Here is a 115343-nt window from a genome sequence, read left to right on the forward strand (position 1 = left end):
CGGATTTTCAGGCTCCTGCTGGCCTGGTATTCGGATAAGGAAATCGGGGAGATTCTGCACTGCTCGAAGCAGTATGTGAACAGGATTAAGAAAAAAATTATTTGAAAACTAAACACAAAAACGCCCGAGGGGCATCTTCCTGCCGCCCGGGCGTCTTTCATTTTTCCATCTTTATTTCTCTTCTGCGGCGTCCTCAGTCGCTGTCTCAGCTTCCGGAACTACGTTGTGTACCGGAGTGACGGTGGCGATGACGGATTCCAGATCAGTTGTGATGTGAATGTTTTTGTTCTTGGCAATCTCAAGATCTTTCACACGGAGAGTATCACCAATCTTCATGCCTGCAACATCAACTTTGATCTTATCTACCAGGTCTGCCGGAAGTGCTTTGTAAGCAACTTCTTTCAGCTCATCCTGCAGTACGCCAGATACAACCATTTCCTCGTTCTCCAGAATGATCTCAGCAACGGAATGAACCATCTCATTGCTTACCAGCGCCTGGAAATCAACCTCTTCTACTGTATGTGCAAGAGGATTATAATCAACTTCCTTGATCAGCGCATCATAGGTCTTACCATCCAGTTCCAGCATTACCTGGCTGCCCTTGTTATTGTTCTTCAGAAGAACTTCAATTTCCTTCTTGGTGAACTTAAGGGGAATGGAACCTTCGATTTCTCTGCCGAACAGGTTACCTGTTACATATCCTTCTCTTCTTAATTTCTTTGCTTTGACGTCCATGCTTCTTTTTTCAGCTTTTAAAGTATTCATTTATCTTTTCCTCCAAATTCTGAAACGCTTAGCAGCCTTCAACAAAGAGGTTTTGTTAAGTACTTCTTTTTTCTTTTTACGTCCCTTATTATAGTCACCAATTCCCATTATGATTAACCAAACATAAATTTTTTCGAGCCAATTTTTTGTGAATTTTCATTCTTGATTTTTATGCAAAATAGAATTATAAAATAAATGGATCGCAACATTTCTTAGAGTGAGTAAAAAATTTTCTGTAATCCGTATTCTTCAAAAAATAGTATCTATACAATTATCACAGATTACTCTCTTTCCGGTTCACATTTTTTCGCATATAATTCCCAATATTCGTCAGACACAGCAGCGTCACTATAAGAAAAGCACCAGGAATAAAAATGATCCACCAGGAATTGGTCATCAATGCTTTTTCCGAAAGAGACAGCATGCTCCCCCAGGATATGACCTCAATGGGAAGTCCAATTCCCATAAAGCTCAGGGTGGATTCCGAAATAATAGCACTTCTTACATTCATAATAACCATAAACATAATGGACGATACAAAATTGGGTGCAAGATGCTTCCAGAGAATGTGAAAGAAGCTTCCGCCCATGCACCTGGACGCAATAACATATTCACTGTTTCGGATCTGCCGGACCTCTGTACGAACTACCTTGGCAATGCTTGTCCAGCTGGTAATGCCAATCACAACCGACAGGCTTAAAATATTGGCTTTTCCCATAATTGCCTGCAGAAGAATCACCAGAAGCAGAGATGGAATACTAAGAAAAATCTCCGTAAAACGCATGATCAGATTGTCCAGCCACTGAGGGGATATACCGCTGAAAGAGCCAACTACAACTGCAAGCAAGACAGAGATTACAGTAGAGAGAATTCCAATCAGCAAAGAAATTCTGCCGCCATACCAGATCATGGAAAAAATATCTCTTCCCATAGTATCTGTACCAAACAGAAATTCTCTTCCAGGTGCCTTATTATAATGAAGCAGATCCATATAGGTTGGATCTTTTGTCATGATCGCTTCTGCAAACAAACAGCCTAAAAGAACCATCCCCAAAAGAACAATGGATACCACGGGTTTTCCCTGAAACCATTTCTTCTTCACAGTAACCGTTTGATTTTCCACTGCATGTGCCCCGACAATTTCAAAAGATGTATCTGTCATAATCTGGTCACCTCCGATATTTCCGTTACTTCGTGAGCTTTCATACGCGGATCAATATGTTCATTGATGATCTGACTGAGCATATTGCAGAAAATCACCAGGATGCCGGACATGATACATAACAGCATCAGCAGATTATAATCATGATATCTGGCACTTTCATAAGACAAAGCGCCAATTCCCGGATAGGAAAATACGCTTTCCACCACATAAGTACCTCCAAGAACATGAGGAACCGCAATTGCCATAATACTCAAATATGCCGGCATCACATTTCTCAGACAATGCTTAAAAAGAATCTCCCGTTTCGCCACGCCCTTTGACTTTGCCAGGAGTACATAATCTTCTCTTACTTCTTCCAGAATCTTATTTCGGATCATGTAGGCGTAATACCACAGGTGTTCCAGCGTCACAATCGTAAGCGGCATAATAAGATGCCAGATCCGATCTCCCACATCCTCCGCCTTTCCCGTGGAATATGCACCGCTGCTTGGCAGGATTCGAAGGGTTACAGCAAAAATCAGAATCAATACAATGGACAGCCAGAATTCCGGAATACAGCTTGATATGGTTCCTATTTTGCACAAAATCCGGTCACTCCATCTGTCTTCCTTCCACGCACAGAAAATTCCCAGCAGAAGGGAACCTGCAAAAATGAAAAGAAATCCAATCCCGCCCAGCAGAAGAGTATTTACAATTCTTCCGCGGATTACCTTCAAAACATCCTGTTTGTATTTAAAGGAAATACCAAAATTACCATGAAACGCCTGCCCAAGCCATTTTATATACTGTACATGGATTGGTTCATTAAGTCCCAGCTTCTTTAGTGCCCATTCCCGTTCCTTTGGACTCATTTTTTCTGTTCGTTCTCCATAATAAGAGACCAGCGGATCTCCTGGTGCAAGACGTGCCACATAAAATACTACAATTGATAAAACAAGTACGCTAAGCAGAAAAACCAGGATTTTTTTTCCATAATAAGCAATAGGATTACTCTTTGGCACTTTTTTTCCCTCCTTCCTGCCTTTTCAGCACAAAATGTCCAGGAGAATTTTCCTTCCACTCTTCTGCATCGGAATCCGTATCCACATATATTTTTACTTTTCGCTGTCTCTCCTGGACAGGATCCGGTATAGGAATTGCAGACAAAAGAGTTTTCGTATATTCATGCTGGGGATTGTAAAAAACCTCCCGTGTCGTTCCCAGTTCTACCATTTTTCCGTGATACATTACCCCAACTCTGTCACAAAGATATTCCACCATAGCCAGATCATGGGCAATAAACAAAAATGTAAATCCATGCTCTTTCTGTAAATGCCGGAAAAGATTGATCACCTGTGCCTGAATGGAAACATCAAGAGATGCTACCGGCTCGTCTGCCACCAGAAGTTCCGGATCCATGCTAAGTGCCCTTGCAATGGCAACTCTCTGCCTTTGTCCTCCTGACAGCTCAGACGGGTATCGTTCCAGAAAGGTTTTATCCATCCCCACATATTGCATCTGAAACTCTGCCTCCCTGGCATAACTGCCTCTTGGCGGCACGATATGATTGATTTTCATAGGTTCCGCAATAATCTCTGCCACTTTCATTCTCTGATTCAAACTGGAAGCAGAGTCTTGAAAGATCATCTGTCTTTTTGTCTGGAGCATTTTTTTGTTTGCCCGGAATTCCTTCTTACCTGTAATTTCTATCCCATGGTATCGGATTTCTCCTGCTGATGGGTGATATATATTCATAAGACATCTGGCTACGGTCGATTTTCCAGACCCGGATTCTCCTACCAACCCAAATACCTCCCCTTTGTAAATCTGAAAGGAAATATCATCTACCGCACGGATCGCAGCCTTCTTTGTCAGGTGAAACTGGTGAGTCAGATGCTTCACATCAACCAATACTTCTGTATTCAATTCTTTTTCCTCCTACTGGCGGGATAATCCTGGGTGCTCTTTTATCCAAAAGCCAGGTAGCTGCATAATGGGTATCACTAATCTGAAACATAGGCGGCATTTCCTCATAATCAATTCCAAGTGCATATTCATTTCTTGCGGCATATGCATCCCCCTTCGGCGGATTGATCAGAGACGGCGGCATCCCCGGAATAGTATAAAGCTGTTCCCTACCTCTGGAAAAATAGGGCAGCGACTGCATCAGCCCCCATGTATAGGGATGTCTTGGATCATAATAAATTTCTTCCGCTGTACCAATTTCCACGATTTTTCCCGCATACATAACTGCCACACGGTCTGCTGCCCTTGCTACCACACCAAGATCATGGGATACCAGAACAGTCGCTGTTCCAAGTTTTTCCTGGATTTCCCGAAGAAGATCCAAAATCTGTGCCTGAATGGTTACATCCAGGGCAGTGGTAGGTTCATCCGCAAACAAAATATCCGGATCCGATGCCAGGGCAATTGCCATAACGCTTCGCTGCCGCATACCGCCGGAAAAATGATAGGGACAAGCATGATATCTTTCCTGCGGCCGTTCAATTCCTACCAGTTCCATCAGCTCGATTACTTTTTTGTAAACCTGATCTTTTGTTTTTTTCCTGTGGTGAATTAAAATTGCCTCTGCAATCTGCTCTCCTATTTTTATAGTTGGGTTTAAAGACGTCATAGGATCCTGAAAAATCATGGAAAAAACCTTTCCACGGATTTTGGCCATATCCCTCTCTTTATATCCGGTAATATCCGCTCCATTCACCAAGATACTTCCCCCTTTTATCCTTGCACTTTTGGGAAGAAGCTTCATAATACTTTTGCATAACACACTTTTCCCGCATCCGGATTCTCCAACAATTGCCAGCACTTCTCCTTTTTTCAGGGAAAATGATACATCCCTGACCGCCTGTACTTCTCCTTTTGGACTGTCGAAACTGACGGACAGATTTTTAACTTCCAGTATTTTTTCCATTTCATACCTCTTAATCATGTGCTGCTGTCATTTTATGTCAGCAACGCCAAACGCTCAAATAAAGGGGCAGAATCTGCCCCTTTATTTGCTTCAGACATAGGTTTTTTCATGTATCTCTTACTGAATAGTCCAGTCCGCTACATTCCAGAAAATCCCCACACCATGGTGGCCCATAATCGTATCTGGGTCAATTCCCTGAATGTCTGCATCTGCTACATAGTTTGCATCAATATAGCAGATAAATGCGTACGCCGGATCATTTGCCAGTTCCACTTGGAACTTATCGTATGCTTCTTTACGTACTTCAGGGTCATCTGACTGACGCGCTTCTGTCAGATACTGATCTACAAGCTCATTAGAATATCCAGAATAGTTTGCACCTTTGTCAGTTCCGAAAACCTTGTAGGTATGGTCGTCTGCATCAAAGGGGCTTCCCCATCCGATCAGATATGCCATCTGTCCGCCCCAGTCAACCTGTGCCGGGATTTCAATGGTCACATCCATGCCAATCTGCTGCAGCTGCTGTGCTGCGATCTGGGCAATGTCTACACGTACCTGGTCTCCAGCACCAACACTGATCACAAATCCTACTTTTTCACCATCGCGATAATAAAAGCCGTCATCTCCCAGCTCGCATCCAGCTTCTTCCAGTACTGCCTTTGCTTTCTCAGGATCATAATCATAATGCTCTACATCCTCATTATTGTAAATATTTCTCTGAAGAGGACCATAAGCCGGCATTCCCTGTCCCAGAAGAACTGCGTCAATAATCGCATCTCTGTCAATTCCATAGCATACAGCCGGAATCAGGTCCCTGTTTTTCTGCCAGTATTCATTCCAGAAATTAAACAGGATTCCTCTGTAGTCTGAAGTTTTCATATCGTAGCAGGTATAGGCCTCGTCATCAGCAAAAGTGGCAGCATCCTTCGGAGTCAGCAGCGCAAGATCCAGTTCGCCTGATTTCAGCTGCAGTGCTTTTGCATTATCGTCCGTTACAATTTTAAATACTACGGTGTCAATATTCGGCTCGCCTTTAAAATATTCTTCATTCTTTACCAGGGTAATTGCCTGTCCTTCCTCCCAACTTTCCAGCTTGTATGGGCCAGTACCTACAGGATTGCGGAAGAAATCAGAGGTCTGCATATCCTCCCCTTCCAGAAGATGTTTTGGAAGAACTGCCATTGTCATATAATCCAGGAATGCAACATTAGGCGCATCCAGCTTAAAAGATACGGTATGATCATCTATTACGGTAATTTCCTCTACATCTTCATAGTTTGGAGCATTCTCAGAGCCATTCTCAGGATCCATGATCGCTTCAATAGTAAACTTTACATCCTCTGCTGTAAACGGTTCTCCATCGTGCCACTTTACATTTTCTGCAAGATGGAACGTATAAGTACAGGTTTCTTCATCAAAGTCCCAGCTCTCTGCCAGTCCCGGAACTACCTGGTTATCTCCGTCATGGGCTGTCAGTCCGTTAAAAATCAAGATATTAATTTCTCCATGTTCATCCATTGCCGGATTAATTCTGGTATAATCTCCGCTTCCATATACCAGCGTCTCCTGGCTTTCTTCTGCACATACAGAAGCTGCCGGAGCAAATGCCAGCACTCCCGCCAGCACCAGTCCCATTAAATTTTTCTTTTTCATAGTCGTCTACCTCTCCTTTTGTTTTTTATGAAACTTTGCAGTTATGCAAATATCTTATGAAAAGAAAAGCAGTCATAAGTTATCAGACTTACAACTGTTTTCCATAGAAAATTTCACATGTAAATTTAGTGGAGGTCTTACATGTAACTATGTATAAGAATTCGCATTTTCGGCCTTTCTCTTGCCTTCCTGCTAAGATTATTCTATCAGATTTTAAGGCTTTCACAAGCTCCCCAGGGGGATATTCTGCCATTCCTATTTTGCATGATATCAGCGTTTTATGGAATACCTTTCTGTAATAAAAAAGACCTGCAAGGTAAGTCGTATCTTTTCTTACCCATACAAATCTTTTTCTGCATTCTATAAAAATACAGCATCCACCAGTTTCCTGGTATACGCCTGCTTTGGTTCATTGATAATGTCGTCCGGGAGTCCGCTTTCCACTACTTTTCCCTCATACAAAACCAGTACTCTGTCGCAAAACATCTGAACCAAAGCCAGATTGTGACAGATAAAAATGAAAGACAGACCGTGCTTCTCCTTCAGCTCTTCCAAAAGCTCCATGATTTGCTTCTGAATGGTTACGTCAAGTGCACTGGTGGCTTCGTCACAGATCAGCACCTTTGGTTCTACTGCCAGTGCCCTTGCAATTGCCGCGCGCTGGCACTGTCCGCCGCTGACTTCATGGGGATAACGCTTTGCAAATTCACTGCTTAATCCACACTGCTCCAGAAATTCTGCCACTCTTTTTTCGATATCAGCTTTCTTCATGCCACGATTTCGAAGACTTTCTCCGATTCCATCCCCAAGAGTCCTTCTTGGATCAAAGGAACCAACCGGATTCTGAAAAACCATCTGGATATTGCCATACACATCCTTCAGCTGATTATGCTTCAGTCTGGTAATGTCTTTTCCTTCAAATTTCAGAGTTCCCTCTGTGATATCTGTCAATCGGGTGATCATTTTCGCCAGCGTGCTTTTGCCGGATCCGGATTCCCCGACAATCCCAAGGGTCTCACCTGGCTTCAGTGTAAAGCTTACATCGTCCACTGCCTTAAAGGATTCTTTCCCTCTTTGTGTAAATATCTTTGTTAAATGCTCTGCTTCTAAAAGTGTACTCATGCTTTGACCTTCCTTTGCAGCTTCGGCACTGCTGCCAGAAGTTTTTTGGTATAAGGATCCTTTGGATGATCCAATATTACATCCGCAGTACCATATTCCACTGTTTTTCCATCCTTCAGAACCAGTACCGTATCTGCCATTGCACGTACCACACCAATATCATGGGTTACAATTACAATTGCAGTTCCAAATAGTTCTCTTAGCTTCAACATTTCCTTTACCACCTGCCGCTGAACGGAAACATCCAGCGCACTGGTAGGTTCGTCTGCAAAAAGGATTGGAGGATTCATGAGCATGGCAATGGCAATTCCGGCTCTCTGGTTCATTCCGCCCGACAGTTCAAATGGATAACTTTTCCAGACTCTTGCGCTGTCTTTAAAATTCAATTTTTCAAACAGATCCATAGCCCGGTCCTTTGCTTCTTTTCTTGTTACCTTCTGGTGAGCACGCATGCTTTCATAAATCTGGTCACCAATGGTGCGGATGGGACAAAGAGAAGCTCCTGCATCCTGAAAAATCATGCCAATTTTAGCTCCCCGGATTTTTCTTTTTTCTTTTTCCGGAATATCCAGAATGTTTTGCCCCAAATAGCGGATATCCCCTCTTGTCACAAGTCCCCCCGCTCCAAGAAGTCCCATCGCAGCCTTGATCAAAGTACTTTTTCCGCTTCCGGACTCTCCCACCAGTCCCAGGATTTCTCCTGGGGCCAGAGAAAAGTTCACATCCTGGACCACTGCTTTTCCATCGAATGAGATTTCAACGGAATCATAGGTCAATATTTTATTTTCCATATTAGTTAATATCCAAATCTGCTGTCAGTTCATAATAATCACATGGGTGGGCAACCAATCCGGTTACATTGGATTGCATAATCATGCTCATTCTCAGATGAGAACAGAATACATAGGCATTATCGTCCAGAACCGTCTGCTGCATCTGGATTCCCAGTTCAGCCCGCTTGTCCACATCAAATTCATTTTCCATCTGAGCTGCAAGCTCTTCCAGCTTATCGCTGTGGTAATGTCCATTATTGGAAACAGAAGAATCCAGGGCGCAGGAAGTAAAGAAATACTGTGGATCGCCAGTAGGTGCCGTTACCATAGCGCTTGCATATACATCCCAAAGTGTAGGATCTTTACGGATAGTATTGTTATCAGAAGTACAGTTTACCTGAACATCCATACCGATTTCTTTCAAAGTTGCCTGTGCAGACTCCGCAAGAAGAGGAAGCTCCTGACGGCTTGGATAGGTCAGCCAGCGGATCACCAGCTTCTGTCCATCCTTTTCCCGGATGCCATCCCCATCGGTATCCACCCAGCCAGCGTCTTCCAGAACCTGTTTTGCACCATCCGGATCGTAACTTTCTGTTGTCAGATTCTGTCCTCCAAAGGAAAAAGTATCCGGAAACGCACCTACTGCCGGATATCCGTATCCTTTCAGGAGCACGGACACAAAGCTTTCTTTATCGATTCCCATGGCAATTGCCTTGCGTACAGCCGGATCAGAGGTTACCGGGCTTTCAAAATTCATCCATGCATAAAAGGCACGGCTTGTTGCAGTACTGGAGAAGGTAAAATCCTCATTTTCAAAAATAGGATAGCTTGCATATGCCATGCCGTAAGCAGCATTGATTTCTCCTGCCTGAAGAGCAAATGCAAGGGTATCACCGTCTGAAATGGTGCGGACCGTAATTTCGTCTACGTTTACATCTCCGTTCCAGTAATTTTCATTTTTCACCAAAGTCAGATGATCATCGGTTACCAGATCCGTTGCCACATATGGGCCGGTTCCGATTACAATTCCATTGTCTGTAATGCCAGCCTGCGTATCAATGATACATCCATAAGGATCACTGAGATAATTGATCAGTGCCGGTTTTGGCTCAGTTGTCTTAATGGTAATGGTGTTTCCATCTGCTTCAATGGTATCAATGCAAAGGTCTCCTGCTGCACGCTCATGATTTGCCACCAGAGCTTCCAGACATTCCTTCACAGCCTCACCATCACAGGCACGTCCATTTGAAAAGACAACACCGTCATTTAATGTGATTTTCCAGGTCAGTTCATCTATATTTTCGTACTCTTTTGCAATCCATGGTTCAATCTCCATGGTATCGGAATAGCGGAACAGAGTTTCTCCCACGCCATAGCGGATGCATGCCCATCCGGCGTAGGTATTCTGGGGATTAATATCTGCTTCTTCATTCTCTGCATTAAAAGTGGTATCACCAAATACAAATGTTTTTTTGTCATCTGCAAAGGTTGGCACTCCTGTTAACCCAAGTGTCATGCCTACTGCTAATGCCATTGCCAGAATTTTCTTTGCTTTCATCTTCATTCCTCCTGCTATAATTAAATTGTTATTATAAATACCATCAAAAAGCTTCTCTGTTTTTCGGATCCAGGTAGTCACGAACTGTATCTCCAAGTAAATTAAAAATAACGACTGATACAAAAATTGCAATTCCAGGTGACAAAACAACCCAGGGATATGTCTGGATCATGCTTCGTCCACTGCTCATCATACTTCCCCATTCAGCCATAGGGATCTGCGCTCCAAGCCCCAGGAAAGATAAGCCTGCCAGCTCCATCATCATAGTTCCAATATCCAGCATGGCAGTTACCAGAACAGGTCCCAGCATATTTGGAAAAACATGCCTTAGCATAATCTGGAGGGAACTGTCACCTGATAGTATAGCGGCATGGATATAAGGTTCATTTTTCAGCGCCAGGGTTTGACTTCTGGCTATGCGGGAGTACTTCGGCCAGCTGATGACTGCCAGTGCGATAATCGCATTCTGGATTCCTCCTCCAAGGATTGCTGCAATTGCCATAGCAAATACCAGTCCTGGAAAAGCAAGGCAGACATCTGAAATCCGCATCATGACAGAGTCCATAATGCCGCCGTAATATCCACACCCCACGCCTACAATCGTTCCAAATATGGAAATCACCGCTACCAGAATGAAAGTGGAAAAAATACTGGCTCTGGCACCGCTGATCACACGGGATAACATGTCTCTGCCATAGGTATCTGTCCCCATTGGATGTGCCAGGCTTGGAGCCTGAAGGGCACTGGAAAGATCCTGCGCATAAGGATCATAGGGACAAAGGTGATCTGAAAAAACTGCAAGTATTACCAGACAGACAGCCAGAACGGTAAAAAATACCAGCTTTTGTTTTATATGGCTCTTTTTCACTTTCTGGACGCGCACTGTTACCTTTTTTCCATATTCTTTAGTGGCTGTATTTCTTACATTCATATCCTCATTTTTCCTTTTACTCACTGCTTTACACCTCCCAGACGAATTCTTGGATCCAGGAACCGATAAGACAGATCCGTAAGCAGATTCACCAGAACATAAATGATCGCCATCCACATAACATATGCCTGAATAATAGGATAATCACGCATGGAAATGGCATCCACTGCCATTTTCCCAACGCCATCCCACATAAAAATGGATTCCACAATTGCAGTACCGCCAAGAAGATTTCCCACGGAAAGCATCAATAAGGTAATGATCGTTACCAGGGCAGCTTTCATAATGCTTTTCCACAGCGTAACAGAAAATTTCACACCACGTGCCTTCGCCCCTGCCACATAATCTTTGCTCAGCTCATCCAGAACCGTTGCACGAACCTGACGAAGATACTTTGCAGACATGGCAATTGCCAGGGTGATTGCAGGCATAGCCACACTTTTCAGGCTCACATCCTTTGCTATGACTGGAAAAATCCTCAGCCTTATGGCAAGAAAATACATCAGCAAAAGTGAGACGAAAAAGTTGGGAAGACTGTTTCCGATAAAACTGCACAGCCGAATCAGATAATCGACCACTGTATTCTGTTTCACCGCCGACAAAATTCCAAGCGGTATGGATATTACAATGGTAAGCAGAATCGAAGTGACCGTAAGAAGCAGAGTTGCCGGGAGCTTCGATACAAACGTATCAAAGACCGGAAAGCCGGATACATAACTGTTTCCCATATTTCCCCGAAGCAATTTTCCAAGCCATACGAAATACTGCGTCAGAAATGGTTTGTCAAGCCCCAGCTGTTCTCTGGCCGCATCTAAGGTTTCTTCTGACACTACCCCTCCTGTATTCTCCATTTTCTGCGTGACAACATCACTTCCTGCAATCCGCATCATTCCATAAGACAGAAAGGTAATGGCAAACAGAATAGGAATCAGCTGAAGGATACGTTTTATTACATATTTCCTCATTTGAATATCTCCATTTCCTAAAAAGCACCTAAACGATTTTCAAATACGCTTCGATTGTTCATTTTAGCAAAAAAAAAAACAGCCTACAACCCACCCAGGGGGTTATAAGCTATTCTTAATTTGCATGGATTTTTTTATTTTAGGAATGCCTCTCTTATTCTTCTGTTCTTTCGTTCACGGTCTTGCCTTTTAGCTTTTCAGCCAAAAACTCCAGAAATTCGTCCATTAATTCATCCGTTTCATCATTTTTTCTTCTGATATAGCCAAAGAAAATTTTGTTCTTTTTGAAATCCAGGGGAATTCCCTGATTCATGGCCTTTTTATGATCAGAAAGGTAACTTCCGCTGATGTTGGAAAGCTCTGTCTCCTGGAGCATTTTTTCCATAATATAGTCGCTGTTTGTGATGACTGCCAGATCCAGGTTCTCCCAGCTAAAGGTTCCACGCTTTTCTTTCTCATTTAATTCCAGAAACTCATCACGATAATTCTGGATAAAACGCATGGATTTCATCTGTTCCATAGTTACGGTAAAAGCGTTCTCTTTGGAATGATCCATTTCTTCCAGATCCTGGTACAGTGGATTTTGTTTTCCAGGATAAAATGTGGCCGTGCTCTCCTGCATAACCTGGAACACCAGCCGATTTTTCGTCAGTTCATACTGGAATTCCTTTTTCTGCTGCTCCATCACATATACAAAACCAATATCCGACAGATAATCTCTCACACGTTCCATTACCGTGCGCACCCCTGCCGTATAAACTTCAAAGTGGTAGTTCTTCTCATAATTTTTTTTATAAAACTCAACAAACTGATTGGTAAACCAGGAGCTTGGATTCAATGAGATCCGAAGATATTTCACCATATTCTGGTGGCTCATTTCTTCCAGTTTCCGGGAATCATTTACAATCCTGCATGCATAACGGTAAGCTTCACGCCCCTGTGCAGTAAGGACAATTCCACAGGGCATACGGTCAAAAAGCACGATTCCCATATCATTTTCCAAGGCCTTGATTGCTTTGCTCACACTTGGCTGAGTGGTATAAAGAAGCCTGGCAGCCTCACTAATGGAGCCTGTTTCTGCGCACACAATAAAATATTTTAACTGTTTTAGATCCAGCATTATATCAAGATTCCCTCCAGATGATCACACTCGTGCTGGATGATCTGCGCGGTCCAGCCCTGGAATTTTCCCCGCTGTTTTTTGAAATTGATATCCTCGTATTCCACTTCAATCTCCTCATATCTAGTGCATTTTCGCACGCCGATCAGGGACAGGCAGCCCTCTTCTGTCTGGTATTTTCCGGTCTTTTTCACAATCACGGGATTGTACATAATGGTGTTCATAAAACCCATATTTACCACGATAATACGCTTGCGCTCCCCGATCATGTTGGCTGCCATGCCTACGCAGCCCTCCTCATTTGCCTTCAGGGTATCCAGAAGATCCTGGGCAATCTGGGCGTCTTCTTTTGTAGCTTTCTCTGATTTCTGGCTTAAGAACCAGGTGTCATGCATAATTTCTCTGATCATATTCTTCTACCTTATCTATTTTTATTTTCCAATGAATCCGTAAACTTCTCTTCCACTTTACCATATCCACGCCCGAAGTCAACCCACATTGTTTATTCGGCATCCATCCGCATTTTCTCTCATTGACAAAAAATGGAAAACTATGTTACTATAAGAACCATATTAAACCTAGTTGACAAGTAGGTATTAGGAGGTAAATGACATATCCTGGATTAAACCAGTTACTTATGAAACCGCAAGCCCAGAGGTAAAAGCTTTCCTTGATGAGAAAGGCCATGAGATCTTAAACAGCTCCCGCAAGCGTCCTTACCAGATGCTTTTGCATTTGACAGGGTCTGATTTAGATTAACAAAAACTGTATATGAATGACTTTACTGCCAATTCATATACCGTTTTATGTATTTCCTCAGTTGCAGCTGCCTTTTGTTGCTGCGATTGCGAACATTGGGGTTGGATTGTAGAAGGCATCCTTCTCTTTATACATTCTTCTGCTCACTCCAAGATCTATGGAAATCTGCTCCATTCCCACTTTTCCAAGCTCTTCCACGTCCCATGCAGGGCGGATATAGGAGCTGATTGGGAGCTGTCGCTTGATGTCCTCGCACTCCTGCATCAGGGAGTCCCCAAGCTGCTTGTGGGCGTGATTTTCCGGAAGATCGGAGGTCTCAGCAAAATCCACGGCACCGTAATTAGCATCGAAATTCAAAAGTACTCCGCCTGGCTTTAAGACTCTTGTCCACTCCTTGTAGGCCTGTGCAGCCTCCGGCAATGTCCAGGTAAGGTTTCTGGAAATGACCACATCAAAGCTGTTATCTGCAAAGCTTAAATGCTCCGCATCCATGATCTCAAAATTGCAGTTTACCTGCTCTTCTTTTGCAAGGATTCTGGAATTTGCAACCATGTCCGGGGTAAGATCCGTGCCAGTTACCTGATGTCCCTGCTTTGCAAGAAGGATGGTGAAAAATCCGGTTCCGCAGCCTACATCTAATATTCTAAGCTTTCCATTATGCGGCTTTTTCAAACTCATTCCTACCTCTTTATTCCCATTTTCTTCAGAATCCAGGGTGTTTTCCTTCCTTTCAGGCAGATATTTCCGGATTTCTTCCAGCCATCTGTCTGCCAGCGCACTGTGCAGTTCCGCTCTTCTCTGCTCCAAAAAGCTGTCACTTCTCTTGGTCCAGTAAGCGGCAATTTTCTCCTTACGGTCATCTTCTTCATAGCTGATCCTGCCGTAAGCTACCATTGGACCATCCTTTAATACCTGCAGAGAACCTGCCTGATAAAGGATCACTCCGTCCCCGTAAGCTACACTGTTTTCCAGAATATTATCCTCATAATCCTTCACATAACCAAGGATCTCACCCTCTGTAAAAAGGTCTCCCGCCTTCTTCTGGGGATACCACATTCCGGTATAAGAAGCAGACTGATACTGCACCTGGGTTACATTCAGCGGATAGTATTTTCGCAGGCTTGCGTGTCCGTCATAGATTCCAAGGAACCTTAAAATACTGCGCACATCCCGCTTCATAGAACGCACTTCTTCTGTATCCCAGTCGCCCATTCCGCCTCGTTCCAGAAGGACGGAAGGGATGCCGCAGGATGCTGCATAATTATAGCTTCCGCCAGATGCCACCTCGGATTTCACCATATAGGGCACATCCACCTGTTCTGCCATCTGACGGGAGATTTTAGTTACTTCCGGGTCTGCTTTTCCTGCGTAATAGACATAGGGAGTCAGCTTCTCATAGTCATCTCCGCTGTGAAGATCAATGTAGTAATCTGCTTTTTTCTGCAGTTCATTCACCACTGCATAGGCCAGTTTCTCATACTTGGTTCCATCTTTTTTACCAGGAAAAACACGGTTCAGATTCTCGCCTGTTTCCCTGCAAAGAGAACCGTGGCGGTTCTCAAATTCGTCCCTTCCAACTACCTTTACAATAATGACTGTTCCCGTCATTTTCTCAATTTTCAGGTCTCTTCCAAGCTCTATTGCGCTCTGGATTCCCACATATTCTCCTGCATGGATTCCCGCCGTGATCAGAGCCGTTTTGCCTGGCTTTTCCCCGCGGACAATCGTCGCAGGAAGGGAAAATTCACCATCTCCAATGCTGATAAAGCCGTGGACGCGCTGTCCCGGTGCCGCGCAAAGACCGCCGATATTTATTGTATCACCCATTCTTTTATCCTTTCCATATGGTAGCTTTAATCATCATAATGATTCAGAATACTGCCTGCTGACCATTACGCTTTAGTTCCTCTTGTTATTTCGTAACCTTAATCATAAACATAGGCGTGGACCCATAATTCAGCTTTTCTTCCTCACTCCACACCTGCTGCCAGATGTTCTCATCTACCTCTATTTTTTCTGCTTTCAGTTCTTCCAAGACCTTCACATCCCATCCCGGGCGCTTTGTCTCAGACAATGGAACCTGCAGTGCGATCTTCTCCATGCGGTCAATATCCGTGCACAGATAATGGTCGTCAAGGCTGCCTTTTTCCACATTCCTGCGGTCGTTTTCATAGGCTTCCCGCTTCTTGTCATCATAGAGATAGCCGTACCAGTTGGCATCAAAATTCAGAAGCTTTCCGCCCTTTTTCAGCACCCTAAGCCATTCCCCGTATGCCTGATCCGGATGAGGAAGATTCCATGTCAGGTTCCTGGAAATGATCACATCAAAGCTCTCATCCTCAAACTCCAGGGCCTGGGCATCCATCCTCTTAAATTCAATATTGCTGCTCTTTTCTCCAATAAATTTTGCCGCATTTTCAGCAGCCTTTTCCAGCATTCCAGGGGTGTAATCCACAGCCGTTACGTGATAACCAGCCTCAGCCAGAATCATTGGAAAAAAGCCAGGGCCTGTACCGATATCCAGGATCCGCAGCTGTTCCTTGTCGTTATCAGAAAGTTTTTTTTCCAAAAATCCACTTTCCAGGGTCTTTAGCCATGCCTTTTTTTGCATCCCCTTCAGCTCTTTTTCATTCACCTCAGAATACCCCTCTGTCCGGGTACTCCAATAGCTCTCTATTTCATCCAGCAATCTATCCAATTGTATTTCCTCCGCATAAATCTAAAGTTGTATATTCCGCAAATATACTCCAATGTTAAAACTTTATCAAAAACGCTTTCTTTCCGCAAGCCCCCCTGGGGGATGTATATACAATTCTCCCACTGCGCCATTAAATTTCCCAGCAAAAAAATATCAGAGAACCTCTGTCAGCTGAGATTCTCTGATATTTTTCAAAATCCGTTCTGTTTCAAAGCTTTTATTTCTTTGTATCGTGCCGCACTGTGCAGCTGTTTTTTCCATTCTTCCTGGGTTCGTAAAGGGCCTTGTCCGCTTCTGCCTCTTCGGGCACAATATACTGTAAATTAAAATCCCCGATCACCTGGTCAAAATTTCCTGCGGAATGCTGGGGAACCACGGTTTTCTCATCTGCAGAATAATACAGAATATACCCCTGGGTTTCCAGATCGATCCAGCATACATAGTCAAATTCCGAAAGAACCGCGTGGGCGATGGATGCATTTCGCTGCTCATCCTGCAGAAATATTTTTTTGAAAAAAGTGATTTTCTCCAGCATAATGATTCACCTTATCTGACTGTATTTTCCCAAAGCTTTTTTCAAAATCCTCTCCAAAATGAATCCTCACGAAATCAATAATTATTTTTATTATACTACCCGGTACATGATTTGTCATGGGAAAATACTGTGAAATGTTACGGTTTCCCATATTTACAGGTTTCTGTTCCTATTGTATAATGAACAGGTCTTTGATAAATTTCATTTCAGGAGTATCATTTTCATTTATGATAAAGCAAAACAGACATTATCCCCTTCTGGATCCGCAGAATCCTGCGTCCGGGTACAATATTTTCTTCATTTGTTTTTATAACAATAATGATAAAAATATATTTCAGAAAGGATAACCGCTTAAAATGTTAAAACAATTTTTCAAATACATCACACAGAGTGTGGCTGGCATGATCGGGATTTCTGTGTATATTCTTGCAGATACCTTTTTTATTTCCGTTCAGTCAGGTGCAGATGGACTGGCGGTGCTGAACTTGATCCTGCCTGTTTACGGGCTGGTTTATGCAATCGGCGCCATGATCGGCATCGGCTCTGCTACCAGATATTCCATCAGCAAAGCCCAGGGCGGAAATCCGGATTTTTATTTCACACAGTCTATTTTTTGGTGCCTGATCTGCAGCATTCCTTTTATTCTCACAGGAATTTTTCTTCCGGGAAAATTTCTTGAGCTCCTTGGTGCCGATCAGAGACTGATCCATCTTGGAAAAGGATATCTCAGAATTATGCTGATCACTACGCCGCTGTTTATGTCCAATTACACCTTCACAGCCTTTGCCCGGAATGACCATGCTACCTCACGGGCCATGATCGGCGCTATTGCAGGAAGCCTGTTTAATATTGTGTTTGATTATATTTTCATGTTTTCTATGGGACTGGGGCTTTCCGGTGCGGCACTTGCCACTGCGTTTAGCCCTGCGGTAACCATGACCATCTGTTCCACACACTTTCTCAGTAAGAAAAATCAGGTGGAATTTCAGTGGAAGCGCCCTTCTATCCGACACCTTGTTTCCTGCTGCCAGCTTGGAATTTCCGCATTCGTGGGAGAGCTTTCTTCTGCAATTATTACCATTATTTTCAATATGCTGATCCTGGATATTGCAGGAAATGTAGGCATAGCTGCTTACGGCATTATTGCCAATCTTTCCCTGGTGGTCATGTCTATTTTCAACGGACTGGCGCAGGGCGCACAGCCGCTGATCAGCCAGAATTATGGGCAGGGAAAACAGGAAAATGTACGAAAGCTTTTGAAATGGAGTATTCTTTCCTGCCTGGTTCTGGAGCTTGTTACAGTGGCTCTTTCCTGGGGATTTACAGATGGATTAATCGGGATTTTCAACAGTGAAAACAATCTTCTGCTTTTGAATTATGCCCATATCGGACTTCGAATCTACTTTCTTGGCTTTTTGTTTGCAGGCATTAATATTATGCTGGTGGCCTATTTTTCCGCCACTGACAACGCCCGCCCAGCCATCACAGGTTCCCTCATGCGCGGAATCTTCGCCATCGCCGTTAGTGCCGTAATCCTATCGAAACTCCTTGGAATAAACGGCGTATGGGGCTCCTTTTTAAGCTCGGAAGTCATCACATTCGCCGTACTGCTCCTGCTTTCCAGATTTCAGAAAAAGCCCCAAAAAGAGATCAAATAAAAAACATGCATAAAATGCATAAAAGATTGCGGATAAACTGGTCAAAAAATAATTGCCCAATTCAGTAAACTATGGTATCCTATAATTATTATACTTGAACAGCAACACAAGCTAGAAAATTGAGGTGATCTATCGTGAAATCAAATGAATCCGCTGAGAACTATCTGGAGACAATTCTCGTCCTCAGCAAGAAGAAACCCGTTGTCCGCTCTGTTGATATCGCTGATGAGCTTGGTTTTAAGAAGTCCAGTGTCAGCGTTGCCATGAAGAATCTCCGTGAGAAGAACCATATCACCGTCACTCCTGAAGGATATATTTATCTTACTGAATCCGGTCAGAAGATTGCGGATATGATTTATGAGCGTCATGAATTTTTATCCTCCTGGCTGATCAGCCTGGGCGTTGATCCTGAGACTGCTACTTCCGATGCCTGCCGCATCGAGCACGTTATAAGCCCGGAGAGCTTTGCCGCAATCAAGAGCCATCTGGCTCCGGATAAATAAATGCCGTAATCCCATACTCTCACGGCTGCACGCTTTACGGAATATTGCCTGCCAAATAGTTACAGATTAATACATGAAATAAGACCTGCACTCCAGATAAATGAACTATAGTAAGTTTCGATTATAGCATTTTATTTGGATGCAGGTCTTTTGTTTATACCAAATACTGTGACAAATTGCAATGCTCTCCAAGCTCTGGACTACTTTTCGCAAAGCTCTTGAAACAGCGTTTCAAGCATGCCCTTTGCTGTCTGCTTTTCAATATTACTTCACCAGATAATATCTTGCGGAAAACGGTCCCATTTTGAATACCGCTTTTCCGCCCTTGATTTCTTTCTCTTTCTTGGTGTAGCGCTTTTTGCCGCCGTATTTTACCATGTCGCTGGCAAGGAGAAGCTCATATCCGGCGTAATCCTTTTCCAGGGTGTATTCCTGAGTTTCATCTGAGAAATTGAACACTGCAAGAATCTTCTGATCCCCGCTGATTCGCTCAAACAGGTACATGCATTTCTGCTCCTGATGGCAGTCCACCCACTCAAAGCCATCCTGGCGGATATCTCTCTGATAGAATGCATTATTCGTCAGATAGCACTTATTCAGGTCTGCCATGAATTTGTGGAAAGCTTCGTGGATCGGGAATTTCAGCAGGATCCAGTCAAGCTCGTCTTTCTCGCACCATTCTTTGAGCTGTGCCAGTTCATTTCCCATGAAGTTCAGCTTTGCGCCTGGATGTGCATACATGTACATGTAAAAGGCTCTTGCCTGAGGGAATTTGCCGTCGTATCCGCCGTTCATTTTCTGGGCGATGGTGGCTTTTCCGTGGACGACCTCATCATGGGACAGAGGGAGAATATAGCGCTCATTGTAGTAGTACATCATGGAAAAAGTCAGCTTGTGGTACTTCTCTCTTCTTTCATTTGCATCTGCCTGGAAATAGGACAGGGTGTCGTGCATCCAGCCAAGATCCCATTTGTAGTCAAAGCCAAGTCCGCCCTCCCAGACAGCCTTAGTAACACCCTGGTAAGGGGTAGAATCTTCTGCAAAAAGCAGGCATTCCGGGACACGCTCTTTCAGTCCCTGGTTCATGGTGCGGATAAATTTAAGAGCAGCCAGGTTCTCGCCGCGGTTTGCGTCTCCCTGCCAGTAGATCAGGTTTCCTACCGCATCCATGCGAAGTCCGTCGAAGTGGAATTCTCTCAGCCAGTAATATGCGGAGGACTGCAGGAAGCTGCATACCTCACCTCTGGAATGCATAAAGTTGCAGCTGCCCCATTCGTTGCGTCCAACTGCCATGTTGGGGTACTCGTATAATGCGGTTCCATCGTATTCTGCCAGTGCATAATCATTCACAGCAAAATGCACAGGAACGAAATCCAGAATTACGCCGATGCCTGCCTGATGGCACTGGTCTACAAAGGATTTCAGTTCTTCCGGCTTTCCGTAGCGGGCAGTTGGGCTGAAATATCCGGTGTCCTGATAGCCCCAGGATTCATCGCAGGGATACTCGCAAAGAGGCATGATTTCTATATAGTTGTAGCCGTATTCTTTCAGATAGGCGATGAGGATTGGGGCAAGCTCTTCGTAGGTGTACCAGTCTTCCTGTCCTTCTCCCCGTTTTTTCCAGGAGCCGAAATGCATCTCGTAGATGTTGATTGGCTTGTCATGACCTACCTTGCAGCCTTTCTGCCATTTGGCATCTTTGAATTTGTAGCCGCCAAGGGCATAGGTTTTGGATGCGGTGCCGGGGCGCATTTCGCTGTAGAATGCGTAGGGGTCTGCATGGTCTATGAAGGAGCCGTCATGGCGGTAGATTCTGTATTTGTACATCAGGTCGGAGCCCACACCGTCAATGGTGCATTCCCAGAAATTTCCATCGTGGACGCGGTTCATTGGGGTTTCAGTCCAGCCGTTGAATTCTCCGATTACGGAGACGCGCTGTGCTGCAGGGGCAAAGGTGCGGAAGGTGGTGCCGCTTTCCAAGACGTGTGCGCCCAGGTACTGATAGGCTTCAAATTCTTTGCCGGTGTAAAAGTTGTAAAAATCCATAAATACCCTCTCCCATTTCTATTGTGATTGATTTTAAAAGTTATTAGACAGTAGTTGGTTTTCTTTGTATAATAGGGATTATAATTGTATGGGAAAGGAATTGCTACCATCAAAAAACGACTTTGGTTGGAAATCCAACTTTTTCAAAAAAGTGTTGGATAATTATATTGCTAAAGCGGACGCCAGGAGGAGCAGGAAAAGTGTATGGATATTAGGGTTGAAAAGACAAGACAGAGTATTATTAATGCGTTTATTGAATTGAGATCGCATAGGGAGCTAGAGAGGATTACGATTAAGGAGTTGTGTGAGAGGGCGCGGATCAATAAGTCTACGTTTTATTCTCATTATCAGGATATTTATCATCTTTCGGATACGCTGGAGACGGAGGTGGTGGTTTCTATTATGGAGAATTTGAGCCATCCGGAGAAGGTACTGGAGGATACGGCGGATTTTTCGCGAGAGCTGTTTATGGGGTTTCTGGCGAAGGATGCGCTGATTGGGATTTTGTTTTCGGGGAGCAGGAGTAAGTGTCTGGTGCAGAAGATTGAGATTGCTTTGAAGGAATTGGTGTTTGGGGCTTATCCACAGTATCGGGAGAACCGGGATATTAATATTATGCTGACGTATATCTTGTATGGATGCTATTATGCGTTTTATGAAAACCGAAAATATGGGGATGTTCCGGTGCTTTCCAGGATTACAGAGCTGACGGGGGAAACGGCTGCGGCGGCACTGAAAATGGTTAATAAATAGAGAAAGGACAATTATGACATTGAATACAACAGGTTCCAATCTGCAGATGGGAAGTTCAACGATCACTCCTTTGCAGATTTTAAAAACTTATTTCGGATATGACTCCTTCCGTGAGGGGCAGGAGGAAATTATAGATACGATTCTGGACGGCAGGGATGCGCTGGCGATTATGCCTACAGGGGCTGGGAAATCCCTTTGTTATCAGGTTCCGGCGCTGCTTTTGCCGGGGATTACGCTGGTGGTTTCGCCGCTGATTTCGCTTATGCAGGACCAGGTGAAATCCTTAAATGAAGCGGGAATCCATGCGGCATATATCAATTCTTCCCTTACAGAAGGACAGATCAGCAAGGCACTTTCTTTCGCCGCAAGAGGCGTGTACAAGATTATTTATGTGGCACCTGAGCGGCTGGAAACGGCTTCTTTTCTGGCGTTTGCCCTGCATACTCCCATTTCCATGGTGACAGTAGACGAGGCACACTGTATCTCCCAGTGGGGACAGGATTTCCGTCCCAGCTACCTGAAAATCGTAGATTTCGTGAGGCAGCTGCCTGGACATCCGATCCTCAGTGCTTTCACCGCAACCGCCACAGAAGTGGTCAAAAACGACATTGCAAGAATTCTGGAACTGAAGAATCCAAACATTGTCATCACTGGCTTTGACCGAAAAAATCTCTACTATCGAGTGGAGCATCTTACAGGAAAACAGAAAGATACCTTCATTGCAAACTACATAGCCAGTCACGCAAACGAAAGCGGTATCATCTACTGCGCCACCCGCAAAAACGTGGATACTTTGTATGAACAGCTGCTAAAACAGGGTGTTTCTGTCACCCGTTATCATGCGGGAATGAACACAGAGATCCGCAAGGAAAGCCAGGATGATTTCATCTATGACCGCGCCCAAGTTGTGATTGCCACCAACGCGTTTGGAATGGGAATCGACAAGTCCAACGTGCGTTTCGTCATCCATTACAACATGCCACAGAGTATGGAAAACTACTACCAGGAAGCCGGCCGTGCAGGTCGTGACGGAGAACCTGCAGAATGTATTCTTCTCTTCTCCCCGCAGGACGTTATGATCAGTAAAATGCTCCTTGGCAGCAAGGATTTCGAGGGCATGGATTTCACTGAAACAGAGCAGGTCCGTCACCAGGACGCAAGACGCCTTCAGCTTATGGAAGGCTACTGTATGACCACCTCCTGCCTTCGCAATTACATTTTGGAATACTTTGGAGAAACCACAGACCAGCCCTGTGACAACTGCGGAAACTGTCATCAGGAATTTGACGAGATAGATATGACCCAGGATGCCAAATGGGTAATTGGATGCATCACGGAAATGCATGGAAGATACGGGCAGGCACTCGTGATCGGCACCCTCCTTGGCTCCAAAAAAGCACGTCTGAGGGACATCGGTGCTACTTCCTACAACTGCTATGGTCAGCTCCAAAACCGTACGGAAAACGAGCTAAGGCTTCTTATCAGCCAGATGATCCGTCAGGGTTACGTTATCCAGACAGACGGAGAATACAGCGTCCTCAAAGTCGGAAATATATCGGAGCTGCAGAAAAACACCCGGATCCTTGTAAAAAAATTCAAAGAAAAAGAGAAAATTTCGATTTCTAAAAAGCGCAAAGCTTCATACAAAAAAAGCTATTTCGAAAACGAAAATACTTCCGGCAGTTCCAACACAGCCTCTGATTCTTCCAGCTTAAATGCCGCAAAAAAATCCGACCTTTTTGAAGCCTTACGTCAGCTCCGCCTCCAAATTGCCAGGGAAGAATCTGTTCCGCCATACATTGTCTTCACCGACAAAACCCTTATCAACATGTGCGAAAAGCTCCCACAAACCGAAGCCGAAATGCTGAATGTCTCCGGCGTTGGCCAAAACAAACTTCAGAAATACGGTCAGCGTTTTTTGCAGGAAATTGCAGTCTTCCTTACTGCGAATACGCGGTAGCGTAACTTAAAAGAGGCTGTTATGAGGTATTCCCTCACAACAGCCCCCCTTTAAGGAGTTTTATTTCACGTTCTCTTATATGGCGTTAAGAATCCGTCTTGCATTATCAATTCTTTCCTGTGTTGGAGGTTTCACGCCCTCCAGCGGATACGGGATTCCCAGCTTTTCCCACTTAAAAGTACCAAGCGTATGGTACGGAAGAACTTCCACGCGCCGGGCGTTTCCCAGTGTCTGAATAAAATCCGCAAGCTGGTGCAGATATTCATCCTTGTCACTACCTCCCGGAACCAGTACATGGCGAATCCACACAGGTTTATTCATGTCCGAAAGCTCACGGGCCATAGCCAGAATATTCTGGTTGGTCTGCCCGGTAAGCTTCACATGCTCCTGCTCATTGATCTGCTTGATATCCAGAAGCACAAGATCTGTGTATTTCATCAGTTCCAGCCATTTAGAATGCCAGGGTTCCTTTGTAGTATAGGGGTTTCCGCTGGTATCCAGAGTTGTATGGACTCCTGCTTCCTTTGCCTTGCAAAAAAGCTCTGTAAGAAAATCCATCTGTAAAAGGGGTTCTCCGCCGCTCACCGTGATACCGCCTTTTTCTCCCCAGTAGGATTTAAAGCGAAGAGCTGTTTGCAGAAGCTGATCCGTGGTGTATTCTTTCCCTTCTGTCATATTCCAAGTATCCGGGTTATGGCAGAACTGGCAGCGCATAGCGCAGCCGGAAAGAAAAATTACATATCTCACTCCGGGTCCGTCTACAGACCCGAAGCTTTCCAGAGAATGAACATAGCCTTTTAACATGTTGTTTTCCTTTATTAATTACATTCTGTCATGGCAGGTTCTGGAAATAACATCCAGCTGCTGCTCTCTTGTCAGATCGATAAATTTAACAGCATAACCGGAAACACGGATAGTGAAGTTTGCATACTCCTCTTTTTCCGGATGCTCCATAGCATCAATCAGTTTCTCTTTTCCAAATACATTTACATTCAGATGATGTGCACCCTGGTTGAAGTATCCATCAAGTACGTGAACAAGGTTATCTGTACGCTCCTCATCACTGTGTCCAAGTGCATCCGGATTGATTGTCTGAGTATTGGAAATTCCATCCAGCGCATCCTCATAGTCAAGTTTTGCAACAGAGTTCAGGGAAGCAAGAAGTCCGTTCTGCTCTGCGCCGTAGGATGGGTTAGCACCTGGTGCAAGCGGCTCTCCGGCTTTTCTTCCATCCGGAAGAGCACCTGTAGCCTTACCATAAACTACGTTGGAAGTAATGGTAAGAATAGATGTGGTTGGCTTGGAATCACGATAAGTATGAATATGTTTCAGCTTCTCCATGAATGTAGAAAGCAGTTCTTTCGCAATGCTGTCAGCTCTGTCGTCATCATTACCATAACGTGGGAAGTCACCCTCAACCTGGAAGTCTGTAGTAATTCCGTCTTCATCACGAATTGCTCTTACTTTTGCATATTTAATAGCAGACAGGGAGTCTACTACATGAGAGAATCCGGCGATACCGGTTGCGAAAGAACGGTCAACCTTTGTATCAATCAGAGCCATCTCAGCTGCTTCATAGTAATATTTGTCATGCATGTAGTGGATCATGTTCAGAGTTCCTACATACAGATGAGCCAGCCAATCCATCATCTGGTCATATTTCTGCATAACCTCATCATAATCAAGGTACTCGGAAGTAATCGGCTTGTACTCCGGTCCTACCTGCATTTTCAGCTTCTCATCCACACCGCCGTTGATTGCGTAAAGAAGGCATTTTGCAAGGTTTGCACGAGCTCCGAAGAACTGCATTTCCTTACCAGTCTCTGTAGCAGATACACAGCAGCAGATTGAATAGTCATCGCCCCAAACCGGACGCATAACATCATCGTTCTCATACTGTACGGAACTTGTTTTAACAGAAATATTAGCAGCATATTTCTTGAAGTTCTCCGGCAGCCTGGAAGAATAAAGAACCGTCAGGTTTGGCTCCGGAGCCGGTCCCATGTCCTCAAGAGTATGCAAGAAACGATAGTCATTCTTGGTAATCATATGGCGTCCGTCAACACCGATACCACCAACCTCAAGAGTAGCCCATACCGGGTCTCCGGAGAACAGCTGGTTGTAGGACTCGATTCTTGCGAATTTAACCATACGGAATTTCATTACCATGTGGTCAACAAGCTCCTGAGCTTCCTTCTCAGTGATAACACCGTTCTTAAGGTCTCTTTCAATATAGATATCAAGGAATGTGGAGATACGTCCAACACTCATCGCAGCACCATTCTGTGTCTTGATTGCTGCAAGATATCCAAAGTACAGCCACTGGAATGCTTCATGTGCATTTTTTGCTGGCTGTGAAATATCATAGCCATAAATTTCAGCCATTGCTTTCATTCCCTTAAGGGCACGGATCTGATCTGCAATTTCCTCACGAAGCTGGAAATCATAGCGTCTCATACCCTGGCGGTCGCATGCTGCAAAGTCTTTCTCCTTGCCTTCGATCAGAGCATCAATACCATACAGAGCCACACGTCTGTAATCACCTACAATACGTCCACGTCCATAGGTATCCGGAAGTCCGGTAAGGATATGGCTGTGACGTGCTTTTTTCATCTCTGGTGTATAGATATCAAAAACACCCTGGTTATGTGTTTTGAATTCATATTTTGTAAACATATCATGAATCTGCGGATCTACTTTATAGCCATACATCTCGCATGCTTTCTCTGCCATCTTAATTCCACCGTATGGCATAAATGCACGCTTCAGAGGCTTATCTGTCTGAAGTCCTACTACTTTCTCAAGATCCTTCAGATCTTCGTCAATGTATCCAGGTCCATATGCAGTCAGGCCTGTAACAACCTTAGTTTCCATGTCGAGCACACCATTATTGGCACGCTCTGCTTTCTGCAGCTCCTGCAGCTTTCCCCACAGCTTGTCTGTAGCCTCGGTCGGGCCTTCCAGGAAGGAATCATCTCCGTCATAAGGGGTATAATTGTGACGGATAAAATCACGAACGTTGATCTGTTCTTTCCAACGGCTTCCGCTGAAGCCTTCCCACTGTGCAAAATCTTTCATTCTTGTACCTCTTTCTTTCTATTTTGTAGTTCTCCGCGTATATTGAAGAATTGTTATTGGTTTAACGATTGTAGTATACGGTATTGTTTTTTCCCCGTCAATCGGTTTGGAACATGCTTTTAATAAAATACAATTTGAATGTAAAAATATGGAATTTGCAGGACATGAGTCCTATATTTCAGACTTTCCAAATGCCCCGCATGCGCTCTCTTTCCATATGATTCCAATGGATTCTGATAAATATTCTCAGCAATACCTTTGATAATTTTTATCAACATAATCCAAGGGGCAAAAGTCCTTTGCCCCTTACATCAATGCCTTTTATTTGGGACAAAAGTCCCTTTTATATAGTTCCTTTAAAATTGAAAGAATAATTGATGGAATTGAATATGAATTTGCTACATTTACGATATTTTGCAAAATTGGCACAAACGCTGCACTATACACGGGCGGCAGAACATCTTTGCATTGCACAGCCAAGCCTCAGTCACGCCATTTCACAGATGGAAGCTGAGCTTGGAGTTCCCCTTTTTGAGAAGGTGGGAAAAAGCATTGTGCTTACCCATTATGGGGAACAATTTCTGGCCTGTGCACAGCAGACTCTTATGACACTGGACAATGGAGTGGACGCCCTTCAGCGTGTGGGACGAGGAGAAGGACTGATTCGTCTGGGGCTTCTCTGTACCCTGGGAGAAGACTTTGTTCCCGGGCTTGCAGAACGATTTCTGAAGCAGTATCCTGAGAAAATATCCGTTTTACATTCAATACAGGCATCACCGGACAGCTGCTTGACGGGCTTTGCGCAAGGCGTTTTGACCTTGTTTTCGCCTCTCTGGCGCAGTTTCACACCATTGACCTTGCCCAGACCATTCCTTATCCACAGGTTTATTTTGCCAAAGGCTCCGGTCTTCGTTCTGTAGTTGACGGCCTGTTGCGCCAGATCGGCCAGGAGCTCCAGATTGCCTACGAGACGGAGGAGGACAGCGTAATTGCCGGACTTGTGGCCCATGGATTTGGGATTGCAGTGGTTCCCTACATGGAAATGCTTCTCCGATTACTTTGATTGTCATTATTTTTTCCTCCATTTTAATAAGAATGCTGAATTTGTGATTACCAATACGGAACCTGCGTTGTGGACGAGGGCACCTACGATGGGGTTCAGGATTCCGGTGATGGCAAGGACGATTGCAATAAAGTTCAAGGTCATAGAAAAGGTCATGTTCAGTTTGATGGTAGTCATCATGCGCTTGGAAAGAGCAATGAGATGGGGAAGCTCTTTTACTTCATCGTCTACAAGGGCAATGTCGGCTGCGTCTACTGCGATGTCGCTTCCCACGCCGCCCATGGCAATTCCCACTTCTGCACGCTTCAGAGCCGGGGCGTCGTTGATTCCGTCGCCGATCATACAGACCATTTTGTTTTCCTGCTGATAACCATCAATGTATTTCAACTTGTCTTCCGGGAGACAGTTGGCACGGACTTCCTTAATATGAAGCTGGGATGCGATGGTCTTCGCCGCATTTTCATGGTCTCCGGTTAAAAGGACCGACTGAACGCCAAGGCTGTTCAGGGAGTCAATCATGCCGGTGCTTTCCTCACGAAGAGTATCGGAAAGAGCGATGAAACCAGCATACTGACCGTCAATTGCCACATAAGTAACGGTACAGCCGCGCTCTATGTACTGCTTCGGATTAGCCTTACTCTGAATTTTTTGAGTACTATAAAAACTTGCATCTGTTAATTCTTTGCTTTCTCCTGTTTTATCCTCAGTGTCTGCACACTTTTCGGCAATGGTCTTTATTTCCACGCCATGTTCCTTCAAAAGCTTCGGATTTCCCGCCAGAACCTGTTTTCCTTCTGACACTGCACAGACTCCCTGTCCCGGAATCATCTGGAAATCCTCTGCACCGGAAAGTATGATGCCTTCCTTCTTACAGCAGCTTACAATTGCTTTTCCAAGGGGATGCTCGGAAAGCTGCTCGGCACAGGCTGCAAGTCTGTAAATATCATCATTGTTATAATTTTCGCTGTTGCTGACAGCTGCAACCACCTTCGGTGTACCATATGTTAAAGTTCCGGTTTTATCAAACGCAATCACGTTTACCCTTGCAAGCCGTTCCAGGGCATCTCCCTCACGTACCAGGAAGCCATGCTTGGTGGCATTTCCGATAGCCGCCATAATAGCGGTTGGGGTAGCCAGCACAAGGGCGCAGGGACAAAATACAACCAGAATAGTAACCGCACGGATAATCTCTCCAGAAATCAGCCAGGTAAGAGCTGCCGCAGTTAACGCGATCACCACGATCCAGGTAGCCCAGCGGTCTGCGATCCCTACAATCTTAGCTTTCCCAGCGTCTGCGGATTGGACCAGACGGATCATTCGCTGGATGGAGCTGTCCTCCCCAACCTTGGAAGCCTTCATCTCAAAGGCTCCAAACTGGTTGACCGTTCCGCTGGATACCTCGTCTCCCACTGTCTTATCAACTGGAAGGGACTCCCCTGTCATAACCGCCTGGTTGACGGAAGTCTGTCCTGAAATAATGATTCCGTCTACCGGAACCCCTTCCCCAGGAAGTACCCGAAGGATATCACCAACCTGTACCTTTTCCGCAGGGATAACAGATTCTTTTCCATCTTTTATTACCCTGGCGGTCTGTGGTGTTAAATGAACCAACTTTTCGATTCCGGCTCTGGCTCTGGCTACAGTAAGCTCTTCCAGAAGTCCGCCAAGCTGCATAATAAATGCCACTTCTCCGGCCGCAAAATCCTCTCCAATGCACACAGAAGCGATCAGCGCCAGAGATACCAGAACGTCTGCTTTGATGTCAAATTCCGTCACCAGTCCAATGATGGCTTCCAGAATAATAGGAAGTCCGCACAGCACAATGGCAATCCAGGACATGTCAAAGGGGAACGGGGAAATTCCCAGCAGACTTAACACAATGGCGCTTCCAGAGATCACCAGCAGGGTGATGTCTTTCTTCGTGCCGCCGATTTCAAGTAACTCTTCTAACTTTCCCATTAGATTTTTCATGTTATGCCTCTTTTCTATACCTTATGAGGTATAGGTTCATTATACCTATAGGGGTATAGGTTATCAAGAAGGGTAAATGATAAGAATTCTCAAAACAGACGCAAAACAGGCCGCATATCACCCGCAAACCATTTCCGACTCTGACAATAAGTCGGAAATGGTTTGCGTAATGATATGCGGCCTGCTCTGTTGTGCATTGACACATATAAATCTATCACTCAAGAACCGTAACGGAGATCATCCCATATTGGAAAATCGTTCCACTGCTTTGGTAAAGCTCTCGATGGTTTTATCTGCGTCGCCATGCTCAATTCCATCACGAACGCAGTGTTTGATGTGGCCTTCCAGCACTACCTTGCCGCAGCCGTGAAGCGCGGATTTTGCAGCGTTGATCTGGGACAGAACATCCTCACAGGGAACATCCTCGTCGATCATCCGGTCAATGGCCTGCACCTGACCAATTATTTTTTTTAACCTGCGGTGCAGGTTCTCAGAATCCATACATTGTTTCATTTGTTTGATACATCCTTTCTAATCAGCACCTTTTTCCCGGTATCAAAAGAACTGAAGGTCTGCAGGGAAATCTGGTTCATGTATTCATTCATATAATCTACATCATCCACCAGCAGTGCCTTGATAAAATCATTATAGCACACATTAGATTTCTGAAACCAGCCGCGGATCATTTTCCGGAACATATTCTTCACTTTGTGGTTGGTAATAGACAACTGATACAATTTCCTCATCCACTGGAGTTTCAATATTTTTCCCAAAAAGAAGATCTTCCATATCAACCTTTATATTTGGCGAACCTTCCTGTATCAGCTTTCCAACCAGACTGTTGGAACTGGTATTTGCCCAGAAGTTTTCAAAACGGCCGGTATCCAGAAACTTGGTAATGGACCATGGATTGTAGATGTCCGTGCGGCTGCCGAAACGAAAACCATCATACCAGTACCGAACCTGCTCCAGCTGATCCATGCAGCCAAATTCCATGAGAACCCTTTCTACCTCTTCCCTGTTAAAGCCAAAGGCAGTCTCATATTTCCTGGAATCTGTAGTCACAATTTCCAGATTGTTCAGATCTGAAAAAATAGATTCCTTGGAAATTCTGGTAATCCCCAATCTTGCATCCTGATAGGTTGCACCTTTCACTGAAGCAAAGCTGATAAAAATAACAGGATAGCTTCCCTGCAGTTCCCTGTATTTCTCACTTTTCCATATCTGCAGTCCTTCAAAGTATCTGCTGTATCCGGCATACTGATTGGAAAAGAAATATTCCAGCATACTCATATTCAAAGTTTTTCCAAAACGGCGTGGTCTATAAAAATATCCGTTTTCTCTGATAGAACCAAAATCCTGATTTCCAATGGAAATAACTGGTTTCATACTGTGGAAAGCTTCCTTTCATGTCTTCTACTTTAACATTTCTGCTTCCTGTTTACAAGTCATCTGAAAATTTGTTTTACTAATTATTTATCATATGTTATCTTATTCTTACAACACTAAGGGGGAAAGAATGATAATGGAAAAGAAATCGAATCATTTTTCAGGACAACTTGGTTTTGTCCTTGCTGCGGCTGGAAGTGCTGTAGGAGTGGGAAACTTGTGGAGATTTCCATACCTCGCAGCCAAAGACGGAGGCGGCTTATTTTTAATTATTTACCTGATCCTGGTACTTACCTTTGGATTTACCCTGCTCACTTCTGATATTGCCATCGGCCGACGCACACAGAAAAGTGCCATCGGTGCCTATACCCAGATGCGGCCTAAGTGGAAATTCCTGGGAATCCTCACCTTCCTGGTACCAGTCCTGATCATGACCTATTACGCTGTCATCGGCGGATGGATTACCAAATATGCAGTGGTCTATGTAACCGGACAGGCACAGGCAGCTGCCGCAGATGACTACTTCACATCCTTTATTTCTTCTTCCACTTCACCGGTGATCTTCGCCCTGCTTTTCATGGGTGTCACTGCTTTCATCGTGTACAATGGGGTGGAAAAGGGAATTGAAAAAGTATCCAAATGGATGATGCCTATCCTGCTGGTTCTGGTAGTGGTGATTGCAGTTTACTCTCTCACCCTTTCCTATACAGATGCCTCCGGACAGGTGCATACCGGATGGCAGGGATTTCTCTACTACCTGAAACCGGATTTTAAGGGACTGACTGTGCAGCGTTTCCTGCAGATCCTGCTGGATGCCATGAGCCAGCTGTTTTTCTCACTCAGCGTATCCATGGGAATTATGATCACTTACGGTTCCTATGTCAAACCTGAGGTAAACTTAAACAAGGCCATCAATCAGATTGAGATTTTTGATACAGGCGTTGCCTTTCTTGCAGGTGCCATGATCATTCCGGCTGTGTATGTATTTTCCGGCACTGAGGGAATGGGCGCAGGACCAAGTCTGATGTTTATTTCCCTGCCAAAAGTATTCTCCGCAATGGGAAAAGCCGGCACCTTCGTAGGGATCCTGTTTTTCGTAACTGCTATTTTTGCAACCTTGTCTTCCTGTATTTCCGTACTGGAATCCATCACTGCAAACTGCATGGAAATCTTCCATACAGGCCGTAAAAAAACAGTTCTGGTTTTGTCTGCCATCTATCTGGCAGTTTCTGCAGTGATCGCTTTGGGCTACAGTATTTTCTACGTGGAAGTAAAGCTTCCAAACGGTTCTGTGGGACAGCTTCTGGATATTATGGATTACATCAGCAACAGCGTTATGATGCCATTTATTGCACTGCTCTCCACCATTCTCATTGGATGGATCGTAACACCGTATTATGTAATTGATGAAATGGAAAGAAGCGGAGACAAATTCCGCAGAAAAAAGCTTTACCGGGTGATGATCCGATTCGTTGCACCGGTTATGATGTTTATTCTGTTTTTGCAGTCTACTGGAATTTTATCTTAAGTTAAAAAAGGGGGCTGTCGGTTAATACCACATTTCGGTATCCCCAGTAGTAATTGAAAGGATCCCAGCAAGAACGAGGCTTGTTAGCCTTCTACCTTGCGAGGGATCCTTTTTTCTATGAAAGATGAAATTTATTTTTGGCCGCAAAAATCCCTTGTCTGGATTTTTACAGCCGCACTTTTGATCAAGCTGTTTTTTCCGTTATTTTTCCCTCAAACTTCTTTAGTTTTTCATTGAGAAAACGATAGTATTTATTTATATTCCTTCCGATTGCATACAGCATGAATTCTTTGTACACTTTATCTGCAGAACGGTAATTAAAACGGCGGAAGTTTTCGTTTTCTTTGATATCACCGAAATGTCCTTCTGTCTGGATCGAACGTGTCTGCCGTTTCAGAATCCCGCGCTCACTTTGGATGTTTGCATGGGATTTTTCACGCAGTTCTTCCCACTGTTCATTGATCTTCATTACCTTATTTTTCTCAACATCCTTTTCGGCATTATATTTATACAGACAGCGGGCTTTATGTTCGCATCCGCTGCAGTCGGCGCAGCCGTAAACCTCAAAGGTCTGGGTATAGCCATCCTGCTCTTTGGTTTCCGTTCTTATGTGACGCAGTTCACGTCCGTCATGGCAGATATAGAACTGCTCATCTTCAAATACCTCAACCTTCATGTTGTAATATTTGCTGATATCTTCCGCATATGCACGTGTTTTACGTTTCTCATGATCCTGCAGTTTTATATAACTTTCTATCCCTTTTTCTTTTAAATAAAGCAGATTTTTCTCACTACAGTATCCGCTGTCAGCAGTCACCTCTTCCAGGACGCTGCCAAAAGCCTCCTGGTGTTTTTCCAGGACTGGGATCAAGGTATTGTAATCCGTCCGGTCATTACTTACATATCCGTGAACGATGAAATAATTTTCCACGGCGATCTGTACGTTGTACGCCGGCTTTAACTGTCCGTTCAGCATATGGTCCTCTTTCATCCGCATAAAAGTAGCTTCCAGGTCTGTCTTGGAATAGCTGTTCCGGTCTTTTCCCATGATCTCAAAGCATTCTTTATATCCCATCAGACGCTGGCCGAGATGCTCCAGTTCCTCATACAGCTGCTGGATCTCAGGTTTTCTTTTTCCTTTTCCATAAACGAACTCTATCCCTTCTCCAGTGGCAATCGTACTAAGGTTCTTCTGCAGTTTCAGGATTTCAAGCGGAGAGCAGTTATCAATCTCAATAACTGTATTATTTGCAAGTTTCTTATGTTTTGACAGCTTCCGTTTCCGGTTCTTTTCTATAACACTGCGGACTTTATCCATTCCCTCGATCACAAACATCTGTGCATTCCCGATATCATACTTTGGCCCATAACCATTCTCCTGCAAAAATGTATTATACCTGACAAAGTTCAGCTCAATAGAATCTAGCAGACCAGCCAGATGGTAATTGATCGTACCGCGCCAGACAAATGTATAACGGTTTGCATTGGCTTCGATCTTAGTCCCATCAATAAAAAGTTCTTTTAGTGTAACAAGGCCTTCTTTTTGAAGCCGGAGCAAAAACTGGTAATTAAGATCATCCAATATTTCAGAAGTTAGCTTTTTCCCTTTAAATCCATAAAAAGCGTCCCGTTTTGGTTTCTGCCCATGGGTCAGCCAGATAAAAGCGAGATCTCTTTCACATAATTCTACAATACGGTCAACAGAACGTACCCCTCGCATGTTTGCGTAAGTAACCACAGCATACATCATAATTGGGTTATACCCGGTTCTTCCCTTATCTGAACAATTGGCCAGCAGACCAGAAAAATCTAAATCCTCCATCACTTTTTTCAGGGTATAGACTGGATCGTCGTCAGGTAAACTCAATTCGAAGAAACTAAAGTTAATTTTCTGTTGCCCAAACTCAAAAAAGTCGTTATAATAATTAGTTGTTAGCATAGTTACATTATAACATGTAACGGAGAGAAAGATGGTTGTCGTTAGCCATCTTTTTTTTCTTTTTATGATAAAAATTTGGGGAGGGTGTGACTTGGTATGAGTCACACCCTCCCTCTCTTAGAACTGTCTATTTCCCGACAGCCCCTTATTATATTATTTCTTACTGCGGTATGCTTCTGCTTCCCAATGTGTAATAAAGTATGTAATATCATCTGTCATGTGAAGCGGTCCGCCAAAGCTTTCTGCATATACTGCAAGCTTGATGGCATCTTTTACAAGAAGCTGTGCTTTTGCAGCTTTTCCCTTATCATCTTCCATAATAAAGGCGCCAACTCCCTGTACCAGAATCAGTCTTGGTTCTTTGTCATTCTCTGCCATAAATGCGTCCAGCGCTGCTTTTGACTGATCAATATTTTCTACAAATAACGGATATGGTCCACAATATACAATGTGATCCGGTGTAAACGGCTTCAGAAGCGGTGCAGCCGCTGCTTTATCTTTTACAAAATGATCAGCTTCTGCTGCAGGTACCACTTCTACTGCATGTCCCAGTAACTGAGAAAGCTTCTCTGCTGCCTGCTCTTTTTCAGGTGTAACCACATCACTGACATCAGCAGTTCTCTTTACCTGTTTCTCTAATTTACTGATCACATCATCAAATAACACTCCGATTTCCTCTACAGTATTTGCCGCAACGAAAATTCCGTGATTCTGAAGCAGAAGAACCTGAACATCTTTTCCGTATTCTTCTTTATAAGCATTCATTTTCTCATAACAGATACGCGCAAGTGTATATCCGGGTTTGCAGATATCGATCCAGAGTACATCTTTTCCAAGAAGCTGTTCGCTGAGTTCCTTTGCCCCTTTTCCGCAGGTCAGTCCATTGACAAGTGTAGGATGAACATGCAGTACATATGTATAGGCAAATAAATTATGAAGCAGTGCTTCCACACTTGGACGTTTGGTTTTGTCAGCATCTGTTACTGCAGCCATAACATCTGCAAGATACAGTGATTCACGTTTGACATCATCTTCAGGATAATCTGTCTTCATGATCTCATTCAAACGTGCTCTGCTCATTTCCACAAATTCCTCTGACTTGATTGTAGCAAGCTGTGTACCAGAGCCTTTTACATACAATGTGGTGTCGTCTTTTACTGAAGTATTACCACCGCCTGCAAGAACATAAGCAGGGTTGCTTCCATAAGTATTTGACATTTTTACTAGGGTTGAAAGATCCATAGTTAAAATTTCTCCCGTATTTATAATAGTTTTGTTGTTCCCCATTCCATTGTACACGATATCCTGCTTTTTTCCAAGTGTTATGGAGTAAACAGTAACGTTATAATAATCCCGCAAATAATCTCATAAACAGTTGTCCCAATCGCAGATATGCGCTGCGTCCGGTACTGTACTGTTCTGTGACTTCACGGCATTCATCCATTATTGCTGCAAGATCATTTCGGATATCCAGAACTGCCTGACAGTCTGCCATAAAGCAGCCGTTTTCAAAATGATGATACAGACTTCTGTAATCCAGATTTATGGTTCCGCAGGTTGCCATACAGTCATCTGCCACACTCATCTTTGCATGACAGAAACCAGGTGTCCATTCATAGATACGCACTCCATGTTTTACCAGTCCATGGTAAAAGGAACGTGTGATATTGTAGATTATCTTTTTATCCGGAATACCAGGTGTGATGATCCTCACATCTACCCCACGCTTGGCAGCCAGACACAGCGCATGGCTCATTTCATCTGTGATGATCAGGTACGGTGTCATAAACCAGCAGTATTTTTCCGCTTTATTCACCATACTGATATACACCTCTTCGCCTACCTGTTCATGGTCCATAGGACTGTCCGCATAAGGCTGGATAAAGCCTGTCTGCTTTGCCTGATAATCTGTCTGAACCAGAAATCCGGTAAAATCACTGTCATTTTTATCCTTATCACTGACAGCATTCCACATCTCCAGGAATGTTACTGTTAGGGAACGGACTGCCTCCCCCTCCAGACGGATACCTGTATCCTTCCACTGTCCATAAGGATGTGTGAAATTAAAATATTCGTTGGCAAGGTTGTAACCGCCGGTAAATCCCACTTTTCCATCGATCACTGTGATCTTGCGGTGATCCCGGTTATTCAGGAACACATTCAGACCCGGAGTAAAAGGGTTGAACACTCTGCAATGGATTCCCACATTTTCCATTTTCTTAATGAAGTCTGTATTGATAAACCCAATGGAACCCATGTCGTCATAAAATACTCTGACTTCTACGCCTGCCTTTACGCGGTCTTCCAGAACTCTCTGGATTTTATGCCAGGCCTGTGCATCCTCAATGGCATGATATTCCATAAAAATGAATTTCTCTGCCTTTGCCAGATCTGCCAGCTGAGCCTCCAGCCCTTTGACTGCCTCATCATAATAAATAACATCTGTATTCTGATAGACCGGATAGGAGGCATTTTTCTGTATATAATCAGAAATATTGCCTGCCTTCGGGATTTTCCTGCCAAGCTTTTCCCTGCACTCACTGTCATTGGGAAGCAACGGCAGAAGTTCCCTGTCGATCTGGTCATAACGCTCCCGCATTTTACGGGTACCGCCATTGAGACCAATCAGTAAGTACAATCCCATTCCCAAGATAGGGAATACAAGGATCAAAATAACCCAGGGCATTTTCATAGATGAAGTCTGGTCTGACGCATACAGCTTAAGAACCAGTACACCTGCAAGAAGCCTTGTCATCAGATTGATAATCTCCGCATATTGATTCAGCTTTGTGATCATAGCAATGATAAAAGCTGCTTCCAGTAAAATACATACTGCGGAAAAGCATAATCGTTTTACACCATTTTTCGTTTTCGCCCTGCCTTCCAGGGTATCCTGTTTCATATTCTTTCTCTCTCCCTCTGTCATTGTACGTTAATATTCACTCTATTCCCAGAACACATATCAGACGGATAAAATCATCCGCTCTTTTACTTGCTTATAACCGCTCCGCAGTTTCAGTCAGGAAAGATTTTCTGCACATTTATTTGTGCCTATATACTCTGCTACTTTATCTGTTACTTTATTGCAGATTACCGTATAGGCTGCTCCCAGTACATTGGCACCTATACGAAGTGCTACTGCTGCCGGCATTCCGAAGATCCCTGCTGCAATAGATAAAGCTCCAAAAGTATTAAATGCAGTCTGCCACGGATATCCTGCTGAATATCCAACTCCGATTCCTCCGATCATTCCAATGTACGGATACATGGATTTAGGAAGTACCAGATACAGCACAATAAACAGCAGACAGCCCACAACATTAAACATTCCTCTGCTCACAGACCTTGGGATACAGTCCTCTGTAAAAGGCAGACATACAGACATACAGGCGATTCCTGCCCACATTGCTCTGGGAAGTCCCAGAAGATTCATAAACAGCATTGCGCTGGATACGATCAGTGTCAGTTTCACATACCATCTGCTTCTTGCTGACTTAAGATCAAATTCCCGGAACAGATCCAGGAAGGTTCTTCGATAAGCTCTGTTTCTCTGATTCTTATAGAAGACGATCATACAGATCACCATTCCCACCAACAGACCGATCACACGGAAGGTATATTCCTTTCCTGTCACATCATAGCCCAGAAGCAGCAGATAGCCCAGAACAAAGGTGGAATGATTGTACATGATCACATTGTGACAGCCCAGTATCATCAGCAATAAGATACACACTACATTCACTGCAAATGCAGCTAACGGAGGTGCCATATTTGCCAGACGGGGGCCTGCCATAAGTATACCGAAGATCCCTGCAATGGAAAGCAGTCCATGTGTTGTCCTGATCCCGAAATCTGCCTGCCGCAGCACAAGCACTGCCAGCAGAACAGTAACACCCACTACACTGTTGTTGTTCCCTGTAAGCTTGCTGTATATGCTTACCACTGCCACACAGAATGCCATGACCAGATACACTTTAAAGTTATAGATCAGAATGTGCCGTCTTTTCTCTTTGGGGTCTGTGGTGTTTCTGATCAGCTGTTTGGAGCCGGTCGAACTCAATTGTAATTCCTGATAAAATGTCATGTCTCGTTACCTCTCTTTCGCGAAAATCTATAAAATAGTAACGAGCACTATACCGCAGTTCCCTCTGTTAGTCAAGACTTAATTATTTCTCCAGTTCTCTCCCAATTATTCTGTTAAGTTTCTTCTGATTATTGTGCCAAGTCTCTCCAGATCCTCATTGTCAGGATGAGATAACGCCCTGTCAAAGTTCTGGATCAGTTCATCCAGGTTCGGCGCATGATCCGGTTTCTCCTTCATCTTTACATATCTGTCCCTGACTGACTGGGGCATTTTCCCCTGACACATAAATTCTCCCATTACTGTATTACTCTCATCCACAGATTCCTTAACTTTCCCGAGAACCTGCTGGAAATAGGCTTCACTGCCTCCGAAGCCTGCTGTTCCAAACAGAAAAATTTTCTTATTTTTCAGGCTTTTTAACAGTTCAAGTGTTGCAGGATCTGCATTCCCTATATCTGTCCAGAATCCAATGTATAATATATCGGATGAGAGAGCCTTCGCGCCTTCTGTTCCAAAATAATCACAGTTTTCCTCAGGCAGTATCTCCCTGATCTTCTCTGCAAGCTTCTTTGTGTTCCCTGTTTTACTGCTGTACAGAATTGAATATCTTTGTGTTTCCATGCTGTTTTACTCCTTTTGTTTATGCACTCTCGGAGTCTTCCTTGTATTTGCTTTTGTGAGAAGATTCCGAGAGTACATTTTTATCTGCATTATTTATATCAGTTATACCTCTTCATCAGACACTCCATCCCGGAACATTTTCAGCAGTTCTTCCAGGCTTTCTCTCAGCTTCTCATTCTTATTATACTGAACCAGTACCACCGTAGCAATGACAGACAGGATCATGCATCTGCGGATCAGTTTTCGGATGCGGATACATCTCTTCACATCTTTTCTTCCCTTTTCATAGAGCTTCTCTGCCATCCTGTCAGCTCTGGCATCTTTGCAAGCAATATAATCATCAATCACCTGCTTATCCTCCTCACAGATATCCAGATTCTCATACTGACTCCTCAGCTCCTCGAGTTCTGCATTATTCTGTCTGATCACGGTATCTTTGCGGTTAATTCTCTCTGCTGCACTCCGGCTCATTCTCTCTGTTCGTTTACTCATGATAAAAACCCCTTTCGTTTATTTTTTATTATCTCCTATTTTATACTTTTCTCAGGCTTTTCTCAATAAAATAATCAAGCAGATATTCGCAATGGCCTTCTTCTTTAAACTCTCTGAAATACAATCCTAAGCCTTAGTATTATATTTACACATTTTATTTTCTCTCCGACGGATACATATGCAGCCAGGGCACCGGCGATGTAATTTTATGGAAATTTTCTCTTGCAATTTCCCTCTTTTCCCCATTCTCCCCAAGAATCAGCAGGCGATCTGCCATTGCCAGGGAATCCGACAAATTCAAAGATAAGATCACAACTGAAATCCCCTTATCCAGAAACTTTTCCAACATACTCCAGATAAACATCCGGTGGGCAAGATCAGCGCCGCGGAAAGGCTGAATACAAAGCAGAATCTCTGGTTTCTGCAAAAGTACTCTTGTATACACCAGCTGATACTTCTGCTTTTCACTCAGCTCCTCCACCGGCATTTCAAAAACATCTCTCCCTAATATGGGACTGTACTCATTTCGAATACTTTTCCTAAGACATTTGTTATGCCAGATTGAAGGAACTTTCTCTGCCAGACAAATACAGAGATTATTCATATAATCCAGTTCTGGAAAAATCATAGTTTTTGTAGTACGTTCCTGGATTACTGCAATCCTGCCATTTCTCGGAATCTCTGTCTTCTTCCCATTCAACAGGATTTCTCCACTTTCCGGTAAAATATCTCCGGTTAAAATTCTCCTCAGTTCTTCCATTCCACCGGCATCCATAATCTGTACTGCCAGACATTCTCCCTTATGCACATCAAAGGAAAACTTGCAAGCTGCATTCTCTCCGTAGCCCTTCCACTGAAAAACAACTGGTGCAGCCTGCTGCCCTTCCCTTTTTTCTGTATGATAACGGACCATGTCATTATATTCCGTCATGTAAGTTACAGGCGGATCATTGAACAGTTCCTCTCTTTCCAGAATCTTCTGGATTCTTCCATTTGTAAACAGCGCACATCTGTCACAGATACTGGAAATCTCCTCCAAATGAGAACAGATATAAAGAAAAGAAAAACCTTTTTTCACATAATGACGGATAATTGCATGAAGCTTTTTCAACTCGTCATCACTGACAAGGGCTCCAACCTCATCCAGCACGATCAGATGATATCCCATAATCACTGCCCGGAGCAATTCTACAATGATCCGTTCAAAAGCAGAAAGCTTCTCCACATCTTTATCAAGAGGAATGTCCATTCCGATATCTTCGAAAAAGGGCTTCATCTGCCGGTTCAGGATCTTTGTGCGAATCATCCACTGACGAAAGCCCGGACGCAGCACAAAAATATTATCTGCAATATTCAGATTTTCTGCCAGAGAACTTTTCTCCTGGATAATGCTGATCCTGTTTGCTGCCTTATAATTTTCTTTCCAGGTATTTACCTTTTCGCCTCCATAATATATATAACCGTCATAGAGGGGAAGATTCCGTTCCAGAAGCTTCAGAAGAGCTGTTTTCCCATGACTGTTAACAGGCAGAAATCCCATAACCTCCCCCTGAAAGATCTGAAGGTTGAAGTCCTTCAGCTTTACAACCTCATCCTCTTTATACGTCACACGCTCCATTCTGAGAACTTCATTTCTCATGCCAGCACACTCCTGTTTTTTACCTGTCTGTCGTCAGTAAGTATAGGGATGGTGATCTCCACATCTGTCCCTTCTCCCGGTACAGAATAAACGTGCATACCATATTCATCCCCAAAAATCAGATGGATTCTGTTATTCACATTCACCAGAGCGATTCCGCCCTGTTTTTCTTCGTTGTCGTGAAAAGCTTTGGTTGACTTGCCCAGCTTCTGGTTCAGCTTTGCCAAAGTCATCTCATCCATTCCCACACCATCGTCGGAAATACGAATGAGCAGGCGATCCTTTGTACACTGAAAACGGATGTAGAGATTTCCGCCACCAACCTTCAGTTCCACGCCATGGATAATGCTGTTTTCCAGAATAGGCTGCAACGTCAGTTTGGGGATTCTACAGTTCATGATCTTTTCATACTCTGCAATATCATAATCAATATGAAGCTGCAGCCGATCCCCGAAACGATATTTCTGAATTCCAAAATAAGTCTCACAGTTGTCCAGCTCTTCCTCCACAGAAACCAGATTCTCCACCTTGGTAATGGTGTAACGGAAAAATCTTGCCAGAGCTTCTGTCATATCTGCAACGCTGTCCAGGCCTGCAATAATAGCTTCTCCACGGATGCTTTCCAGTGTATTGTAGAGAAAGTGGGGATTGATCTGATTCTGCAAAGCCAGGTACTGAGCCTGTCTTTTGTTCAGATCCATATATTGGGGAGAACGCACAATACGGTCTACCATTTTCATCTGCTTCTGGATGCTTGGAGTCAGGTTCAAGAGCTCCATATCTTCTTTTTCGGAAAAAATATAACCATCCAGAAAACGATTCGTCATTTTTTCACAACGCATGTAAGGACGGTGAATCCACAGCCAGAATACAATTGGAAACAAAATTGCAAATATTGTTATAATTATGGCCATCCACCAGGGTGTTTCTCCTTTATATGCCAATAGCAGCTGAATTACCGCCAGAATAATAAAAACTCCGAAGATCACCGTTCCAAGAACAAGAGCACGGTTGGATATGTATTTTAATTTTTCTTTGAATTTCATTTTTGATTTATCCATACAATTTTCTATATGTAGAGGGTTTCACCCCTGCCGCTTTCTCAAAGGTATGTGTGAAATGTTTCGGATCGTTATATCCTACCTTCCGGCAGATCTCTGTTACTGGAAGATTGGATTCCCGAAGGAGCAGCTTGGCCTGTTCCATTCTCACGTTGATCAGATATTTGGCAAAACCTTCTCCTTCTGTCTTCTTGAATAAGGCACTGAAATAAGCAGTGCTAAGTCCCACCATCTCGCTGACTTCCTCTAAGGTCAGCGGATCACTGAAATGGTTCTGAATATATTCCTTTGCCTTGCGAACCGGGCGGATAGTATCATTTTCATAGCGTTCAGCCTGCTCCTGGATATATTTTTGCTGAAAATCCCCAAGACAGGAAAAAATTTCCTCTATTTTTCCACATTTGTCACACTGTTTACGGAATTCCTCCACAGTGGCAGTGCGCTCTGGAATCCGAATACTTGCTGCAAAAATATCAGCTGCTGCATATACCAGTTCGAAAATCTCGCTGCCCCGGATTTCTTTCGCCTTATTTACCGTATCCTGCAAATCCTCTACTGCTTCTGCTGCATTCTGAATGCTGGAAATTTCTACGGCATGGGTAATCTCACGAAGATACTTTTTCAGCAGCTCACTCTCCTGGATTTCTGAAGCTTTTCCCATACAGTCGAGAACCCGTCCATCCCCTTTTACCAGTCTTTCCTGGATCAGTTTTCGGGCTTCCTGCATAGAGTCTGCCAAACGCTCTGCCTCTTTGTATGCTGCTCCAACTGCCATGGAAAAGCTTACATGCTGAAACATGTTTTTCTGGATTTCCATCTGGGTAAGACTGCTCTTCATGCTTCGGCGGATGGATTCTTTCTCACTTTCCGGATAGTTAAGAATACCATAGCAATAGTCATCACGAATCAGAAGAATTAATTCGCGACTGTCATTTTTCAGATTTCGTTCCAGGGCCTCGCGAACTTTTTCCATAAGTACCTCACTGGAAGTGGAGCTGATTTCTCTCTCGCCAGCCATACCTGTTGTTCCATCCATTCTGCCGCCAGAAATGATCTTTCTTCCATAATCCACTTTTACGCAAAACGCCTGGTATACTCCCTGTCTTGCTTTCAGATGATAAATGCTCGTCAGTGTGTCCTGTGAAACCGGCATATCCGGCTGATCCAGCAGCCGGTCGATCAGATTCGCCCGTAAATGGTCATCATCTCTTTTCGCCTTATTTACAAGCTCCTGGTGATTCAGTTCCGACTCCTTGCGCTCCCCGATCTTTTTCTGCAATTTCTGCAGGGTAGCAGTCAGTTCCCCCTTGTTTACCGGCTTCAGAAGATAATGTCCCACGCCGTAACTGATAGCCTGCTGTGCATACTCGAAATGGGCGTAACCGCTGATTATGATCACTTCCAGAGCAGAATCCAGCTCCTTCACCCTTTTTACCAGCTCCAGACCACTGCAGCCTGGCATGCGGATATCTGTGATCAGAATGTCCGGCTGTGTCTGCTGTACCATTTCGCAGGCATCCTCTCCGTTGTGGGCAATTCCTACCACCTTCATTCCCAAAGAATCCCAGTCAATCAGTGCCTGGATCAGCTGGCAGATCCGCACCTCATCATCTGCAATTACTACCTTTAAAATCTCCATGTTCTCCGTCCCCATTACATAATTACTGTGAAAGAATTTTCCTATTTCCATAGAAACTCTTTCCATTTTTCTTATTTATAATGATAATCCATTTCAGCAATTTAAGCAAGAAAACCGCCGGAAAAACCGACGGTTTCTTGCTCCTTATATTACTGTTCCAGTCATCACCACATACATGGTATTCCATGAACAATATTCTTTTTATTTCAGATTATTTATCAGAATCCTTTGTGATCACAGATACACCTGTATCTGTAACTTCTCCACCAAGCTCCTCGCCGTTGATTGCTTTTACAGCTGCTTTTACGCCTTCAGATCCCATAACATCCGGGTTCTGAGCCATTGTGCAAAGAAGATATCCGTCGTCGATCAGATTCAGAATTGCATCAGATTTATCAAAACCAACACCGATGATGTCAGCGTTTCCAGCTGCTTTGATGGCATTTCCGGCACCAGTTGTGGAGCCTTCGTTACATCCAAAGATACCAACAACGCCCTGTGTAATGTAGTTCTCTGCGATACTCTGGGATTTTGCAGCATCACCTTCGCCGTACTGTGTTTCCATGATCTCGAAGTCTGTGCCGTCAAATGCTGCGCGGAAGCCTTCCTCACGGTTTACGCAGGAATCAGTAGCTGCGTTTACATTAATAATACCGATTTTTCCGGATGTAATACCAGCATCCTCAAGAGCCTTCTTCATTTCTTCTCCTGCTGTTGTTCCAGCTGCTTTGTTGTCTGTGGAGAAAGTAGCTTCTGCCTCTACATTTGCAGGGGAGTCAACATATACAATCTTAATTCCCTGGTCTTTTGCTTCCTGAAGTGCGGAAGAAATAGCGTCTGGTCCGTTTGCAGCAACCATGATCGCGTCATAGCCGCCTGCTACTGCGTTATTTACACACTCAATCTGCTGAGCATCATCCTTTGTATTTGGGGACATGAAGTCAACTGTTACCCCAAGCTCTTTAGCTTCTTCCTGAGCGCCTTCATTCAGGGTGATCCAGTGCTGGTCGATAGAGTCCATTGTAATCAGCGCAATTTTCTCATCACCTGTAGCCTTAACATCATCTGATGCATAAACAGTAGCTGCTCCAAGGGAAGCGATCATAGATACTGCACATACCATAGCTAAAAGTTTTCTTTTCATTGTAAAAATCCTCCTAAAAATTATTTTTTATAACTACCCGCCTTCTCCATTTGCGGTTTAGTTTCATAACAGGTTATTTTTTTCTGTGTTTTCCAAACTGGCCGTTTCTTACAACTACATCCAGCAATACGGCTGCAACTACGATCACGCCGATTACAACTCGCTGGATACCAACCTGTGCACCGATCATGTTCAGACCATTTTCCAATGTCTGCCAAACGGCTGCACCTGCGAAGGTTCCAAGAAGGATTCCTGTTCCTCCAAGTGGGGAAACGCCACCGATTACGCCGGCAGCTACGCCGTACATCTCGTACATGTTTCCAGCTTCCATATTTCCCATACCAGCCTGTGCGCAAAGGATAAGGCCAACCACACAGGAGCATACGGAGCTTACCAGATAAGTCTTTACTGTGGTGGAAACTACGTTTACACCAGAAAGCTTTGCTGCGTCCACGTTAGAACCGATTGCGTAAATATGACGGCCTGTACGTGTCTTGGATAAGATAAAGAAAAATATAACAAAAATAACAAGTGCGATCCAGAATGTGTTATAAATGCCAAGTGTTTTACCGTAATAAAAACATTTTTGGAATGCATCAGCCGTTTCTTTTCCAACACCTGTTGCAATGGCATCTGTATTTCTGTTTCCGTTTACCATGTAGGCAATTCCTCGTGCTACGAACATGGTTCCCAGTGTTGCAATAAATGGAGGAAGTTTAAATTTTCCAACCAGATATCCGTTTACCACACCAACTACCAGACAGGCAATCAGTGCAATCACGATTGCAAGGAATGGTGCCATTCCTGTTGTCATTAAAGTAGCTGCGATCATAGCGCTCATTCCAACCATGGATCCAATTGACAGGTCAATGTTTCCAGTGATCAGTACGTAACTTTGCGCAATACCGATCAGCAGGTACTTGGACATGGAACGCAGCAGGTTCAACACATTCTGTCCAGAAAACACCGCCGGGTTAATGATGCCAAATGCGATATAAATAATGACCAGCCCCACGAACGCGGTAAGTGCTGCCCCCATTCCCCTGATCCCCAATAACTTCTTTAAGGGGCGTTGCTGTTTACTATTCATTTTTACTTCCTCCCTCAGTTTCCTTAATACCCTTGTTTTCAAAGGATGTTGCCATTGTCAGGATCTCGTCTTGGGTGGCTTCCCTTGCTGAAACCTCACCGGTGATACGTCCGTCACACATTACGATGATACGGTCTGCAATCCCCATGACCTCCGGCATTTCAGAGGATACAAACATAACTGCAATTCCCTGTTTTTTCAGCTCATTCATCAGATTGTAAATTTCTACCTTTGCACCAACATCAATTCCTCTTGTTGGTTCATCGAAGATAACAACTCGTGAATCTCTTGCAAGCCATTTTCCAACAACTACTTTCTGCTGGTTTCCACCGGAAAGATTGCCGGAATCAATTTCCACGTTCGGTGTTTTGATCCGGAGATCTTTCACTGCTTTTTCGCAAAGAGCATCTTCTTTTCCTGAGTTTATCACACCCATCTTGTTACATACAAGGTCAAGATTTGGCAGTGCCAGATTCTGGCGAATGCTTAATTTCGTACAGAGACCGTCTTTTTTACGATCCTCAGGGGCAAGTACAACACCATTTCGGATAGCATCCATTGGACAATTGACTTCGATTTTTTTACCATCCACATAAAGCTCTCCGCCGTCTTTCGGGTCAACACCGAAGATAGCTCTTGTAGTCTCTGTTCTTCCGGCTCCCATCAGTCCCGCAAATCCTACAATCTCACCTTCATATAAAGAAAAATTAATATCGCGGACCATTTTTCCGGCATTGAGATTTTTCACCTCAAAAATCTTCTTACCTTTCTCACATTCCACTCTCGGGAATTTCTCTTTGATCTCACGGCCTACCATATTTTTGATAATATAGTCCATGTCCATGTCTTTGAAATTACCGTCTGTTATGTATTGTCCATCTCGCATGATGGTAACTCTGTCCACGATATGGGCCAATTCTTCCAGTCTGTGTGAAATGTAAACGATTCCTCTTCCTTCATCCCTCAGCTTACGGATGATACGGAAAAGATCATCGATTTCTTTTGCTGTCAGAGAGGATGTAGGCTCGTCCATGATCAGAATCCTTGCATTGATGGAAAGTGCTTTTGCAATTTCAACCATCTGCTGTTTGGATACTGGCAGATCTCCTACGATCTGATCCGGACTGATGTCAATTCGAAGATCGTCCAGAACCCTCTTGGCTTCTTTCCGCATCTTCGCATTATTTAAGGATAAACCACCTTTTACTTCTCTTCCAAGGAACATGTTCTCCGTTACCGTTAAGTGCTTGCACATGTTCAATTCCTGATGAATAATGGCTACTCCTGCTTCCTGGGCCTGCTTTGGTGTCAGATCGTCATAGGATTTTCCGAAGATTTCCATCGTTCCTTCGTCTCTGGTATATACACCGCTGAGGATTTTCATCAAGGTTGATTTTCCGGCTCCGTTTTCCCCAAGCAGCGCCATAACTTCTCCAGAACGCAGCTCAAATTTCACATGATCCAGGGCCTTTACGCCCGGGAAACTTTTGCTGATATTGTTCATGGAGACAATGACCTCATTCATTCCATTCCCTCCTCATTTATTTGTTTTTGCTTTCCTTTGTTGATATTATCTTAACTCATATGGCAGGTTTAGGATAGAGGGGGAGAGTTTGGGTTTATGGGGGGATTTTTATTGTATTAAGGCTATGTATAAAAAAACAGGATCCTACTTCATGCAGAATCCTGTCAGCTTTAACAGATGCTTTATCTCGCTGAATTTAACCGCCTGACTTTATAAGTACTGGCTGAACTCAACCTTCTCTTTATTCGGTCCCTCAATTGTAAAGAACTTTACCCCGTTTTCCCAGAAAGGAAGAAAATGAACAATATCATTGGTCGTATTTAATCCTGCCTGATTAATCATTTCATATACTTTTTCAATATCTTTTACATCAATCGCCATATGATCGATTGCACCGGATTCCATCTTAGCCGCTTTATTTTCATATGTCTCAACAACAAGTGTATTTAATTTCAAAAAAGCAACCTTTTCATCCGCTTCCTCATTTACTGTACGAAAAGCAATTTCGAATCCAAGAACCTCATAAAAATCAATCGTTGCTTCAATATCATTTGTCGGAATTCCAATATGTTGAATTCCATTAAGCTGTTCTTTTAAATTCATTTTTTACCCTCCAGTCTTTCTTCCACTTGCGTTAACTTCGGCATAGCCGGAATTGCACCTTTTTTCTCCACACAGATACTTGCTGCTGCATTTCCAAACCGTGCATATTCTGCCAGTTCTTCCAGAGTCAGTTCATCTATTCTTTTATCAGATTGGCTGAGTTTGTACAGGAAACTGCCCCAGAAGGAATCACCTGCTCCATTTGTATCTGCCACATACTCTGCTGCAAATCCCTCAACTATACGTCCACCATCCTTATTATAAATATAAGTTCCATTTCTTCCAAGTGTTATTGCTACAATTTTTACTCCCTGACGATATAATTCTTCTGCTGCTTCAATAACATTCTCGTATCCTGACAAAAGCTCTGTTTCTTCGTCTGAAATTTTCATAATGTCAACATATGGAAGCAGGCTTCTCATATGCTCTTTTGCAATCTCTTCATTTTCCCATAATGATGACCTGTAATTGGGATCATATGAAATAATACTTCCCTTGTTCTTTGCTCTTTTTACTGCATAAAAAGTAGTATCTCTTGCAGGCTGATCTGTAAGTGACAAAGACCCAATGTGAAAAATGTTAGTCTGGTCAAGGACATCAACATCAAGTTCTTCTTTCTGGATCTGTGTATCTGCTCCCGGCTTTCTTGCAAACGAAAAAGTTCTCTCACCTGATTCATTTACTTCCACAAACGCAAGTGTTGTAAAATATTTTTTGTCCAGCAGCATTCCTCTGGTATCCACATTTTCCTTCTGAAGTACAGACCTGAGAAATTCCCCATGCATATCCTCTCCTGCTTTTCCAATAAATGCAGTATGGGCTCCTAGTCTGCTGGAAGCAACAGCCACATTTGCCGGTGCACCTCCTGGATTTCTCGCATATAGCATCTGCCCATCCTCATTTAATCTCTGAGAGGTGAAATCAATCAATATTTCTCCAAATACAGTGATATCATAAATGGATCGACAGGCTGCATCATTTGTGTCCATCAAAATATCTGCCTCCAACAGCTTATGAAGGATCTGTTCACACTCTTTATCATTATCCGTATGGACATGCAGCTCCCCTTTCTCAAAATCAGGCATACTCAATACGCCAAGCATAGATTTTGCATTTACTGCATAACGACCACAGCACAATTCTACATCACAGGGGATTGGTTCTACTATACTTACAAGTTTTCTCGCATTCTGCATGGTTTTTAAAACTACTTTTACGATCATCCGCTATACTCCTTATGCAAACAGGCTGATTACAATTGCACAGATCAATCCTGTAAAGCCTATAATAGTTTCCATCATTGTCCATGATTTTAAGGTTGTCTTTTCATCTATCTCAAGCAGAGAACTTACCAGCCAGAATCCGGAATCGTTCACATGACTGAATGCTGTTGCTCCTCCATTGATAGCACAGACCATAGCTGCCAGATAAACAGGAGATAATCCTGCCACTCCAGGCATAGCTGCCATAATACCGGCTGCCATTGTCATAGCCACTACTGCTGCGCCTACAGATGCACGGATTAATGCTGCGATCAGAAATGCCACCAGCACCAGTGGAAGACCGCTTTTCTCCAGTGCCGGTCCAATGATGTCACCCATACCACAGTCCTGCAATACCCAGCGGATAATTCCTCCACCTGTGATAACAAGCAAAATCTGCCCTGTAGGGCGCAGGGAACGATCCATGATCTTCTTTAACTGTTCTCCATCATAATTCTGTTTTTTGCCAAGAAAATACATTGCTGATAATACGGCTATGATCAATGCTACAAATGGTGTTCCAAAAAATTCCAGAACAGGACGAATAGCATCAATTCCCGGAATATACGTAGAAAGTGTATTGCATAGAATTAAAATCAGCGGAACAAGGATAATACACAGCACAGTAGAAAATGCGGGAAGATTCGCTTCATCTTCCTGTTTGACCTCCTGAATATTAAACGGAAGTCCTGTATTAATACGGCTGCCGATAAATTTTGACCACAAAATCCCTGCAAAAATCAAAGAGAGAATACCAACAGGAACACCCACTGCAATCATAACTCCCAAATCCACATTGAGCATATTTGCAACAAGTACAGAGCCTGCTGATGGCGGAATAAACGCAAATCCAGTTGCAAGACCTGCCAATAAAGGGATCACATAATATAATGTAGATTTTTTGGTTTTCCTGGCAAGTCCGAATGCCAGTGGAATCAGGATCACAACACCAGCTTCAAAAAAAACAGTTGTACCAACTACAAGTCCTGTGATTCCAAGTGCAATTCCTGCTTTCTTCTCACCAAACTTATTTACCAGTGTCTGGGCAACACACTGCGCTCCTCCTGACACCTCCAGAATCCCTCCAAATAAAGATCCCAGTCCAATCAACAATACGATTCCCTGCAGAGTTTCACCTGCCCCCTTCTCTACTGTGCTGACCAGAGTCGGAACCGGCATACCGGCTCCGAGCCCTATAACCAAAGCTGAAATCAGCAGGGATAATACTGGGTGAATTTTAAATTTAATAATAAGTAACAGTAACAATACAATGCCTGCCGCTGCTGCGATTAACAGCCTTGATGGCTCTGCTGCAAATGCTGCTTCTGTCATTTCAATTTTCCTCCTGATAATCAGTTATAATCTCTGTCTGATGAAAATCATCCAACATATTTGTGTATTGTTGCTCTTACAGCTCCAGGTCCTGCAAGCATCTCACGGAACATGCCCTCAATCTTCTCTCCCACACCATCTTTATAAAGATCAGTAAAGAACAGGCGCTCATTGGAAAGAATTGGTTTTAACTGATCTGTGAAAGTCTCAGGTTTACCTACTACAATATCCTTAAACTGTTCCTGCAGTTCCTCATTCATTGGGTCCGGTGCAAGTTCAAATTTATCTCCTTCATCATCTACACCAAGCATATATCTGAGCCATCCTGCAATTCCGAGAGGTATCGCAGTCAGTCTGGAAGCATCTCCGAATTTCTGTACATATGCTTTAATAGTTTCACCAAAGCGGATACCAACCATCTGAGATACATCTACTGCCAGACGAAGGTTTGTGTCTCCCAGATATTCATTTGGAAAACGATCGTTAAAAAGCTCATCCACAAATGCCTGCGGAGAGAGAATTCCAGGATCAGCAACTACCGGAAGACCTTCATCATAAGCAACCATACGCGCCATTTTCATCATATCTTCATTTGTATTAAGCATATGTGCAAACAGATCATATCCAAGAACTACTCCCAGAGGACCTGTAGCAGAATGGACCGGATTCAGGCATACTGTTACCTTCATACGTTCAGAAAGGTTAACTGTATTTCTGTCCGCCATATATACGCCGAAACCTTTTTCCAAAGCCGGACGTCCGTTTGGGAAGCTGTCCTCAATTACAAGATACTGTGGTTTCTCAGCATTGACAAATGGCGCAATGTATGTCTTCTTGCCTGTGATCACCGGCTGCATCTTCTCAACACCCAGATTTTCAAGGTCTGCTGCAATCTGCTCACTTGGACGAGGTGTGATCTTATCAATCATTGTCCATGGAAAAGCAACTACTTTTTCATCACTTACATAGTTCACAAATCCCTCATCAACAAATCCTGCTTTCTTCCACTCTTCTGTCATTGTCATTACTGACTCACGGAGCTTTGCGCCATTCTGTGAGCAGTTATCCATGGAAACCAGTGCGATCGGATATCTGCCAGCCTTATATCTTTCATAAAGCATTGCAACCAGAACTGCCATGGCACCACACGCTTTATCCGGTCCATTCTTGATATCTGCCTCTACAAACGGGAACCATGTTCCGTCAGCTTTCTGCAATGCATATCCTTTCTCTGTAATTGTAAAGGAAACCATCTGCAGGGATTTACTGGTAAAAATCTCCTTCAGCCGACTCCACTGGACTTTATCAGAAGACTGTGCTTTCACTGCTTCTGCAAGAGCTCCGATCACTTTATATTCACGCGTACCATCACCATGCAGGATTACACTTAATCCCAGATTATCATATGGATCATAAATCTTATCTACTACATCATAATCAAAGGTTTCCACACAGGTAATGCCACGATCCAAAATTCCTTCTTCCAGAAGGCCATCTGCAATCCCACCGATAAATATGCGGAAAATATTTCCGATACCAAAATGAACCCAGCCTGGTTCTTTCTTTGCCTTCTCCGAAACTGCTGCCACATCATAACCCGGAAGGGTAATCCCTGCATGCTTCCACGCTTCCTGTTCTTTAATTCCATTAATTGATAACTTCATGTTATATCCTCCTTTTTCTTCCTGCAACACTTATTATTTGTTATTACGCTTTTTACTTACACGTATATCTAAACCGTAAGTTGAGTATATATCTTTTCTTTTCAAAAATCCATTGACAGAGATTCTAATTTTTAAATAACTTTTTTGTCTATTTTTACCATAAATATGTTGTTAATCCGGTTCTCATTACAATCTTGCAGAATATATTTTTTCATTACAATTCATTTGTATTGCTTTTTTTTCGTTCTGTGCTACAATAAATTTGAAACTTAACATTATCTTGCAACATAATCAGGAGAACATTATGAGTGAAAAGGGATTAACCAACATTAGCCTCAAAAAAATAAATAAATCAAAGGTTTACCAATATATTTACAGAAAAAAAATGACCTCCAAGCTGCAGATCGTTCAGGAACTGCAGATGGGCTTATCCACTGTCAGTCAGAACCTGAACCTCCTGGAGCAGGAAGGTCTTATAGAAAAAAATGGTTTTTTTGAATCCACCGGTGGCAGAAAAGCAAATGCCATTCAGATCGTATCAGATTTTAAAATTTCCATTGGTATCGGTATTTTAAAAGGTATGTTTCATATTACTGCTGTAGATCTGTACGGAAATGCTTTCTATACGGATACCATTCCGCTTCCATATTCTAACACGCCAGATTACTATAAACAGGTTACTGATACTGTAAAGGAATTCATTTCATCACATCAGTATGACAATGACAAAGTACTTGGCATCTCCATTGCCACACAGGGTATCACATCTCCGGATCATACTACTGTATTATATGGGGATATCATGAATAACGCTGGCATGAAACTGGATGATTTTTCCAGATATCTTCCTTATCCCTGTTATCTGGAGCATGACTCAAAATCAGCTGCATTCCTTGAATTATGGAAGCATCCGGAGCTTGATAGTGCTGTTATCATCCTGCTGAACCGAAATCTGGGCGGCGGTATCATTACTGATCATCAGATTCACCAGGGAATCTCCATGCACAGTGGAACTCTTGAACATATGTGTATTAATCCTGATGGACCACTTTGTTATTGCGGTAGCCGTGGCTGCCTGGAAACCTATTGTTCTGCCAACGCACTGGAGCAGGCTGCAGGTATGCCTGTCAAAGAATTTTTCCCTCTTCTGCGCGAAAAAAAATCTCCCCAGATCATACAGGTCTGGAAAGATTTTTTAAACCATCTGGCATTTGCCATGAAGAATTTAAACCTTATTATTGATGCACCGATCATCCTCAGCGGCTACCTTGCACCTTATTTCACAGCGGAAGATATTGAATACCTGACAGAGCATCTCCATACTGCTGCACCATTCATACTGGATAAAATCCAGATACTGGTCGGTACTAATGGGCAATATACACCGGCAATTGGAGCTGCGCTACATTATGTAGAGAAATTTGTTCAATCAATTTAATGATACCAGTGTCAAAAGGTCAAAAGGGGCTGTCGGGAAATAGACAGTTCTAAGAGAGGGGCTGTAAAAATCCAGACAAGGGATTTTTGCGGCCAAAAATAAATTTCATCTTTCATAGAAAAAAGGATCCCTCGCAAGGTAGAAGGCTAACAAGCCTCGTTCTTGCTGGGATCCTTTCAATTACTACTGGGGATACCGAAATGTGGTATTAACCGACAGCCCCCTTTTGTTGTTTCTGTATTTTATTCCTGCAAAATCTGTTAGAAAGCTTACTGCCAGCGATGCTCTGCCTCTTCCATTTCCTCGATAAACATAAGAAGGAAGCTGATGAGGAGCAGGATGCTGGAAACCCAGATGGCTTTTGGGCCGTAGGCTATGGAAAGTCTGCCGCCAACTCCTGCGCCGATGGCAAACAGAAGAATGATAGCGAAGTAGCACAATGCCTGATGAAGCAGTCTTGGCTTCTTTTCCCTCATGTAGGCGGAAAGGGCTGCGGTGCCGCTTCGAAGGTTTCCGATGCACATGGTGCTGGCATAAGCGTTTCCTTCTACCTTACGGAAGGTCTGTACCTGCAGGGCGCAGGAGAAGGATACCAGAGTGGTCGCAAAAACATTCATGTTCCCAGGTATGAAGCCTACCAGGAACAGCAGGATAATTTCTACCAGAAGGATTCCCTGGCGCCAGTGAAGGCGTTTGGCGTAGCGGAATTTGTCCTGAATGCGTTCCGCTAAAAGTACTCCAAGGAAAAAGGCGGTCAGGGGAATCAGATAGTGTAATCCTGCTTTTACTTCGCCGTTCATAAACCGCTCACTCATCAGTACCACGTTTCCGGTCTGGGCGTTGGAGAAAACGCCGTCGCGAGTGAAGTAGGTATAGGCATCCTGAAATCCTCCCGACACTGCAAGAAATGCACTGTTTATGAAAGTTTCTGAGGTCTGTACCCTCTTATGATGGTCCATAATAAGTTCCTTCTTTCGTTGTTTTGTCTTTTGTTCTCCATACATATCTCCAAATTATAGAATATACAGGGATTTCTGTAAATACCTAATTTGATATATGGAGTATATCTATCTTATATATCAAGACAAAATATCCGATCAGTCGGCTTTGTGCTCGTCCAGATATTCCTTGCGTCCTTCTTCGTAAAGGTTGTTGCCTTCGCTGTCGATGATGACTACAAGAGGCATGTCCTCTACATAAAGCTTGCGCAGGGCTTCTGCGCCAAGATCCTCGTAGGCGATCAGCTCAGCTTTTTTGATGCATTTGGCAAGAAGGGCGCCGGCACCTCCGATGGCACCGAAGTAAACACCGTCATATTTTTTCATGGCTTCTACTACTTCCGGGAGACGGGCTCCTTTGCCGATCATGCCGCGGGCACCTACGGACATCATGGTTGGAGCGTAAGCATCCATACGACCGCTGGTTGTAGGGCCTGCGGAACCGATTACGGCACCTGGCTTTGCTGGAGTTGGTCCTACATAGTAGATGGTTGCGTCTGTCGGGTCAAATGGAATCTGCTCTCCCCTTGCAAGAGCTTCGCACATACGCTTGTGGCCTGCGTCACGGGATGTGTAGATGGTTCCGGTAAGCAGAACCTGATCTCCTGCGTGAAGTGTTTTTGCCAGTTCTTTTGTCAGAGGCAGTGTAATACGTCTTCTTTCCATAATCAGATCACCTCCGTTTTATGACGGGTAACATGACAGTTGATGTTGACTGCACATGGCATTCCCGCAATGTGAGTAGGCATTGTCTCAATGTTCAGACCGATGGCTGTGGTCTTTCCGCCAAAGCCCTGTGGTCCGATGCCAAGCTTATTGACTTTCTTAAGCATTTCATCTTCCAGGTCTGCGTAGAATGGATCCGGGTTGTGGGAATCTAATGGACGCATCAGTGCTTTCTTTGCAAGAAGGGCACATTTGTCAAAGGTTCCTCCGATTCCAACCCCCACTACCATAGGCGGACATGGGTTCGGGCCTGCAGTCTCTACTACTTCCAGGATAAAATCTTTGATTCCCTGAAGTCCTGCAGATGGCTTGAACATACGGATCATACTCATGTTCTCGCTTCCGAAGCCTTTCGGTCCTACTGTGATCTTAACCTTGTCGCCAGGAACAATCTCTGTGTAGATCATAGCCGGTGTATTGTCACCTGTATTTCCACGGCGTACCGGATCTTTTACAACAGATTTGCGAAGGTAGCCGTTTGTATATCCGCGGCGAACGCCTTCATTGATGGCGTCGGTAAGGTCTCCGCCAACAAAGTGTACATCCTGTCCGATTTCAAGGAAGACGCATGCCATTCCTGTATCCTGGCAGATCGGCACATTCTCGTTATCTGCAATGTCAAAATTCTCAATAATGTTGTCAAGGATGCCCTTGGCAATCTCTCCGTCTTCGCATGCGCGGCATGTTTTGATCGCGCATTTTACGTCTTCCGGAAGATGTTCATTTGCTTCGATACAGAGTTTTTCGATGACATCTGTAAGTCTGCTTACTTCTACTTCACGCATTTTGGTAAGCTCCCTTCTTTTGTATTTTTATCGCTGCTCGTGACGGGCGTATTTCGGAAGAAGCAGCGGAGATACCTTATCTGTATGGATATCTGCTTTTTTCAGTTCCTCATCATAAGCATAAATATGATTCAGGTTCATTTCTCCAAGCTCTACGTCCTTGCATTTTACAGCTGCTTTTTTACCGGCATTTCTTCCGAATACGATAACGTCCAGAAGAGAGTTGCCCATCAGTCTGTTTCTTCCATGGATTCCGCCTGCTGCCTCTCCTGCAACCAACAGGTTTGGAATTTCTTCTGAGAATCCGTCTCCGTCAATGTTCAGGCCGCCGTTCTGGTAGTGAAGGGTCGGGTAAATCACGATCGGAACTTTTCTCATGTCAATGCCGTAGTTCATGTACATACGGAACATAGCCGGGATTCTCTTCTCGATGGTTCCCTCGCCTCCAAGGATCTCGATCATCGGAGTGTCAAGCCATACGCCTTTGCGTCCGCCAGGAACCTCTACACCGCGGCCTTCCTCGCACTCACGGATAACACCGGAAGCGTTGACGTCACGGGTTTCAAGAGGATGGATGTAAGCTTCCCCATTTGCATTTACAAGCTGTGCACCAACGGAACGAACCTTCTCTGTCACCAGTGCGCCAAGGATCTGGGACGGATAGATGGCTCCAGTTGGATGATACTGGATGGAATCCTGATAAAGTAAAGATGCACCAGCTCTGTATCCAAGTACAAGTCCGTCAGCAGTTGCACCGTAGTGGTTGGAGGTTGGGAATCCCTGGTAATGCATTCTTCCTGCACCGCCTGTTGCGATGACTACCGTCTTTGCTCTTGCAACGGAGTAGTCGCCTGTTTCCATGTTGAGAAGGACTGCACCTGCAGCCTGTCCCTTTTCGTCTTTGATCAGCTCAACAGCGGAAGTAAATTCCACTACTGGAATGCCAAGGTTGAGAACTTCGTCACGGATGGTACGCATGATCTCAGATCCGGAATAATCCTTTGCAGCATGCATTCTCTTTCTGGAAGTTCCGCCGCCGTGTGTGGTAACCATGGTTCCGTCTTCAGCTTTGTCGAACTCAACGCCAAGGTCGTTCAGCCATTTGATCGCGTCCGGGGCTTCCATTACCAGTCTCTTTACCAGCTCTGGCTTTGCAGCAAAGTGTCCGCCGCCGAAGCAGTCCAGGTAATGCTGTACCGGGGAGTCGTTTTCTTTGTCTGCTGCCTGGATTCCGCCTTCTGCCATCATGGTGTTGGCGTCACCGATACGAAGCTTGGTAACGATCATAACGTTTGCGCCTGCATTGTGTGCTTCGATGGCACAGGAGGATCCTGCTCCGCCGCCGCCGATTACAAGGACATCTACGTCATAATCGATTTTGTTAAGATCAATTTTTTCGTTCATCAGACGGCTTTCAGAATGAAGCATTTCTGCTAACTCCAGGGGAGCTTTCTGGCCTTTGTTTGGTCCTACTTTGATTTCTGCAAATGCGTCTGGGTTATAGTCCGGATGGAATTTCTTAAGAAGCGCGTCTTTCTCATCAGCAGTCAGACGTCTTGGCTCAGTTGCCATACGCTGTGCTCTTGTAGCCTCTACCTTTTTGATGGATTCCATCATATTTTCTGGATATGGTGCATACATGTTTTTACGCCCTCCTTATTTCTCAATTTCTCTGTTGTTGTAAAGTTCCTGCATGTCTGTGATTGGTTTCTGCATGATCTGTTCGATCAGGTCGTCGTATTTGCCTTCGTGGATTTCTTCTACACGTTTTTCAAGGTGTTCGCTCTTTGGTGCGATGTATTTTCCGGTGAGACGTCTTGCGAGAAGACCTACCATCGGGTGGGAAATTCCGGCCGGGCATCTTACGGAGCAGCATCCGCAGCTTACGCAGTCAAAGGATTCTTCTGCGCATTTTTCAAGCTCGCCTCTCTGGGCGTAGGCGATGTACTGCATAACGTTTAAGCTCTGGGTACATGCTTTTGTGCAGGCGTTGCAGCCGATGCAGCTGTAGATTTCCGGGTAGAGTTCCATCATGACCTGCTGGTTTGGCTTGAGGTCTTCGATGTTGTAGAGGCGCTTGTCTGTTGGGAAGAATGGGATGCTTGCTACATACATGCCTTCCTGTACCTGGGTCTGACAGGCGAGACAGGTTTTGAGTTCGTTGTCGCCTTTGATTCTGTAGATGGTTGCGCAGGCGCCGCAGAATCCGTGGCGGCAGCCGCAGCCTCTTTTGAGGGTGTAGCCTGCGTATTCCATGGCCGTCATGATGGTCAGGTCAGCAGGTACGGTGTATTTTTTACCGAAGAAATATACGTTTACCATATTTTCCATGTTGGGAGTTCCTTTCTTCTGCTTGTTTAAACCGTACGCCTTGTGAAATGGGTATCTCGCACGTGCCCGTCGCAACGCTCTGCTGAACTAATCGCTAACTGCGACTAAGGAGTTCAGGAGAGCCTTCACTCCTAAGTCTTCGTAAGCGCTGGATTTCAGCGCCGCTAAAGGCGCTCCTGAAATGGGCAGCTTGGCGAGATACCCATTCCACAAGTCTGTGTACTGGCAATAACTGATTCATTTGTTCGAAAGTTTCTTAAGATTAAAAAATTTAGTACTCGTCAGGTAACTGATCTATCTCGTCCATTCGGAAAACCGGGCCGTCTTTGCATACGTACTTGGAACCGATGTTGCAGCGGCCACATTTTCCGATACCGCACTTCATTCTAAGCTCCAATGTTGTGTAAACCTGGGTTCGGGTGAAGCCAAGTTCCTCCAGGCCCTGGAGGACGAATTTGATCATGATTGGCGGGCCGCAGACGAGGGCTACTTTGTTGGTGTCGAAGCCGATCTCTTTTAAGTAGGTGGGGACGAAGCCTACGTGGCCGTCCCAGCCTTCCTGCTCGCGGTCGATAGTCAGGTAGACGTTTACGTCTTTGGCGTTCATCCAGACTTCCTGGATCTCTTTTAATTTTACAAGGTCATCTGCGGAACGGGAACCGTAGAGGATGTCTACGGTGCCGTAGTCGTCGCGGTTGTCAAGGACGTAGTTGATTACGGAACGGAGTGGGGCAAGACCGATACCTCCGGCGATGAACAAAAGGTTTTTGCCTTTCAGCTTATCTTCAACCGGGAAATGATTGCCGTATGGTCCGCGGACTGTGATCTCATCTCCAACCTGAAGGCTGTGGAGATAGGAAGTCAGCTCACCGCATTTCTTAATACTGAATTCCTGATACTCTTTGTTTGTAGGAGAAGAAGTAATGGAAAACATACCCTCGCTTACGCCTGGTGCGCAGACCATTGCGCACTGTCCCGGCATATGCTCGAAAAGCTTTCCTCCATCCGGTGCAGTTACGCAGAAGGTTTTTACATCCGGTGTCTCCTCATGAATGTCTGTGATCACGCCAACCTGCGGGATCAGAGTATCCAGAGTATAATTTTTATGACAGGTACACTCGCTCATTACTTTTCACCTCCATGCTTTTCAAAAGCCTTGATCACCTTCACGATGTTCAGGGATGACGGGCATTTTTCCACGCAGCGGCCGCATCCTACACAAGAATACATGCCGTTATTGTTGGCCGGGAAATAAACAAGCTTGTGCATGAATCTCTGACGAAATCTCTGCAGCTGGCTGGTACGGTTATTTCCATGAGCCATCATTGTGAAATCGGAATACATACAGGAATCCCAGCAGCGGTAACGCTTGATTCCATGTCCTGTATCATAATCCTTGATGTCATAGCACTGGCAGGTCGGGCACACAAAGGTGCAGGTTCCGCATGCCAGACATGGCTTATAAAGGGTCTCCCATACAGGAGAGTTAAATTTCTCATCTGTAGCATTTCCATCCCATCCTTCCAGGGAAAGATGTGTGTATGGAAGCTGCTCTACAATATTATGGATCGCATCTTTTTCGGCGGAAACTTTTTCTTCATCAGAAGCATCCGCATCCGTAAGAAGCTCCTTCACAGCCTCAGTAAGAGCCTCACCCTTTTCGGTAAGGGCTTTCCAGTAAAGGGAATCCTGAACCATCCATACCGCTATATCAGCCACACCGTCTGCATCTGCTGACGGATCTGCTGCATCTGTTCCAAATACTTTACAGAAGCAGGACTCTTCCGGCTCATGGCATGCCATGGCAACGATGGTTCCATGGTCTCTTCTTGCTGCATAGAAGGTATCTACAGGATCTGCAAGGAATACCTTGTCCAGAACTGCCACGCCTTTTACATCGCAGGCTTTCATGCCAAATACAACAAAAGGACGATTTCTAAGCTCTTCTGGTTCTACTGTCAGTTTCTTTCCATCACGTACAACTGTGTAAAGGGTCTCACTCTGTGGGAAAAAGGCATCTTTACCGGATTTTACGGTCTTCAGTGTATCAAGATCTGCCTCCTCTTCCTCATTCCAGAGACCGAAGTTTGTCTGTCCTGCCTTTTTAACCGGAAGGATCAAATCCTGGCTTTCTGCGATTTTCCGGAATAATGCTTCCAGATTTTCTTTTTCAATCTTATACATACATTATCCCCTTTCTGCCACTACGCCAGGCTCTACATCCTCGAATGTAAAGCTGGTCAGCGGGCCTTTTGACTCAGCATCAGCTCCAGCCTGATACTCGCCGTAGAAGGTATCAATATCCTTGATAAACTTACGGTTAAACAGGTGAAGGGGGATACCCTGCGGGCAGACACGGCTGCACTCGCCGCAGTCTGTACATCTTCCGGCAACGTGGAAAGCACGGATGATGTGGAACATTTTCTCCTCGAAGGAATCCACGTTTGCTTTCTGTGCGCTGTCAAACTTGGTGCTGTCAAATACGCATTTGCGGCAGCTGCAGGCCGGACATGCATTACGGCAGGCGTTGCAGCGGATGCATTTGCTAAGCTCCTTCTGGAAAAACGCGAAGCGCTCTTCCGGGCTCATTTTCTCGATCTTCTCTACCTCTGCGAAACGCTCTGCCTCCTTTGTATCCTTGGATTCGCCGATGATCTCATCGTAGATCATGTGCTCTTTTCCCTTGCATACATGGCAGCGCTCCAACATAGCGTCCTTGTAAGCTACGGTCTTGTCGCCGTAAATTGTGGAAATGTGAAGTGTCTCGCACTCATCTGTCAGCTCTGCACCGGAAATGCTTTTGATTCCCTTGATTCCTAACTGGCGAAGCTTTTCCACATTCAGCTTTCCTTTACATCCAACACCGATAATGTAGGCTTTTTCACGGTCTACACGGTGTTCCTTGATCAGCTGGTTAAAACTATAGGTATCACAAGGCTTCAGACAGACAAGGGTTTTTCCCTCTAATTTGGAAGCCTCGATCATCATTTTACTTAAGTTCTGTCCGCAGAAGCCATTGTAAACAAATTCATCCAGGCTTTCTGCTGTTTCAAAATATGCTGCTTCCGGATTGTAAGGCAGGTCTCCGGCTTTCCAGCCAAGAACACGCTCTACGGTTCCATCAGCCAGCAGTTCTTTTGCACGGGCGATCAGTTCCTGCATCTTAAATCCTCCAATCTGACGTTTTTACCCAGGGAATGGATTTTTTCCACAAACTCATTCATGGTCTGGGAGAATTTTACACCTTCTGCGGCAGATACCCACTCTACACGGGTACGTCCGTTTTCCACGCCGATAAAGTCCAGCATGGAGAACAGAAGGGTCATACGTCTTCTTGCATAATAGTTTCCTGTTGTGTAATGACAGTCTCCCGGATGGCAGCCACACATGATCACTCCGTCAGCACCCTTTTCAAAGGCACGGAGAATGAACATTGGATTTACACGGCAAGAGCATGGCACACGAATAATCTTTACATCAGCCGGATAGGAAAGGCGGCTGCTTCCTGCAAGGTCTGCACCTGCGTAGCTGCACCAGTTACAGCAGAATGCCACGATCTTGGGTCTGAATTCTTCTTTTGCTTCTATCGACATATTGCATCTACCTCCGCTAAAATCTGTCTGTTGGAGAATCCCTGCAGATCCATTGCTCCGGACGGGCAGGTTACGGTACATGCACCGCAGCCCTGGCAAAGAGCATTGTTTACTACTGCAATTCTTCTTGTTTCACGGATTCCGTGGTCATTTACCTGTTTTTCCTCATAGGAAATAGCACCATATGGACACACATTTGCACACTGAGAGCATCCATTGCAAAGAAGCTCATCAGAGTGAGCGGTACATGGATTGGTTGTCAGCTTGTCCTTTGCAAGAAGGCCGATTGCCTTTACTGCTGCTGCCCCAGCCTGCGCTACTGTTTCCGGAATATCCTTTGGTCCCTGGCATACACCGGAAAGGAAAATACCAGCTGTAGGAGACTCTACCGGACGAAGCTTTGCATGTGCTTCTGTGAGGAAGTTGTTGGTATCAATACTTGCGGTAAGCATAGTTGCAATTTTTCTTACATCCTTGTTTGGCTCAATAGCAGCTGCAAGAACTACCATGTCTGCTTCCATAAGAATCTGTTTGTTTTCAAGGAGATCAGAAGCCTGAACCATAAGAGTTCCATCCGGCTGCGGAATAACCTTTCCAACCTGACCTTTTACATAATTTACACCGTAATCCTCAACAGCTCTTCTATAGAACTCATCGAAGTTCTTACCAGGAGTACGAACGTCAATATAGAATACAGTTACGTTTGTATCCGGATATTTATCGCGGATCAGCATTGCATGCTTTGCAGTATACATACAACAGATTTTGGAGCAGTAGCTCTTTCCTCTCTCGTCAGAGCAGCGGCTTCCAACACACTGTACGAATACGATATTCTTAGGAGCTTTTCCATCGGAAAGTCTCTCAAGATGACCCTTTGTAGGTCCTGCTGCATTCATGATACGCTCAAGCTCAAGGGATGTGATAACATCCTTACTCTGGCTGTATGCATACTCATCATATTTATCAAGAGGGATTACATCGAAACCGGTTGCAACTACAATTGCGCCGTATTTCTGTGTAATGATCTCATCCTTCTGCTCGTAATCGATTGCGCCGGCTGCGCAGGCCTTGGAGCAGGCACCGCATTTTCCGGTTTTGAACTTGATACAGTTCTCACGGTCGATTACCGGAACATTTGGGATTGCCTGGGCAAACGGAATGTAAATAGCACTTCTGTTGTTCAGGCCGCGGTTAAATTCGTTTGGATTTTTCTTGGACGGACATTTGGAGGAGCAGACACCGCATCCTGTACATTTGTCCATATCTACGCTTCTTGCTTTTTTACGGATATCTACGGTGAAGTCACCAACGAAGCCGCTTACCTTCTCAACCTCACTGTATGTATAAATGTTGATTTTCTCATGTGCTGCAGCCTCTACCATCTTCGGAGTGAGGATACATGCGGAACAGTCCAGTGTTGGGAAAGTCTTGTCAAGCTGTGACATTCTTCCTCCGATACTTGGAAGCTTCTCAACAATGTCAACCTCGTATCCAGCCTCTGCAATATCAAGTGCAGACTGGATTCCGGCAATACCGCCGCCGATTACAAGGGCACGCTTTGTTACAAGGCTCTCGCCTGGCTGAAGAGGAGCGTCTAAGTTTACTTTTGCGATTGCGGCTCTGGCAAGGATCACTGCCTTTAAGGTAGCTTCTTCCATATCCTTGTGGATCCAAGAACAGTGCTCACGGATGTTGGCGATCTCTACCATATATGGGTTTAAGCCCGCTTTCTGTGCTGCCTTTCGGAAGGTAGCCTCATGCATACGCGGGGAACAGGAACAGACCACGATTCCTGTCAGATTTTTCTCATGGATGGCATTGATGATCTTGGCCTGTCCTGCTTCGGAACACATATACTGATAGTCTTCTGCATGGACAACACCGGGCTCTTTTGCTGCCATTTCCACTACTTTTTTTACATCAACTGTGGCTGCGATGTTGGTACCACAATGACATACGAATACACCTATTCTCTGCACTTTTCTCTCACCTCCTGTATCTTCTGAATGCACTTACCAGGAGCTGCTGAGGTGTTTCCTCGTCGATCAGTTCCGGAATCTCGTCTGCTTCCAGATAGTTCTGGCCGCGTTCACGGACAACCAGCTGTCTTGCAGCATCGATCAGTTTTCCTGGTTTTACATCTCTTGGGCAGCGCTCTACACAGGCAAAGCAGGAAAGACATTTCCATAAGGATTTGGACTGTGCAAGCGCTTCTATGTTGCCGTTCTGTACATAAGTTACAAACTGGTGAGGCTTGATATCCATTTCATTAAATGCAGGACAGGTTGCGGAGCATTTACCGCATTTCATACATTTCAGGGGATTTACTCCTGAAATCTCTTTGATTCTTTCAGCTGCATTCTGCGCATTTCCATATGTATAAGCCATTACTTTGCCACCTCCTCTTTTACTCCAAGAGCTTCTGCAAGAAGTTCTGTAAAATAGTAAACAGGGAGAGCGCCATTTCCGTTCTTTCTAAGATTATACATGCAAAGAGGACAGGCTGTGATCAGCATGTCTGCTTCGAACCCTTTTGCACTGTCCATGATCTTTTCACACATGTTCTGTGCCATATCTTTTTCCTTCAGGGAAATGTAACCGCCGCAGCACTCATTGCGGTATGGATAGACAACTGGTTCTGCTCCAAGGGCGCGGATGAAATCTTCCATAATAGTCGGATTCTCCGGGTTGTCAAATGCCATGATCTTTCCTGGTCTTAAAAGGAGGCAGCCGTAGTAGGCACCGATTTTTTTGCCTTTTAAGGGATTAACCACTTTCTTTTTGATCTCGTCAAATCCTACTTCGTCACGGAGTACTTCCAGATAATGAAGGACATTTGTCTCTCCTTCGTATGGAGCGTCCAGTTTCAGATAATTATTTGCTCTTGTGCGGATGTCTTCTACATTCTTCATGTCGTCATTCACACGTTTGAGCACATGATGACAGGCTGAACAGACTGTGATCAGATCCTGTCCTTTTTCTTTCGCATCATTTAAAGCACGGACGGAAGAAAGCTTGGTAGCTATCTCATCGCTGCCCAGGGGATATACGCCGCCGCAGCACTGCCAGTCCTTGATCTCTTCCATTTCGAAGCCCAGTGCTTTCGCAGAAGCTCTGGCATAGGCGTCCAGATCTTTTGCCTTATTCTTCAGGGTACATCCTGGATAATAACTGTACTTCATGCTTCTTGTTCCTTTCTTGTTACTGTCCACATGGAGCGTTCTTTCAGGCCCGCCAATGTAAACAGCAGCTGTTTCGGTTGTTCAGGCAAAGGGGAACCCGACTTACCGCTTTTCGCGATAGAAGCCGGGGTATCCTTGCTGATGTAGTTAAATATGATAAGAACCTGGTTCTTAGAGCATGTTTGAAAAAGGCTTTCTGCAAGATGTGCGTCACAATTTGTGGGAGATTTTGTCCGGATGAGGGCGCCGTAGCGGGCTACGGCAACTGAATTCGGGCAAAATATACCGCAAAGTGGGGCGTGCAGATCGCGGGAATGATTTTTCAAACACGCTCTAGAGCTCGATCTGCGCGATTACTTCTTTTAATGCGTTGGCACTCTTCTTAAGAAGCTCTACTTCCTCTTTGTTCATGCGCATCTGAACTTTCCCCTGGATTCCGTTTGGCCCTACAAGAGTAAGGGTACTCAGGCACACATCTTCAATTCCGTATTCGCCATGGAGCATGGAGGATACGGTTGCAAGGGAATCAGAAGCAGCCAGGATCAGGCCTACCAGCTGGCACACAGTTGCGGATACTGCGTAGAAGGTTGCGCCTTTCTTTGCAATAACTTTTCCGCCGGATTTCTGTACATATTCCAGCATGGCTTCTTTGTCCAGAGGTTTTACATCCTTGCCGTGTGCTTTCATTTCTTCGTAGTACTCATCTGTGCTGAGACCGGAAATGTAAGCACCTGTCCACGGGATAAAGGAGGTATCGCCGTGCTCACCGAATACGTAAGCGTGAATATTTCCCTGTGCTACCTGGAAGTGCTCGGAGAGTCCGTAACGAAGTCTTGCTGTGTCAAGGATGGTTCCGGATCCCATAATCTGATTCTCCGGAAGACCGGAAATCTTGGTAAATACGTAGGTCATGATGTCTACCGGATTGCTTACGATGATGTACTTGGCATTTGGAGCTTCTTTTACAATCTGAGGAGTGATGCTCTTCAGGATGTTGACATTTGTCTGAGTAAGCTCAATTCGTGTCTGTCCAGGTTTACGGGCAATTCCGGATGTGATGATTACGATGTCGGAATCTTTGGCGTCTGCGTAATCTCCTGCTACCAGGGATACAGGACTTCTGAAGCAGGTTCCCTGCTCAATGTCCATGACTTCGCCTTCGACCTTTTCCTTGTTGATGTCGATCAGAACGATTTCGGAAGCGATTTCATCATGTGCCAGTGTGTAGGCGATTGTGGAGCCGACGCTTCCAGCTCCGATAATGGTAATTTTGCTGCTCATAATAAACTCCTTTCGTGGGGTTTGTGGGATTGTGTCAACTTTTCCAGCGGGTTTGGTTGTTTTTCCGTGGGATTCGTTAGGTTTCCCTGTGTGTTGCCCTTTGTTTCTTGTTTATTTTTTAACAATCACAGTTAGAAAAAAAGCGGGTAAAACTTTATTTTCTGCCTTGTGACATGGCCTGACCCAGAAACACAGTATTATTTTGTCCTGTTTTCCTGGGTTAAGTCATGTCACATTGTGTTTTTTTGCAAACTTTTTCTCAACAAAGGACTTTTCCCTCTTTGTCTCCGCATAAAATATTGGTTTTTCTCCGCTTTATTTAAAATACCACAATGACAATCTTTTAACAACATTTTTTTGAAATTTTTTATCATTTTTTAGGGGCTTCTACACATTGTACAAAATTGCATCGGGATTTTTGGTGGTTTTGTTGGGAGAGTTTTTCAGGGCGGACGCACTTTCGCAGCTGCGATTCCACGCAGGTCGGTGCAACATTCCGCCAAGCTAACTGCTAACTGCGACTAAGACGCTCGGGAGAGCCCTCTCGTCTAAGTCTCCGTAAGCAGTGGATCTCGTCTCCATTAAGGGCGCACCTGAAATGACCTGCTTAGGAATAGCAGCTGTGAAAGTGCTGGTCACTGAAAAAAAGCCCCTCCGATAATTAATGCACAATCGGAGAGGCTTTCGTGGATGCCCAAAATTTAGTACTGCTGAAGGGTAGAATTAAAGGGCGTATAATTTTACAATATTCTTCAGGTTTTCTACGGCGTAGTCCATGCCTTCTATCGTGATGTGTTCGCAGGGGCCGTGGAAGGCGTAGCCGCCGGTGCCCAGGTTGGGGCAGGGGAGGCCCATGAAAGAAAGGCGGGCGCCGTCGGTGCCGCCGCGGATGGCTACGGTTACGGGATTCAGGCCGGATTCCTGAACGGCTTTTTTGGCGTTGTCGATCAGGTGCATGCAGGGCTCAATCTTTTCTTTCATATTGCGGTACTGCTCTTTGATGGTGAGTGTGACGGTTCCTTCGCCGTATTTCTCGTTGAGAAGCTTGGCAATGTGACGCATCATCTCCTGGCGGCAGGCGAACATGGCGCTGTCGTGGTCGCGGATGATGTAATCCAGGCTTGCATCGGATACGTCACCACTCATTTCACAGAGATGGAAAAAGCCTTCATACTCTTCTGTGTTTGCCGGAGTGTCTCCTGCTGGGAGCATGCTGTTGAACTCCATGGCAACCAGGGCGGCATTGATCATGGTATTTTTGCTGCTGCCCGGATGCACGGAGAAGCCTTTGATCTTTACCTTGGCGCCTGCCGCGTTGAAATTCTCGTACTCGATTTCATTTTCTGCGCCGCCGTCTACGGTGTAGGCAAAATCAGCTCCGAAGCCTTCTACATCGAAGAAATCAGCGCCTCGGCCAACTTCCTCGTCCGGGGTAAAGCCGATGCAGATTTTTCCATGTGGGATGTTTTCTTTTATAATCTGCTCTGCCATAGTCATGATCTCTGCTACTCCAGCCTTATCGTCTGCGCCGAGAAGAGTGGTACCGTCAGTGGTGATCAGGGTTCTTCCCTTCAGATCTGCCAGATGTGGGAAATCCTTGAGGGTAAGGGTGTATTCGCTTTCTCCAAGCTTTACATCGGTTCCATCATAGTCCGGGATAATCTGGGGATTCACATTCTCCCCGGAAAAATCAGGTGCAGTATCCATGTGGGCAATGAAGCCGATTGCCGGCTTGTCCTCAAGGCCTGCTGTCGCCGGGATCACTCCGTAGACATAGCATTTGTCATCAATGCGCACATCCTGTACTCCAATACTTTTCAGCTCCTTGGCCAGCTGATTTCCAAGATCAAACTGGCGGCTGGTAGATGGCACTATTTCCTGCTCATCCTCACTTGTGGTATATACCTTTACATAATTCAGCAATCGTTCGTATGCACGCATTTCGATTTCTCCTTTTTCATTTTAAATTATCCGTTCAGAGCCTTCATAGTTATACGCTTCACGACACCCCAAAGGCAAAAACGGACATGCCTCTTACAGTTCTTCCAGCTTCTCAAGCTCGCCGCCAAAGGAAGTATCCATACATTCCTCAAATGCGGCTTCCTTCTTCATTTTCTCTAGTGCCATTCCGGCTTTCTTTACAGTCTGCACCGTTCCGGCTCCGGCTATACATCCGCCTGGACAGGCCATTCCTTCCAGCAGATAGCCGTTGTACTTTCCTGCTTTGGCGGACATCATCATCTTTTTGCACTCCTGCAGGCCGTTAGCGCTGACTACCTTCACTTCTCGGTCCGGGTCCATACGCTTTATAGCCTTTACCACAGCTGCTGCAACACCGCCGCTGGCAGCGAATCCACGGCCGTCACTGCTTGCCTGGGAAAGAGGCTCTCCTTCCGGAATACTTCCGAAGTCCACATCTTTGGCTTCGAACATTCCCTGTACTTCCTCAAAAGTAAGCACAAAATCCACATAGCTTCGAACGCTCTTACGGCTTGCTTCCAGCTTCTTAGCTGCGCAGGGGCCCACAAACACGATCTTGCAGTCCGGGTTCTCCTGCTTTAGAAGTCTGGCAGTAAGCACCATAGGGGTCAGTGCCATGGAAATGCAGTTTGCATACTGGGGGAACATTTTCTTCGCCATTACAGACCATGCCGGACAGCAGGAGGTTCCCATAAACGGGATCTTCTCCGGTACCTCTTCCATGAAGTCTTTGGCCTCCTCAATGGTACAAAGGTCCGCTCCAACTGCTACCTCCTTGATATCCGTGAATCCAAGAGCCTTAAAGGCACCGCGAATCTGGGTATTTTTCAGTGCCGGCTCAAACTGTCCTGCCACTGCCGGCGCTACGATGGCATAGACCGGAGTCTCACTCTTTAACGCCATAATGGTCTGATAAATCTGTCCCTTGTCCACAATGGCACTGAACGGACAGCTTACCAGGCACATTCCGCAGGAAACGCACTTGTCATGATCAATCTCTGCCCTTCCATATTCATCGGAATGGATAGCATTCATTCCGCAGGCCTTTGCACATGGTCTTTCCTGTTTGATAATGGCATTATATGGACAGGCTTCCATACATTTGCCGCATTTGATACATTTTTCCTGATCGATTACAGACCTGCCATTCTCCATATGAATGGCATTCTTGGGACAGACCTCCTGACATGGGTGCTCCAGGCAGCCCTGACAGCCTTCTGTCACCAGGACTCTTTTCTCCGGGCAGGAATTGCAGGCAAATTTGATAATATTAATAAGCGGCGGCTCATAATATTTCTCCTCAATAAGGCTCGCCTCCACCCCTTTGGAAATCGGGGCATGCTCGGAAATGTTGCGCAGGGGCAGTCCCATTGCCACACGCAGCCTCTCTCCTACAATGGCTCTTTCCAGGAAAATACTGTCACGGTATGTGGCAACTTCTCCTGGCAGGATCTTGTATGGAAGCTCGTCCATTTCCTTCTCAATATCGCCCTCGTAGGCAAGACGGGCGATTTCAGTAAAAATCTGGTGTCTGATCTTGGCCTTTGATGAGTATAATCCTCTCATTCTCACTTCTCCTTTATCTGTAAGTTTTGCACCAGCCAGATTTTACCGCATTCAATCCAACTGCTTTTATCTTGTATTTTTATGCCTCCGCTCATATAGATGTTCAGGGCAAACTACCTTTCCCTGCATCTTCCTATATCATACACAAAAATCACCAATTATTCAAATGTCTTTGCGGCTTCTTCCAGATATTCTGTGATTGGCAGGTGCTGCGGGCAGTGTTCCTCACACTGTCGGCATCCTACACAGTCAGATGCTTTTCCGTGGCCTTCTTTTTCGGTACGGTCTTTGTAGATGGATTTGGCTGACGCCAGCTGGCCTTCTCCAAACATGCTGATCCGGTTCAGAAGCTTGAAATAATCCGGGATTGCAATTTTCATTGGACATCCGTCTGTGCAATAGCGGCAGCCTGTGCACGGCACCTTTTCTTTGGATTTGATGATTGCCGCAGATTTGGCAACAAGGTCTTTTTCCTCATCGGAAAGCGGGGCAAAATCCTTCATATAGGAAAGATTATCCTCCACCTGCTGCTCATCGCTCATACCGCTCAGTACCATAAATACATTTTCCTGGGATGCAGCAAAACGGATGGCCCAGGATGCCACAGACATTTCCGGTCTGGCGCCCTTTAACAGTGCTTCTGCCTCTGCTGGAACATTCGCCAGCATGCCGCCTTTGATGGGCTCCATAACCAGAACCGGCTTGCCATATTTCACACAGACCTCATAGCATTTGCGGGACTGTACCTCGCTATCCTCCCAGTCTGCATAGTTCAGCTGAAGCTGCACATATTCCATTTCCGGATGTCTTGTGAGGATCTTGTCCAGTACCTCTGCTTTGTCATGGAAAGAGAAGCCCACATGCTTAACAAGTCCCTTCGCTTTCTTTTCCAGCATAAAGTCAAAAGCGCCCCACTCTTCTGCCTGCTTCGCAGCACCTTCATCCAGGGAATGGAGCAGATAGTAATCGAAATATTCCACGCCGCAGTTTTCCAGCTGTTTTTCAAAAAATCCAGGCATTTCAGAGGCTTCCTTCAGCATGAAAAGGGAAAGCTTATCTGTGATTGTGTAGGCTTCTCTTGGGTAGCGCTTTGCTACTGCCTCCCGAAAGGCCTGCTCACTGTTTCCGCTGTGATAGCATGCTGCTGTATCAAAATAGGTGAAGCCTTCTGCCAGGAACCGGTCTGCCAGATGACAGACTCTTTCTACATCTACCTTGCTTTTGTCTGCTTCGTCCACTGCCGGAAGTCTCATCAGTCCAAAGCCTAATTTTTTAACGCTCATTTCATTATCCTCCTGTTTTTTCATAACGTTGTGCAAAAAATCCGCACAGTGCTTTTGGGGAAATATCTTTATATTGCACGCTTATATGATAGATGTCAATATAACAGCGTATAGATTTTTCCTTTTCGCGTGTGCGGGAAAGACAATAGTCCCACAGGTTTTTGTCCCCGTCAAAATATAAAAAAGGCCAGAATTCCAGTTCAAAATTCTGACCCCTTATCATTTTAATTTCATTCTCATCCACCAATCTGGCAGTCCAGATCACAGACAGAGTGAACCGCTTTCTTCAGAAGCTCCATGTGCTCCGGTTCCGGAGGAAGGATCTCCGGCAGCTTGTACTCTCTTCCAAGCCAGTCATACTTATCCTGTCCAAGGCGATGGTAAGGAAGAAGGTGAATCTTCTTCACTCCCGGTAAAGTGGACGCAAAAGAAGCGATAGACTTGATTTCCTCCACGCTGTCATTAAAGGTTGGAACGACTGGAACGCGGATTACCAGATTGGTCTGCCCGGATAAGGCAACCTTTCTGGCATTCTCAAGCGCCAGTCCGTTGGGCTTGCCTGTAAACTGTTCATGCTTGACCTGATTGGTATGTTTGATATCCATCAGGTAAGTATCCAGATAGGGCAGAACCATCTCAATATTTTTCCAGGGAACACATGCCATGCTCTCAATGGCGGTATTGATTCCCCGCTCCTTTGCAGCGCGGAGAAGGTCACGGGCAAACTGCGGCTGGCAAAGACATTCCCCTCCGGAAAGAGTCATGCCGCCGCCGGAACGGTAATAATAAGGGCGGTCTTTCTCCACCAGCTCGATCATTTCCCGAACAGTTACATCCCGTCCCATGGTCTTCACACCGTCCGGGGTTTTCATGGTCTGGATCTTGTATTCCTGGGACTCCGGATTGCAGCACCACTGGCACCGCAGCACGCATCCCTTCAGAAATACGATGGTACGGATTCCCGGACCATCATGGATGGAATAACGCTGGACGTCAAAGATACGTCCTGTGGTATCTAAATATTCCATAGATTTCTCCATTATACGGAAGTGCCGACAGCCTTCTGTGAGAAAAGCCGCCAGCAGTTCCGTTTATATTTTCATTTAGAAGCCCTGCTCTGTTCTGCGGATGATATCATCCTGTAAGGACTTGGACAGTGTAGTAAACAGCGCACTGTAGCCGGCGACACGTACAACCAGATGCTTATAGTTCTCCGGATGTGCCTGTGCGTCAAGAAGTGTCTCTCTGCTTACAACGTTAAACTGCATATGCATTCCCTTCTGATCGAAGTAGGAACGGATCAGTGCAACAAATTTCTCAAGTCCCTCACGTCCTGACAGTGCTGACGGATGGAACTTCTGATTGAACAGAGTACCATTGGATACAATGAAGTGATCCAGTTTGGCAACAGAGCTTGCTGCTGCGGTCGGTCCGTTCACATCCTTGCCTGCTGATGGGGAAACACCGTCAGCAACCGGAGTGTGTGCATATCTGCCATCTGGTGTAGCACCAGTCTGTCCGCCCAGCGGTACATTTGCAGATACCGGATAAAGTCCGGCCTGGTACTGTCCGCCTCTTGGGTTCTTAAAGTTCTGTAACGGTCTTGTGTATGTGTAAGCCACGTCCCTTGCAAAGTAATCCACTTCCGGAAGATCATTTCCGAACTTGGGAACCTCAGCGATCATGTCGTGGATTTCCTGATATCTTGCCATCTTCTCAGGTGACATCTGGGCATTCATAACAGATTTCAGAACAGCTGATGCTGTGTCTGCATCTACCTTAGCACCGCTTTCTGTCATCTCTCTTAAGATACCGGTAGTGATATCTCTTACAGACTGCTCGTCCAGGCCCTTGCCATAATTCCATGCAAGAGCTTCCTTCAGCTCTTCCATTGTGAACTTCTTCTCCTGGTAAACCAGCTGGCGGATTGCATACAGGGAGTCTGCCATGTTGGCAATACCAAAGCCCTGAGGACCTGTAAAGTTATATACAGCGCCGCCTTCCTGAACGGTCTTTCCGCGTTTGATACAGTCATCGATCATACTGGAAAGGAATGGAAGCGGGCAGCGCTTTGCATGGGCAACGTCAATGGCGTTATCTGCATTTACAAGCAGGGAAATGCAGTATTCCATCTGCTTCTTATAAGCATCGTAAAACTCATCAAAGGTTTCCATCTTGGTAACATCGCCGGTAGGAATACCAACCATCTCACCCTGATCCATACCATTTGCAAATACAAGCTCCAGCGGACGGCACATATTAAAGAATGCTGCGTCATGCCAGCCTTCAGTCTTGCCGGCCTTCTGGGGCTCAACGCATCCGATGATATTGTACTCACGGGCATCTGCCAGGGAAAGTCCTCTGTTCTGCAGTGCCGGGATGATTACCTCGTCATTGTAATATGCCGGAAGTCCGATACCGGTTCTGGTCAGCTCTGCTGCCTTGATCAGAAGGTCGTGAGGGGAGCCGTTCCATACACGGATGGAAAGTGACGGTGCCGGAAGATGTACATGCATGGATGCCTCAATACACATGAAGGAAAGGTCATTGGTCATATCCTCGCCATCCTTGTTCTGACCGCCTACGATCAGGTTCTGGAAAAGGCTGTAGCCTGCGAATCCTTCTGCGGAAGCTGCATCACGAACCTTATTCAGGTCATTTAATTTCACCCAGATACAGTCGATCAGCTCCTGAGCTGCTGTTCTGGTGATCGCACCGCTCTCAATATCCTTCTTGTAGTAAGGATACATATACTGGTCAAAGCGTCCTGGAGAGATAGAATGTCCGCTGGACTCCATCTGAAGAAGCTGCTGTACGAACCAGAAGGACTGACATGCCTCCCAGAAATTAGTGGCTCCCTTGGCAGGAACCTTGCTGCAGTTGGATGCAATCACAAGAAGCTCTGCCTTACGCTGGGGATCTGTACATTTCTCAGCCATCTCAAGGGCAAGCTTCGCATATCTGTTGGCATAGTCTATTACAGCCTGGCAGCTCATGATCACGGCTTCCAGGAAACGGGAACGCTCTGCATAGTCTCCGTCGCCTACATTGCAGTGATCCAGCTCAGCCTGTGCTTTCGCCATAATGCCTTCGTAGCCGATCTCAAGAACTTCCCAGTATTTTACGGTAACATGTCCTACACCATTATAGAAATAGTTTCCTGGTGTAAAAATATTGTGGTCAATTGCGCGGATTGCTTCCGGTGCCATATAAGCGGTGGCAAGCTCACTGGTGGTCTTGCCTTTCCAGTACTTATGCACCTCGCGAAGATCTGCCTTGGCCTGCTCGGAAATATAGAACGGATCCGCGATTCTGGTCTCTACGGTATCCAGCTCATCTTCCAGCCACTGGAATGAAAATTCCGGGAAAGTCTGGCAGCCTCTTGGAGCAATGGAGTTGCTTCCCACGATCAGCTCTTCATCCCGGATGATGATCGGAATGTTATGTAAAATGTGGGAAAAAGCTTTGGCTCTTCTGGTGATGATCGGCTGGTCCTCGGTCTCTTTGTAAGACTCTGTGATCAGCTTGGCTCTGTAAGATTCGATCTCTGGCATCTTGGCATAGAGATGGTCTACCAGACGGGTAATTCTGGAGGATTTGGGAATCTCACTTAAATTGTATTTTTCCATGGTTCTCCTTTCTCATGGAAGTCCCGGGCTCTGCAAATCCATAAAGGATTCCAGAATCCAGCAACATAAATGTCCGCCATTCCATGACATAGTTTTCTATGCTCATTATACGTCATCCCTTTTGCGGTGTCAACATAATTCAACATTACTTTTGTTGTTTTGGTTGGAGTTTTCCTTTTGTTTTTGTGGTTTTTCGTTGTTTTCCTGTGAATCGGGCAAAAACATGGCATACAGGGTTCTTGGCATTACTGCTGTATTTCCCTTTATACGAAAGAACTGCTGTGCCTGATTTCTCCAGCACAACAGTTCTTTTGTTTCTGTGGCATATGTAAATGATTCAAACTCCAGTCTTAATTTCCGGCCTTAGTGGCATCCGCCGCAGCTTCCGCAATTGCCATTGCAGCCTTTTCCACTCTTCTTGTCCTTGCGAATGCTTCGGATGGCAAGACCTGCGATTACTACTACGATAGCACCTACAACTACTGTTCCCATACTCTGCTCCTTTCAGGTTCCCTGTAGATCAGTTGTCACAGTTTTCCTCAAAACCACTATGGGGTTCGCCTGCAAACTGAGACAATAGGTTCCTTCTGTTGTTAGTATATTCTAACGTGTATTAGATGTCAATATCTTTTTCTGCACTTTACAAGCAAATTACCGTCCACTTTGCCCGGCAACACGCTTTGTGATGCCAAAAAATGCATTTGCTGCGCAAGCTTAATTCCCGTCTTTTTACACATCCAGCTTCATCTGACCGTCCTTGATATATCCCATGTTGCGCATTCCTCGATAGATCACATAGGACAGCAGACCGGGAAGCAGGAAATGAAATACTATGATTTTCAAAATAACCAGCACAGGCTCCTCTGTCGCTGTCATGGTCTGGTAAGTCATGATCTGTCCAACCAGGCCGGAGGTTCCCATGCCGGAGCCAGTGGCATTGTTTGTCATATGGAACGGTCCGATAATAGCGATGGGACCTAAAATTGCAGACGCCAGTGTAGGCGGCAGCCAGATCAGCGGCCGTCTCATAATATTGGGGATCTGCAGCATGGAAGTTCCCACTCCCTGGGCAAAAAGTCCGCCCACACCGTTATCCTTAAAGCTTGTCACTGCAAATCCGATCATCTGGCAGCAGCATCCGATGGTTGCCGCGCCTGCTGCCACACCATTTAATCCCAGGATAATTCCAAGGGCAGCCGAACTGATGGGCAGCGTCAGCACCATTCCCATAACAACGGAAACAATAATTCCCATCAAAACAGGCTGCTGCTCAGTTCCCCAGTTTACCAGATTACCAAGCCAGGTCATAAATCTTGACACTCCAGGCCCCACTAAAATTCCAACTGTACCGCCGGACAAAATGGTAACCGCCGGAGTGATCAACAGATCCAGCTTTGTTTTCCCGGCAACCAGTCTTCCCACAGTAATTCCCACATAAGCTGCAACAAATGCACCAAGGGGCTCTCCAGGACCTGCTAATACCAGTGCCCCAGTGTCAGACAGCAAGGTTCCTGCAATCAGATTGGATGCATAGGCACCGATCATTCCCGCTGCTGCCGCGGACAACAGTACATACGTAGACTCCCGGAATTTGTACGCAACTCCAATACCGATTCCAGCTCCGGTAAGTCGCTGGGCAATCACCGCAAAGGTACTTAAATAAGCGCCATAGGTGCCGCCCATCAGATCGCCGATCTGCTTCAGAATGGTTCCGATGATCAGCGTAGAAAACAGGCCCAGGGCCATCCCGCTCAGACCATCGATAAAAATGTTGTTCAAGATTTTCTTAATTGCTTTCATACTCTCTCCTTATCCCCACACAACGTGCTTAATACAGATCCATCTTCTTCCTGCCAAGCTCCAGAAACACCCTGGTTCCTTTTCCCAGCTCGGACTCTATGCGGATTCCATGATCCAGTTTCTTCATGATCTTTCCGCTAAGATAAAGCCCGATTCCGGTTGAACGCCCCTCTTCCCGGCCATTGTATCCGGTAAAGCCTTTTTCAAAAACACGGGGCAGATCTTCCTGGCGGATTCCGATTCCCGTATCCTCAATCACCAGTGTATGGGACCTTGCTTTACTCATATAGATGGAGATTTTCCCTTTTTTCGTGTATTTCAATGCATTGGAAAGGATCTGGCCAATAACAAAGCCTAGCCACTTTTTATCCGTAAGCACCGTTTCTTCCACGCCCTCATAATCCAGGGACAGCTTTTTCCCAACAAAAATCCGGGCAAACTTGTGGATCTGATCCTTTATGATTTCATCCAGATTCACTTCTTCCAGGCAAAGATCCGAGGACAGATCCTGGGTACGAAGATATCCCAGAACCATCTCCACATACTGCTCGATCTTGAAAAGCTCATTCTGGATTTCCCCGGGATTTAGTTCTTCCTCCTGAAGCAGGAGCCTGGATGCCGCAATAGGGGTTTTGATCTGATGAACCCACATAGTGTAAAAATCCATCAGCTCTGTGCGAAGCGCACTGCTCTGGTTCCTGGCCTTGATTCTTTCCTCATCAAGCAGCCTGCAGATGTCCTGGTAAAGCGCCTCATTCTCATTCTCCGGCGCCTCCATGTGCTCCAGTGCAAGGGCGCCGTTGTCTTTTATATACAAAAGATTCTGCTGCTTTTTCCGGTATTTGCAATATCCCCAGATCAGGAATCCTGTCTCACAGATGATTACAAGAACCGCAATATAGCCCACAGGCTCCAGTGGAACATCATACAGGAAAAGCACTATCACCGCCATCAAAAGCATTGCTGCTGCCATCACCCAGCTCTGCCATCTGGTTTTCAGATATTCTCTCATACCATATACCCCAGGCCTTTTTTGGTTACAATGAAATCCCGGATTCCCAGGCTCTCCAGCTTTCTGCGGATTCTTGTGATGTTCACGGTAAGGGTATTGTCATCCACAAAGCTGTCGCTTTCCCACAGCTTGGTCATAATGGCATCTCTTGATACCACGCGTCCCTGATGTTCAAACAGAATCTGCAGGATTTTCAGTTCGTTCTTCGTCAGGTCTGCCTGCTGCCCATTGGCAGAAATGGTGCCGTTTCCAGGATTCAAAACTACGCCGTTATGTTCCAGAAGACTGCTGTTCTGTCCGAATGCGTAGGTGCGCCGAAGCACAGCCTGCACCTTGGCAGCCAGCACATCCAGGTCAAAGGGCTTGGCAATAAAATCATCTGCGCCACGGCTCATGGCCATAACCATATTCATGTTGTCTGCCGCTGAGGACAGGAACAAAACCGGAACCTGGGAAATCTTCCGGATCTCCTCGCACCAGTGAAAGCCGTTGTAAAAAGGCAGCTTCAGATCCAGAAGCACCAGCTGGGGATCCTTCTGCACAAATTCCTGGATCACATGTGCGAAATCCTCCACCTGAAAAACCTCATAGCCCCAGGACTGCAGATGACGCTTGACAATCTGCACGATGGTCTCGTCATCTTCCACTACTAAAATTTTATACATTTTTTTACCCTAAATATGCCTTCAGAAGCTTCAGCGTATTCTTCGCTCCATCCTTGTGTGATCTCTCATAACCATGAGAAGCATAAACACCAGGTCCGATCAGGCCGTGTTTCATATCGTATCCAGCCTTCAGAGCCGCGTCTACATCAGAACCATAATGCGGATACACATCCACTGCAAATGCAATGTCATTCTCCTGCGCAGCCTTAATAAGACCGGAAACTACCTGGTAGTCGTACGGTCCCATGCTGTCCTTCGCACAGATGGAAACCATCGTCTCATCGCATTCCAATCCTTTACCGACGCAGCCCATATCTACAGAGATCATCTCTGTTACTCCATCCGGGATTGCCGCACATCCGCCGTGTCCCACTTCCTCATAGGAAGTAATCAGAACATAGATGGTACGCTCAGTCTCTACTTTCTTCTCTTTCAGATATTTGGCATAGCCAAGAAGAATGGCTGTGCTGAATTTATCATCCAGGAAACGGCTCTTAATGTATCCGCTCTGGGTTACAACCGTTCTTGGGTCAAAGCAGACGAAATCTCCGGTCATGATTCCAAGCTTTTTCACATCTTCCTTTGTTTTCACCGGCTCGTCCAGGATGGCTTCCATGGTGTCATAGGTACGCTTGGTATCGCTGTACTCTCCGTTTACATGAACCGATGCGTTCTCCAGCTGGAAGGTTGCGTCGTATACCTTGCCGGATTTGGTGTAAACCTTGCAGTTCTCTGCCTCCGCATTGTTGGGGTTCATGCCGCCGATGTTGGTCAGCTTCAGACGTCCATTGTCCATGATCTGGCAAACCATACCGCCCAGGGTGTCCATGTGCGCAGCCAGAACTACTGCATTTTTGTCGTCCTTGCCGCCCAGCTTTACGAGAACTGCGCCTTTCTGTGTAATCTGCGGTTCATAACCAAGCTTTTCGAATTCTTTTTTCACAAACTCTGCTGCCATATGCGTGAAACCGCTTGGGCTTGGCACTGCAAGCAGATCCTGTGCTGTTTTCATAATGTAATCTGTGTATTTTCCCATGATTTTATCTCCTGTTTTTCAAATAATAAAACATTTTTTCTAAATTCTTCAACCTGTTTATGCAATTGTCAGCGGCACCTGACTGCCCCTTTCCTTACATAATTTTCCCATGAATCTCCTGAGGAACTCTCGCCTTCACCATAATTCCGCTGTCTGTATATTCCTCAGAAAGCAGCTGTCCATATTCCCGAATCAGCTGGATCTTGCCGGCTTCCTGATAGCCGAAAAGCTTTTCCACATAAATCTGCTCTTCAGAAAGGATTTTCTCCAGAAGTGCCTTCAGTTCGTCCAGGCCATCTCCTGTTTTCGCAGATACCTTCAAAGTGTGATCTGCCATGCTGTCACGCATGCGGATGGCCGCTCCCACATCTACTTTGTTAAACAGCGTAATGGTTTTCTTGCCCTGTACCTCCAGCTCATGCAGCGTATCATAAACCACTTCCATCTGCTGCTCCGCCTGCGGGTTGGAGCAGTCTACCACATGAATAATGTAGTCCGCATATTTCGCCTCTTCCAGAGTACTCTTAAATGCTTCCACCAGATTGTGGGGAAGCTTGCGGATAAATCCAACCGTATCTGTAAGAAGGATCTGCTGTCCATCATCCAGTGTCAGCGCTCTTGTAGTCGGGTCCAGGGTTGCAAACAGCTTGTCCTCGGAGAGCACCCCAGCCCCTGTAAGGGTATTTAAAAGGGTAGACTTCCCGGCGTTTGTATAGCCAACAATAGCAGCTGTCTTCATTTTGCCCCGGGTTCTTCCGGTGCGAAGAAGCTCCCTGTGCTTCTCTACCTGGGAAAGCTCTTCCTTCAAAGCAGTAATCCTTTTGCGGATCAGACGGCGGTCGCTTTCCAGCTTCTTCTCTCCGGGACCTCTGGTTCCAATTCCACCACCGAGCCTGGACAAAGAAGCGCCAAGACCAACCAACCTGGAAGCACGGTAACGGAGCTGGGCAAGCTCTACCTGGATCTTACCTTCGCTTGTGGTGGCATGCTTGGCAAAAATATCAAGAATCAAAAGGGTTCTGTCCATGACCTTGCATTCCAGCTCATGCTCCAGATTGTTCATCTGTGCAGGGGAAAGCTCATCATCGCAGATGATTCCCGTTGCGTCTGTGGCAAGCATCAGAGCGCGTACCTCCTCGATCTTGCCTTTTCCAATATAGGTTCCGGGATGCACGGTCTCACGGTTCTGGATGATCTTGCCAACGGTCACTGCGCCAGCTGTATCTGCCAGTTCTTCCAGCTCATCCAGGGATTCCTTCACATTGTCGTTCTCATCCAGCTGAACGCCCACCAGAATCACCCGCTCCTGTATCTCTTCAATATATTCCATAAATCCTCCTTTCGGACTTTTGTTTTCTATAAGGTAATGTTGCCTGCAGGCAGCATCTCTGTTTATCTGCTTGAGTATAGCACAAAATCTTTATTTGCAAAAGGACCGATAATCCTGTGTGAATTACCGATCCTTTTTTCTCGCAGTGCGGCGGCTTAAAACATATGAAAAACTCATTCCGTAATCTGCGCATTCTCTTCTGTGCTTATTCACCAGCTCCTGTCCTGGATTTCAGAAAGGCAAGCTCATGAGCCGCTTCCTCATCCTCCGGGTACATGCCTACATAAGACTGGGCTTTCTCCTGAGCAGTGGAAAAATCAAGCTTTTTCTCATAAACAACGATTTCATTAAACAGAAGGCTCTGCATTTCATCATCCGATGCAGCTGCAATACCGCTGTTAATGTTCTCAAGTGCAGAGTCGTAATTCCCTTCTGCTATATCGCATACAGCCAGGCCATTGTAACCGGAAGCTGCTGTTTTTGTGGAATTCTTCTCTGTATTGTCCTGCATCTTATTGATGTACTGCTGATACATGGCTCTTGCATTTACGTAATCCTGCTGCGCGCCGTAAACCATTCCAAGAAGGAGAACCGCCTCTGTGCTTCCCTTGCTGGATGCATTCGTCAGCTCTGTTTTGGCATTCCCGTAGTCCTCCATATAGTAATAGATCCTGCCGCGGGCACACATGTCATCTGTATCCTTGGCCTCTGAGGACAGGGCGGCTTCCAGATATCTGGTTCCGTCCGCTTCCATATCCTTTTCCAGATAGGTCTCATAAATCTGGATGGCGCGGTCATAGCTGGAATCCTCGCCATAGGCCTGCTCAAAATCAGAGGAAGCCTCATCATACCCATCCATGGCAAGCGCCACCTTGCCGCTCAGGAACCAGCAGTCTGCATCCATCTCATACTTCTGGGCCAGCGTCTGGCAGTCTGCCATAGCATCATCCAAAAGCCCTGCCTGCAGCCTTGCAGTAGCACGATACAGGTAAAGATCCTTCGCCATCGTTTTGCTGACCTTATCAGAACTAAGTGCACTGGTAAAAGCACTGATGGCGTCCTCGTAATTGCCAAGACGCATCTGGCAGATTCCAATTCCACGATAGGAAACGGCCAGACTGATCCCGTTATTTACAGACTGGGTAAATTCATCCAGGGCATACTCATAGCTTCCCTGCTCCAGATCCTTCACAGCTTCATTAAAAGTCTTCTGTTGTTCACTATCGCAGCCTGCCAGAAGGGTCATCCCCATGCAGGCTGCAAGCATCACTGCTGTTTTTCTGATTTTCATTCTCAACCAACGATCAGCCCTTCGGCTTCCATTACATCTACAACACTGTCTACATACTGATGGCAGAGTTCATCTGTCTCAGCCTCCACCATAACACGGATCAGCGGCTCTGTTCCGCTCTCACGAACCAGAATACGTCCGGAATCTCCAAGTGCTTTAGCAGCTGCTTCTACAGCCTCCACTACCTTCGGGTTCTCACGGGCAGTTTTCTTATCTGCTACACGCACATTGCGAAGTACCTGCGGATATACCTTCATCTCTTTTGCAAGGTCGCATAAGGTGGACTTCTTGTCTACGCATGCTTCCATTACCATCAGGGAAGTCAGGATACCGTCTCCGGTAGCTGCATAGCGGCTGAAAATAATATGTCCGGACTGCTCTCCGCCGATGCTGTAGTTGTTTGCAAGCATATTCTCGGCTACATACTTGTCACCTACTGCGGTCTGCTCGTAACGCATTCCTTCACGCTCCAGAGCCTTGTAAAGACCCATGTTGGACATAACAGTGGTAACGACTGTATTGCCGTTTAACTTGCCCTGCTCTTTTAAGTATTTGCCGCATACATACATGATCTTATCGCCGTCGATAATATTTCCGCGATGATCCACTGCGATACAGCGGTCAGCATCTCCATCATACGCAAATCCGATATCCAGTCCGTTATCGACTACATATTTCTGCAGAACCTCGATATGGGTGGAACCGCAGTTTGTGTTAATATTGGTTCCGTCCGGCTGGTTGTTGATCACATAGGTCTTCGCCTGAAGTGCCTCGAATACGCTCTTTGCAATGGCAGAAGAGCTTCCGTTTGCACAGTCAAGACCAACCTTTACGTTCTTGAAGTCACGGCTTGGAATGGAGATCAGGTATCCGATATAGCGGTTACGTCCGGAAGCAAAGTCGATGGTGCGTCCGATGTCTTCCTTGCGGGCAAGAGGAAGCTCCTCAATCTTGCCGTCAATATAAGCCTCGATACGCTCCTCAATCTCAGCCTCGATCTTCTGTCCGTTTCCGTTCAGAAGCTTGATTCCGTTATCATAGAATGGGTTATGGCTTGCAGAGATCATAATACCGCAGTCAAAATCTTCTGTACGAACTGCAAAGGATACACTTGGTGTGGTGGTTACATGAAGAAGATAAACATCTGCACCGGAAGCGGTAAGACCTGCAACCAGAGCGTACTCAAACATGTAGCTGCTTCTTCTGGTATCCTTGCCGATTACGATCTTGGCCTTATGGTCACGTCCGTAATACCATCCCACATAACGTCCTACCTTGAATGCATTGTCAACAGTCAGCTGAACATTTGCCTCTCCTCGAAATCCGTCTGTTCCAAAATATTTTCCCATAATTATTTATCCTCCTATGGCATTAATAAAGTCCGTTTGGATAAACTCCAGCTTCTGTAAGCTCTTTAAATGCCTTGATTACAACTTCTTTATCTTCCTGATATGTAACGCCGAACCAGGTGTCCTTTGTCTCAAGTACATCTACCTGTGCAGCGCCCTTCTGGATCAGCTCATCAATCATAACCGGAAGCAGATACTCTGCCTTGATATCTCCCGGCTTCACATTCTCAAGGAACTCTACGAATCCGTTATATAAAGTATCCATAAATGCCGGTGTCAGTCCCCACATATTCATGGAAACCAGCTCGTTCAGATCCAGCTTCTCTACTGGCTGTCCGTCCTCGCGGCTCTCAGCGCCGTCTGCAGTCTTAAAGATATTGTGAGTCTCTGTTACGCCTGTGAGCTTGCCGTCTGTAATATGGCAAAGACCTCTGGTAACGCTTCCATTGTCGCTCAGTGTATTGCCAAGGCGGAATCCAGCCATGCAGATATGAAGGATATCATCCTCTGGCTGATCTTGAACCAGATAATCATGAACCTTTACATAAGCTTCCTTGCCATAGTAATCGTCTGCATTGATAACTGCAAATGGCTCGGTCAGGAACTCTCTCGCACAGATGACTGCGTGTCCGGTTCCCCATGGTTTGGTTCTGTCTGCAGGCTTGGTGAAACCTTCTGGAAGCTTCTCCATCTCCTGATATGCATATGCTACTTCCGCAATCTTGGATACGCGGGCACCGATGGTGCTCTTAAATTCTTCCTCAAGATCCTTGCGGATGATAAATACGATTTTGTTAAATCCTGCTTCCAGTGCATCTCTGATGGAATAATCCATGATGATCTCACCGTTTGGTCCAACTGGTGCAAGCTGTTTAATTCCATTTCCAAAGCGGCTTCCAACTCCGGCAGCCATAATTACAAGGGCTGTTTTTTTCATAGGTGTACCCTCCCGTTTTAGTCCATGTTTTTTTATTTTAATATATGGTATCCGGAAACTTGTATTTACAAGGTTCCCGGTATACGCCTTTTACTGTTCCTGCAGATTGCTCAGCTTTGCAGCCTGGTCTGCTGCGATCAGACTGTCGATGATCTCATCCAGGTCACCGTTCAGAATATTATCCAGTCTGTGAAGGGTCAGCTTAATGCGGTGATCCGTCACACGTCCCTGCGGGAAATTGTAGGTTCTGATCTTCTCAGAACGGTCCCCTGTACCGATCTGGCTTCTTCTTGCCTCAGCCTCTGCATCGTGCTGCTTTGCAAGCTCCATCTCATACAGACGGGAACGAAGGACCTTCAGAGCCTTATCCTTATTTTTCAGCTGGGATTTCTCATCCTGACAGGAAATTACGATTCCGGTAGGAATATGGGTCAGTCGAACCGCAGAGTCTGTGGTGTTGACACACTGACCGCCGTTTCCGGATGCACGGAATACGTCAAACTTACAGTCATTCATATCCAGATGGAAATCAATTTCCTCTGCTTCCGGCATGATTGCAACTGTACAGGTGGAAGTATGGATTCTTCCGCCGGATTCTGTCTCCGGCACACGCTGTACACGGTGCACGCCGCTTTCGTATTTCAGTCTGGAATAAGCTCCGGCACCGTTGATCATAAAGGTAACTTCCTTAAATCCGCCGATTCCGTTCTCATTCAGACTCATCATTTCTGTTTTCCAGCGTCTGGATTCTGCGTATTTCACATACATTCTGTAAATCTCAGCCGCAAAAAGAGCAGCCTCATCTCCGCCTGCGCCTGCACGGATCTCCACGATAACGTTCTTGTTATCGTTAGGGTCCTTCGGCAGAAGCAGGATCTTCAGCTCATGCTCCAGCTCTTCCACACGCTTCTTGGCGTCTGAAAGCTCTTCCTTGAGCATCTCACGCATTTCCTCATCCTTCTCCTCTTCCAGCATGGAAAGACTGTCCTGAATGGTTTCTTTATTTTTCTTATATTCCTTATAGGTATCCACAATTGGCTGCAGGTCGCTCTGTTCTTTCATCAGCTTCTGGAAACGATCCGGGTTCGCTGTTACATCCGGCTCACCAAGCTCGTTCAGAACTTCCTCGAAACGTATGAGCAAATCATCCAACTTGTCAAACATGGTTTTCCTCCTGTTATTTCTTTCTTTTATCTATGGGGTTTCTGTCCGATCACTACCCGGTCCAGTCCTGCCAGATCCTGGATCACCTGCACCTGGCGAAAACCGGCTTTCTCAAGCAGCTTCGACACATCCTCCCCCTGGTCGTATCCGATTTCAAACAGCATCCAGCCATTTTCTTTCACATAGGCACTACCCTCCGATACGATCCTCCGGTAAAAATACAATCCATCCTCATGGCCGTCCAGCGCAATTCTGGGATCGTGTCCCTTCACTTCTTCCATAAGATCCTCGATCACTGCACTTCTGATATAAGGGGGATTCGAAATAAGAATATCATATACTGGCAGTGCTTTACCAGTAGTTTCTGCAAAAAAAGGTGATAAAAACAAGTCACTTTCCACAAATTCCGCCCGATCTGCCACATTCAGCCCTTTTGCGTTCTGTTTCGCCACCTTAAGGGCGAGAGGGGAAATGTCAGCGCCTGTTCCGGATGCCCCCTCTTTCATGGCAAGAAGACTTAATAAAATACAGCCTGATCCGGTGCACATGTCAAGGATCCGCGGTTTCTCCTGATTCTCCAGAATCTCCAGTGCTTTCTCCACCAGCGTCTCTGTGTCCTGTCTTGGAACCAGCACATTCTCATCCACATAAAATTCAAAGCCCATGAAATACGCCTGATGGGTGATGTGCTGCAAAGGAATGTGACCGGCTCTTAAGACGATCAGCTTTCTGTACTCTTCCGCCTTCTCTTCCTCTACCGCTTTCTTCGGGTCAGCAAAATAAAGAGCGCGGCTTACGCCTGTCACATACTCCAAAAGAAGCCAAGCGTCTAACCTGGCTTCCTGGATTTTCTTTTCTTCCAGAACTTTCGTTCCTTCTTTTAATAATGCTTCCAGGGATGTCATTTGGCAGCACCTGCTTCAGATGCATGCTCCTGACTCTCCCCTTCTGGATTCTCATTCTCATATGGAATGTCCAGACCAAATTCTTCTTTTAAGTATGCTCTCCAGTCAAACACGGCTTCTACTGCCTTGATGGCAACCTCTGCCATATCAGCTGTAGGCTCCTTGGTGGTAAATTTCTGCATTGCCATTCCCGGCTTGCTCATCATAAGGGCAAACTTGCTGTCCGTTCTTCCAGCCCACTGGATGATCTCAAAGGAGATTCCGGATACGATGGGCACCATGAGCAGACGTCCGAAAAGGCGCAGCCAGTAGGATGGCACCAGCACGAAGATAAAGTGCAGGAAAATACTTACCAGCATAACCAGGAAAAGGAAGCTGGTACCGCAGCGTCTGTGAAATCTGGAGCTCTCCAGCACATTCTCTACGGTAAGGGGCTTGCCGTTCTCCACGCAGTTGATGCATTTGTGCTCTGCGCCGTGATACATGAAGGTTCTCTGAATATCCTTCATTCTGGAGATCAGAAGCATGTATCCCATAAACAGTGCCAGCTTCACAAAAGCTTCTACAATGGTAACGATAACTTCAGATGCCCCAACCTTGCGGCAAAGGCTTGCCAGCACATAGGGAAGCAGCATAAATGCCGCAATGGAAATGACAATGGAAATGGCAACGGTCACATACAGCAGTGCCTTGAATGCCTTGTCCTCTTTTTTCTTCTTGGCTTCTAATTCTTCAGCGGAGAGGGAGGCATTTTTCTTAGCTTCCTCCTCGTCTTCCTCATCTCCTGCGATCTCTGCGGAGTACATCAGGCACTTGGTACCTGTTACCAGGGAATCCACAAAGCTTACCATTCCGCGGATAATGGGCTTTCTCCAGATCTTGGCCTTGCCGAAAATACATTTGTAGTCTTCTACTTTCAGCTCAATTTCATTGTCAGGACGGCGGACTGCAATGGAGTACTTGTCCTTATGACGCATCATAATTCCTTCCATAACAGCCTGTCCACCGATATTTGATGGTTTCATTTTATCCTCCTGTAAATCGGACATGTCGCCTGCCGGCGACATCACCATAATGAAAGTGTGTTTGAAAAATGCTTTCTGCAAGATGTGCGTCACAATTTGTGGGAGATTTTGTCCGGATGAGGGCGCCGTAGCGGGCTACGGCAACTGAATTCGGGCAAAATATACCGCAAAGTGGGGCGTGCAGATTGCGGGAATGATTTTTCAAACACGCTCTAGCCCATCCGATATCCAAGAATTCGCTCATGAGAAGCATGGCTCATTCTTGGCTGCCGTCTGGGACTTTCATAGTAAATCGGCAGTAACAAAGAAAGGTTGAGATTTCCCAACCTCAACCTTCTCATTCAGTAATATTCAAATTATTTATTCAGGCCGTATTTCTCATTGAACTTATTGATACGTCCGCGAGCCTGAGTAGCTTTCTGCTGTCCTGTATAGAACGGATGACATTTGGAGCAGATTTCTACGTGGATGTCCTGCTTGGTAGAACCTGTTACAAAAGTATTACCGCAGTTGCAGGTTACAGTTGCCTGATAGTAATTCGGATGGATTCCTTCTCTCATGATTTTCACCTCTCTATATTTATTCTATTTTATTTGCGTTGAATCTGACGAATTCACACTTTACACAGCCTACTGATTATAGCATGCTGTTATGAGAAATGCAAGTTATTTATAAAAATTTCTGTTTTTTTACAGTTTGCACAAATTCTGCGTTGTTTCGAGTACGGGCAAACATGTTCAGGATCTGTTCTACCGCATCCTCAGACTTCATTCCGTTAAGGGCTTTTCGCATAATGTACACAGCTTCCTGCTCATCTTTGCTCAGAAGAAGGTCCTCACGTCTGGTTCCGGATTTCTGGATGTCGATTGCCGGGAATACACGCTTTTCCTGAAGCTTGCGGTCAAGAACAAGCTCCATATTGCCGGTTCCCTTGAATTCCTCGTAGATCACATCATCCATCTTGCTTCCGGTGTCAACCAGTGCAGTAGCAAGAATGGTAAGGCTTCCTCCCTCACGCATGTTGCGGGCTGCACCGAAGAAACGCTTCGGCATATGAAGTGCTCCCGGGTCAAGACCTCCGGAAAGAGTTCTTCCGCTTGGAGGAACGACCAGGTTATAGGCTCTTGCCAGTCTGGTGATGGAATCCAGAAGGATCACAACATCCTGCTTATGTTCTACAAGGCGGCGTGCACGCTCCACAACCATCTCAGATACACGCTTATGATGCTCCGGAAGCTCATCAAATGTAGAATAGATAACCTCTACATTCGGTCCCTGTATTGCTTCCTTGATATCAGTAACCTCCTCCGGACGCTCGTCAATGAGAAGAATGATCAGATGCATGTCCTTGTTATTCTTCAAAATGGACTTGGCAATGTCTTTGAGAAGGGTGGTCTTACCTGCCTTAGGCGGGGAAACGATCATGCCTCGCTGTCCCTTTCCGATAGGACTGATCAGATCTACAACACGCATGGCTGTGGTTCCGCCAGGACGTTCCATGATCAGACGCTCATCCGGGAAAATGGGGGTCATGTTCTCGAAATTGTATCTCTTCTGACCTTCGCTTGGATGGAAACCATTGATGGATGTCACATACAAAAGGGCACTGAATTTCTCACCCTGGGTCTTGATCCTGATATTTCCCTGGATAATATCTCCGGTCTTCAGATTAAATCTCCGGATCTGGGACGGGGAAACATAAATGTCATTCTCACCTGGAAGATAGTTCTCGCTTCTGATGAAGCCGAAGCCATCCGGCATAACTTCCAGAATACCGTTGGCACGCTCACCGCTGTCCAGCTGGACGGTCTCTGCAGGAACGTGATAAGTATTGCTTACATGCTCAGCATGTCCTTCGGCATTCTCGCGAATCTGCTCTGGTTCCTCACTTTTGGTCTCTGCAGGAGGAACAACTTCTACAGGGCGAATGACCGGCTCCTGCCTTGCAGGGCTGTCCTGTCTGGCGTTGCTGTAGCCATTCTGACGTCCTGTATTCTCACCTCTTGCTGCATAGCTGCCGCGAAATTCCGGATTTCTTCTTACAATGGTCCGGGTTCTTGCGGGCTCTTCCTTTTTCACAGGGGCTGCTTCCGGCTCTCTTCTTACAGGTGTACCTGCAGGAGCGTCCTGTACCATATCGGAAGCTTCTTTTTTCACCTCTTCCGGCTTCGCTGCTTCTTTCTCAGCAGCTTCTTTTTTGTCTTCTTCCAGCATACGCTCAATTAATTCAGGCTTTCTCATAGTAGAAATGCCCTTCAGTCCTCTGGCTTTCGCAAGCGCTTTCAGCTCCACCAGGGGTAACGATTCGTATTTTTCTCTCATCAACCATCTACCTCTTCGACTCATTATCATTCTAAATTACATTTCATTTTCTACGGGATACAAATGTCTGATAGGACAGAAATTTTATGTTGAACAAAAAAATGAATATTTAATCTAATATTGCTTATCATAGCACATTATCGGCACTCTGTCCATATCAATTGCAAATGAATGCCTTTGCCCTATATTATACACACCAGAACTTTTTGATTGCAAGACTTATTTGTCGACACATATCTGACGTCATCGACACCGGCATCCGAAAAGTCGCCCCCACCCGTGAAACGGGTGGCTCGTAGGACGGCTATAAGCCTTTAATGCTAGGCCAGCGTCTCAAGGCGCTGGATTTCGCTTTGCTCCAGCCACATTGCTCTTGACTCGTCGCCGCCCTTAAAAGGGCATTTGTACTACTTCGCCTTAACCCTTAAAAGGGTCCTAATATTCTTTTACGCTAAGTTTATCCTGCATAATACACGATGCGTAGACATTTTGAACAGGCTAAAGCCGTATGTTAAAAAGGAAGCTCCTGTAAGGAGCTTCCTTCTACCTCGTTCTGCGAACCTGGAAAGAAACTTTGTATTTGCTCTTCACCACGCCTTTTGGTTCTTTCACATAGGCGCATATATAATATTGGTATTTCCTGCCTTTTGTCACCTTGGTATCCGTCCAGGATGCAGTTCTTCCTTTTTTGATGGTTGCTGCCAGCTTATAGCTGCCGTTTCCCACTTTTCGATAAATATAATACCCATCACATTTTTTCTGTGCTTTCCATTTCAGAAGCAAACCTTTCTTTGCATTGGAAATGGAAGTGATGGTTTGTCTGGCCGGTGCGGATTTGTATTTTCCGCTGGACCTGTAACTGCTTGTCACCCTTTTGCCATTCACATTCCGATAGGCTCGCACCGTGTATTCATACACTGTATTGGCACTGATCTTTTTATCCTGATATGTGATTGTGGAGGACTTCGTAATAGTGGCAATTCTCGTCCATTTTCCAGAAGCTGTTTTCCGGTAAACCAGGTAGCCGGAAGCTCCTGCAATCTTCTTCCAGCTTACCGTGTTGGAAAGATCAGAAGAAACCTTCACGGAAACAGAGGGTCTGGATAACGCTGTTTTCACAGATACAGCAGAACTGTAGGCAGAATATTTAGCAGTCCCAGACACCACGCTGTAAGCCCGGATCCGATAGGTACAGGTAATTCCCGGATTCACCTTTGTATCCGTCCAAGAACTTTCCTTCCAGGATACAGTCTTCACTCTCCTGTAGCTTCCGCCCTCTTCCTTTCGGTATACCTGATAGCCGGAAACACCGGAAACCTTTTCCCAGGTCAGGGCAATTTGATTATATGCCTTTGCTTTCGCCGCAAACGAAGCAGGCTTTCCTACTGCGACAGCACTGTCCAGCGTTCTGGTATGAGCCTTGATTCTTGCGCAGGCACTGGGACTGGTCTTGGAAAAATCACTCCAGCCATTGTCTTCATGATAACAGAAGCTCTGATTTGCTTTCAGGTCTGCAGCAAATTCCACCCAGCTATAGGAATTGTTGGTTTCGCACAGGTATTCCACAGCACCGGAACCAATGTTGGTAACCACTACGGAATACAAAGTTCCGCTGATCAGATTCACTTCCGGAACCTGCACCGTCGAAATCCCCGCATGCTCCTGATAAAAAGTCACTGGCGTACTGTACGCAGGCGTTCCGCTTACCGGGTTGCTCTGATCCTTCAGATTGGTGTAGACCTGAATGCTGTAGGAGCCGCCATCTGTATAAGTAGACAGAACCACTTCTCCCAGAGCTTCCCCTTTGCCTTTTCCTGCCTTTGCCTGAAAAACATTGGAAACAGAGGAAATGCCGCCACTTCCTGACGGGTAAAGCTTCAGTTTGCTCAAAGCGCAGGAACCGTCATAAAAATAATTGTTTCTGTATTTTGGATTTGTGACTGCTTCTGCTGCTACGATATTATAATTGCATTTATTTTCGTAAGAAATATAGAAATATCCCTTATCGCCCCATTGCTCTCCCCAACTGTTCCGCACAATCCAGGCTCCGTCTGAAGTCACATTGCAGCTGGAATTAAAATTCTCCTTTGCAAAGTTATCATCCCAGCCCACCAGGGTTACCGCATGGTTCACGCCTGCATTTCCAGAATAGCTGTACGCATACGTCTTCGGGTTGTAGCAGCTGTCATACATGCCAATGGACATGGAAACAGATCCGTATTCCGAAATCAGGTTTTTGATCTTTGCCACAGAGTAGGAGGAAAATGCGGCATTTTCCAGGTATGCAGTGGTTTTGTATGCCATACCGGAAGATGGAACCGCATCGGAATCCAGGGTGTGGTCCGCATTTGTCTCATAAGGCACCTGGGATTCCAGTGCCATACCGCTCCAGGAGCTAAGGAAAATTGCTGCTAACGTCTGGTTGCCGCCATCCCGGTAGGAATGCAGAACTTTGTTCCTGTCATTCGGGGTATTTCCAAGAGGATCGTTCTGTCTGTTGGCAAAGAAATAGGCAAGATGCTCCTCGGAAAGATCAAACAATCCTGCTCCAGCCCGCAGGAAAGAGATTTCCAGGTTGGCTGCCAGAGTGTATGACCAGCACATGTTGGATGGCTTCTGGTTACGGACAGGAAGGGCCAGGCTTCCTCTCGGGTCATATTTCGCCGGATAGGAAGTGGCTCTTGCTCCGCCTACGCTGGCAGTGTCACTGTCATCCCCTTCCGGTGGATCTACATAGCTGATGGGCGCAAGCTCCCGGATAGGCGCAAGCTGGGCTTCGATTTCTTCTGCCGTAAGCGTCCCCTCTTCTTCCCCATCTGTCCCGGTTTCTTCCTCTGCAGTCTCACTGTCTAAAAAGCCGGTGTCTGTATCCAGGCTTCCAAAGCCGTCCAGTACCTCCGTTTTTCCATCAGAAAATGCTGCCTGATCGGAAGACTGCTGTGCTGCATCACTTTCAGGTTTCTCATCTGCTTCATTTCCCAAATCCTCGGCGGATGAAGAACTATCTTCACCTGTTTCGGTTGTTTCAACAGAGGAATTCGTTATCTCATTTTCTTCCCAGGAGTTCCCTTCCTGTGCGTTCTCACTTGCCCATGCTGCCTCTCCATCTGAAAACCCTTCCGCTGCAACGGGAATTCCCGACATTGCCATGGACACCGTCAGGATCAGACATAATACACTTTTTTTCATTCCATTTTTCTTTCTCATTTTTTCAGGTATTTTTTCAAAAATTCAATCAGCTTCTCCATCTCTTCCTGTGTTCCCACAGTAATTCTTAAGTGATTGTCAATTCTTGGCTTCGGGAAATATCTTGCATAAATGTGCTCCTGGCGAAGAGCCCCGAACAGTTCACTTGCCGGGCAGCTTTCGTGGGAAGCGAAAATAAAGTTCGTTTTGGAATCCGGGAAGGAAAATCCCAGCGCTGCCAGTTCTTTCTTGGTCCACTCTCTGGTGGCAATGATCTTAGCGCAAGTCTCCTGGAAATATGCCTGATCTTCAATGGCAGCCACGCCTGTGGCTAAAGTGGTGCGATCCATGGTGTAAGAGTTAAAGGAATATTTCACATCATTGAGATATTTGATCAGCTGCGCATTTCCGCACGCGAAACCGATTCGCATTCCAGCCATGGAGCGGGACTTGGAGAAGGTCTGTACTACCAGCAGATTCTCATATTTGTCGATGAGCTCCAGCGCTGATCTGGCGCCGAAGTCTACATATGCCTCATCCACGATCACGATCACATCCTGGTTGTGCTGCAGGATTTCTTCTATATCAGAGAGGGGAAGCTCCACCCCTGTAGGCGCATTTGGATTTGGGAAAATAATTCCGCCGTTTTCCCCGAAATAATCCTCTTTGCGGATGCAAAAATTCTCATCCAGAGCCTTGCACTCATACGGAATGCGAAACAGGTCTGCCCACACATCATAGAAGGAATAAGTGATATCCGGGAAAAGAACAGGCTTCTCTGAATTGAAAAAGGTAAGAAAGCTCATGGCCAGCACATCATCTGAGCCAACGCCTACAAATACCTGCTCATCCTTCAGTCCGTAATTCTGTGCAATTGCATGTACCAGATCACCTGCTGTCGGATCCGGGTAAAGACGGAGAGTGTCTGTGTGAATCTCCTTAAGGGCCTTTGTTACCCCTGGAGCTGGTGGATATGGATTCTCGTTGGTGTTCAGCTTGATCATATCCGGTTCATTTGGCTGCTCTCCCGGGGTGTACGGTACTACTTTGCGAATATTTGCTTCCCATGTATTCATTTCAATCCAACCTCGCTTTTTCTATTAATGATGTCAGATGCAAAAGATTTTCTGCCTCCAACCATATACCAGAAATTACCCGCCAGCCCACTGCCGCCTGGATTCTGGAAGTTACATCCATTTTACTAACTTCCTTGTATTTTGTCAAATTAACGTATTGAATTCTGTTGATAAATTTTGCAAAACATTTCTTCTATAAGAAACTCCTCCTTAATCCTATTTTCCAAAACCAAAAGCCCTTCGTGAAAAGAAACAATTCCATTTTCGTTTCTTTTCACGAAGGGCTTTCCTGCCTGCTCCTCTTTTATTATTTTCTCTTAGCCTGCCAAATGCAGCACTCCGATCAGGAACACCCAGCCAAGTCCGTAATATGTCACAACAGCCACAAGGTCGTTGACAGTGGTGATCAATGGACCAGAAGCAACTGCAGGGTCCACGCCCACTTTCTTGAAGAACAGCGGAATACAGGTTCCCACTGCACTTGAGATCAGCATAGCCAGAAGAAGGGCTACTCCGATGCAGCCGGAAACTGCATATGCAAATACCAATGTTTTTCCCTTGAAGAAGTAAATATAAAGTCCGATCAACGCAAAGGACAAAATACCAAGAAGTGCACCATTGCAAAGACCGATTCGCATTTCTTTAAATACAAGCTCCAGCTTCTGCTTTCCTGTAAGAGACTCATCCATCAGTACACGAATGGTAACCGCCAGAGACTGGGTACCTACGTTACCTGCCATATCCAGAATCAGTGACTGGAATGCCATAATGATCGGAAGCTGTGTTACTACGTTTTCAAACACACCAACCACAGAGGATACTACCATTCCAAGACCAAGAAGAACGATCAGCCACGGCATACGCTTCTTCATACTCTCTTTCAGCGGCTCCTTTAAATCCTCCTCTGCAGTAAGACCTGCCAGCATGGCGTAATCTTCTCCCATCTCATCATCAACCAGGTCAATGATATTAGATGAAGTAATAACACCAAGAAGACGATTGTCATTATCCAGGACAGGAATGGAGTCTTCTGAATACGCCTTCAGTTCTTCAATACAATCATCAATATCTTCTTCTGCATATACATACGGATAAGAAGTAGCTACCAAATCTTCCAGTGACTTGTCCTGACGGGCAATGATCAAGTCCTTCAGGTCAATGGCTCCATAAAACTTCTGAGATTCTGTCACCACAAAAATAGTGGAAATATTATCATTCTTGGCAGCCTGCTCTACCAGACTGTTCATAGCCTGTTTTACAGTCAGATTCTCACGGATAATAATACAATTGGTAGTCATGCGGCTTCCGATTTCATCCTCATCAAAGGATGCGATCATCTCAATATCATGACGGACATCGTCATCCATCAGCTCCACCAGGATTTTTTTCTTCGCTTTTTCAATTTTCTGGAGAACCTCCACAAGGGCATCGGTCTCCATCCGTGAAAGAATGGCTGCTCCTTTTTTCACATCCATCTCTTTCACATATTCTGCAGCATTGTCCGAATCTGTGTATTCAAAAATATCGGACAACATATTAATATCCAGGATACGATATAATTTGTAACGCTCCTGTACAGTCAGCCTTGGCATTGCATCTGCAAGGTCATTGGCATGAAAGTCCTCCAGCTTGCTGCTCATAGCAGCCGGAGAGGTATTACTTCTGATTACAGCCAGAATGTCCTGGGTGTAATCCTGCACTCTTTTTTCCATCCTGCTTTCTCCAATCTCTCATAAATCAGATTCTCAATATTATGGATCTGTCTTATGTTTTTTTATACGGATATAAAAAATCCGCGGGAGAGCATTATTACAGTATAAACAGCTTACACTGCCTGCTCATTAAGGGAATATTGGATCCCTCACAGGGCATATGAAGTCATCCAGGCAAAATATTTTTCGCCCGGAAAGCACACAAATACACGCACGAAAAAAGAGCAGACTAATTCATGTCACCAAAGAATGTCACTGTACTGCCTTCAACGTGCCGCAATTACGCTTGGAATTCATAGGATCAAAAAAAGAAATGGAATTCGATAATTTATAGAAATTAAAGAAGAACAGAATGTGCGCGGTGCTCATCTGCCATTTCGTTTTTCCATCCTATGCAACTACTTCGCCCATGAGAATCGCAACTATCCATTCTGTTCACCTGCCTTTGTTTTCATATTTTTTATGAAAGAAATTTATTTTCTTTCCAAAAGTCATTCTAACTGCTTTTGGACAAAAAATCAATTCCTAATTTGCTATTTATTTAAATTTTCACCTTCTTTCTTTGCGAAAGTTTTTGCCTGGACAAGGGTGCTACAGCAGCTGACGAAGCGGACGAATAATAATCCTCAGCGCTCCATAGAATAATTTCTTCTGCCAGGTCAGTATCTTTTTCTCATACTTTGCCCCTTCTGTTTCCTGTCCATTTGCCAAGATTTCTTTGCTCTTTTCCATATAATCGTTTTCAGTTGTGCGAATCTGCTGATTCAGTCTCTTGCTGTCAATTACCAGCATCAGCTCCGTGTCCAAATAAGTGCTTCGCATATCCAGATTGTATGACCCTACCACAGACAGACGATTATCAATCAGCACTGTCTTTGTATGAACCGGATAATCGTTCATCAGCTCATAAACATCTGCTCCGGTTTTCAGGATTTTTTTCTTTTGATTGAGATAATCTGTACAGCCCCATGGATTTGAACCTTTTTCCACTGCATTAAGTATGATCTGCAGCTTGGCATGATCTGCTATCTTGTGCAAAGCAGTATACATATAGCCGTTACAGATTACATATGGAGTTTGTATAATCACATGGTCTGCATTTTCAGACAGATACTGAATTGCCTGAAGAACCTGAGGAGTTTTTCGCCCCGCCTGGGTTCCGTTATGAATCAGGGTAATTTTATTGGCCTCTTCCGTATCCTTCTCCCATGTGCTATAGGTTTCTATATCATTATATTTTTCCAGTAGAGAAGTATACAGCTCTTCCATGTTCTGGTATTGATCTGTATATTTCGAGGACTGTTTTCTTGTTCTTATGCTTACACAGCCCTCATTCCAGATTTTGTGAAAATAGTCCTCAAGCTGCAGCAAGGACTCGCCCTTTCCTTCAGAAGTATCATACACCAGAATATCCCGGTCCACATTAATGTCCTCAGTCTGATCTCCCAGGAAAATATCGTTGCTGTTGCGTCCGCCAAGCAGGTACATTTTCTCATCAATGATCACATATTTATCATGCATGCGATAGTTCAGCTTAAACAGATTGGCTGGCGTCACTGGATTATAAACTCCCACTTCTACATTTTCATGCGCCGCCAAAGCCTGGAAATCACTGCTTCCAGCCAGAAAAAGCTGTTGGTAAATTCCATCGATCAGGAGCTGGATTTTCACTCCTTTTGCCGCAGCATGATTCAGCGCAGCCAGAAGCTTAGTGCCGTTTTCATCTGCGCGCAGATCAAAGGTGGACAGCACAATGCTTTCTTTTGCTGTACCAATCATTCGAAGCCGCCACAAAAGTGCTTCTTCGTTATCATCGATACAGCGGATTCTTTCTGCCCCTGCTGTCTCAGAAGTAAATTCTGTCTGCTGCAGATTTTTTGCATATTTTCCATCTGGTTTTTTGCAAAAAAGAGGTGCAAGTATATTTACCAGCGCAACCACCAGCAAAAAACAGAGAAAAATCTTGCCTATTTTTTTCATTGTTTTCTTTAATTTCACCATACTCTCCTACTTTCTATTACGGTTATGCAAAATTGGGGGAAAGAAACCTTTTTGTCTATGTTCAGCCCTTTTTTAATTTTTATCATAGCATGAATTTATTTTCAGAACAAGAAAGAGGAAAGATTTTGCGCTATTTACGCAAAAAAAGCCGCCAGCTTCTAAAGCCGACGACTTTTTCTGTGAATAATATTGAAAAAACCATGGTATGGTAGGAAAATGCACTGCATTCTCCAGGAGGTTAAAAGTGTATCACTTACTCAGCTACAGGAAAATTGAAATAGTTGGTGGTATAATCCATCATCAGTTTTTCCAGATCTGTCAGTTCCTCTTCATGAGTACTGATTCCATCTCCCAACTGAATATATCCCATATTTTCATCTGCTGCCGGCCAGTATGCAAGTCCGTCTCCATTTGGATCTCCGGTTTTGATAAAGTTTGACCAATACTGATTCATCTTTTCTGCTAACTCATAGTCCCAGTCAGTCCACTGTCTTACCTCCGGAACGCCCTCACGCAGAGAATTGAACGCATACCACATTTCACTTGTATGCCATGCCCACTGGTTAGCCCAGCCTCTGTCTGTTCCTAAATCTGAAATGCTCTCAGGTGTAGAATGGCTGAATAAGTATGTATAGTTTGCTGCTTTTCCATCTGTTCTTTCTGACATCATTTTTCCGTACAGTCTGTTAACCATAAGGCTTCTGCTGACATTTGTGCCAAGACCATAGGTTCCTAACTGACGGCTGACCATAGCTGCTGTACTGTCATCAACTTTTACCAGATTTTCAAAGTCGTATTTATCATACAGATCGCCAAGAGCTTCTTTGTATTGTGCATAGAAATCCTCTGCTGTGGATACCTTCGGATAACTTCCCTCTCCCATATTTGTTCCGGACAATACAGAAATCTCATCAAACACTCCATCATTAATGGAATCCTGAATGCTTTCATAGGTGACATACAAACCATCCTGGTTCATGCTTCCCGGATAATTAGAACTGGTATTGTCAATCAGCTTTTCAGCATCTATACTTCTCAGATCCTCAAGTGTCGCAGCCTCATCAAGTCCCAGATCTCCCAGATATGCAGTTCCTTTTTCTTCTGCACTTTCCAGAGTCTGGAATTCCATATTGTACTTTAAGCCACTTTCCAGGATTAATTTATCAACTTCTACATCCATTTTAGGAGAAGCAGTCATTGCCATTGCCTTTGTAGTACCGCCAGACTGTCCACCAACTGTGATATTTTCAGGATCTCCTCCAAAGTTAGCTATATTCTCTTTGATCCATTCCATAGCTTTGATCTGATCCATCAGACCATAGTTTCCGCTTTGTCCCTGTTCCTCGGTAAGCTGTGGCAATGACAGATAGCCAAAGACACCAAGACGCTGTTCTACTGTTACCACAACGATTCCGTTCTTTGCAAAAGCTTCCGCATTTCCTTCCGGCTCAAAGGTATAGCAGCTGTTCAGTCCGCCGCCATGGAACCACACATATACCGGTTTCTTTTCTGTGGAAGAAAGTGAATCTCCTGTTGTCATTACATTCAGATACAGACAGTCTTCACTCATTTCCGGAACTCCATCGTAATAAATATCTGTTTTATAGGGCTCCACCTCAGCTCCGCCTAATACCTGCATAGGAATATCCTTGTAGGTATCACATACAAGAACATCATCCCATTTTTCAGGATCTACCGGTGGTTTCCAGCGCAAATCATCAACTGGCGGTGCTGCATATGGAATTCCACGAAATTCTACAACATCCTCATAGTTTTCATCTGTACTGTTGATTCCCTGCACTTTTCCGTACGCAGTTTCAACAACATTCTTTTCATTTTCCTCTGCATATACATGAACACTTCCCATAAGTGTGGAGCAGGCAAGCAATGCAGCCAATACAGTTAATCTCTTCTTCATATAAACAGAGCCTCCTTTTTTTGATAATGTTATTTTAAGGCTCCCGGAAGATAAAAACTATAAATTATTTTCTTTTTCAGTATCACTTTTTTGACTTTTCTTTTTTCTTTCCTGGGAACGATATTCTGAAGGCGTCATGCCGCAGGATTTCCGAAAAATCTGAGTAAAATAGGAAGCATCATTGTATCCTGTAAATGTTGCTATATCTGTAATGTCAAAGTCCGTATTTCCCAGAAATTCTTTTGCCTTTTTCAGGCGCACCTCTGTGAGATATTTGGAAAATGTTAATCCGGTTTTATTTTTAAAGGTTCTGCTGAGGTGTCCCACGCTTACAAAGTATTTATGCTCTGCAAGCTCATTTAATGTAATATCATCTGCATAATGATTTTCGAGATACACTAAAATATTTTCTATCAGAAGTTCATTTTCATTTTCCTCGTTTTTTTCACAGACTTCTTTCAAAATCATAAGCAAATATTTTTTCAGCTCATCTGCTGTATGAAATTGATACAGGTCAATCTTAAAATCAAACAGGAAATATCCCCCTTCTCCCTTGGGTATCTGACATCCATTATAATACTTTTTCCTGAGAACGGAAAAAAGCTGTATGATTGCATTATAAAGACTGTAAATGTTTGCGCGCTCGCTTATGCATCTGGCAAATAAGTTATCTATGATTTTTTCTGCCTCATAAATACGGCCAAATTCTACGACTCTGCTGAATATTTCCAGGGTTTCTTTTTCCAGCAAATTTTTAATTTCCAGTTCTTCTTTCCAGAAAAACAGATTTTCATTTATTAAAATACGGTTATTGATTGCGTAAATACACTCTCTGTACGCCCTTTCGATTTCCCTTCTTTCTTTGTGGATGCCACTGATCCCAAACCACGAATTATGATCCATACTGTTTTTCAGCTGCAAAAGATCAGCCTCTCCAATGCATGCTTTGAAATCCATTTTCTGTTTGCAAAAAAAGAGTAATATACATTCACCTTTATTTTTAAAGTACCAGCTTCCTACATCGGCAGTAGTTCTTTTCTTTTGCAAATATTTTTCTATTTGTTGATATCCCGAATGCGAAACTTCTCCCTTCGCCATAAAAAACCAGGAGTGATCCTTCCAAAGCTCCGCCGGAATCAACTCATCAAGCAGCTTTTTATTTTGTATCAATTGTGCAAAATCCAGATTCTCAACAATTCCTTTTAGTTTATTGATATTTTCCAGATTATCTGACTTTGCTTTTTCAACAAGAATATCCTTTATAGACTTAAGCAATTCTGATTCGTTGATTGGTTTTGTCAGATAGTCCTTTACCTGATAGCGCAGCGCATTTCTTGCGTACTGAAAATCTTCATATCCGGTTTCTATCACTACTGAGCATTTCGGCACATGCTCCTGCACATATTTTGCCAGCTCCAGGCCATCTACATTGGGCATCCGGATGTCCGTAATGATAATATCCGCTTCGTTTTCTTGAAGATATTCTATTACTTCTTCCCCATCTTCAAAATCTCCATTCACCGAAATCGGCAATCCGGATTTTTCAAGCATCATGACGAGTGCTTTTCTCGCATAATATTCGTCATCTGCAACTAAAATTTTAAAATTCATCTTTATACCTCTTTTTCCAATACCGGAAAACGAACCGTTACACAAGTGTATTCTCCCTGATTACTTTCTACCAGAATTCCAAATTCTTCTCCATAATAGTTTTTAATCCTCTGGTGTACATTTATCAGGCCGATTCCGGAGGAACTATGATTCACGCCCTGCTGCAGGTCTTTTTCTAATTCCTGGTGTAACATCTGCAGTGTTTCATCGCTCATTCCATTTCCGTTGTCACAAATACTGATTTCTGCTATATTGGCCGAAGTGATTTTTCCGGTCACTTCTATCCGCCCTCTTCGTTTGCAGGGAATGACACCATGTTCCATTGCGTTTTCCATTAATGGCTGTAATATAAACTTTAGCATTTCACAGGTCAGCATTTCCTCTTCTACATTATAAATCACGTCAAATTTTCCCGGAAAACGCATGGACTGTATTTTTACATAGCACTGAAGATTCTCAAGCTCCTTTTTCAGCTGTACAATATTTCCCCCTTTTACGTTATAATGAAAAATATGGGACAGGCATTCTGAAATTTCCGATATTTCATCAACTCCATTTAGTTTTGCCAACGCACTGACAATATTTAATGTATTATATAAAAAATGGGGATTGATTTGATATTGCAGCATTTGCAGTTCTGTTTTTTTCTGGCTTATTTCGTTTTTGTATGCCAGAATAATATTCTCTTCAATACGTGATACAAGATCATTATAGCCACTTACCATTGTGGAAATTTCTTGTGGAACATCCTCTTTTAATTGGATATGCCGTGGTTTTTGTTTTTTATGTAAGGTTACCTGATTTAACGCATTGGAAAATTCAGTAATCGGCTTGGTAATGCGACTGATCAGCTGCATTCCTCCAAACAGTAAGAAAACAAAAACCATCAAAATCCCAAAACAAAAAAGCAAAATATTCTTTATACTATTGAGAAGAAAGCTTTTTCGCTGCATACATTGAACCATATACCAGTCCAAATCATCGATTTTAACAACATATGCATTCCAGACAGAGCCATCCGCTTCCAATGTTCCCTGATGGTTTGGATTTTCATAAATTTTCTTTACATCCTCAAGAAGAAAATTGTTCTTTTTTTCAGAAGAATAAACGATCCCGTTTCTGTTAAAAAGACAGCATTCAATTTCATCATTTGAAAACACGGAAAAGCTCTTTTCTATTTCTTCAAAATCCAAATCGATATAAATTGTAGCAAGCTTCTGATCCGATTCCACAGAGTACATAGCGTATGCGATTGTCAGCAATTTATAAGGAAGCATGTTTATTTCGCCTTCATATACATCTGTAACATATTCCTCATTTTTATAGCCAACCCTTGAATAGGCAATATGCTTTTTTGCCTGTTTAATCTGTGTCAACGAGTCTTCCACAAAGTTACCATAAACATTTCCATTTTCAGTTAAAATAGTAGTGCGCAAAATAAATGGATTAATTCCACTGATATCTTCCAGCGTACTATTTACATATTCCTTATAGGAAAGCTGCTTTTTTAAGGATTGTTTTTCATAATCGTTTCGAAGATCTGTCATAATTGTTTTATCTATTAAGGGGAGATATTTCAAATAATCCAGATTTTTTGTTATGGTCTCGATTTCCATCTCCCACTGACTGTTCATTTTATGCAAATAAAACCAATTATTTTTTTCAGCCTCCTTCACATCAATGAAAAAGGAGGCACAAATTACTATCAGGGAAAACAGAAAACAGCATGCTAATCCAATAAAAAGCTGCCACCATACAGGTAGTCTTGAAATTCGCTTCACACTCAAGCTCCTTTCTGCAGAATTAAAAGATCGTTCCATTCTTTCAAAAATGCTCTTTCTGTATATGTTTGAGGGGAACTGGTCAAATTCTGAAACAAAGCATCCCTGGCATTAGATTTTTCGCTTTCATAAGCAAATTCTTCCAGGAAAAATTCACCGCTACTGATACTATCCGTAAATACCTTCGCATAATTGTCTGCTACATCTACAGATTTTATACAGGAATAAGCCCCGGCTTGATTTGCATAATATTCACTGACATTTTTTGAAAATACATAGTCCAGAAATTTTTCAGCTGCTTCCGGATGCTTACAGAAAGCAGAAACCCCCAATGTCGCATCTATTTTTGCTACAACCCTTGCCTGATTTTCCTTGTATGTAGGAAACGGCATAAATAACAAATCCATATACGGATTTATTTTTTTTATTATAGGATACGCCCAGTTTCCCTGAAGAAACATATAGGCTTCTCCCTTTGCAAATTTTTTTACAGCTTCATCATATCCTGTGTTTATGGTCTGTTTCTGACCATATTGTCTTATTTCTAAAAATTTCCTAGTAGAATCAAGTGCAATAGGATCTTCATATAAAACGGTAGTGCCGTTCAGCACATTCTGAAATAAATTATCCTGGCTTCCTCTGGAGGACATGTCAATTGCATCCCATCCCTGATGAATCGTCCAGCTGTCTTTATCTGCAAAAACAATTGGAAGCTTTCCGGCTTTTTTTATTTGCTGCATCGTATGAATAAGCTCTGCATATGTAGAAGGAATCTGGTATCCGTCCTTTTCCAGCATCCTTTTGTTATAAAATATCCCTCTGTAATTCACAGACAACGGAAGTACATAAGTACCATTAAGAATTTTTAATTTTTCCAAAAAATGTTCATTTACACAATGGGTTGCAGAAAAATCATCCAGCTTCTGCAAGTATCCGCCTTTTACATATTTAACCAGATCATCTTTCTGTGCTCCGATAAATTCAACAATATCTGGAAATTCTCCCTGGATTGCACGGATTTGCAGTTCCTCCTCCGGATTTGGTACTGCCATAAGTTCTACACATATATCATCCTGTGATTCATTAAAATCCGCGATAATTTTCTCAAAAATATGCCGTGTTTCTCTTTTGGAGGTAAGAAATACCAGTTTTTCCTTTTCTTCTTTTTTTAAGCTGCGTATTTGCTGCTTTTTATTTTCTTCTCTGACATATAACATGCAAAAAACTGTAATGGCACAAACAGCAATTAATAAAAATATCTTCAGATTTCTTTTCATATTATAGAGACTCTCTTTTCATAAAATTTTTTATAAAAATACTATAGCCTTTCTTACAAAATATACTACAACCAATCAAATTGTTTTTCAATCAGATTTCCAAAACAATCAAAAAAGTAACAGTGACTGGTTCAAAAACTTATAGCGCCAACAGCCCTGTTTTTCTATAATGGAACTACTTGATACGAAGGAGGAGATTTAAGAAATGAAGAAAAAGATTATAAGTATCCTTTTAAGCAGTGCTATGATTTTCTCTATGGGAATTTCAACTGTTTCCGCTGCTGCAGCTGATGACACAGCAGCCACAGAGAGCATTGTTGTGAGCAAAACAGAGGGCATTACAGATACCGCATATGGAAAGGTTCGTGGTTTTATTGATGACGGAACTTATACCTTCCGTGGAATTCCTTATGCAAAGGCTGACAGATTTGAAATGCCAGAAGCTCCTGATACCTGGGACGGCATCCGCAATTGCCTCGTCTATGGTTCAACCGCTCCTATTACAAAAATGACAGATCCGGATGGCGGAGATTTCCTGATTCCTCACCGTTACTGGGCTCAGAGCGAAGATTGCCAGAATCTGAATATCTGGACACAGGATCTGGATGCCAATGCAAAGAAACCGGTCATGGTATGGTTCCATGGTGGTGGCTACACAAATGGCTCCTCTATTGAAGGTGTTGCATATGACGGAAAAAATCTCAGCGAATATGGCGATGTAGTTGTAGTAACTGTAAACCACCGCTTAAATGTACTTGGTTACCTGGATGTTTCCGAGTATGGTGAGGATTATCAGTATTCCGGCAACTGCGGTGTAGCAGATTTAGTTGCATCCTTAAAGTGGGTAAAAGAAAACATCGCTAATTTCGGCGGCGATCCTGACAACGTAACTATTTTCGGACAGTCCGGCGGCGGCGGTAAGATTATCAGCATGTTAGCTACTCCTGAGGCAGAGGGATTATTCAATCAGGCGATTGTACAGAGTGGAAGTGAGCGTTATATTGAACAGGATACTGCTAAAAAAATAACTGCTAAAACACTTGAGATTTTGGGAATTTCAGATAACCAGATTGAGCAGTTAAAAGAGGTTCCTTATGATACTCTTGATGCAGCTGCAACGGAAGCAATGAAACAGGTAGGCGATGAGCTGGGAACCTCTTTAAGCTGGCGTCCGGTTCTTGATGAAGATTATATTCAGAGTAATTTCCAGGAATGGACAAACGACATTCCGGTTATGGTAGGTTCTGTATTTGGAGAAATGAACTGCTGGACTGCTCTGGATCCTAACGAAACCAACAAAAACTCCTGGACTGATGAAGAAGTAGACGCAAAATTAACCGAAAAATATGGTGACAAAGCGGAAGCTGTAAAAGAAGCATTCCTGAAGGCTTATCCGGAAAAGAGTGCTTGTGATGCTTATTATGTAGCAAATCGTACCAATTTCTCCAAAACCCTTACAAAGCGAGTTGAAGCTGGTGCAACTAAGAACTATGATTACGTTGTATCCTATGAATCTCCGATTGACGGTGGTGTAAACTTATGGCACTGTGGCGAGATCCCATTTGTATTCCACAATGTTGACTTAGTAGCCGGTTCCTATGGCGGAAGTCAGGACGCTTATGATCTGCAGGATGTAATGTCAAGTGCATGGGTAAACTTTGCAAAAACCGGAGATCCGAATGGCGAGAATGTACCGGAATGGAGCACTTATACAGATGACAACAAATCTACTATGGTATTTGATACCACAAGTGGAGAAAGAATTGACTATGATGCTGAATTACAGGAGCTGATCAGCCAGTAAGCTTATATAGGTTCTCTGAAAAATAATAAAGACGCTGTAAATCCTCTTGGATTGATGGGTATTCACTCCCATCATTCCAAGGGGATTTTTTATTTCTTTATTTCTTTCTGAAATGCTTCAATATCTTTCGCTATCTCTCCGCTGAGCAGCAGCATACAAATCAGATTAGGAATTGCCATCAAAGCATTGGCAATATCAGAAAAGTTCCATACCAGACTCAAGGTCTGTGTACAGCCGACATATACAACCAGAGAAAATACGATTCTGTAAATCATGTTGTATTTATGTGTTCCAAATAAATATTCGAAAGCTTTTTCTCCATGATATTCCCATCCAAGAATGGTAGAAAATGCAAATAATGTAATTCCAATGGTTACCAGCCATCCTCCGACACTTCCAAGAACAGTTTCAAATGCTGCAATAGTGACATCTGATCCTGTCAGCATATTTCCTGCTGCATCAGTAGTGCCAAGTACTCCGGAAGAAGCAATTGCAAGACCTGTGATGGTGCATACCACAATCGTATCCCAAAATGTTCCTGTCATATTTATGTAGCCCTGGCGAACCGGGTTATCCGTAGTCGCTGCAGCAGCCGTAATTGCAGCAGAACCCATGCCGGCTTCATTCGAAAAAACTCCACGCGCAACACCGTATCGCATAGCACTCATCATAGAAGCAACAATACTGCCGCAAAGACCACCGCCTACAGCTTTTGCGGAAAATGCCATTTTAAAGATCATAGAAAGCCCTGAAGGCAAGTTGGAAATGTTTCCAAAAATCACAATAAGTCCACAGATCACATAGAAAATTGCCATAACCGGCACAACTACAGATGATACTTTGGATATGGATTTAATTCCACCAACAATAATTAATAATGTCAATATTGTTATAATAATCCCAGAGACCCTTACCGGAACATGAAATGTAGCATGAAGTGCACTTGCAATAGAATTTCCCTGAGTCATATTTCCGATTCCAAAGGAAGCTACAACTGCAAAAAATGCGAAAAGCCATGCCAGAATTACTCCCAAAGTCTTATTTTTCAGTCCTTTTTTCATTGTGTACATAGGACCGCCGCTCATTTCACCTTTGGCATTCACTTCACGGTATTTAATTGCCAGCATACATTCACTAAACTTGGACGTAATGCCAAAGGCTGCTGAAATCCACATCCACACCAGAGCGCCAGGTCCTCCTGAAACCATAGCAGTGGCAACGCCAACAATATTTCCGGTTCCAATTGTAGCAGCAAGGGCAGTCGTCAGTGCGGAAAAAGGAGAGACATCTCCTTCTCCACGGCTTTTCGTACGCGCTTCCTTGCTGAGCGTGCTCTTTAGCGCATATCCCAGGTTTCTCCAGGGCAGAAATTTCGTCCGGATTGTAAGAAAAATTCCAGTTCCCACAAGCAGGATCAGCATTACCGGACCCCACACAAAATCGTCAACTTTTGTTACAATTTCGTTTAATCTCTCCATCATATACATCCTCCCTTTTGATATTTGCATACACGCACAGCCTTTTACGAGTTTTGCATAAATACAAAAAAGAGCCATGTTCTGAACAACATCGCTCTTCTGTGTGTATACGTATTCAATTAGTGTCAGACAAATATTATCCCTGACATTTTTAATTATTAACAGTATATGCTTTCTTCCCTCTATTGTCAAGATAACTTATCAAGCGAAGCCACATCCAGATATTGACAAATATTGTGAAATGTTTTATAATTTTGACATAATAACAGTAATTATTATCATTTAATAAGGAGGATTTGCTTATGAAATATGTATGCGATGTTTGCGGTTGGGAATACGACGAAGAGCAGGGCTATCCAGAGGGTGGAATTGCACCTGGCACGAAATGGGAGGATGTTCCGGAAGACTTTGAATGTCCTCTGTGTTCTGTAGGAAAGGATCAGTTTTCCCAGGAATAATTTTGTTGAATAATTGAAGAGAGGGAGGGTGCGCCTATGCAGAATCCAGTTCCTGACGAAAGATATTATGTGGCCAATGAGGCTATCTTAGGTGCTTTTTTTAAACTATCACGGGAAAAAGCTCCTGATAAGATCACAGTATCTGACATCATCAAAGCTGCAGGTATCGCCAGAAGCACCTTTTATAATCATTACCAGGATATCCCCTCACTGGTAGCTGCCGTTGAAGAGAAAACAATCTGTGATGTTTTTTCCATGATGGAGAAATTCCATCCAAAAAATGACCTGGATATCTGTCGGTCCTATTTTTTTTCAATCTGTCAGTACACCATAGAGAATCCTTTTCTTGCAAGTCTTTTGAGCACACCTCATGGCAATGACTTGTTTGAAAAAATGCTGACCATGCTCCATCACTATGTCACCGATGCAGCATCCAATTCCAGTCCAAATAAACACACAAAGGAAGAAATTTCCTATGTGATCACCTGTGCGATTGGCAGCACCATTGGTGTCCTTCACAAATGGACCAGGGATAATTTCGATCTGGAGCCGGAAGCTGTCGCTGATATTTTGTCCCAGGTTTTTTTATCCGGCATGCTGCCCCTTTTGTCCTAATACGTGTTTGAACGCAGATAAGCGAAGCGACTGCGTTCATGAGCAAGTAGCGAAGCGGATTGCGAATGTCCGCTTTACAAAGGCTTTCTGCAAGATGTGCATCACACTTTGTGAGCCATGCAGAAAGCCTTTTTTGTTATGCAAGAGGTTCGTCAATCAGAGCATCCTGTCTCTTAATCTTTTTCGTTGTGCTGCGGATAAAGGGATTTTTCCGAATGATCAATCCTGTAATCTGACGATAGGTCGGCTGATTTTGATTGTACTTATCCAAAAATGCCTGAAGCAGTCCTTTAACAGACTCTGCATCTAATGCCTTTGCTTCCACCACTGCCTGCTCCGGATAAATCCGGGCTGTCAGACCATTCTTCTCACCAGTTACGATCACTTCACCTACAAGGGGATTCAGGGCAAGTTTATTCTCAATTTCTTCCGGAGATACATTTTCACCATTTGACAAAATGATCAGATTTTTCACTCTTCCGTTTATGAACAGGTAGCCATCCTCATCCATATATCCCTTGTCTCCTGTGTGAAGCCAGCCATCCGTAAGAGTCTCCTGGGTTTCCTTCGGCATCTGATAGTAGCCCTTCATGACACTGGTTCCGCGCACCAGAATCTCCCCATTTTCAAATCTGACCTCCACGTTTTCAAGAGGCTTTCCAATAGATCCAGGCTTATTATTTTCCGGTGTATTGTTGCTGATAACAGGTGAGCATTCTGACATTCCGTAGCCTTCCAGTATCTGAATACCGTACTGTGCAAAATATTCAATGTAATATGGATCCAGATGCGCCCCACCGGTAAATATGGTATGCAGCTTTCCTCCAAATACCTTCTCTGCCAAAATCTGTTTTGGAATTGCCGGGTCAGAAGCAGCCAGCCTTTTATAAATTGTCTCTATCATCATGGGTACCATGAGCATAATGTCTGGTTTAAAAATGCTCATATTTCTGACCATATGGAGCAGAGAATCATTGATACAAAGAGTTGCTCCCTGGGAAAAGCCCTTCAGCCAGTCCATAACAAGGCAGAATGCATGATGGATGGGAAGTACGCTAAGCATCACGGTTCCCGGTTCTGCTGAAATTTTTACAGCCTCAACATTAGATGCCAGATTCTTCTGAGTCAGCATAACTCCCTTACTTTTTCCGGTTGTTCCTGAAGTAAAAATAATGGTTGCAATATCCTCTTCATCCGGACAGGCAGCATCTTTAGATGCATTATTTCCTGTATTCCGAAGCTCATTGATACTGTATACCTTTTCCGGTACATCCTCCACCTCTTCCTGAAGCATCCATACCTTCTGAAGCCCCGGACAATTTGCCAGAAATACTTCAAGATATGGTCTGAGCTTCGGACTTAGGAAAAGGGCTGCACAATCGGAGCGATTGATCAGATCTACCAGATCCTCGCAGGGAAGTGCTGCATCAAGCGGCACTGCTGTTGTACATCCTGTAATAATCCCAAGATAACTTTCAATCCACTCTACAGAGCTGGTGCCAATTAGTGCAATGTGTTTTCCCTCAAAGCCCTCTGCTAGAAGACCTTTTCTGACAGAAGCTGCATTTTCCATTATTTCACAATAGCTTCTCTCTGAAATTTCTTTCTTATTAAGCCATTTTACGGCTTTGACTTCACCATATTTTTGTACGCTTTCTTCTAATATATTTCTGACCAGCATATCCATTTCCTCCTACTGAAGGTTTTCCAGCAATTGAAGTGCCTCTCCAAGGGTTACGATTTTCATTACCTCGTTTTCTTCAAGTTCAATATCAAATGTATCCTCAAGCTCACCTAAAAAAGACATAAAATCCAGAGAGCTGAATCCAAGATCCTCACGGAACCTCATTTCATTTGTCATTTCTTCCGGTGCCACTTTGCTATACTGGGCTACAATATTTTTAAATTCCATTTCCTGACTCATTATACGTCCTCCTGGTATACTATCAAATCTGTTCCATAATTTCACCGATGCTCATATCCGGTTCTGCGATTCCTTTAAATAAAATACGCATCATATAATAATAGAGAAGTTCCATATCATGTTCTTCCAGATGTGCTGTTTGATAATGATAGGAAAAATTCATTCCACCATCCTCTGTATGAGATACGGTCAAGTACATTTTCTTGGTTGCTGCACCATTTGCAAACCATTTGGCATGCTGGCGAACAGTTCCAAGCATTTCATTTTCCACTTTTACCGGCATGGGCTGATAAGTCAGATAACAGCTTTCATAGCTGGTGTGCTCCGGTGTATTGTATCTTTTTCTCATCTCTTCCATAATAAGTGCCGGATCGTAATTGCTGTGCATATAAATACGATTCTGCATATTCTGGATTTCATAAGCAGCAGAAAGGAAATCTGTTTCAGGCAAGATTACGGTTCTGCATGGAAACATAATCGTTCTGCTTCCGCCAGAGGTCCACTCTTCATGGGTGGAACGTCTGGATATAAAATTCTGGATCGTAATATCCTCCTGTCCGTCATTTACCTTAGACAGATAAGTACGGATGCCGAGCAGCAGAAGATTTGTCATGGAAAGCTGATGATTCATACAGAAATCAATCAGGTTCTGAGTTGCCCCCGGCTCCAGATGATAATCCTTTACTGCCACAAATAAATTTTGCATTTCAATATCAGAGGAGCGAAGTTCCGGATTTCCATGTCTCTTTCTGGCAGCCTCCAGTACAGACGGACCCTGAATATCGGAATACAGCGGCTCTCCCAGGGCATCCAGCTGATCGTCCCAGAATTTCTTGTCTTTTGCAAAGCGCTTTTCATTGCCGGCCTTTGCCAGGTCCTTCTTCAGTACTGTTTGGAAATCAGCCAATTCCTGAGGATATGCTGTTCCATATTTGTAATAGGTATACAGCTGGAACAGATCCCCGATCATTACCACCAGTCCGCAGGAGTCAATCAACCGATGATCCATATGCACAAAAAAACCATTATATCCTTCTGGCAGCTTCAGCATGGTGAACTCGCACACGGGAATATTATCACCATCAAATGTTTCATATGCCCATTGCTGCATCAGTTCATCCGCTTCTGCAAGATTTCCCATTCCGGACAAATCCTTCAGTTCAATATCACGAGGATCCTGTTTTACAATATACTGCTTCACATTTCCCTCTTGATCCGGTTTGGTGAAGCGTACTCTGGTACAGCCTGAGCGCTCTATTTCCATCTGGATACACTTTTTCAATAATCCAAAATCCAGTTCAGCTTGTACAGACGCCACAACACTGACACCGGACACTTGTTGTGTTCCATAATCCACGATCCAGTTGTGATGCATTTTCTGAGCAGCAGTTAAAGGATAGTACTCTCTCATTCTTAATCAAACCTCCATTGCCCCTGTTTTTTGCTCTTGATGAGAAAATAGCATATATTTCAGGAAAATACCAGTACCGCTCGGACTTAACGAACACTTTACAAAAAATTGACCGGGACTTATCAAACCTTTTACAAAAATTTGTTTGATAAGTTCCGGTCAGGAAGGAGTATTGCTGTACTGTTAATCGTATTTTTCAAAAAATTGCATCATTGTATTCTGATACAGCGCAGGGTCTGCATAGGCACTGCACAGATGCCGTGCCCCGGGAACAATAACAAGCTTCTTCGGAGCTTTACATAACATATAATTCTGAAATGAATTATGAGGATAAACGTAGGTGTCCTTTTCTCCGTGGAAAAAAAGGACCGGCCTTGTATTCTTTTTCATTGCCTCTGTAGTATCTGCATCCTTCATATGAAATCCAGCCAGTAAACTACAGAACCAGTCCATTTCCATTAAAAGCAAGGGAATGTGAGGAAGATGAAACCAGTTAGCCGCCATATCCTGCATTTGTCCTTCCATGGAATGAAAGCCGCAGTCAGCAATCAGACCTTTCACCTCCGGAGGAAGCGTATGTCCGGATGCCATCAGTACAGCTGACGCTCCCATAGACTGCCCATACAGATACACAGGGAGCTTTTCCTTGTTTCGTTCAGATACATAGATTGCCCATTGCTGAACATCCCATTGCTCCATTGCCCCAAAGGTAATGTATTTCCCTTCACTGTCACCACAGCAGCGCTGTTCCATAAACAGAAGATTGCATTGATGCTCATGGAGGTATTTTGCCATAAATGACATGGTGCCAAATCGACTGCCACGGTATCCATGGCTTAATATAACAAACCGTTTTGCATTCTCAGCCGGCAGATAAAATCCATGCAGCTTTAATCCATCTGTACTTCTGATATAGCAGTCCTGCATCTTCTGTGCAAAGCACCATTCTTTACTCTCATTATATTCCTCTGCATACCCATTCTGAGGATGGTTTTCCCTGATGTGCGACAATTCAAACCATTTCTTTCTCTCTTTTTTCCGGGCGCCCCGTTTGCAGCAAATCATCATATTGAAAAGGCGCCAGCCTGTCTCCATAGAGCCCAAAGCAATAATAAGAAGAACAGCACATATTTTAGAAATTTTCTTTTTCATTATAGTCCTTTTTCTGTAATGGTCGGTGCAGTCCATGTCTCCAATGCATCCATATCAGGCGTATAAATACGCATATACAGGTGGAAGCCTCCGTCACCTACAGGAAGCCAATTTGTAGTATCCTCAGGTGCATCCTGCTCTGTCTTTGGATACAGCGCAACTTCAACTGTATTGGCACCAAGCCCTGCAAGAGCTACTATTCATATCCTTCTGCTTCCGACCAAAACTTTATGGTTCAATAATATTAAAATATTTATAGTCTGACGTAACCGTAACTGCATCCATCAATCGTGTCAGGCAGGTCTCATCACCCTCCTGCTGAATCAAAGCAGCAACATTCTCTGCGTTTTTCTGAACAACAGACAACAGTCCGGCACGTTTGGTAGTCCATGTTACATCTGCATCCGCATCCTGTGTATCCTTCTGATAAAGAAGTACACCATTTTTCACACGGAGTACATAATTACCTTCCGGCAATATAAGATTTGCTGTAAAGGTCAGATCTGGAATCTTCGTCGTATCTACAAGAATTCCCAGATAATCCAGAATCATATCCGGTGTCATATGTGAGAAAACATCACCGTTACCGCTGCTTCGCGTTGCATCATCGGTATTTGTACCATTTCGCAGTTCCTGTGCAGCACAAAGGTAAGCACTGCGCCATGGACCTGATTCTGCCTGATATCCCAATTGCTCCAATGCATCCGCACACAGATAACGTGCATCCGTATTTTCCGGATCAGCAAAAACCAGCGTATTGGTAATCTGGGCAACCCACTGATATTCTCCCTTTGCAAAATCTTCTTTTGCTTTTTCAAGAACCGCATCTGTATCACCGAAATATTCTACCAGCTTTTGGGCATAATCCGATGGTGTAAGTTCAGCAAGATGGACGGGATTACCGTCATACCAGCCCATATATTTCTCATATACTGCCTTCGAATTATGAGAAACTGTACCGTAATACTGACGGGTATACCAGACTTTCTCCAGTTCCTCCGGAAGCTGGATCATATTGGCAATCTCTGTTTCCGTATAACCTTCATTAATGTAGAGCAGTGTCTGGTCGTTAATAAACTTATATACAGCTGCAGTATTGGTCATATATTCCTGAATGGTATCATTTCCCCAATGTGGCCAGTTATGGGACTGGAATACCACATCTGCCTTATCACCATAGAGAGCCAGAGATTCCATGATGTACTCTGCCCATGCGTTTCCGTCACGCACCTGGGCTCCGCGGAGTGTATACAGATTGTGGAGCGTTCCTGTACAGTTTTCGGCCATCCACAAAGCATTTTTCGATTCAATC

100 protein-coding genes and 3 pseudogenes (2 of these 103 running past the window's edge) are annotated in these 115343 nt (G+C 44.5%); 15 read left to right on the forward strand and 88 right to left on the reverse strand.

Features of this window, described 5'->3' with window-relative positions; translation table 11 throughout:
* On the forward strand, positions 1-105 hold the end of the coding sequence (locus OCV70_RS01740; RefSeq protein WP_117851042.1) for a sigma-70 RNA polymerase sigma factor region 4 domain-containing protein. It extends 276 nt beyond the left edge of the window; the window shows 105 of its 381 coding nt (coding positions 277-381); the start codon falls outside the window, past its left edge; it ends in the stop codon at positions 103-105.
* A 66-nt stretch (positions 106-171) separates the two neighbouring features.
* On the opposite strand, the gene OCV70_RS01745 is transcribed toward OCV70_RS01740, so the two are convergent.
* From OCV70_RS01745 to OCV70_RS01820, 16 genes are all read right to left on the reverse strand, one after another.
* A complete protein-coding gene (locus OCV70_RS01745) occupies positions 172-765 on the reverse strand; it encodes a 50S ribosomal protein L25 (RefSeq protein WP_021925321.1) in 594 nt (197 codons plus the stop codon).
* Between the two features lie 274 nt (positions 766-1039).
* Entirely contained in the window at positions 1040-1927 is an 888-nt protein-coding gene (locus tag OCV70_RS01750) for an ABC transporter permease (protein ID WP_021925320.1), read from the reverse strand.
* A complete protein-coding gene (locus tag OCV70_RS01755; RefSeq protein WP_021925319.1) occupies positions 1924-2931 on the reverse strand; it encodes an ABC transporter permease in 1008 nt (335 codons plus the stop codon). The genes OCV70_RS01750 and OCV70_RS01755 overlap by 4 nt, the downstream gene beginning before the upstream one ends.
* Entirely contained in the window at positions 2918-3835 is a 918-nt protein-coding gene (locus OCV70_RS01760; RefSeq protein ID WP_262579089.1) for an ATP-binding cassette domain-containing protein, read from the reverse strand. The genes OCV70_RS01755 and OCV70_RS01760 overlap by 14 nt, the downstream gene beginning before the upstream one ends.
* Positions 3813-4841: an ABC transporter ATP-binding protein gene (locus OCV70_RS01765; protein ID WP_021925317.1), complete on the reverse strand. Its 1029-nt coding sequence runs from the start codon at positions 4839-4841 to the stop codon at positions 3813-3815. Before OCV70_RS01765 ends, OCV70_RS01760 begins: the two co-directional genes overlap by 23 nt.
* A 117-nt stretch (positions 4842-4958) precedes the next feature.
* Complete coding sequence (locus tag OCV70_RS01770; protein ID WP_021925316.1) at positions 4959-6494, reverse strand: ABC transporter substrate-binding protein; 1536 nt, start codon at positions 6492-6494, stop codon at positions 4959-4961.
* A 360-nt stretch (positions 6495-6854) separates the two neighbouring features.
* Positions 6855-7616, reverse strand: a complete 762-nt coding sequence (locus OCV70_RS01775; RefSeq protein WP_173765734.1) for an ABC transporter ATP-binding protein — start codon at positions 7614-7616, stop codon at positions 6855-6857.
* Positions 7613-8407: an ABC transporter ATP-binding protein gene (locus OCV70_RS01780; protein ID WP_021925314.1), complete on the reverse strand. Its 795-nt coding sequence runs from the start codon at positions 8405-8407 to the stop codon at positions 7613-7615. The genes OCV70_RS01775 and OCV70_RS01780 overlap by 4 nt, the downstream gene beginning before the upstream one ends.
* Position 8408: 1 nt before the next feature.
* Entirely contained in the window at positions 8409-9947 is a 1539-nt protein-coding gene (locus tag OCV70_RS01785; RefSeq protein ID WP_021925313.1) for an ABC transporter substrate-binding protein, read from the reverse strand.
* A gap of 43 nt (positions 9948-9990) precedes the next feature.
* Positions 9991-10902: a nickel transporter permease gene (gene nikC / locus OCV70_RS01790; RefSeq protein WP_021925312.1), complete on the reverse strand. Its 912-nt coding sequence runs from the start codon at positions 10900-10902 to the stop codon at positions 9991-9993.
* Positions 10899-11843 (reverse strand): nickel ABC transporter permease, encoded by a 945-nt coding sequence (gene nikB, locus OCV70_RS01795; RefSeq protein WP_021925311.1) that lies wholly within the window; start codon positions 11841-11843, stop codon positions 10899-10901. The genes nikC and nikB overlap by 4 nt, the downstream gene beginning before the upstream one ends.
* Positions 11844-11997: 154 nt before the next feature.
* Positions 11998-12963: a LysR family transcriptional regulator gene (locus OCV70_RS01800; RefSeq protein WP_244096194.1), complete on the reverse strand. Its 966-nt coding sequence runs from the start codon at positions 12961-12963 to the stop codon at positions 11998-12000.
* Positions 12963-13373, reverse strand: a complete 411-nt coding sequence (locus OCV70_RS01805; protein WP_021925309.1) for a peptide deformylase — start codon at positions 13371-13373, stop codon at positions 12963-12965. The genes OCV70_RS01800 and OCV70_RS01805 overlap by 1 nt, the downstream gene beginning before the upstream one ends.
* Positions 13374-13779: 406 nt before the next feature.
* A complete protein-coding gene (locus OCV70_RS01810; protein WP_021925307.1) occupies positions 13780-15549 on the reverse strand; it encodes a methyltransferase domain-containing protein in 1770 nt (589 codons plus the stop codon).
* 85 nt (positions 15550-15634) lie between these two features.
* Complete coding sequence (locus OCV70_RS01815) at positions 15635-16420, reverse strand: class I SAM-dependent methyltransferase (protein WP_021925306.1); 786 nt, start codon at positions 16418-16420, stop codon at positions 15635-15637.
* A 217-nt stretch (positions 16421-16637) separates the two neighbouring features.
* Positions 16638-16955, reverse strand: coding sequence for a hypothetical protein (locus OCV70_RS01820; RefSeq protein ID WP_117851049.1), 318 nt, complete (start codon positions 16953-16955; stop codon positions 16638-16640).
* A gap of 356 nt (positions 16956-17311) precedes the next feature.
* Here OCV70_RS01820 and OCV70_RS01825 point away from each other — a divergent pair, with 356 nt between their 5' ends.
* The gene (locus OCV70_RS01825) at positions 17312-18613 is read left to right on the forward strand and encodes an MATE family efflux transporter (RefSeq protein WP_173765732.1); all 1302 of its coding nucleotides are present in this window, start codon (positions 17312-17314) and stop codon (positions 18611-18613) included.
* A gap of 134 nt (positions 18614-18747) precedes the next feature.
* A complete protein-coding gene (locus OCV70_RS01830) occupies positions 18748-19116 on the forward strand; it encodes a metal-dependent transcriptional regulator (RefSeq protein WP_021925303.1) in 369 nt (122 codons plus the stop codon).
* Positions 19117-19380: 264 nt separating this feature from the next.
* Here OCV70_RS01830 and glgB read toward each other — a convergent pair whose 3' ends face one another.
* Positions 19381-21162: a 1,4-alpha-glucan branching protein GlgB gene (gene glgB, locus OCV70_RS01835; RefSeq protein WP_173765730.1), complete on the reverse strand. Its 1782-nt coding sequence runs from the start codon at positions 21160-21162 to the stop codon at positions 19381-19383.
* Between the two features lie 204 nt (positions 21163-21366).
* Between glgB and OCV70_RS01840 the strand changes: the two genes are divergently transcribed.
* Positions 21367-21915 carry a TetR/AcrR family transcriptional regulator gene (locus tag OCV70_RS01840; RefSeq protein ID WP_021925300.1) on the forward strand — a complete coding sequence of 183 codons (549 nt, stop codon included), beginning with the start codon at positions 21367-21369 and terminating at the stop codon, positions 21913-21915.
* A 13-nt stretch (positions 21916-21928) separates the two neighbouring features.
* Entirely contained in the window at positions 21929-23875 is a 1947-nt protein-coding gene (gene recQ / locus OCV70_RS01845) for a DNA helicase RecQ (RefSeq protein ID WP_021925299.1), read from the forward strand.
* A gap of 75 nt (positions 23876-23950) precedes the next feature.
* Here recQ and pflA read toward each other — a convergent pair whose 3' ends face one another.
* Together pflA and pflB are read right to left on the reverse strand one after the other, a co-directional pair.
* On the reverse strand, positions 23951-24679 hold the full coding sequence (gene pflA, locus OCV70_RS01850; RefSeq protein WP_117851058.1) for a pyruvate formate-lyase-activating protein: 729 nt from the start codon (positions 24677-24679) through the stop codon (positions 23951-23953).
* A gap of 18 nt (positions 24680-24697) precedes the next feature.
* Positions 24698-26953, reverse strand: a complete 2256-nt coding sequence (pflB, locus tag OCV70_RS01855) for a formate C-acetyltransferase (RefSeq protein ID WP_117851060.1) — start codon at positions 26951-26953, stop codon at positions 24698-24700.
* Positions 26954-27375: 422 nt separating this feature from the next.
* Between pflB and OCV70_RS01860 the strand changes: the two genes are divergently transcribed.
* Together OCV70_RS01860 and OCV70_RS01865 are read left to right on the forward strand one after the other, a co-directional pair.
* A complete protein-coding gene (locus OCV70_RS01860) occupies positions 27376-27873 on the forward strand; it encodes a LysR family transcriptional regulator (protein WP_243000174.1) in 498 nt (165 codons plus the stop codon).
* Positions 27822-28016 carry a LysR substrate-binding domain-containing protein gene (locus OCV70_RS01865; protein ID WP_262579174.1) on the forward strand — a complete coding sequence of 65 codons (195 nt, stop codon included), beginning with the start codon at positions 27822-27824 and terminating at the stop codon, positions 28014-28016. Before OCV70_RS01860 ends, OCV70_RS01865 begins: the two co-directional genes overlap by 52 nt.
* A gap of 6 nt (positions 28017-28022) precedes the next feature.
* On the opposite strand, the gene OCV70_RS01870 is transcribed toward OCV70_RS01865, so the two are convergent.
* From OCV70_RS01870 to OCV70_RS01885, 4 genes are all read right to left on the reverse strand, one after another.
* The gene (locus OCV70_RS01870) at positions 28023-29987 is read right to left on the reverse strand and encodes a heavy metal translocating P-type ATPase (RefSeq protein WP_173765728.1); all 1965 of its coding nucleotides are present in this window, start codon (positions 29985-29987) and stop codon (positions 28023-28025) included.
* Between the two features lie 237 nt (positions 29988-30224).
* A complete protein-coding gene (locus OCV70_RS01875) occupies positions 30225-30500 on the reverse strand; it encodes a metal-sensing transcriptional repressor (RefSeq protein WP_117851065.1) in 276 nt (91 codons plus the stop codon).
* On the reverse strand, positions 30497-30673 hold the full coding sequence (locus OCV70_RS01880) for a hypothetical protein (protein WP_262579093.1): 177 nt from the start codon (positions 30671-30673) through the stop codon (positions 30497-30499). The genes OCV70_RS01875 and OCV70_RS01880 overlap by 4 nt, the downstream gene beginning before the upstream one ends.
* Positions 30645-31376, reverse strand: coding sequence for an AAA family ATPase (locus OCV70_RS01885; protein ID WP_244096191.1), 732 nt, complete (start codon positions 31374-31376; stop codon positions 30645-30647). The genes OCV70_RS01880 and OCV70_RS01885 overlap by 29 nt, the downstream gene beginning before the upstream one ends.
* Before the next feature lie 136 nt (positions 31377-31512).
* Between OCV70_RS01885 and OCV70_RS01890 the strand changes: the two genes are divergently transcribed.
* Positions 31513-32904, forward strand: coding sequence for a sodium-dependent transporter (locus tag OCV70_RS01890; RefSeq protein WP_173765726.1), 1392 nt, complete (start codon positions 31513-31515; stop codon positions 32902-32904).
* A gap of 184 nt (positions 32905-33088) precedes the next feature.
* Here OCV70_RS01890 and OCV70_RS01895 read toward each other — a convergent pair whose 3' ends face one another.
* The 16 genes from OCV70_RS01895 to OCV70_RS01970 form a co-directional block, all read right to left on the reverse strand.
* Entirely contained in the window at positions 33089-34843 is a 1755-nt protein-coding gene (locus OCV70_RS01895; protein WP_173765724.1) for an IS1182 family transposase, read from the reverse strand.
* Positions 34844-34996: 153 nt separating this feature from the next.
* On the reverse strand, positions 34997-36085 hold the full coding sequence (locus tag OCV70_RS01900; protein ID WP_117851307.1) for a class II aldolase/adducin family protein: 1089 nt from the start codon (positions 36083-36085) through the stop codon (positions 34997-34999).
* Positions 36086-36185: 100 nt separating this feature from the next.
* Entirely contained in the window at positions 36186-37745 is a 1560-nt protein-coding gene (cls, locus tag OCV70_RS01905) for a cardiolipin synthase (protein WP_117851068.1), read from the reverse strand.
* Between the two features lie 117 nt (positions 37746-37862).
* Positions 37863-38927, reverse strand: a complete 1065-nt coding sequence (locus OCV70_RS01910) for an FUSC family protein (protein ID WP_117851070.1) — start codon at positions 38925-38927, stop codon at positions 37863-37865.
* 105 nt (positions 38928-39032) lie between these two features.
* The gene (gene bilS, locus OCV70_RS01915) at positions 39033-39548 is read right to left on the reverse strand and encodes a flavodoxin family protein BilS (protein ID WP_117851072.1); all 516 of its coding nucleotides are present in this window, start codon (positions 39546-39548) and stop codon (positions 39033-39035) included.
* 102 nt (positions 39549-39650) lie between these two features.
* Positions 39651-40040 carry a hypothetical protein gene (locus OCV70_RS01920; RefSeq protein ID WP_117851074.1) on the reverse strand — a complete coding sequence of 130 codons (390 nt, stop codon included), beginning with the start codon at positions 40038-40040 and terminating at the stop codon, positions 39651-39653.
* 154 nt (positions 40041-40194) lie between these two features.
* Positions 40195-41679, reverse strand: coding sequence for an ATP-binding cassette domain-containing protein (locus OCV70_RS01925; protein ID WP_117851076.1), 1485 nt, complete (start codon positions 41677-41679; stop codon positions 40195-40197).
* A complete protein-coding gene (locus tag OCV70_RS01930; RefSeq protein WP_117851309.1) occupies positions 41676-42725 on the reverse strand; it encodes a sensor histidine kinase in 1050 nt (349 codons plus the stop codon). The genes OCV70_RS01925 and OCV70_RS01930 overlap by 4 nt, the downstream gene beginning before the upstream one ends.
* A gap of 7 nt (positions 42726-42732) precedes the next feature.
* Entirely contained in the window at positions 42733-44430 is a 1698-nt protein-coding gene (locus OCV70_RS01935; protein ID WP_173765720.1) for a response regulator, read from the reverse strand.
* A gap of 160 nt (positions 44431-44590) precedes the next feature.
* A complete protein-coding gene (locus tag OCV70_RS01940; protein WP_117851081.1) occupies positions 44591-45523 on the reverse strand; it encodes an ABC transporter substrate-binding protein in 933 nt (310 codons plus the stop codon).
* Between the two features lie 73 nt (positions 45524-45596).
* Positions 45597-46613 carry an ABC transporter permease gene (locus OCV70_RS01945; RefSeq protein WP_117851084.1) on the reverse strand — a complete coding sequence of 339 codons (1017 nt, stop codon included), beginning with the start codon at positions 46611-46613 and terminating at the stop codon, positions 45597-45599.
* Positions 46606-48138, reverse strand: coding sequence for a sugar ABC transporter ATP-binding protein (locus OCV70_RS01950; protein WP_117851086.1), 1533 nt, complete (start codon positions 48136-48138; stop codon positions 46606-46608). Before OCV70_RS01950 ends, OCV70_RS01945 begins: the two co-directional genes overlap by 8 nt.
* A 210-nt stretch (positions 48139-48348) precedes the next feature.
* Complete coding sequence (locus OCV70_RS01955) at positions 48349-48741, reverse strand: VOC family protein (RefSeq protein ID WP_021926711.1); 393 nt, start codon at positions 48739-48741, stop codon at positions 48349-48351.
* Positions 48738-49964 carry a PfkB family carbohydrate kinase gene (locus tag OCV70_RS01960; protein WP_173765718.1) on the reverse strand — a complete coding sequence of 409 codons (1227 nt, stop codon included), beginning with the start codon at positions 49962-49964 and terminating at the stop codon, positions 48738-48740. Before OCV70_RS01960 ends, OCV70_RS01955 begins: the two co-directional genes overlap by 4 nt.
* 12 nt (positions 49965-49976) lie before the next feature.
* The gene (locus OCV70_RS01965) at positions 49977-51335 is read right to left on the reverse strand and encodes a GntP family permease (RefSeq protein WP_117851088.1); all 1359 of its coding nucleotides are present in this window, start codon (positions 51333-51335) and stop codon (positions 49977-49979) included.
* Between the two features lie 47 nt (positions 51336-51382).
* Positions 51383-52999, reverse strand: a complete 1617-nt coding sequence (locus tag OCV70_RS01970) for a mannitol dehydrogenase family protein (RefSeq protein WP_173765716.1) — start codon at positions 52997-52999, stop codon at positions 51383-51385.
* Between the two features lie 304 nt (positions 53000-53303).
* On the opposite strand from OCV70_RS01970, the gene OCV70_RS01975 reads away from it, so the two are divergent.
* Positions 53304-54437: an ROK family transcriptional regulator gene (locus OCV70_RS01975; protein WP_117851093.1), complete on the forward strand. Its 1134-nt coding sequence runs from the start codon at positions 53304-53306 to the stop codon at positions 54435-54437.
* A gap of 269 nt (positions 54438-54706) precedes the next feature.
* Here the strand turns inward: OCV70_RS01975 and OCV70_RS01980 are convergent, their stop codons facing one another.
* The 13 genes and pseudogenes from OCV70_RS01980 to OCV70_RS19530 form a co-directional block, all read right to left on the reverse strand.
* A complete protein-coding gene (locus OCV70_RS01980) occupies positions 54707-55396 on the reverse strand; it encodes a YoaK family protein (RefSeq protein ID WP_021924508.1) in 690 nt (229 codons plus the stop codon).
* Between the two features lie 138 nt (positions 55397-55534).
* Complete coding sequence (locus OCV70_RS01985) at positions 55535-56101, reverse strand: Fe-S-containing hydro-lyase (RefSeq protein ID WP_021924507.1); 567 nt, start codon at positions 56099-56101, stop codon at positions 55535-55537.
* A gap of 2 nt (positions 56102-56103) precedes the next feature.
* Positions 56104-56946: a fumarate hydratase gene (locus OCV70_RS01990; RefSeq protein ID WP_117851095.1), complete on the reverse strand. Its 843-nt coding sequence runs from the start codon at positions 56944-56946 to the stop codon at positions 56104-56106.
* A 27-nt stretch (positions 56947-56973) separates the two neighbouring features.
* The gene (locus OCV70_RS01995; protein ID WP_117851098.1) at positions 56974-58587 is read right to left on the reverse strand and encodes an FAD-dependent oxidoreductase; all 1614 of its coding nucleotides are present in this window, start codon (positions 58585-58587) and stop codon (positions 56974-56976) included.
* A gap of 15 nt (positions 58588-58602) precedes the next feature.
* Entirely contained in the window at positions 58603-59277 is a 675-nt protein-coding gene (locus tag OCV70_RS02000; protein ID WP_117851101.1) for a 2Fe-2S iron-sulfur cluster-binding protein, read from the reverse strand.
* Positions 59278-59548: 271 nt separating this feature from the next.
* On the reverse strand, positions 59549-60403 hold the full coding sequence (locus OCV70_RS02005; protein WP_021924662.1) for an FAD/NAD(P)-binding protein: 855 nt from the start codon (positions 60401-60403) through the stop codon (positions 59549-59551).
* Entirely contained in the window at positions 60403-61461 is a 1059-nt protein-coding gene (locus OCV70_RS02010; RefSeq protein WP_262579098.1) for a 4Fe-4S dicluster domain-containing protein, read from the reverse strand. The genes OCV70_RS02005 and OCV70_RS02010 overlap by 1 nt, the downstream gene beginning before the upstream one ends.
* Positions 61462-61464: 3 nt before the next feature.
* Positions 61465-62439 carry a 4Fe-4S dicluster domain-containing protein gene (locus OCV70_RS02015; RefSeq protein ID WP_173765712.1) on the reverse strand — a complete coding sequence of 325 codons (975 nt, stop codon included), beginning with the start codon at positions 62437-62439 and terminating at the stop codon, positions 61465-61467.
* Positions 62427-62870, reverse strand: a complete 444-nt coding sequence (locus OCV70_RS02020; RefSeq protein ID WP_118578139.1) for a hydrogenase iron-sulfur subunit — start codon at positions 62868-62870, stop codon at positions 62427-62429. Before OCV70_RS02020 ends, OCV70_RS02015 begins: the two co-directional genes overlap by 13 nt.
* On the reverse strand, positions 62861-64849 hold the full coding sequence (locus OCV70_RS02025; RefSeq protein ID WP_173765710.1) for a CoB--CoM heterodisulfide reductase iron-sulfur subunit A family protein: 1989 nt from the start codon (positions 64847-64849) through the stop codon (positions 62861-62863). Before OCV70_RS02025 ends, OCV70_RS02020 begins: the two co-directional genes overlap by 10 nt.
* A 7-nt stretch (positions 64850-64856) precedes the next feature.
* Positions 64857-65258, reverse strand: a complete 402-nt coding sequence (locus tag OCV70_RS02030; protein WP_173765708.1) for a 4Fe-4S dicluster domain-containing protein — start codon at positions 65256-65258, stop codon at positions 64857-64859.
* Complete coding sequence (locus OCV70_RS02035) at positions 65258-66052, reverse strand: CoB--CoM heterodisulfide reductase iron-sulfur subunit B family protein (RefSeq protein ID WP_117851111.1); 795 nt, start codon at positions 66050-66052, stop codon at positions 65258-65260. Before OCV70_RS02035 ends, OCV70_RS02030 begins: the two co-directional genes overlap by 1 nt.
* Positions 66049-66318, reverse strand: a pseudogene (locus OCV70_RS19530) (DUF6783 domain-containing protein); the annotation flags it as partial. The pseudogene OCV70_RS19530 and the gene OCV70_RS02035, both read right to left, overlap by 4 nt.
* On the opposite strand from OCV70_RS19530, the pseudogene OCV70_RS19535 reads away from it, so the two are divergent.
* Positions 66256-66438: pseudogene (locus OCV70_RS19535) on the forward strand (DUF6783 domain-containing protein). The pseudogenes OCV70_RS19530 and OCV70_RS19535 overlap by 63 nt on opposite strands.
* Here OCV70_RS19535 and OCV70_RS02040 read toward each other — a convergent pair.
* The 18 genes from OCV70_RS02040 to OCV70_RS02125 all read right to left on the reverse strand — a co-directional run bounded on the left by OCV70_RS02040 (position 66386) and on the right by OCV70_RS02125 (position 88305).
* Positions 66386-67333: an L-lactate dehydrogenase gene (locus tag OCV70_RS02040; RefSeq protein WP_021925581.1), complete on the reverse strand. Its 948-nt coding sequence runs from the start codon at positions 67331-67333 to the stop codon at positions 66386-66388. The pseudogene OCV70_RS19535 and the gene OCV70_RS02040 sit on opposite strands and share 53 nt — an antisense overlap.
* 723 nt (positions 67334-68056) lie before the next feature.
* Positions 68057-69274 (reverse strand): peptidase T, encoded by a 1218-nt coding sequence (gene pepT / locus OCV70_RS02045; RefSeq protein ID WP_173765706.1) that lies wholly within the window; start codon positions 69272-69274, stop codon positions 68057-68059.
* A gap of 93 nt (positions 69275-69367) precedes the next feature.
* Positions 69368-70879: a 4Fe-4S dicluster domain-containing protein gene (locus OCV70_RS02050; protein WP_173765704.1), complete on the reverse strand. Its 1512-nt coding sequence runs from the start codon at positions 70877-70879 to the stop codon at positions 69368-69370.
* Between the two features lie 158 nt (positions 70880-71037).
* Positions 71038-72162, reverse strand: coding sequence for an aldo/keto reductase (locus OCV70_RS02055; protein WP_173765702.1), 1125 nt, complete (start codon positions 72160-72162; stop codon positions 71038-71040).
* A 236-nt stretch (positions 72163-72398) separates the two neighbouring features.
* Complete coding sequence (locus tag OCV70_RS02060) at positions 72399-73190, reverse strand: glycyl-radical enzyme activating protein (RefSeq protein WP_021926395.1); 792 nt, start codon at positions 73188-73190, stop codon at positions 72399-72401.
* A 75-nt stretch (positions 73191-73265) separates the two neighbouring features.
* Positions 73266-75791 carry a glycyl radical protein gene (locus tag OCV70_RS02065; RefSeq protein ID WP_173765700.1) on the reverse strand — a complete coding sequence of 842 codons (2526 nt, stop codon included), beginning with the start codon at positions 75789-75791 and terminating at the stop codon, positions 73266-73268.
* Positions 75792-76154: 363 nt separating this feature from the next.
* Positions 76155-76283 carry a FeoB-associated Cys-rich membrane protein gene (locus tag OCV70_RS02070; RefSeq protein WP_021926397.1) on the reverse strand — a complete coding sequence of 43 codons (129 nt, stop codon included), beginning with the start codon at positions 76281-76283 and terminating at the stop codon, positions 76155-76157.
* Between the two features lie 237 nt (positions 76284-76520).
* Positions 76521-77591, reverse strand: coding sequence for a PTS sugar transporter subunit IIC (locus OCV70_RS02075; RefSeq protein ID WP_021926398.1), 1071 nt, complete (start codon positions 77589-77591; stop codon positions 76521-76523).
* A 28-nt stretch (positions 77592-77619) separates the two neighbouring features.
* Positions 77620-78603: a sensor histidine kinase gene (locus OCV70_RS02080; RefSeq protein ID WP_173765698.1), complete on the reverse strand. Its 984-nt coding sequence runs from the start codon at positions 78601-78603 to the stop codon at positions 77620-77622.
* Positions 78600-79268, reverse strand: a complete 669-nt coding sequence (locus tag OCV70_RS02085; RefSeq protein WP_021926400.1) for a response regulator transcription factor — start codon at positions 79266-79268, stop codon at positions 78600-78602. Before OCV70_RS02085 ends, OCV70_RS02080 begins: the two co-directional genes overlap by 4 nt.
* 4 nt (positions 79269-79272) lie before the next feature.
* Positions 79273-80304 carry a M42 family metallopeptidase gene (locus OCV70_RS02090; RefSeq protein ID WP_021926401.1) on the reverse strand — a complete coding sequence of 344 codons (1032 nt, stop codon included), beginning with the start codon at positions 80302-80304 and terminating at the stop codon, positions 79273-79275.
* A gap of 94 nt (positions 80305-80398) precedes the next feature.
* Complete coding sequence (gene hflX / locus OCV70_RS02095; RefSeq protein WP_173765695.1) at positions 80399-81634, reverse strand: GTPase HflX; 1236 nt, start codon at positions 81632-81634, stop codon at positions 80399-80401.
* Positions 81635-81839: 205 nt separating this feature from the next.
* Entirely contained in the window at positions 81840-82925 is a 1086-nt protein-coding gene (locus tag OCV70_RS02100; RefSeq protein WP_244096190.1) for a tetratricopeptide repeat protein, read from the reverse strand.
* 2 nt (positions 82926-82927) lie between these two features.
* Positions 82928-84274 (reverse strand): phosphoglucosamine mutase, encoded by a 1347-nt coding sequence (gene glmM / locus OCV70_RS02105; protein ID WP_021926404.1) that lies wholly within the window; start codon positions 84272-84274, stop codon positions 82928-82930.
* A 22-nt stretch (positions 84275-84296) separates the two neighbouring features.
* The gene (locus tag OCV70_RS02110; RefSeq protein ID WP_021926405.1) at positions 84297-85211 is read right to left on the reverse strand and encodes a sugar phosphate nucleotidyltransferase; all 915 of its coding nucleotides are present in this window, start codon (positions 85209-85211) and stop codon (positions 84297-84299) included.
* Between the two features lie 90 nt (positions 85212-85301).
* Positions 85302-86375: a peptide chain release factor 1 gene (gene prfA, locus OCV70_RS02115; protein ID WP_021926406.1), complete on the reverse strand. Its 1074-nt coding sequence runs from the start codon at positions 86373-86375 to the stop codon at positions 85302-85304.
* Positions 86376-86401: 26 nt separating this feature from the next.
* Positions 86402-87280: a peptide chain release factor N(5)-glutamine methyltransferase gene (prmC, locus tag OCV70_RS02120; protein WP_117851135.1), complete on the reverse strand. Its 879-nt coding sequence runs from the start codon at positions 87278-87280 to the stop codon at positions 86402-86404.
* Entirely contained in the window at positions 87277-88305 is a 1029-nt protein-coding gene (locus tag OCV70_RS02125) for a DUF1385 domain-containing protein (protein ID WP_021926408.1), read from the reverse strand. The genes prmC and OCV70_RS02125 overlap by 4 nt, the downstream gene beginning before the upstream one ends.
* Positions 88306-88354: 49 nt before the next feature.
* Here OCV70_RS02125 and OCV70_RS19540 point away from each other — a divergent pair, with 49 nt between their 5' ends.
* On the forward strand, positions 88355-88453 hold the full coding sequence (locus tag OCV70_RS19540) for a DUF6783 domain-containing protein (RefSeq protein ID WP_317259435.1): 99 nt from the start codon (positions 88355-88357) through the stop codon (positions 88451-88453).
* Here the strand turns inward: OCV70_RS19540 and OCV70_RS19545 are convergent.
* A pseudogene (locus OCV70_RS19545) lies at positions 88415-88549 on the reverse strand (DUF6783 domain-containing protein); the annotation flags it as partial. The gene OCV70_RS19540 and the pseudogene OCV70_RS19545 sit on opposite strands and share 39 nt — an antisense overlap.
* On the opposite strand from OCV70_RS19545, the gene OCV70_RS19550 reads away from it, so the two are divergent.
* On the forward strand, positions 88484-88621 hold the full coding sequence (locus tag OCV70_RS19550; protein ID WP_416795296.1) for a hypothetical protein: 138 nt from the start codon (positions 88484-88486) through the stop codon (positions 88619-88621). The pseudogene OCV70_RS19545 and the gene OCV70_RS19550 sit on opposite strands and share 66 nt — an antisense overlap.
* 40 nt (positions 88622-88661) lie before the next feature.
* Here the strand turns inward: OCV70_RS19550 and rpmE are convergent, their stop codons facing one another.
* From rpmE to OCV70_RS02175, 10 genes are all read right to left on the reverse strand, one after another.
* The gene (gene rpmE, locus OCV70_RS02130) at positions 88662-88865 is read right to left on the reverse strand and encodes a 50S ribosomal protein L31 (protein WP_117851138.1); all 204 of its coding nucleotides are present in this window, start codon (positions 88863-88865) and stop codon (positions 88662-88664) included.
* Between the two features lie 109 nt (positions 88866-88974).
* Entirely contained in the window at positions 88975-90627 is a 1653-nt protein-coding gene (rho, locus tag OCV70_RS02135) for a transcription termination factor Rho (RefSeq protein ID WP_262579103.1), read from the reverse strand.
* 543 nt (positions 90628-91170) lie between these two features.
* Complete coding sequence (locus OCV70_RS02140) at positions 91171-93816, reverse strand: C1 family peptidase (RefSeq protein WP_262579105.1); 2646 nt, start codon at positions 93814-93816, stop codon at positions 91171-91173.
* Between the two features lie 14 nt (positions 93817-93830).
* Entirely contained in the window at positions 93831-94889 is a 1059-nt protein-coding gene (hisC, locus tag OCV70_RS02145; protein WP_262579106.1) for a histidinol-phosphate transaminase, read from the reverse strand.
* Between the two features lie 317 nt (positions 94890-95206).
* Positions 95207-96601: a magnesium transporter gene (gene mgtE, locus OCV70_RS02150; RefSeq protein ID WP_117851145.1), complete on the reverse strand. Its 1395-nt coding sequence runs from the start codon at positions 96599-96601 to the stop codon at positions 95207-95209.
* Between the two features lie 591 nt (positions 96602-97192).
* Positions 97193-98602: a phospholipase D-like domain-containing protein gene (locus tag OCV70_RS02155; protein WP_262579107.1), complete on the reverse strand. Its 1410-nt coding sequence runs from the start codon at positions 98600-98602 to the stop codon at positions 97193-97195.
* A gap of 253 nt (positions 98603-98855) precedes the next feature.
* Entirely contained in the window at positions 98856-100520 is a 1665-nt protein-coding gene (locus OCV70_RS02160; RefSeq protein ID WP_262579109.1) for a carboxylesterase/lipase family protein, read from the reverse strand.
* 57 nt (positions 100521-100577) lie between these two features.
* Positions 100578-102131 (reverse strand): response regulator transcription factor, encoded by a 1554-nt coding sequence (locus OCV70_RS02165; protein WP_262579110.1) that lies wholly within the window; start codon positions 102129-102131, stop codon positions 100578-100580.
* A 2-nt stretch (positions 102132-102133) separates the two neighbouring features.
* Complete coding sequence (locus tag OCV70_RS02170) at positions 102134-103912, reverse strand: sensor histidine kinase (RefSeq protein WP_173765679.1); 1779 nt, start codon at positions 103910-103912, stop codon at positions 102134-102136.
* 2 nt (positions 103913-103914) lie between these two features.
* Positions 103915-105189: an ABC transporter substrate-binding protein gene (locus OCV70_RS02175; RefSeq protein WP_317259436.1), complete on the reverse strand. Its 1275-nt coding sequence runs from the start codon at positions 105187-105189 to the stop codon at positions 103915-103917.
* 205 nt (positions 105190-105394) lie between these two features.
* Here OCV70_RS02175 and OCV70_RS02180 point away from each other — a divergent pair, with 205 nt between their 5' ends.
* Positions 105395-106993 (forward strand): carboxylesterase/lipase family protein, encoded by a 1599-nt coding sequence (locus tag OCV70_RS02180; RefSeq protein ID WP_262579111.1) that lies wholly within the window; start codon positions 105395-105397, stop codon positions 106991-106993.
* Positions 106994-107082: 89 nt separating this feature from the next.
* On the opposite strand, the gene OCV70_RS02185 is transcribed toward OCV70_RS02180, so the two are convergent.
* Positions 107083-108471, reverse strand: coding sequence for an alanine/glycine:cation symporter family protein (locus OCV70_RS02185; RefSeq protein WP_262579176.1), 1389 nt, complete (start codon positions 108469-108471; stop codon positions 107083-107085).
* A gap of 302 nt (positions 108472-108773) precedes the next feature.
* Here OCV70_RS02185 and OCV70_RS02190 point away from each other — a divergent pair, with 302 nt between their 5' ends.
* The gene (locus tag OCV70_RS02190; RefSeq protein WP_021925090.1) at positions 108774-108929 is read left to right on the forward strand and encodes a rubredoxin; all 156 of its coding nucleotides are present in this window, start codon (positions 108774-108776) and stop codon (positions 108927-108929) included.
* 36 nt (positions 108930-108965) lie between these two features.
* On the forward strand, positions 108966-109544 hold the full coding sequence (locus OCV70_RS02195; RefSeq protein ID WP_262579112.1) for a TetR/AcrR family transcriptional regulator: 579 nt from the start codon (positions 108966-108968) through the stop codon (positions 109542-109544).
* Between the two features lie 136 nt (positions 109545-109680).
* Here the strand turns inward: OCV70_RS02195 and OCV70_RS02200 are convergent, their stop codons facing one another.
* The 6 genes from OCV70_RS02200 to OCV70_RS02220 all read right to left on the reverse strand — a co-directional run.
* Entirely contained in the window at positions 109681-111225 is a 1545-nt protein-coding gene (locus tag OCV70_RS02200) for an AMP-dependent synthetase/ligase (RefSeq protein WP_262579113.1), read from the reverse strand.
* A 12-nt stretch (positions 111226-111237) separates the two neighbouring features.
* A complete protein-coding gene (locus OCV70_RS02205; RefSeq protein WP_021925093.1) occupies positions 111238-111468 on the reverse strand; it encodes an acyl carrier protein in 231 nt (76 codons plus the stop codon).
* A gap of 22 nt (positions 111469-111490) precedes the next feature.
* The gene (locus tag OCV70_RS02210; protein WP_262579115.1) at positions 111491-112879 is read right to left on the reverse strand and encodes a condensation domain-containing protein; all 1389 of its coding nucleotides are present in this window, start codon (positions 112877-112879) and stop codon (positions 111491-111493) included.
* Between the two features lie 183 nt (positions 112880-113062).
* The gene (locus OCV70_RS02215) at positions 113063-114031 is read right to left on the reverse strand and encodes an alpha/beta hydrolase (protein WP_186901772.1); all 969 of its coding nucleotides are present in this window, start codon (positions 114029-114031) and stop codon (positions 113063-113065) included.
* On the reverse strand, positions 114031-114231 hold the full coding sequence (locus tag OCV70_RS19555; protein WP_334292259.1) for a DUF1214 domain-containing protein: 201 nt from the start codon (positions 114229-114231) through the stop codon (positions 114031-114033). Before OCV70_RS19555 ends, OCV70_RS02215 begins: the two co-directional genes overlap by 1 nt.
* A 28-nt stretch (positions 114232-114259) precedes the next feature.
* Positions 114260-115343: the 3' portion of an alkyl/aryl-sulfatase gene (locus tag OCV70_RS02220; protein WP_262579117.1), read on the reverse strand. It continues 899 nt past the right edge of the window; only the last 1084 of its 1983 coding nucleotides appear in the window; its start codon lies off the right edge, out of view; it ends in the stop codon at positions 114260-114262.

Source organism: Blautia acetigignens, assembly GCF_025566865.1.
In the GTDB taxonomy this organism is placed as follows: domain Bacteria; phylum Bacillota; class Clostridia; order Lachnospirales; family Lachnospiraceae; genus Blautia_A; species Blautia_A acetigignens.

Coding starts and splice junctions, on each gene's coding strand:
- OCV70_RS02140 (WP_262579105.1), bottom strand. CDS start 93,816: ATGAAAAAAAGTGTATTATGTCTGATCCTGACGGTGTCCATGGCAATG.
- OCV70_RS02200 (WP_262579113.1), bottom strand. CDS start 111,225: ATGCTGGTCAGAAATATATTAGAAGAAAGCGTACAAAAATATGGTGAA.
- OCV70_RS02080 (WP_173765698.1), bottom strand. CDS start 78,603: ATGAGAGAATATCTGAAAACCAGATGGCAGAGCTGGGTGATGGCAGCA.
- OCV70_RS01960 (WP_173765718.1), bottom strand. CDS start 49,964: ATGATCGTAAAAGTAGTTTTAAAAACCATGCAGAATGCGAGAAAACTT.
- OCV70_RS01780 (WP_021925314.1), bottom strand. CDS start 8,407: ATGGAAAATAAAATATTGACCTATGATTCCGTTGAAATCTCATTCGAT.
- prmC (WP_117851135.1), bottom strand. CDS start 87,280: ATGACATCCCTGGAAGCATTATTAAAAGAAGGAACGAAAGTTCTGGAA.
- OCV70_RS01940 (WP_117851081.1), bottom strand. CDS start 45,523: ATGAAAAGAAAACTTTTAGCTATGGTATGTGCAGTATCTATGATCGCT.
- OCV70_RS01995 (WP_117851098.1), bottom strand. CDS start 58,587: ATGTATGCACCATATCCAGAAAATATGATGGAATCCATCAAAAAGGTA.
- OCV70_RS02165 (WP_262579110.1), bottom strand. CDS start 102,131: ATGAATTTTAAAATTTTAGTTGCAGATGACGAATATTATGCGAGAAAA.
- OCV70_RS02060 (WP_021926395.1), bottom strand. CDS start 73,190: ATGGAATATTTAGATACCACAGGACGTATCTTTGACGTCCAGCGTTAT.
- OCV70_RS01880 (WP_262579093.1), bottom strand. CDS start 30,673: ATGATCCGCGGCTGGTTTCAGAAATCTAATGTGTGCTATAATGATTTT.
- pflA (WP_117851058.1), bottom strand. CDS start 24,679: ATGTTAAAAGGCTATGTTCATTCTCTGGAAAGCTTCGGGTCTGTAGAC.
- OCV70_RS02110 (WP_021926405.1), bottom strand. CDS start 85,211: ATGAAAAAAACAGCCCTTGTAATTATGGCTGCCGGAGTTGGAAGCCGC.
- OCV70_RS02125 (WP_021926408.1), bottom strand. CDS start 88,305: ATGAAACCATCAAATATCGGTGGACAGGCTGTTATGGAAGGAATTATG.
- OCV70_RS02050 (WP_173765704.1), bottom strand. CDS start 70,879: ATGAGAGGATTATACTCATCAAAGGCCAAGATCAGACACCAGATTTTT.
- hflX (WP_173765695.1), bottom strand. CDS start 81,634: ATGGAATATATTGAAGAGATACAGGAGCGGGTGATTCTGGTGGGCGTT.
- OCV70_RS01800 (WP_244096194.1), bottom strand. CDS start 12,963: ATGCTGGATCTAAAACAGTTAAAATATTTTATTGTGTGCGCAGAAACA.
- OCV70_RS02190 (WP_021925090.1), top strand. CDS start 108,774: ATGAAATATGTATGCGATGTTTGCGGTTGGGAATACGACGAAGAGCAG.
- OCV70_RS01890 (WP_173765726.1), top strand. CDS start 31,513: ATGGAAAAGAAATCGAATCATTTTTCAGGACAACTTGGTTTTGTCCTT.
- OCV70_RS02215 (WP_186901772.1), bottom strand. CDS start 114,031: ATGAAAAAGAAAATTTCTAAAATATGTGCTGTTCTTCTTATTATTGCT.
- OCV70_RS01990 (WP_117851095.1), bottom strand. CDS start 56,946: ATGCGTGAAGTAGAAGTAAGCAGACTTACAGATGTCATCGAAAAACTC.
- OCV70_RS01935 (WP_173765720.1), bottom strand. CDS start 44,430: ATGGAAATAGGAAAATTCTTTCACAGTAATTATGTAATGGGGACGGAG.
- OCV70_RS02030 (WP_173765708.1), bottom strand. CDS start 65,258: ATGGCTTATACATATGGAAATGCGCAGAATGCAGCTGAAAGAATCAAA.
- OCV70_RS01840 (WP_021925300.1), top strand. CDS start 21,367: ATGGATATTAGGGTTGAAAAGACAAGACAGAGTATTATTAATGCGTTT.
- OCV70_RS02195 (WP_262579112.1), top strand. CDS start 108,966: ATGCAGAATCCAGTTCCTGACGAAAGATATTATGTGGCCAATGAGGCT.
- OCV70_RS02000 (WP_117851101.1), bottom strand. CDS start 59,277: ATGGAAAATATGGTAAACGTATATTTCTTCGGTAAAAAATACACCGTA.
- OCV70_RS02015 (WP_173765712.1), bottom strand. CDS start 62,439: ATGCAGGAACTGATCGCCCGTGCAAAAGAACTGCTGGCTGATGGAACC.
- OCV70_RS01970 (WP_173765716.1), bottom strand. CDS start 52,999: ATGAAGTTATCAATTAATGGAATTAAAGAACAGGAAGCGTGGAAGCAT.
- glgB (WP_173765730.1), bottom strand. CDS start 21,162: ATGGATTTTTACAACTTTTACACCGGCAAAGAATTTGAAGCCTATCAG.
- OCV70_RS02085 (WP_021926400.1), bottom strand. CDS start 79,268: ATGTATAAAATTTTAGTAGTGGAAGATGACGAGACCATCGTGCAGATT.
- OCV70_RS01900 (WP_117851307.1), bottom strand. CDS start 36,085: ATGGATCTTTCAACCCTAGTAAAAATGTCAAATACTTATGGAAGCAAC.
- glmM (WP_021926404.1), bottom strand. CDS start 84,274: ATGGGAAAATATTTTGGAACAGACGGATTTCGAGGAGAGGCAAATGTT.
- OCV70_RS01775 (WP_173765734.1), bottom strand. CDS start 7,616: ATGAGTACACTTTTAGAAGCAGAGCATTTAACAAAGATATTTACACAA.
- rho (WP_262579103.1), bottom strand. CDS start 90,627: ATGAGAGAAAAATACGAATCGTTACCCCTGGTGGAGCTGAAAGCGCTT.
- OCV70_RS01825 (WP_173765732.1), top strand. CDS start 17,312: ATGTTAAAACAATTTTTCAAATACATCACACAGAGTGTGGCTGGCATG.
- rpmE (WP_117851138.1), bottom strand. CDS start 88,865: ATGAGAGAAGGAATCCATCCGAATTACTATCAGGCAACTGTAACCTGC.
- OCV70_RS02005 (WP_021924662.1), bottom strand. CDS start 60,403: ATGAGCGAGTGTACCTGTCATAAAAATTATACTCTGGATACTCTGATC.
- OCV70_RS02155 (WP_262579107.1), bottom strand. CDS start 98,602: ATGGTGAAATTAAAGAAAACAATGAAAAAAATAGGCAAGATTTTTCTC.
- OCV70_RS02090 (WP_021926401.1), bottom strand. CDS start 80,304: ATGGGAAAATACACAGATTACATTATGAAAACAGCACAGGATCTGCTT.
- OCV70_RS01910 (WP_117851070.1), bottom strand. CDS start 38,927: ATGACATTTTATCAGGAATTACAATTGAGTTCGACCGGCTCCAAACAG.
- pflB (WP_117851060.1), bottom strand. CDS start 26,953: ATGAAAGATTTTGCACAGTGGGAAGGCTTCAGCGGAAGCCGTTGGAAA.
- hisC (WP_262579106.1), bottom strand. CDS start 94,889: ATGAATACATGGGAAGCAAATATTCGCAAAGTAGTACCGTACACCCCG.
- OCV70_RS02055 (WP_173765702.1), bottom strand. CDS start 72,162: ATGAGCGTTAAAAAATTAGGCTTTGGACTGATGAGACTTCCGGCAGTG.
- OCV70_RS02205 (WP_021925093.1), bottom strand. CDS start 111,468: ATGAGTCAGGAAATGGAATTTAAAAATATTGTAGCCCAGTATAGCAAA.
- OCV70_RS01945 (WP_117851084.1), bottom strand. CDS start 46,613: ATGAATAGTAAACAGCAACGCCCCTTAAAGAAGTTATTGGGGATCAGG.
- OCV70_RS02180 (WP_262579111.1), top strand. CDS start 105,395: ATGAAGAAAAAGATTATAAGTATCCTTTTAAGCAGTGCTATGATTTTC.
- bilS (WP_117851072.1), bottom strand. CDS start 39,548: ATGGAAACACAAAGATATTCAATTCTGTACAGCAGTAAAACAGGGAAC.
- pepT (WP_173765706.1), bottom strand. CDS start 69,274: ATGCGTGCATACGAACGATTGCTGAATTATGTAAAGGTATATACCACA.
- cls (WP_117851068.1), bottom strand. CDS start 37,745: ATGAAACAGGATACCCTGGAAGGCAGGGCGAAAACGAAAAATGGTGTA.
- OCV70_RS01955 (WP_021926711.1), bottom strand. CDS start 48,741: ATGAATTTAAAAGAACAGCTTAATGGAATTCAACATATTGGAATTCCG.
- OCV70_RS02160 (WP_262579109.1), bottom strand. CDS start 100,520: ATGAAGAAGAGATTAACTGTATTGGCTGCATTGCTTGCCTGCTCCACA.
- OCV70_RS02065 (WP_173765700.1), bottom strand. CDS start 75,791: ATGGAAAAATACAATTTAAGTGAGATTCCCAAATCCTCCAGAATTACC.
- OCV70_RS01745 (WP_021925321.1), bottom strand. CDS start 765: ATGAATACTTTAAAAGCTGAAAAAAGAAGCATGGACGTCAAAGCAAAG.
- OCV70_RS02035 (WP_117851111.1), bottom strand. CDS start 66,052: ATGAAGTACAGTTATTATCCAGGATGTACCCTGAAGAATAAGGCAAAA.
- OCV70_RS01930 (WP_117851309.1), bottom strand. CDS start 42,725: ATGAAATTCAAAGAAAAATTAAAATACATATCCAACCGTGCTCTTGTT.
- OCV70_RS01885 (WP_244096191.1), bottom strand. CDS start 31,376: ATGAAACCAGTTATTTCCATTGGAAATCAGGATTTTGGTTCTATCAGA.
- OCV70_RS02070 (WP_021926397.1), bottom strand. CDS start 76,283: ATGGGAACAGTAGTTGTAGGTGCTATCGTAGTAGTAATCGCAGGTCTT.
- OCV70_RS01770 (WP_021925316.1), bottom strand. CDS start 6,494: ATGAAAAAGAAAAATTTAATGGGACTGGTGCTGGCGGGAGTGCTGGCA.
- OCV70_RS02185 (WP_262579176.1), bottom strand. CDS start 108,471: ATGGAGAGATTAAACGAAATTGTAACAAAAGTTGACGATTTTGTGTGG.
- OCV70_RS19540 (WP_317259435.1), top strand. CDS start 88,355: ATGAAAGTGTGTTTGAAAAATGCTTTCTGCAAGATGTGCGTCACAATT.
- OCV70_RS01950 (WP_117851086.1), bottom strand. CDS start 48,138: ATGAATGAGGTCATTGTCTCCATGAACAATATCAGCAAAAGTTTCCCG.
- OCV70_RS01975 (WP_117851093.1), top strand. CDS start 53,304: ATGAGTGAAAAGGGATTAACCAACATTAGCCTCAAAAAAATAAATAAA.
- OCV70_RS01980 (WP_021924508.1), bottom strand. CDS start 55,396: ATGGACCATCATAAGAGGGTACAGACCTCAGAAACTTTCATAAACAGT.
- OCV70_RS01820 (WP_117851049.1), bottom strand. CDS start 16,955: ATGCTGGAGAAAATCACTTTTTTCAAAAAAATATTTCTGCAGGATGAG.
- OCV70_RS01810 (WP_021925307.1), bottom strand. CDS start 15,549: ATGGGTGATACAATAAATATCGGCGGTCTTTGCGCGGCACCGGGACAG.
- OCV70_RS01750 (WP_021925320.1), bottom strand. CDS start 1,927: ATGACAGATACATCTTTTGAAATTGTCGGGGCACATGCAGTGGAAAAT.
- OCV70_RS02100 (WP_244096190.1), bottom strand. CDS start 82,925: ATGAAAATCAGAAAAACAGCAGTGATGCTTGCAGCCTGCATGGGGATG.
- OCV70_RS01785 (WP_021925313.1), bottom strand. CDS start 9,947: ATGAAAGCAAAGAAAATTCTGGCAATGGCATTAGCAGTAGGCATGACA.
- OCV70_RS01965 (WP_117851088.1), bottom strand. CDS start 51,335: ATGACAGAAGCAGCATTTGCAGCAGAGCCATCAAGGCTGTTAATCGCA.
- OCV70_RS01985 (WP_021924507.1), bottom strand. CDS start 56,101: ATGGAAAGAAGACGTATTACACTGCCTCTGACAAAAGAACTGGCAAAA.
- OCV70_RS01920 (WP_117851074.1), bottom strand. CDS start 40,040: ATGAGTAAACGAACAGAGAGAATGAGCCGGAGTGCAGCAGAGAGAATT.
- recQ (WP_021925299.1), top strand. CDS start 21,929: ATGACATTGAATACAACAGGTTCCAATCTGCAGATGGGAAGTTCAACG.
- nikB (WP_021925311.1), bottom strand. CDS start 11,843: ATGAGGAAATATGTAATAAAACGTATCCTTCAGCTGATTCCTATTCTG.
- prfA (WP_021926406.1), bottom strand. CDS start 86,375: ATGTTTGACAAGTTGGATGATTTGCTCATACGTTTCGAGGAAGTTCTG.
- OCV70_RS01895 (WP_173765724.1), bottom strand. CDS start 34,843: ATGCTAACAACTAATTATTATAACGACTTTTTTGAGTTTGGGCAACAG.
- OCV70_RS01870 (WP_173765728.1), bottom strand. CDS start 29,987: ATGAAAAATCTAATGGGAAAGTTAGAAGAGTTACTTGAAATCGGCGGC.
- OCV70_RS02010 (WP_262579098.1), bottom strand. CDS start 61,461: ATGTATAAGATTGAAAAAGAAAATCTGGAAGCATTATTCCGGAAAATC.
- OCV70_RS02040 (WP_021925581.1), bottom strand. CDS start 67,333: ATGAGCAGCAAAATTACCATTATCGGAGCTGGAAGCGTCGGCTCCACA.
- OCV70_RS02210 (WP_262579115.1), bottom strand. CDS start 112,879: ATGAGAGAGTACTATCCTTTAACTGCTGCTCAGAAAATGCATCACAAC.
- OCV70_RS02020 (WP_118578139.1), bottom strand. CDS start 62,870: ATGTCGATAGAAGCAAAAGAAGAATTCAGACCCAAGATCGTGGCATTC.
- OCV70_RS01805 (WP_021925309.1), bottom strand. CDS start 13,373: ATGATCAGAGAAATTATGCATGACACCTGGTTCTTAAGCCAGAAATCA.
- OCV70_RS02075 (WP_021926398.1), bottom strand. CDS start 77,591: ATGAAAGCAATTAAGAAAATCTTGAACAACATTTTTATCGATGGTCTG.
- OCV70_RS01875 (WP_117851065.1), bottom strand. CDS start 30,500: ATGAAACAATGTATGGATTCTGAGAACCTGCACCGCAGGTTAAAAAAA.
- OCV70_RS01925 (WP_117851076.1), bottom strand. CDS start 41,679: ATGAGAAATGAAGTTCTCAGAATGGAGCGTGTGACGTATAAAGAGGAT.
- OCV70_RS02175 (WP_317259436.1), bottom strand. CDS start 105,189: ATGAAAAGAAATCTGAAGATATTTTTATTAATTGCTGTTTGTGCCATT.
- mgtE (WP_117851145.1), bottom strand. CDS start 96,601: ATGGAAAAAAGAGTGCAGGATTACACCCAGGACATTCTGGCTGTAATC.
- OCV70_RS01765 (WP_021925317.1), bottom strand. CDS start 4,841: ATGGAAAAAATACTGGAAGTTAAAAATCTGTCCGTCAGTTTCGACAGT.